Genomic DNA, 115,343 nt, shown 5'->3' with positions numbered 1-115,343 from the left:
CGGGATTGCCCTTCACGGGCTGACGGAGCTACCCGGGGCTGCCCTTCACGGGACGAGCGGGCTGAGCGGGCTGAGCGGGCTGAGCCGCACCGGAGGCGGACGGAGTTGTACGGCTGCGCCCGCCGAGCCGCACCGCCACCGGCACCAGCGAGATCGCCGCCGCGCCCAGCAGCCCCGCCAGCGCGAACGACGTGAAGCCCCAGCTCTGGTTGCCGCTCGACGCCAGCGCCCCGCCCAGCCACGGCCCGAACACCGCACCCGTCCGCCCGACCCCGGTCACCCAGCCGAGCCCGGCGGCCCGCTCGCTGTCCCGGTAGAGCGTGTTGCTCGCCGCGTACACCATCACCTGCGCACTGAACAGCCACACCCCGGTGACGGCCACGACGACGTACGTCCACCCCAGCGGCAGGTGCGACTTCAGCAGCAGCGCGCCGACCGCCGTGAGCACGAACCAGATCGCCGACACCCGCACCGCCCCGAACCGGTCGGCGGTGCGGCCCGCGATCAGCATGCCGACGATGCCGCCCGCGTTGACGACCATGAGGAAGCTGACCGACGACGTGAGCCCGTACCCCGAGGCCCGCATCATCTGCGGCAGCCACGTCGACACCCCGTACACGAGCAGCAGTCCGCAGAACGACGCCAGCCAGAGCAGCGGCGTCGCCCACCGCGACTCCGGCCGGAACAGGGCAAGCACGGCGTTCCACCGCCCCTTCGCACCGGCCGCCGGAGCCGCCGTCGCCGTCGGCCGCGCCAGCCCGTACCGGTCGGCGACCGCGTCGGCCCGCGCCCGCTCCCCGCGCGCGAGCAGCACCCCCGGCGACTCCGGCATCAGCTTCAGCAGCAGCGGTACGGCGATCACGGCGGGCAGTACCCCCGCCCAGAACACCCAGCGCCACCCCGCCGCCGGAGCGAGCGTCAGCCCGAGCCCCGTCGCCACCATGCCGCCCGCGTGGTACGAGGTCATCAGGAGCCCCGCGGTGAGCGCGGCCCGGCGCGGCGGCGCGAACTCCATCACCATCGCCAGGCACAGCGGCATCAGCCCGCCGAGCCCGAGCCCCGCGACGAAACGGCCCGCACCGAAGAGCGCGGGCGTTCCCGCCAGCGCGCACAACGCCGACCCCAGGGAGAAGAGCAGCACGCTGCCCGCCAGCATCGGGCGGCGGCCCAGCCAGTCGGTGAGGTTCCCGGCGGTGAGCGCGCCGATGAGCATGCCGAACGTGGTCCAGCTGCCGATGGTGCCCGCGCCGGACGGAGTCAGGCCGAGGCCGGGGTCGTCGAGCATGTGCGGCATGACCGCGCCGTAGATGTTGACGTCCATGCCGTCGAAGAAGACGGCCAGCCAGCACAGGGCGAGCACGGGCAGGACGGAGCGGAAGGTGTGCGGGCGGTCCGGGGGAGCGGAGGCGGTCATCCAAGTCCCTTGTGGTGTGGGGGAGGTGAGGGCCTTGGCTTCTGTTCGTTCGTCCAGTGAACTTAGCTTCGGCGTCGGGGTGGCAAGAGTGTCCGCCCGGGACGGGTGCGCGTCAAGACGCCGAGGAGGTCGCCTGCGCCCCGCACGGCAGCCCGTGTGGGATCAGCCCGACCGTCACCACCACGGTGACCGTATGGCCGAGAGGAGGGATGGTGTGCGCCAACTTCGCTTCTGTGCGGTTGCGTTGGGGCTGGTCGTGCGGTTCCCCGCGCCCTTAGGGCATGCTCCGCGGCTCCCGCGCCCTCGGGGCATGCTCTGTGCGGCTCCCGCCCTTCTCACCCCACCAGCCGCAACCCGACCTCGGCCCTCCCCACCCGCACCGTCTGCCCCCACCCCACCTCCACCGCGTCCCCCTCCATCCCGTCCCCGAACGCCACCATCCGGTCCGACTCCACCGTCACCCGCAGCCTCTCGGTCCCCGCCAGCACCCCCTCCACCCGCGAGGTCCCCGTCGTCGGCGACGGCCACGCCTCCCGGACGAACCAAGCCAGGCCCGGATCCCTCGGTCCCGGCAGGGCCAGCGCCGACCCGCGTTCCAGCCAGAGCGAGCGCAGCCACCCGGTCGCCCCGGTGCCCGTCCCGATCAGCACGCCGGAGGATGCCTGGGCCTCGTCCCCCGGGGTGTCGTCGAGGCCGATCCGGTAACGCGCCGTCTGGTGCCCCGCCGGGCCGAGGAAGATCTCGTTGAGCGCCACCAACCGCTGGGTGTCGTCCGCCACCGCCTCCACCATCGTCAGCAGCTCGCCCGCCCCGCCCGCCCCCGCCGCCGCCCGCATCAGCTTCCCCGCGTCCGCCGCCCGGTGCCGCACCAGCACACCGGGATTGCGTCCCGGATCGGTGTCGACGCCCACCACGGGCTGCCCGTCGAGATACTTGGCGGCGTTCGCCACCAGTCCGTCCTGCCCGACCACCACCACGACGTCCTCGGGACCGAACAGGAACCGGTCCAGGTCCGCCCGCTCCACCCGCGCCTGCCGCCACTGCAACGGCACCGCCCCGGCCACCTCCGCCAGGGCCCGCCGGGTCCGCGCGTGCCGCTCCTCGACCTCCTGGACGCTTCTGCCCCGCGAGCGCAGGAAGAACTCGGCCTGGCCGCGCGTCCCGTGCCGCGCGAGCAACTCCTCGTACTCACTGGTGCGATGGACCAGCACTGCCCGAGGGGCGAGGCTCACGAGCGGTTGCCCCCGCCCGCGCCGCCCAGCCGCGCCAGCATCCCCGACACCACGTCGGGCGACACGGTCAGGCTCTCGATCCGCGGCACGTTCTCCGCGAGCCGGGTCGCCGCCAGGGCGTGCAGGATCTCCGGGGCGACGTCCCCGTGCACCCGCAGCCACGCGGCCTGCGCCTCGGCCCGCGCCTCGCCGACCGCCCGCGCCGCCTCGGCCTGCGCACGCGCGAGCCGTACCGTGCGGGCGGCCTCCGCCTCGGCCTTCACTCCGTCGGCCGCCGCCGACTCCTCCGCCTCCCGGCGGGCGTTGGTGCCCCGCTGATCGACCAACCGCTCTTCCTGACGCGCGAGTTCGATCCGGCTGGCGAGCTCGTTCTCGGCGATGGCCCGTTCCCGTTCGACCGCGACCGCCCGCCGCTGGTACGTCGCCCGGTCGGCCTCCTGCTGGATCTGCTCCCGGGCCGGGGTGCGCAGGGCGCGCTCCACGTCCGCCTCGGGCCGGATCGCCACCACCCGCACCGCGACGACCTCGATCCCGGTCGCGGGCAGCCGGGGCTCGGCCTCCAGGCCGGTCGCGATCCGGTCCCGTACGACTGACACCCCGTCAACCAGTGCCTCCGCCAAGGGGATACGGGCCAACGTGTCCAGGGCGTGCTGCTGAGCGGTCTCGGTCAGCAGCGTCGCCAACTGCTCCAGCGGCGCGCCGCGCCAGGCCCCGGAGTCGGGGTCGACGGAGAAGTCGAGCCGGGCGGCGGCCACCGCCGGGTCGCTGATCCGGTAGGTGACCGTGGCCTGGAGGGTGACGTCCTGGAAGTCGGCGGTACGGGCATGGAAGGCCATCGCCAACTCCCGGTCGCTGACCGGCACTTCGGAGAGCGCTGCGGTCAGTGACCGGAACCAGAAGCTGAGCCCCGGCCCGTCGTGGACGAGCTTGCCGCGCGCGTGGTGGCGGATGTGGGCGGTGGGCGCGGAACGCAGATGACGCCAGCCCAAGCGCCGGGTGATGTCGGCCATGAGGAGGACCCCTCTTTCTCGTCGCTACGACGATAAGAGGGGTGGGTCGTTATCGTCAAGGGGACGAAATGGGGGCGGCTCCTTCCTCCCGACCCAAACCGTGCTCCTCTTCGAACGGCCCCTCGGGCACCCCGTACGCGGGCGTGATGCCGATGACGTTGATCGCGGTCACCGCGCCGTACGCCGTCGCCGAGTACAGCGACGGCACCCCGAGCAGCGCGTTGTCCCGGCTGAAAGCGAACACGACCCGGCTGGCCGTCGCCGTCCTCCCCGGCCCGGCGCAGGCGTGTGCGGGTAGCGGCGTCGGGCCGTTCCTGTTCGGTCTGCCGTCAGTCCGAGAAGATCGCGCGGCGCAGCGGGGGGATGGTGCCGCACAGTCGGAAGAACGTCCGTGCGACGGTTCGGACCGTGTGGCTGGGCAGGGTGGCCAAGCGCAGGTACATGGTGGCGGCTCGCACGGCAGCGAAGCCGTTCTTCAGCATCGCGCGCTCGTACTCGGCGACGGCGGGGAGCAGTTCGGCTTCCCCCCGGTCGACCGCGATCAGTGCGCGGCGCAGCACGTTGGCGTCGTACAGCGCTGCGTTGCCGCCGAGACCGCCGACCGGCGGCATGGAGTGGGCGGCATCGCCCAGTACGGTCACCTGGGTGGTCGGCCAGGGCTTTATCTGCCGGGCGGTGGTGAAGTCGAACTGCTCGATGGTGTCCGCAGGCGTCTGGGCGATCAACTTGCGCAGGTCGGGATGCCAGTGCGTCAGGCGGGACGCGACCAGGTCGCGCAGCCGGTGCCCGCGCCCGCCCGCCGAGGCGTCGGGCAGGTCGGCGGGCAGCGCGCGCCGGTGGGCGACGTAGGCCCACATGACGTAGTCGTCGTCCTTGGCGTCCTGGACGAGGAGACCCGGGTCCAGGTCGGCGGCCCGCAGCTGGTCGCCGACGTGTTCGGCGGTGGTCCCGTCCGTCTCCCGGCGGCGGAATACCGCCGTGAACAGGAAGTCCCGCTTCGGCAGGAACATGTTCTTGGTGCTGACCAGTTCTTCGGGCAGCCATGCTGACCCGTCGCCCAGCGGAAGTTTGCCGCCGATCCCGACGCCGGGTGCGGGGGTGCGCCGTGCGTGAGGCAGCAGTTGCCGCCGTACGCGTGAGTTGGCGCCGTCCGCGCCGACCAGCAGGTCGCCGGTGGCCGAGGTGCCGTCGGTGAAAAGGGCGGTGGCGGTGCCGTCGGCGTTCTGCCGGTAGCCGGTGGTCTCTTTGCCGAAGTGGACGATGCCGTCCAGGCCGGCGAGTAACAGCCGCCGCAGGGTGACCCGGCTGACGGCGTGTGTCTGTTCGGTCGGGTCGAGCCCTGCGGGTGGGGCGTCCTCCCGCATCAGCAGCCGCATCTTCTCGGTGAACACCCCCATGCCGGGCCCGGAATCACCGGCGGTGGCCACCAGGATCTGCCAGAGGTGCGCGGGCAGGCAGTCGTGCAGTGCCCGGCTGCCGACCGGTTCGATGTTGAGCCGGTAGCCCTGCGTCCGTGCATCGGGGTCGGCGTCGCGTTCGTAGACAGCGACGTCGATTCCGGCGGTGTTCAGGCCCTGCGCCAGGCACAGGCCGCCGATGCCTCCGCCGATGATGATGACCCGGAGTCGACGTGTGGACATGGGGTGTTCCTCCTGGGGCTGGCGGGGGTCAAGCTCGGATCAGCAGCTGTTCGAGGAGTTCGAGGACGTCGCCGGCGCGGTCGGAAGACAGGCTCGCCCCCTTGACGGTGGCGATGACCAGCTCCGCTCCCGTCGCCGGGTCGACATCGGGGGCCAGCGCACCGGCGGCCGCGGCATTGGTCAGCAGAGCGTGCAGTGAGTTCCGCCAGCCCTCTTCGTGGCTGGCGATGATCTTCCGCAGCTCGGGGTCGCGCCGGGCTCGCAGGTCCAGTTCGCGCAGGACGATGTGGAGTTCGGGCTGATCGACGATCTTCTGGGCGAGGGTGGCCAGATGGTGCCGCAGGCGCTCGACGGGGCTGCCGTCCGGCGGTGTGGTCGACCGGAACTGCTGGGTGGCGTGGTCGACGACCGCCACCACCAGGTCCTGTTTGGTGGGGAAGTGGTGGTGGATCGACGAGTGGTCGATGCCCACGTGGGCGGCCACGTCCCGCAACCGCAACCGCTCGAACCCGCTCTCGGCCAGGCATTGGTACGCCGCCTGCACGAGAGCGTTCCGACGCTCCGGACCAGCCGGTGGCCTACCGCGTCGCGCTGCCGCCATGTCCGCCTCCATTAATTCACCAAGCACTTGGTGGATTAATATCAGGCGTGCTGACGCGACGTCAATCCCACGGATGAAGCACCGGCGGCGGGCGCCTGGGTGACGGGTCTCCTGACGGCACGTTGAGGTCTTCCGGCCCGACCGAGGAACACCTCCCCGAGCCCGGCGAACCCCAGAGGACCAGCCCCCGCAACTCCTCCGGGTGCGGCTCGTCGGCCGTCGGTCGCAGCGCCACCGTGTCCGCGCCCGCACCACGCGCTAGCGGCAACGCAGCTGTTCGCCCGTCACCGGCGCCCCCTCCACCATGCTCCTGTCGTACGCCACCTCCACCACCGACCGCCCCGCGTTTCCCACCTCCACCTGGAACGCGTGCCCGTGCCCGGCGACCGGCCGCAGCACCGCCCCCGGCAGCGCCGCCGCCAGGGTGGAGGCGTACCGCTCCCAGTGCGGGTCGTACGTGATCACGGTCGGCCCCTCGGCCCGTACCGTCGGCGGCTCGCCCTTCGTCACGTCGAAGCCGCTGCGCCGCAGGGCCTCCGCCACGTCCGGGTCGTCCACCCGCACCGGCACCGTGCTCGGCTCCATCTCCACCGGTACCGCCCGCAGCGTTACCTCCTCGGTGACCGACCGGTCCTCCCGCAGCGCCGCGAAGAGCCGGTCGGCGCGCACCTGGTCCCACACCAGCGTCGAACCCCACCCCGGCACCCGGTGGTCGAACTCCTTCATCGGTACGGTCGCGAACTCCAGCTGATCCGCGCGCAGTTCACGCAGTCCCCAGCCCAGCTTGAACAGTGTCGCCACATCCGTGCCCGCGTCCGTGCGCAGGTGCGGGAGCAGCGCCGACGCCGCGTCGACCAGCCGCACCGGGTTGCTCAGCGCCCCCGCATCGGACAGCCGCGTCAGCAGCCCGAGCAGCAGCCGCTGCTGACGGCGCACCCGGCCCAGGTCGCCGGGCGGCGACACCTTCCGGGCCCGCGCGTACCGCAGCGCCTTCGCGCCCGTCAGCACATGGGTGCCGGGAGTGAGGTGCAGCCCCGAGTTCCGGTCCTCCAGGAGCTTGTCCGTGCACACCTGTGCGCCGCCCAGCGCGTCGACGGCGTCGGCGAAGCGGGCGAAGTCCGTCTCCAGGTAGTGGTCGATCCGCAGCCCGGTGGCCTGCTCGACCGTGCGCACCGCGAGGTCGGGGCCGCCGTGCTGGTAGGCGCCGTTGATCTTTCCCGCGTGGTGCGGATGGGCGTGCGGGGCGAACGGCACGTACGAGTCCCGGGGCAGCGAGACCACGCTCATCCGGCGGCCGTCGTCCGAGACGTGCACCAGCATCGTCACGTCGGTGCAGTCGCACTCCTTGCCGCCGACGTGGAGCCTGCGGATCTGCTCCCGCGTCATCCCCCTGCGCCGGTCGACGCCGACGATCAGCAGGTTCGTGCCCGGCGCGACCAGGGCCTCCTCGGACAGCGTGCCGTCGTGGACGAGTGCGTACGGGGCCGGGCCGGGAGCCGGGGCGTCGGCCGTCGCCGGGAAGGAGCCCGCCGCGAGCGAGGCCACCAGCAGCGTCGCGAGCGCGAGACGGCGACGACGGGAGCGAGTACGGCCGGAGAGGGGGCGACTCACGGGCAAGGGGACCTCCAGGAAGCAAACCGAAACGGTACGGGCCGAAACGGTACGAATCGGATCCCCAAAATGGGGCAAACCTGGCGTGAACGTCCCGCAGCCTAGCGCAGCCCGCCCCCAAATCGATTGCAGCCGTGCGGATCATCTGCTTAATCTCCGCGTCATGCTGCCCGAGGTGAACACGGAAGAAGAGTGGGACGCCGTCGTTCCCGACGACGCGGTCGTACGCCCCGGAGCCGCGGACCTCTGTACCCGGCTGGGCCTCGGCGGAGCGCCCCTCGTCCGCTTCACCGAAGGCTCGCAGCCCGTCTACGCCGTCGGCGACGACCACGTGCTCAAGCTCTTCCCCGGCGTCGACGCCTCGGACGCCGTCACGGAGAGCCGCGTGCTCGCCCATCTCCAGGGGCGGCTGCCCGTCCCCACCCCCGAACTCCACGCCACCGGCGCGTACGAGAACGGCTGGCGGTACGTCCTGATGTCCCGCCTCCCCGGTGAGGACCTCGCCCGGGCCTGGCCCCGCATCCCGGCCGACGCGCGCCAGAGCGTCGTCGGCGAGGCCGCGGCCGCCCTCGCCACCCTGCACGCCCTGGACCCCGGCCCCCTCGCGGACACCCTCGGCCCCGCCGACTGGGGCGACTTCCTCCTGCGCCAGCGCGCCGGAGCGGTCGAGCGGCAGCGCTCGTGCGGCCTTCCCGAGGCGTGGACGGAGCAGATCGCGGGCTTCCTCGACTCGGTCGAGCTGCCCGCCGACCCGCCCCGCGTCCTGCTGCACACCGAGCCGATGCGCCAGCACTTCGTGGTCGACCCGCACATCTGGCGGCTCACCGGACTCTTCGACTTCGAGCCCGCGATGTTCGGCGACCGGGCCTACGACCTGGTCGGCGTCGGCCTCTTCCTCACCAAGGGCGAGCCGGGTCTGATGGCCCGCTTCCAGAAGGAGTACGGCCGGTCCTTCGACCCGCGCCAGCTCCTCGCGTACACCCTGCTGCACGTCTACGCGAACCTGCCCTGGTACTTCCGCGAACTGCCCGCGCCACCCGAGCCGACGTGGGAATCGGTCTCCGAGACCTGGTTCGGAACAGGCTGACACGCCCGGGAGAAACCGGCCCGGTTGTTGACACCCCGCAGCGGCGCGCCGCGCGCGCCGCCCCGGTGTTCCCCTCGCGCACGTCCGAAGCGATTCGAACGCCGCCGCCCGCCCCGGGACGCGCCGGGCCCGGCGCTCGCGGCGCGAAGAGAGGCGTACGACAGCGTGGGTCCGCGCGTGTAAGGGGCCGAACATTTCGAACATCCGGCCCGCAGCAAGGCGGTATTCGGCCACATGGGAGCCGTCTGTGACCGCCTGCGCAATATGCGGACCGTTTTCGTGCCGCCCCGCGCCCCCGTCGTGCGGAATCCCGGATTCGGCACCTCGAAGCCTCGCGATGGCAAGGGGTGTGCGCGTAAAGATCCGTCCCGATGGCCACGTGTGCCCCCTGGAGATCATCCACAGCGTGCGCCGGGCCCGTGAACCGGCGGACCGACAGCCCCGGACACTCCGCGCTCAACATGCTTCAGGTGGTGGGCAGTTGCATCGTTATTGACGATCGGACATGGGCATATAGGCCCCAGCACAGAACAGAACACCGCACTGCACGTTGAAACCTGGACTCCAGGGGGATTTCCCATGAACGTCGCTTCGGATCACCGGCTTGTTCAGCCTCTGCCGCACGTGCCCTTCTACTGCCCCGTGACTCCAGCGGCGCACCCGGCGGCAGGAGTGCTGGACGAGCTGACCGTCGACTGGATGTTCCGGCAGAACCTCGATACCGACGAGGACCAGCGCGCCCGGCTCGCGCGCTGCGACTTCGGCGGACTCACCGCCTTCACCATGCCCTACGGCAAACTCGCCCCCCTCACCCTGATGGCGAAGCTCCACGCCGTCCTCTTCTCCCTCGACGACGGCGTCTGCGACGAGGCTCGGCCGACGGCCGGCGAGCTCGCCCGGGAGGTCGGCCTCATCATGCGGGCCGTCGAAGCCCCCGGCGATCCGGTCCCCGGCGAGTCCCGGCACGCCGCCGTGCTGCGCGACCTGCGGATCGAGCTGGAGCGCTACGCCACGCCGCGCCAGATCCGCCGCTGGGTCGACGCCATGCGCGTCTACACCTCGGGCCTGGTCTGGGAGGCGGAGTGCCGCCGCAGCCCCGGCCAGCCCTCCGTGAACGACTACGTCACCCTGTGGATGCGGGCCATCGGAATGGCCCCCTCCACGGCGATGATGGAGATAGTCGCGGGCTACTCCGTCCCCGACGAGGACCTGGAGGACCCCCGCGTACGGGCCCTCACCGAGATCACCTGGACCCTCGTCAGCTGGGACAACGACCTCTACTCGCGCAACAAGGAACTCCTGCGCGCCGACGACGACCTCAACCTGATCGACGTCCTGTGCCACGAACTGGGCTGCGGACCCGCCGAGGCCCTCCAGTACGCCGTCGCCATGCGCGACCGCGTCATGGTGCTCTTCCTGCGTCTGCGCGACCAGGTGCTCCAGGACGGCGGGGCCGAACTGCGGCGCTACGTACACGACTTGGGTCAGTTCGTACGCGGTCACCTGGACTGGGCGGCCCGCTGCCCCCGCTACCGCGTGCCCGCCCAGGTGGTGACCCCGCTCGCCAAGCCGGTCGGCTGGTGGAAGCACCGCCCGGCCGACGACAGCGCCGACGCGCTGCCGCTGCCGACCATCTCCTGGTGGTGGGACCACCTCGTCGAGGAACGCGCGGAAGCCGTCCGGCACGCCGCATGACGCCCCGCTCAGTACCCCCGCCACCACGTGACGAGCTTGCGCCACGCCCGCACGGGTGCCGCCCCCCGCCGCTGCGCCGGAATCGCGACGGCAGGCGGTGCCGCCTGGGGCGCCTGAGGCACCGGCTGCGGGACCGCCGCGGACGCGGGAGCGTCCGCCCGCTGTGTCTCGACCTGCCAGTCCCGGGACGGCGCGCCGCGCTGCGCAGGAGTGGTGGGGCCGGTTACCTCCTGCGGCGGACGCGAGGCGAACGACACCGGAAGCTCGATCAGGTGACGAGTCATCAGGGAACCCTTCCAGCGCAACTCGCTCTCCTCCACGGAGAGTTGCAGGTCGGGCAGACGCATCAGCAGCGCGTCGACGCCGGTGTCGGCGATGGCACGCCCAATGTCCTGGCCGGGGCACTCGTGCGGGCCGCCGCTGAACGCCAGGTGGGAGCGGTTGCCCTGCATGGAGGCGGTCGGCTCGGGACGCACCACCGGGTCGACGTTGGCGGGGGCGATGCCGATGATCAGGGCGTCGCCCGCCTTGATCTTCTGCCCGCCGAGTTCGGAGTCACCTGCCGCCCAGCGGCCCAGGATGCTGGTGAACGGGGGCTCGTCCCACAGGGTCTGCTCCACGGCCTCCGGCAGCGTCATGTGCCCGCCGCTGAGCTGGGCGCGGAAACGCGGGTCGGTGAGCATCATGCGCAGTACGTTGGCGATGAGGTTGGCGGTCGTCTCGTACGCGGCGATGAGCACCAGGCGCAGGTGCTGGGCCGCCTCGTCGTCGGTGAGCCCGGCCGGGTGGTGCACCAGCCAGGACGCGAAGTCCTCCTCGGGCTCCGCCCGGCGGCGCACCACGAGACGGGTCAGCGCCGCCATCACGTACTCGTTGCTGGCGATGGCGGTCTCGGTGCCCTTGATCATGTCGCGGGCGGCCTGCACGAGGCGCTCGTCGTACTCCTCGGGCATGCCGATGATCTGGCACATCACCATCATCGGCAGGTGCTCGGCGAACTGGCTCACCAGGTCGGCGCGCCCGTCCTGGCAGAAGTCGTTGACCAGCCGGTTACTGAACCGGTTGATGAAGCGGCGCACGCCCCGGTGGTCGATCCGGGAGATGGAGTCGGTGACCGCACCGCGCTGGCGCTCGTGGTCGGCGCCGTCCTTGAACACGCAGATCGGCTGGTACGCGAAGATCGGCGCGAGCGGGTTGTTCATGGTGACGGTGCCGTCCTGCAGCAGCCGCCAGCGGCGCGAGTCGCGGGAGTACAGCGACGGGGTGCGCGTCATGTGCAGGTTCTCGCTGTGGCCCAGCACCAGCCAGGCCGGGACGTCCCCGTTGAGGAGGACGGGGGCCACCGGTCCGTGCTCGGCGCGCAGCTTCTCGTACAGACCCATCGGGTCCTTCTCGTGCGCCGGGCCGTACAGCCTGCGCAGCCCGCCGGGGCCGATCTCGCTGATCTCGGAACCCGTGGCACCCGCGGTGTGCGCCGGGCATTCGGGCGGCGGCACGGGGGAGGGATCGAAGGGGGAAGTCATAGCAACTCCAGGAAGGGATCGGGAAGTCGGGGAGGCGGCCCCGAAGGAGGGCTCGAAGGCCGCCTGGGCCGCGGCGCGGCGGTCAGGACCGCTGGAGGGCCAGCGCGTGCAGATAGTTCATGAGCGTCATCAGCACGTCGCGGCTGGACGCCCGCAGCCGGGCGTCGCAGTTGACCATCGGCACCTCGTCGGGCAGGTCCAGTGCGTGTCGCAGCGCCTCCATCGGGTGACTCGGCGCGTCCGGGAAGGTGTTCACGGCCACCACGAACGGCACCCCGCGCTCCTCCAGCCGCCCGATCACGTCGAAGCTGACTTCCAGCCGCCGGGTGTCGACCAGGACGACCGCGCCCAGCGCGCCCTCGAACAGGCCGTTCCACAGGAACCAGAAGCGCTCCTGGCCGGGCGTGCCGAACAAGTACAGGATCAGCTGCTCGCTGATGCTGATCCGGCCGAAGTCCATGGCGACGGTCGTCGCCGTCTTGCCCTCGATCCGTGAGTTGTCGTCGACGCCGATGCTGGCCTGCGTCATCGTCTCTTCGGTGGTCAGCGGGCGGATCTCGCTGACCGCGCCGACCATCGTCGTCTTTCCGACGCCGAAACCGCCGACGATCACCACCTTCACCGCGGCGGTGGCAGTGCTGGGCAGTACGTCCTCGGTACGGGGGCCCGTGATGGTGTCAGAGCCTTTGAAGTCCATGCATCACCGCTTCGAGAAGGGACCGGTCGGGGAGTACGGCACGCACGATCGGGGCGCGCGATTCGACCAGTTCGGTAGCGAGGAGGTCGGTCAGCAGCGAGGTGACCACGCTGAAGGGCAGGCGCAGGTACGCGGAGATCTCCGCCACCGACAGTGGCGCCCGGCACAGCCGCAGGATCGCGGCCTGCTCGGGCTGCACCGTGGGCGACGGGGTGGAACAGGCGACGACCATGGTGACCAGGTCGAGCGCGGCTCGCTCCCCGCCGTCCGGGCCGCCGGTGATGACGTACAGCCGCTCCGGATCCCCCTTCGCCGACCCCGGTTCGGGGGACGGCGAAGGGGGAGCGGGCAGCTTCTCTCGGCGTTCGCGGCGGGGTGACTTCATCCGTGGTGCCCGTCGTGCCGGGGCGGACTGGTCAGGTGAGCTCCGATCCGTACGACCAGGTCGCGCATTCGGGCACCCACCATTCCGGCGTCCACCGTTTCGTCGGCGAGGACCGCGAGGTAGGCCCCCGCACCCGCCGCCATCAGATAGAAGAAGCCGCCGTCGATCTCGATGACGACCATCCGCATCCGGCCGTCGCTGTCCGGGATCTCGGCGGCGACGGCCGAGGCCAGGCTCTGGAGCCCGGCGCAGGCGGCGGCGAGGCGGTCGGCGGCGTCGGGGTCGCCGCCGTGCCGGGCGATGCGCAGTCCGTCCGAGGAGAGCACCACGATCTGGTGGATGCCCGGTACCCCGGTGGCCAGGTCCTTCAGAATCCAGTCCAAGTTGGCCCGCTGCTGGATCACTTCAGATCTCCCTTGTCCCACGTGTTGTCGTGTGTGCCGTCGGCCTGGTGCGTGGGCGGGCCGTCCGCCTCGGCCGGCGGGTCCAGCGGCACTCCGTTGGCCGCCTTCGTGAATGCTTCGAGCCAGATGCCCGGCTCGGGTTCCTCCTTGACGGGAGCCAGACCGGCCGCCGCGGCTGCCGCCGCTGCCTCGGCCGCTGCCTGGCGCTCCTGCGCGGGAAGGTTGTGGGAGCCGAGGGGCGCGCGGCCCCGGCTGCGTCGTTGCGGCAGCCCGTTCTCGGTCCATTCGGTGACCACCGGAACGTCGTCCTCCATGGCCGACATCGGTACCGGCCGAGGCGGTGCGACCGGCGCCGGGGCGGGCGTCGGCGGCGTCGGCCTGGCGGCGGGACGGGGCTTGCGCTGGGGGGCGCGGGCCTCTTCGGGCGTCATGCCGCCGCTCGTGCCGCCGCGCGGAACGGCGGAGGCGCCGATGCCGTGGGCGATGCCGGGGGCGGGTCCTGTGGTGACGATGTCGCGCGGAACGATCAGCACCGCCCGCACCCCGCCGTACGCGGACTGCCGCAGCGAGACCTGCAGGTTGTACATCTGGGAGATCCGTCCGACGACTGCCATGCCGAGGCGGGGCGTGTCGCCGAGCTGGTTCAGGTCGATGCCCGCCTGTGCCTCGGCGAGCATGTTCTCGGCCCGGCCCCGGGCCTCCTCGCTGAGGCTGACGCCGCCGTCCTCGATCTCGATGGCGATGCCGGTCTGCACCTCGACCGCGGTGACGTGCACCCGGGTCTGCGGCGGCGAGTAACGGGTGGCGTTGTCGAGGAGTTCCGCGCAGGCGTGGATGAGCGGCTCGACGGCGGTGCCGATGATGGCGACCTTGGCGATCGAGTGCAGATCGACGCGCCGGTACTCCAGGATGCGCGACATCGCGCCGCGCAGCACGCTGAACAGCGGTACGGGACGCGGCCACTGGCGTGAGGGCCGCGCGCCGCCGAGCACCGAGATGGAGTCGGCGAGACGGCCGATCAGGGCGGTGCCGTGGTCGATGCGCAGCAGGTCGTCGAAGACCTCCGGGTTGCGTCCGTGGTCCTCCTCCATCTGCCGCAGTTCGCTCGCCTGCTGGTGGACGATGGCCTGCACACGGCGCGCGATGTTGACGAACGCGCGCTGCGCGGACTCTCGACGGGCCTCTTCGAGGTCGATGATGTCGAGCACCTTGCGCAGCAACTCGCGCTGTGCGTACGGCAGATCCCGGTAGCGCTCGTCCGCGTCGACGACGTCCCGCATCACCTCGGCGGGCGACTCGCTGGAGCGCAGCCGCCGGATCGCGGCGGGCATGAGCTCCTTGGCCAGCCGTACGGTCTCGTCGTCGTGGTCGGCCAGCCGTCGTTCCAGCTGGACGACGCGCGCCGCGTGGTCGGCGTGCGCGACGCGCAACGCCCTTCCGCGCCGCACGATTTCACCCATGAGGACGGCGACGACCAGCGTCGCCAGGGCTCCGGCCCAGACGACGGGTATCCGGGCGGCTTCGCCGACGTACACCGCCGCACCCACCGTGGCCGCGACCGTCAGGACGACGGCCAGGGCGATCGGCTGGACCGGGAAGGACTGCCGCTGTTGTGTCGCGTGCGCCTGATGTGTCGCCTGTCGTGCCTGATGTGCTGTCTGACGAGGGGGGGATTCAACCCGAACCATGGAGAGCCTCTGGCGGTGATTGGGGGACGTTTTCAAACAAGTACGACCTAGGGGAACAAGTGGATGAATACACATCAACTCGGTTGTTGCGCAGCGAGCTTAGCCCGCTCGCGTGAGGGCGTCGGCCGGTTGTGCCAAGCCCCTGCACCGATCGTCGTCCCAGGCATAGACTCACCGACTTTGCACGTTCGGCGCTCGGTTGTGTGCGGGGAGTCACTGGATGGAGGGAATGTTCCGCGAGCGTGGGACGGTGACCCGTGGGGCTTGATAACGCGCGACGGGCTGCCGGGAAAGCGCGACGGGTTGCCGGGGAAGCACGACGGCCCGCCCGCCCCCGAAGGGACGAACGGGCCGTCACGGCGCGTGTTCCGCGCCGAAGGGCTACTTCTCCCGCGTCAACATCGGGAGCAGGAGAGCCGCGGACCAGCTGAAGTTGGTGGAGTTCAGCGGGGCCCCGGTGAGCGGGTCGTAGTTCTCCATGATGGGCCCCTGCCCCTTCAAACCGCCCGCATGTGCGAGGAGTTGCCCGGTCAACGCGTCCGCGTCCGCGTCGTACCCGTACCGGCGAAGACCGCCCAGCGCGAAGTACGCCTGGTCCAGCCAGACCGGACCGCGCCAGTACTTCGTCGACTGGAAGTACGGCGAACTCTTCGCCACCGTCGGGAACGGCACCTTCGTGGCGAACTCCTGGGGGTCGTTCAGCTTCCCCCGCACCGCCTGCGCCTGTGCCTTCGACGCCGTCCCCGACCACAGCGGCACCGCGCCCTCGATGCCCCGCCCGCGTGCGGTCAGCAACTGGTCACCGCCCAGCGCCTTGTCGTGGAACCACCCCGTCGCCGGGTCGTACATCCGCTCCCGCACGGCGGCGTGCGTCGCCCGGGACCTCTTCTCCCAGGCCCGCGCCTCGCCGGACGCGCCCAGCACCCGGGCGATCTTCGCCAAGTAGCCCTGATCGGCCGCGAGATAGGCGTTCAGGTCCACCGACTCCTGGTTGACGGAGTACCCGGTGACCTTCCCGTCGGCCCCCTTGTTGGCGACGACCGCCGAGCCGAGCGCCGCGTCGAAGCGCGGCGCGTTGTCCATGCCGCTCTCCCAGGCCGCCGCGACGAGCTGCTCCTCGGGCGAGTCGTTCGCCGGGTCGAGCGTCGCCCCGTACTCGGCGAGACCGTTGCCGTCGTGGTCCCGGTTGCGGTACCACCACGCCTGGTACGCCTGAAGCTTCGGGTACATCTCCCGGAGGAACCGCCGGTCGCCCGACTTCGCGTACACCTCCCACACCGCCCACGCGGCCAGCGGCGGCTTGGAGTTGCGCTCGTTCCAGTTGCCGCCCTCCCGCGTGGGGTCGTTGTAGAAGACGCAGTCCGGGAGCATCCCGGCGTCCTGCGGACGGGTCGTGCTGTCCGCCCGTATCTGGTGGTCGAACATCGACCGGATCTGGTCCTGGGCCAGCGACGGCTCGAAGCGGGCCGTGCCCACCGCCTGCTTCCAGGTGTCCCACGCCCAGAGACCACCGGTGAACCACTTGTACGAGATCGACGGTGTGATCCCGTCGTGCGTCAACCTGCCCGCCGCGCCGCGCCAGTTGGTCACCAGTGTTTCGAGCGACTTCACCGCGACACGCCGGTCCGCCTTCGGCACCCCGCGCGTCACGGAGTCGACATAACGACGCCAGCGGGCGTCCGTGGACGCGGCCGACGCGTCCGGGCGGGCGAGCGCGGACCGTACCGCCGGAGCCTCCTTGACGCGCTCCGCCTCGGTGAAGGTGTACGACTCGGTCCAGTCGAAGGAGTGACTCCGGCCGGGCTTCAGGGTGACGGGGGAGGCCGCTTCGGTGCGGTACGTGTCCCCGTCGACGGTCGTAAGGACCGGCTCCCGGTGGGTGATCTCGAAGCGCTCGGTGCCGTCGGTCAGGTAGTCCCAGGTCTTGCGCACCTTCGCGAAGTCCACACCGACACCGCGCCCGGTCGCCTTCAGCTGCGGGGCGTCCTTCATCGGCGCCTCCTGGGGCCGCAGCAGCGACCCCGTCCAGCCCGCGCCGAGCGTGCGCGTCTGCCGCCCGGTGTTGCGGACCTCCGCCCGCACGAGCGCGGTGCGCTGCGAGGAGAAGCGGAGTTCCAGGTCCAGGCGCAGACCGCCCCCGAGGTCGTACGACTGGAGGAGCCGGCCCGGCTGCGAGGTGAAGCGCGGCGCGCCGCCTGCGGTGAGGTCCAACTGCGCGCCGGACTCGGTGAGTTGGATACGGCTGAACGCCTTGCTCAGCCACCAGGGGTACTCCTGCGCGATGTACAGGGGACCGGTGAAGCCTCCGTAGGCGGCGGTGTCACCCGTCTTGGGGAGGGCGTACGCGTGCCAGGCACCCCGGTCGGCGAACACGTTCACCGCGTTGTTGCGGCCGTCCGCCTCGTCGGGGTACGCGGCGTTGGGCGAGCCCTGCCGGTCGAGGACGTTCGCGTAGTCCGCAGAGGCCGCGTCGGTGCGGTCCACCGGTCTGGGCGGTACCGAGGAGGCGGGGGCCGCCGTGATTCCGGCGAGGAGCGTGCCGGAGACGAGGGCCACCGCGAGGGCGCGTCGCGAGGATGAGTTCATGGTCGCCTTTCAGCTTTCGGTTTCCGTGGGAGTGGTACGGATGACGGCCGCGCCGAGCGGCCCGAGCCGGAGGTGCTCCCCGACCTGCTCACCTGTCAGCAGGTCGGTGCCGGGCGGCGCCGGGATCGCGGCCTCCCGGTCGGTGTGGTTGAGGAGGAAGAGGTACGGGCCGCGCCGTACGGCCTCGACCCCCGAGGGCGGCGCGCCGTCCAGGACCGGCAGCACCTCCGCCTCGGTCAGCGCCCCGTCGAGCACGGAACCGAGACCGAAGCCGCCCAGGTGACAGCTCAGATAGCGGGCGCTGCCCCGCCCCCAGGAGTTCCGGGTGACGGCGGGCAGTCCGTCGAGCACTCCGAGCACTCCGGCGGCGTACGACAGCAGCGTCTCGGCCCCTTCCGGCACGAGCCACTCGCTCCACAGGGAAGCCTGCGCCTCCTCGCCGACCCGCACCGTCTCCCCGTCGGGAATCGGCCAGAACTCGTCGACGACCACCCCGAGCACCTGCCGCAGCGGCCCCGGCGCACCCCCGGCGTGCAGGTGGTCGTGCTCGTCGACGACCCCGCTGAACGGCCCGCACACCAGATGTCCGCCCTCGTGCACGTACGCGGCCATCCGCTGTGCGTGCTCGGTGCGCAGCAGGTACAGGTTCGGGGCCAGCACCAGCCGGTACGGGGACAGATCCGCGTCCGGCGGTACGAAGTCCACGGTGACGCCGCGCGCGTACAGCGCGTCGTACCAGGGCCGCAGCAGGTCGCGCCAGCGCATCCGCTCCGAGGGGTGGTCGGTGCCCTCCAGCGCCCACCACGAGTCCCAGTCCAGGACGATCGCGGTCTGCGCGGCGGTCCTGCTGCCCGCGACCTCCGCGAGCCGCCCCAGCTCCGCGCCGAAGCGGACCGTCTCCTGCCAGCCGCGCGAAGCGGTTCCCCGGTGGGGGAGGAGCGCGCTGTGGAACTTCTCCGCACCCGCCCGCGACTGCCGCCACTGGAAGTACATGATCCCGTCGGCGCCCCTGGCGAGCGCCTGGAGTGACCAAAGGCGTTGCAGGCCAGGGGGTTTGGGGACGTTGACGGGCCGCCAGCTCACCCCCGAAGGGGCCTGCTCCAGGAGCAGCCACGGCTTGCCGCCCTTGAGGGAGCGCATCAGGTCGTAGTTCAGGGCCGCGCCGACGTGGGACGCCGGGTCGGCGGGGTCGGGGTAGGCGTCGTCGGAGACGACGTCCTCGTGCTTGGCCCACTCCCAGTAGTCGAGTTCCTTCATCATCGACATGAAGTTGGTCGTGGCGGGGATGCCGGGGGAGTGCTGGCGCAGGATCTCCCGCTCCATGCGGTGCAGCCTCAGGAGCGCGTACGAGCAGAATCTGCGCCAGTCGAGCAGCTGGGTGGGATTCACCGGGCCGGGGGCGGTTCTGGGAGGCTCGACGTAACCGAAGGACGCGTAGTGCTGGGACCAGAAGGCGGTGCCCCAGGCGTGGTTGAGCGCATCGACCGTGGAGTAGCGCTGCTTGAGCCAGCGTCGGAAGTGCTGCGCGGACGCGGGGCAGAAGCACTCCGTGACGTGGTCGCCGTACTCGTTGTTGATGTGCCACAGGGCGAGCGCCGGGTGCTTCGCGTACCGCTTGGCCAGCTTGCGGACCAGCTTCCCGGCGGCCTTGTAGTACGCGTCGGAGGAGGGGCAGTAGTGCTGGCGCGAGCCGAATTCGAGACGCACCCCGTCGGCGGTGACCGGCAGGACGTCCTTGTCCAGGCGCACCAGCCAGACGGGCGGAGAGGCCGTACCCGTCGCCAGGTCCACGCCGATGCCGTGCGCGGCGAACAGGTCCATCAACCGATCGAGCCAGTCGAACTCCCACTGAGCGTAGTCGGGTTGGATCCTCGCCCAGGAGAAGACGCCGACCGTCACCATCGTGACCCCGGCCTCCTGCATCAGCTTGGCGTCCTCGGCCCAGGTCTCCTCGGGCCACTGTTCGGGGTTGTAGTCGCCGCCGTAGTGGATGCCGCCGGGCAGGGGGCGGGGGCTCGGGCTCACTGTTTCACCGCCCCGCCGAGCAGTCCGGAGACGAACTGCCGCTGGAAGCACAGGAAGAGGAGCATCAGCGGCAGCGTCGCGAGCAGCGAGCCGAGCATCAGCCCGGAATGGTCGACGCGGGAGAGCCCGGTCAGGGTGTTGAGTGCCACGGGCACGGTGTAGGTGTCCTCCGAGTTCAGCATGAGCAGCGGCCAGATGAAGCTGTTCCACGCGCTCATGAAGGTGAAGATGACGAGTGCCCCCAACTGCGGCCGCACACAGGGCAGTACGACCGTGTAGAAGGTGCGCAGCTCGCTGGAGCCGTCGATCCGCGCCGACTCCAGGAGCTCGTCGGGGAAGTCCAGGAAGCCTTGTCGCATCAGCAGAATTCCGAAGGAACTCGCGAGGAACGGCAGGATCACCGCCTGGTACGTGTTGACCCAGCCCAGACTCGCCATCATCTGGAACAGGGGCACCAGCAGCACCTGGAAGGGGATCATCATCGTCGCCAGGATCACCCCGAGCAACAGCCCGCGTCCCCGGAACCGGAACTTCGCCAGCCCGTACCCGCACATCGCGGAGATCAGCGCACTCAGCACGGTGTGCACGAGGGCGATGCCGACGCTGTTGAGCATGACCCGGCTGAAACCGATCGTCTCCTCCAACCGGGCGAGGTTGTCCAGGAGTTGACCGCCCGGAACGAACGGTGGCGGCGACCGGAAGAGGTCGGCTGTGGAGTGCGTGGAAGCGATCGCCATCCAGATGAACGGCACCAGGCTGATCGCCGCGCCGACCACCAGGACCAGCCCGACGGCCAGCCCCGCCAGCCGCCGCGCCGGGCTCTTCCGCGCGCCGGCTTCCGTACGTACGACCGCTTGAGCTGTGCTCATCGGCGCTTCTCCCGTCCGAACAGGAAGTACTGGGCGATGGACAGCACCGCGATCAGCGCCACGACCACCCACGCGATGGCCGCCGCATAGCCGAAGTCGAGCTGCTCGAAGCCGGTCTTGTAGAGGTAGACCACGGGGGAGAGGGTCGCGTTGTCGGGTCCGCCCCGGGTCAACACGTAGTTCTCGTCGAAGAGTTGGAGGGTTCCGATGGTGGAGGTGACCGCGCAGAAAAGGATCACCGGGCGCAGCTGCGGAACGATGATCCTGCGGTACGTGGCGAAGGTCCCCGCCCCGTCCAGTGCGGCGGCCTCGTACTGCTCCTTGCCGATCGCCTGGAGTCCGGCGAGCAGGATCACCGCGTTGTACCCGGCCCACCGCCAGGTCAGCGAGGCGATGAGGGAAATCCGGGCCCAGGCCGGGTCGTTGAGCCAGTCGATGGGGCCGAGCCCGAACACGGCAAGGAACTGGTTCGCCAGCCCGCCGTCCGTCTTCAGCAGCACCTGGAAGACGACGGCGTACGCGACGAGCGTGGTGACGGCGGGCAGGAAGTAGAGCGCCCGCCAGGTGCCCTTGAACCGCAGCCACGACTGGTTGAGCAGCCCCGCCAGGAGCAGCGCGAGCACCACCATCAGCGGTACCTGGACGAGGAGGATCAGTCCGACGTTGAACAGGGACTCCAGGAACGCCGGGTCCGACGCCATCCGCCGGTACTGGTCGAACCCCACCCACACCGACGCCCCGTCGCGCTCGGCGGTGAAGCTCTGGAGGAGGCTCGCGCCCAGCGGGTACGCGAAGAACACGATGAACAGGACGGCGGCGGGCCCGGCGAACACCCAGGGGATCACCCGGTGGCGTCGCCTGCGGTGCACGGGCGGTGGCGGCGGTGCCGCGACGGGGGCGGGCGGGAGCGTACTCGTGGGTGCGGCCATGGTGTGCTCAGCCCGCGATCCGCTGCCGACCGGTGGCCGCTGCGATCTGCGCGGCGGCGGACTCCAGCGCCTGCTTCGGGTCCTTGTCGCGCAGCAGGATGCCCGAGATCGTCGAGAACATGATCTCCGTCGCCTTCGCTCCGTCCTTCGTGTACTCGACCGGCGGCGTCGACGGCGCCAGGTCGGCGAAGACCTTGAGTGCGGCCTGCCCGCCGAAGTACTCCTGGGGGCTGCTCAGGTACGGGTCGGCCAGCGCGGGGAGGTAGGCGGGGAAGAGGCCCTCCTGCTTCAGCATGGACACCTGGTTGGGCGCACTCGTCAGCAGGAACTGGACGAAGGCGTAGGCGAGTTCGGGGTGCTTGCTCTGGCCGGGTACGGCGAGGACGGAGCCGCCCCGGTTCGAGGTGCGGACGCCTCCGGCGGTGAAGGCGGGCATCGGCATCACGCCGAACTTCCCCTTCAGCTCCGGTGCGTCGGCGGTGAGCGTGCCCATCCACCACGCGGCGCTCGACTCGGTGGCCGCCTTTCCCTCCTTCGTGCCGGTGACCAGACCGTCCCACCCCTTCTGGTAGTCGACCAGGCCCTTGTCGGCGAGCGTCTTGAGCAGCGTCGCCGCCTTCACACCCTCGGGGCTGTCGACGGCGACCTTGCCGTCGACGTAGAAGTGCTGGCCCTGCTGCTGGAGCAGCATCGCGAAGGTGGAGTCCTCGACCGAGTCGAGGATGAGCATCTTGCGGCCCGTGCGCTTCTTCAGCTGCTCGCCCGCCTTCACGTAGTCGTCCCAGGTGGCGATCGACTCGGGCTTGATCCCGGCCGCCCGGAAGTAGTCGCCGCGGTAGAACGTCGCGCACGGGCCGATGTCCCACGGCAGGGCGACGACCTTGCCCTGCGGGTTGACCACCGTCTTCCAGGACGCCTTGTCGAAGTCCTTCTCGGAAGGTCCGGCGAGCTTGGTCAGGTCGTAGAAGCCCTGGGGGAAGTTCCCCATGTACGTGACCATGCGGGGGCCCTCGACGGTCAGGACGTCCGGGAGGCCCGAGCCGCTCTTCAGCCCCACGGTGATCTTGTCGTAGGCGCTGTCGTAGCCGATGTCGCGGACGGTGACGGTGGTCCCCGGGTTCTTCTGCTGGAAATCGGCGGCCAGCCGCTTGAGAGCCTTCGCCGCGACGTCCCAGGACCAGACGGTGATCGAGCCCGAGAGCTTCTTCCCGTCGTCCTTCTTCACCTCCGGAGCCGGTCCGCCCTTCGTCCCCGTGCCCCCGGTGGCGCAGCCCGCGAGCGCGGCCGTGGCCCCCGCCGCGAGCCCGGTGGCAAGAACTGCTCGTCGTCCCGGTCGAGTTGACACCCTTGTCTCCTGCCGTCGGAATGCCTAATGCTGTATACAGAACACTGAATGACGCCTCGCTGCGTCAAGAGTTGTACGTCAACTGCCCCTGAAATTCCCGGAGTCGGGCCCAGATGTCCGTTCCGGGAGCTCTTCGCCAGCGGAGGCGCGGCATGACTCCACCCGAAAAGTCCCCCGATCGCCCGTACGCCACGGACCCGGCCCCTGTGCACCCGTACGCTTCGGGCTCGACCCCCGTGCACCCGTACATCCCGAACTCGGTCCCGGCCGTGCGGCAGGCGATGCTGGAAGCCGTGGGCGCGAGCAGCGTCGAGGACTTCTACGCCGACATCCCCGAGGAGATCCGGCTCCGCCGCTCCCTCGACCTGCCCGCACCTCTGCGCTCCGAGGCCCAACTGGTGCGCCACATGGAGAAGTTGCTCGCCCGCAACACCCCCGCCTCGCGCACCCTGAGCTTCCTGGGCGGCGGCTGCTACCCGCACCACGTACCGGCGGTCGTCGACGAGGTGATGGGCCGCGCTGAATTCCTCACCGCGTACGCGGGCGAACCGTACGAGGACCACGGCCGCTTCCAGACGATGTGGGAGTACCAGTCGCTGATGGCCGAACTCCTCGACGTGGACGTCGTCAACGTACCCGTCTACGACGGCTTCCAGGCCGCGGGGACCGCCCTGCGCATGGCGGGCCGCGTCACGGGTCTGCGCAGGCTGCTGATCAGCGGCGACGTCGACCCCGACAAGCTCTCCAAGATCCGCGACTACGTCCGCCCCGACCACGAGGTGGTCCTGGTCCCCGCCGACCCGGCGACCGGGTGCGCCGACGTGGCCGCACTGCGGGCGGCCCTCGCACAGGGCGACGTGGCGGCCCTGTACGCGGAGGCCCCCAGCAGGCTCGGCCTCGTCGACCCGACCCTCCCCGACCTGGCCCAACTCGCCCACGACGCAGGCGCGTTGTACGTCGTCGGCTGCAACCCCATGACGCTCGGCGTACTGGCCCCGCCCTCCTCGTACGGAGCCGACCTCACCTGCGGCGACATCCAGCCCCTCGGCATCCGGATGAGCTACGGCGGCGGCAACGCGGGCTTCATCGGCGCGAACGACGACGAACGCCTCGTCTCCGAGTACCCCACCCGCCTCTTCGGCCTGGTCCCCACCGACGTCGAGGGCGAGTACGGCTTCGGCGACGTCGCGTACGACCGCACCTCCTTCGCCCTGCGCGAGGAGGGCAAGGAATGGGTCGGCACCGCAGCCGCCCTGCACGGCATCGGCGCCGGCGTCTACCTCTCGCTGATGGGCCCGCAGGGCATGCGCGACATCGGCGAGACGATCCTCGCCCACACCGCGTACGCCAAACAGCGCCTCGCTGCCATCCCCGGCATCGAGGTCCCGCACGCCGACGCCGTCCACTTCGCCGACTTCCCGGTCCGGTACACGGGCGGCCGAGGCACCGCCGAGATCCACGCCGACCTGCTCGAACGGGGCATCTTCGGCGGCATCGAACTCGCCCCCGACCAGGCCCTGTTCTGCGTCACCGAAGTCCACACCAAGGCCGACATCGACGAGCTGGCCGCCGCCCTGGAGGAGATCGTCAAGTGAGCGCCCACCCCACCGCAGGCCCCGTCGCCCCCGAGGACGCCCGGATCGCCGACAAGCCCGCACTCCGCCGCTTCCACCAGGCGTCCTGGGACGAGAAGCTGATCTTCGAACTCGGCTCGCCCGGCGAACGCGGCGTCCTGGTCCCCGCCGTCGACCCGGAGATCGCCGAAGCCCTCGGCGGCTGCGATTCTGGCGGGACGGTCGAGATCCCGGCCGCACTCCGCCGCCGCACCCCTCCCGCCCTCCCCGAGATCGGCCAGCAGCAGGTGCTCCGGCACTACCTGCGGCTCTCGCAGGAGACCCTGGGAGCCGACCTCAACGTCGACGTGGGCCAGGGCACGTGCACGATGAAGTACAGCCCGAAGGTCAACGACCGCTTCGTGTCCGACGAGCGGATCGCCGGGCTGCACCCGCTCCAGGACGAGTCCACCGTGCAGGGAGTCCTGGAGATCCTGTACCGGCTGGAGGGCCTCCTGAAGGAGGTCTCCGGCATGGACAGGGTCTCCCTCCAGCCCGGTGCGGGCTCCGCCGCCATCTACGCCAACGTCGCCATGATCCGCGGCTACTTCGCCGACCGGGGCGAGGCCGGCACCCGTGACGAGATCATCACCACGATCTTCTCCCACCCCTCGAACGCGGCCTGCGCGAAGACGGCGGGCTTCAAGGTCATCACCCTCCACCCGGACGCCGACGGCTACCCCGACATCGAGGCGCTGAAGGCCGCCGTCGGCCCGCGCACCGCCGCCCTCCTCATCACCAACCCCGAGGACACCGGGATCTACAACCCCCGCATCGCGGAGTTCGTCGACATCGTCCACGCGGCGGGCGGCCTCGCCGCGTACGACCAGGCCAACGCCAACGGCATCCTCGGCATCACCCGGGCCCGCGAGGCGGGCTTCGACCTGTGCCACTTCAACCTGCACAAGACCTTCTCCACCCCGCACGCCTGCGGCGGCCCGGCGGCCGGTGCCTGCGGAGTCACCGACGCCCTGGCGCCGTATCTTCCGCGTCCCACCGCCGAGTTCGACGCGGAGAGCGGACGCTACTGGCTGGACGGGGACCGCCCGCACTCGGTCGGCAAGATCCGCCCGCACCACGGGGTCGTCCCCAACCTGGTCCGCGCGTACGCCTGGATCATGTCCATGGGCGCGGAGGGACTGCGCGAGGTCGCCGAGACCGCCGTCCTCAACAACAACTACCTCCTCCACAAGGTGCGGCAGATCCGGGGCGTCTCCGTCCCGTACGCCGAGGGCCGCCCGCGCGTCGAGCAGGTCCGCTACAGCTGGGAGCAGCTGAACGAGGACACCGGCATCCACAGCGAGCAGATCGGCGTCCGCGCGGCCGACTTCGGCACGCACTACTGGACCAGCCACCACCCGTACGTCGTCCCCGAGCCCATGACCCTGGAGCCCACCGAGTCGTACTCCCGGACCGACCTGGACGAGTACGCGGCGATCCTCGCCGAGGTGGCACGGGAGGCGTACGAGGACCCGGAGACGGTACGCACCGCACCGCACCGCTCCACCATCCACCGGGTCCGCCCGGAGGCCCTCGACGACCCGGCCGTCTGGTCCCCGAGCTGGCGCACCTACCGCCGCAAGGTGCTGGGCGTGTGATCCGGCTCGGTCTCGTGGTCAACCCGGTCGCCGGTCTCGGCGGCCGGGTGGGGCTCGGAGGCAGCGACGGTACGGAGGTCCAGCGGAGGGCGCTGTCGCTGGGGGCCGTGCCGTGCGCGGGGGAACGGGCGGCGGCGGCCCTGGCCGAACTGGCCTGCCGCACAAGGGACTTCGAGCTGGTGACGGCGTCGGGTGCGATGGGGGAGGCGGCTGCGCGTACGGCGTCGGTGGCGGCGCGGGTGGTGTACCGGTCGCGCCTCGGTGCGCCCGGTACACCCGGTGCAACTGGTGCGACCGGGCCCCGGGACACCGTCGAGGCCGTCCGTGCGCTCGTGGCGGAGGGCGTCGGTCTCCTGCTCTTCGCCGGGGGCGACGGTACGGCCCGGGACGTGCTCGACGCGCTGGGGGAAGCGGCCGGGGTGCCGGTCCTCGGCATCCCGACCGGCGTCAAGATGCACTCGGCGGTCTTCGCGGTGAACCCGCGTGCGGCGGGGGAGGTGGCGGCGACGTGGGCGTCCGCGCGGACCCGCCCGCAGGTGCGGGACGCGGAGGTCATGGACCGCGACGAGGCCGAACTCCGGCTCGGCCGCCTGACCTCCCGCCTCTACGGCTGGCTGCCGGTCCCGTACGTTCCGGTGCGCGTGCAGCAGCGCAAGGCGGGCAGCACGGTGGTTCCGCCGGAGGCGGTGGGCGGCATCGCGGCGGAGCTGGCCTCCCGGCTGACTCCGGACGAGTTCCTGATCCTGGGCCCCGGCACGACCACCCAGGCGGTGGCGGCGGCGCTCGGCGCGGAGGTTCCGCTGACGGGCGTAAGCGCTCTGGTCCGTGCGGATGGGGAGGGCGGGGTCCGTACGTGCGGGTGCGTGGCGGGCACGTGCGGGTGCGTGGGGGGTGCGGCGGGCACGTGCGGGTGCGTGGAGGGTGTGGCGGGTACGTGCGGGTGCGTCGTGGCTGGCCGCGCAGTTCCCCGCGCCCCTAAATGCCCTCCCCCTAGCCCCTCTGTGTCCCTCCCGCCCAACCCCGTTGAGCTCCGCCCGCCTCGTCCCCTTGGGCGGCGGGGCCGCCCCCCGGGGGCGGAACGGGCGGGCAAGGGGGCGGCCCCCCTCGCTCCGGGCCCACCCCGGAGCGCCCCCGCCCCACCCCCGGGGCCCGCACCTGACGGATCGGCCCCCGCCCAGCCCCAGCACCGCCCGCACCCTGCAAGGAGCCCCGCCCCACCCCCGTACCGCACCGCCGCCACCCACCTCACCTCCACCCACCTCCTCACCCTCACCCACCACCACCCCGCCCTCATCGCCCTTTCCCCCATCGGCGGCCAAGGCTTCCTCCTCGGCCGGGGCAACCAGCAGATCTCCCCCGAGGTCCTCCGAGCCGTCGGCCCCGACAAGCTCCTCGTCCTCGCCACCGAGTCCAAGCTCGCCGCCCTCCACGGCCGCCCGCTCCTCATCGACACGGGCGACGCATCCCTCGACGCCGAACTCTCCGGCTACCTCACCGTCCTCACCGGCCGAGGCCGCACCGCCCTCTACCGGCTCAGCCACTGACCCAAGACACCCCCAAGCCCCCCAAGGAGCCCCGCATGATCGACCTCACCGGCAAGCGCGCCCTCGTCACCGCCGGTGCCTCCGGCATCGGCCGCGCCTCGGCCCTCCTCCTCGCCGAACTCGGCGCCCGCGTCGTCGTCGCCGACATCGACACCGAAGCAGGCGAAGCCACGGCCAAGGAAGCAGAGGGCCTCTTCGTCCACTGCGACGTCTCGCAGCGCACCGACTGCGAGCAAGCCGTCCACACCGCCCACACCGAACTCGGCGGCGTCGACGTCCTCTTCAACAACGCCGGAATCATCCGCCGCTCCACCGTCTGCGAGATCACCGAGGACGACTGGGACCTCGTCATGGCCGTCAACGTCCGCTCGATCATGCTGATGTCGCGCCTCGTGATACCGGGCATGGTCGCCGAGGGAGGCGGCTCCATCATCAACACCGGCTCCGGATGGGGCATTTCGGGCGGCTCCCGCGCCGTCTCGTACTGCGCCTCCAAAGGGGCCGTCGTCAATATGACCCGCGCCATGGCCATCGACCACGGCCCCGACCTGATCCGCGTCAACTGCGTTTGCCCCGGCGACACCGCCACCGGCATGCTCGCCGAGGAGGCCCGCCAACTCGGCGAGAGCGCCCAGGTGTTCTACGAGGACGCGGCCGACCGCCCGCTCGGCCGCATCGGCCAGCCCCGCGACATCGCGCAGACCGTCGCCTTCCTCGCCTCCGACGCCTCCTCGTTCCTCAGCGGCGCGATCATCCCCGTCGACGGCGGCGGAACCGCGTAACGCACGCACGCCCACCGGCCACCCGTGGCATTCGCACACCCCGGGTGGCCGATAATCTGAGCCGGACGAGGGGAAGGGCCGCCGACATGCCTATCGAGAACCGCCCGCTGCGCGAGCAGGTCAAGGAGGAGCTGATCAAGCGGCTCGGCCGAGGCACGATCCCGACCGACGAACCCATCAACGAGGGCCGCCTCGCCACCGAACTCGGTGTCAGCCGCACACCCCTCCGCGAAGCCCTGATCTCGCTGGAGCGCGAAGGGATCATCACCAGCGAACGCGGCAAGGGCTTCCGCTTCGCCCCCATGAGCGCTCAGGAGTTCCGCGACCTCACCACCATCGTCGCGACTCTCGAATCCCTCGCCCTGGAGTCCACGGACCCGGCCCAACTGGCCGCCCTGGCACCCAAGCTGCTCGAAGAGGCCCGCGCCTTCTCCGCGCCGCAGGCCCGGCACGACGTCATCGAGCAGTACGACGACGCCTGGCACGCGCTGCTCCTGTCCGGCTGCCCCAACGTCCGCCTGATGGACCTGATCGCGTCCCTCAAGCTCACCATGCACCGCTACGAACAGGTCGCGCTCGGCGACCAGGACGTACTGGAGCGGTCGGCTGAGGAGCACGAGCGCATCGCCGAATTCCTGGTGAGCGGCGACGTGCCGAACGCCGTCCGCGCCCTCAAGGAGAACTGGAACAGCGGCATGGACCGCATCCTGGAACGCCTGACGGCCTGAGTCCGGAGGGGCGGGACCCCCTCCGGACTCAGGCCGTCGCAACCCGCCGTACTACTGCCGCGCTACCGCTCCTCTAGGCGATCGACGCGGAAATCACCGCTGCCACCGCGATGTTGCACGATGCCGTCACCCACACCGCGGGGTGCGGTTCCTGCTCCACGAGCGTCTTGCCCAGCTTGCCGGGCGTCACCACGTCGACCACCCAGAACGCGATCGCCATCATCACCAGGCCCAGCACGCCGAAGGCGGCCGTGGACACCAGGCCCTTGCCGAAGTCGTCGTACGTCGTCCAGATCGACGTGAAGACGATCCCGCCGATGCCCAGCAGGGCGGAACTGAGCAGCAACGCACAGTTCCGGTTGCGCTCCTCCCAGATCTGGCGCCCCAGCTTGCCCGGAGTCAGCGCGTCCACCAGGAAAATGCCCAGCGTGAGCAGGACGACGCCGAGGGCGCCGTAGGCGGCGGCACGGCCGATTCCGTTGACGATGTCTTCCATTGAGAAGTCTCAGTCCCCGTGGTGAGTGGCGCACGGGCGAGTACCCGTGATCGCGTGTTAAAGGAGACGCAAAACCTACCGCACGGGCGTGGTGGAGCGGCATGGCCCCGTCACAACCCATCCCGCCGACCGCCTTGCCGGGCCCGGGGCGGCCGGGACCACTGCCGGAGTCTCCGCCCCCGCCCCTCGGCTGCGCGCAAGGACGGCCGCTCGCCGCGCGGCACTGGCAACACGTGGTTCTGAATACCGGCCGGGGGCATGGGTGTTTTGGCTAAGCGACGGCGGGAAGTGCCGTGATGAGGACCGTCAGGGTCGTTCGTCCGTGTTTCACAGTTCCCTCTCTTTGATTCCTTCGAAGGTGGGCTACTCCCGCTCATGCCGACCTCCGGAGCCCAGAACGCGTCCCCCGTCACATCACCTCCGCAGAGAGAAGCGACCGGACGGCAGGTGCCCTCGTCGGCGCACGTTCCCCGGGCGCCGGCGCGCCCCCGACCGAGATCCCCCTTCCCCCGCGCAGCCCCCTCGGGCACCATGGCCCCGTGGACTTAGCCGATCACCGTCACCTCGACGCCCTCTACCGCGACCCGTACCCTCTCTACGCCCGCGCCCGCGCAGTCGAGGGCCTCACGTTCGTGCCCGAGTTCGACGCCTGGCTCGTCGCCCGTGACGCCGACATCCGCGAGGTCCTGCGCAGGCCGGAGGACTTCTCCTCGGCCAACGCGCTGCGCCCGGACGTCCGCCCGGGCCCCGCTGCCCTCGCCGAGTTCGCCAAGGGCCTCGGCGGGTTCCGTACCGTACTGAGCACCGACGGCGAAGCCCACCGCACCTACCGCGCGCCCCTCAACACCGGCCTCTCCGTGGCCCGGCTCAACGCCGTCCTCCCGTACGCCACCGCCCGCGCCGAAGCCCTCGTCGACGCCTTCGCGGGCCGGGGGCGGGTCGAGCTGATGGGGGAGTACGCCGAGAAGCTGCCCGGCGGTGTCATCGGCCGGGTCCTCGGCCTCACCGAGGAGGACGCCCGCACCGCCGTCCACGGCAGCCGCCGCGCCGAGGAACTGCTCTTCCGGCCCCTCGACGAGGACGAGCAGGTCGCCGCAGCCCGCGACGTCGTCACCCTCCAGCACCTGCTGGACAACTACATCCGCGAACGCCGCGCGCACCCCCAGGACGACCTGATCTCCACCATGACGGCCGCCCTGATGCCCGGCAGCGGCGACCTCACCCGCGAGCAGCGCGCCGAGATCGTCTCCCAGTTCCAGAATCTGCTGATCGCGGGGCACCTCACCACGACCGCCCTGATCGGCAGCACCGTGCACCACCTGCTGCGCGACCGCGCCCAGTGGGAACTGCTGTGCGCCGAGCCCGGGCGCATCCTGGCCGCCGTCGAGGAGGCCGCCCGCTTCGACACCCCGATCCAGGGGTTCCGACGGCTCACCACCCGTACGGTCACCCTCTCCGGCACCGAACTCCCCGCCGGAACCACCGTGTTCGTGGCCTACGGATCCGCCAACCGCGACCCCGCCCGGCACTGCCCCCACCCCGACGCCTTCGACATCACCCGCACCGCCCCCGCAAAACACCTCGGCTTCGGGCACGGCGTCCACGGCTGCCCCGGCTCGCACCTGGGCCGCGCGCAACTGCGCATCACCCTGGAACTGTTCACCCGCCGCCTCCCCGCTGTGACATTGAGAGACATGCGCCTGGGGCGAGCGGCGGACCAGCAGGTCGTCGTACGACCCACTCTGATCCATCGCTCGCCCCAGGCGCTGCACCTGACCTTCCCGGCCGAAAAGCCGGGCCGGGACCCGTCCGGGGTTTAGTCCAGGTAGTCGCGCAGCACCTGCGAGCGCGACGGGTGACGCAGCTTGGACATCGTCTTGGACTCGATCTGGCGGATGCGCTCGCGCGTCACGCCGTAGACCTTGCCGATCTCGTCCAGCGTCTTCGGCTGGCCGTCCGCCAGACCGAAGCGCATCGAGACGACGCCCGCCTCACGCTCGGAGAGCGTGTCCAGGACGGAGTGCAGCTGCTCCTGGAGGAAGGTGAAGGAGACGGCGTCGGCCGGGACCACGGCCTCCGAGTCCTCGATGAGGTCGCCGAACTCGCTGTCGCCCTCCTCGCCGAGGGGCGTGTGCAGCGAGATGGGCTCGCGGCCGTACTTCTGGACCTCGATGACCTTCTCGGGGGTCATGTCGAGTTCCTTGGCCAGCTCCTCCGGGGTGGGCTCGCGGCCCAGGTCCTGGAGCATCTGGCGCTGGACGCGGGCCAGCTTGTTGATGACCTCGACCATGTGCACCGGGATGCGGATGGTGCGCGCCTGGTCGGCCATCGCGCGGGTGATCGCCTGGCGGATCCACCACGTCGCGTACGTCGAGAACTTGAAGCCCTTGGTGTAGTCGAACTTCTCGACCGCACGGATCAGACCGACGTTGCCCTCCTGGATGAGGTCCAGGAACAGCATGCCTCGGCCGGTGTAACGCTTCGCCAGAGACACCACGAGGCGGAGGTTGGCCTCCAGCAGGTGGTTCTTGGCGCGGCGGCCGTCCTCGACGAGGATCTCCAGCTCGCGGCGGAACTGCGGGGTCAGCTCCTCCGTAGCCTCGCCGTCCTCGCCGTCGAGCTTGTGCTCGGAGAAGAGACCGGCCTCGATGCGCTTGGCCAGCTCCACCTCCTGCTCGGCGTTGAGCAGCGGCACCTTGCCGATGAGCTTCAGGTAGTCCTTGACCGGGTCGGCGGTGGCGCCCGCGACCGCGACCTGCTGCGGCGGCGCGTCGTCCTCGTCCTCGTCGGACAGGACGTAACCGGCGGTGCCGGGCTTGGGGGTCTCTTCCTCCTCCTCGCCGTCACCCGCCCACTCGTCGGTCTGCTTCTTGGCGGCGGTCTTCTTCGCCGCCGTCTTCTTGGTGGCGCGCTTCTTCGGAGCGGGCTTGTCCGCGGCCGACGTCTCGTCGAGGTCGTCCTCGACGGAGGGGGCCTCGGCGGCGGCGGCCTTGGCCGCGGTCGTCGTCTTCTTGACCGGGGCGGCCTTCTTGGCGACGGCACGCTTCACGGCGGGCTTGGCCTCACCGGAGGCGGCGGCCTTGCGAGGGGCGCGCTTGGCGGCCTTCGCGGGCTTGGCGGCGGCGGCCGCCGTCACCATCAGCGTCACACCCTCCTCGTCGAGGACCTGGTTCAGGCTGCGCAGGACCCGCTTCCACTGGTCGACAGGGATGCTGTCCGCTTCGAAGGCATGGCGGACGTCGTCGCCATTGATGTGGCCCTGGTCCCGGCCGCGCTCGATGAGCGAGACCAAGGACGGCGATTCGGCGATCTCCTGAGGGAACGGGCGGGACGGACTGAGCGACACGAAGAGCCTCTCGTAGCGAGAAATACAAGTGTGATGGCGGGAGCGAGGCCGCAGCCAGCCTCGTTCCACAGGTCGGAAGGCTTGGCCGCGCGACGGCACCTGTCAGGTCATCGCGCACCCGCATTGTTTCGTTACGCCTTTTCTCAAGTGACCTGAGCCACTCTTCCCGGTCCGGGCGGACCCCGACGTGCAAGGGGTCCTCCGACAGCGTGACGAGGTGGTGTGCGGGCCGCCGGGCGGGCCGAGTGGAATCCCCAAGGGTACCCCTGGGGGACATCTCTCCCCCGAGGGCGGGGGTTTCGCCCGGATTTCCCCCACCTGGGCGACACCCGGGCGACCGCCGGACCGGAACACCGGCCGGACGCGAACCGGTCACGGGCCGGATACGGGCTGGGCGCGAGCCGGGTACGGACCGGGCGCGAGCCGGATGCGCAAACGTGATCACGCGATCGTGATCACGCCCTATCCGGGCAGCCGTGACCCGCATATCCTCCGACCTATGCGCGTCGCACTCTTCGTCACTTGCGTCAACGACGCGGTGTTCCCGGCCACCGGAATCGCCGTCGTGAAGCTGCTGGAGCGGCTCGGGGTCCAGGTGGACTTCCCCGCCGCGCAGACCTGCTGCGGGCAGCCGCAGTACAACACCGGCTACCGCCGCGACACCGAACCACTGGTCCGCAGGACCGCCGCCGCCTTCGAGGGGTACGACCACGTGGTCACCCCTTCCGGCTCCTGCGCCGCGATGATCCGCGACAACTATCCGCGCATCGGACGTCTCCAGACCAAGGAGGGACGGGGCGACGACCTCGCCGCAGCCGCCGCCTCACTCGTTGCGCGCACGTACGAACTGACCGAGTTCCTGGTCGACGTCCTCGGCGTCACGGACGTCGGCGCGTACTTCCCGCACACCGTCACCTACCACCCGTCCTGCCACGGACTGCGCACGCTGGGCCTCGGCGACCGCCCCCGCAAGCTGCTCGAAGCGGTCGGGGGCCTGGAACTGAGAGAGCTCCCCTGCGCCGAGGAGTGCTGTGGCTTCGGCGGCACCTTCGCCGTGAAGAACTCCGATGTTTCCGCCGCGATGGGCGAGGACAAGATCCGTCACGCGCAGTCGACCGGAGCCGACTTCCTGTGCGGCGCGGACAACTCCTGCCTGATGCACCTGGGCGGCATGCTCCGCCGCGAGCGCTCCCCGCAGCGCGCCCTGCACCTCGCCGAAATCCTGGCCAGTACCGAAGAGGAGCCCCTGCTGTGAGCGCCCCCACGTCCGGCACCAGCTACAGGAACGGCGCAAACAGCACCTATCTGGGCATGCCGTCCTTCCCCCGTGCGGCCCAATCCGCCGTCCGGGACACCACCCTCCGAGCCAACCTCCGGCACGCGACCCACACCATCCGCGACAAACGCGCCAAAGCGGTCGCCGAGCTGGACGACTGGTCCCACCTCCGCGAGGCCGGAAAGCAGATCAAGGACCACACCCTCCGCCACCTGGACCGCTACCTCCTGCAACTGGAGGAGGCCGTCACCGCGGCGGGCGGCACGGTCCACTGGGCCGCCGACGCCGACGAGGCAAACCGCATCGTCACCGACCTCGTGAAGGCGACGGGGGAGCGCGAAGTGGTCAAGGTCAAATCGATGGCCACCCAGGAGATCGGCCTCAACGAAGCCCTGGAGGCCGAGGGGATCACCGCCTACGAAACGGACCTCGCCGAGCTCATCGTCCAACTGGGCGACGACCGTCCGTCCCACATCCTCGTCCCGGCCATCCACCGCAACCGGGGCGAGATCCGGGACATCTTCACCCGCACGATGAGCGAATGGGGCCGCCCGGCCCCCGCCGACCTCACCGACCGCCCCGCCGACCTCGCCGAAGCCGCCCGTCTGCACCTGCGCGAGAAGTTCCTCCGGGCCAAGGTCGGCATCTCGGGCGCGAACTTCATGGTCGCCGAGACCGGCACCCTCGTCGTCGTGGAATCCGAGGGCAACGGCCGCATGTGCCTCACCCTCCCCGAGACCCTGATCTCCGTCGTCGGCATCGAGAAGACCGTCCCCACCTGGCGCGACCTCGAAGTCTTCCTCCAGACCCTGCCCCGCTCCTCCACCGCCGAACGCATGAACCCGTACACCAGCACCTGGACCGGTACGACCGACGGCGACGGCCCCCGCACCTTCCACCTGGTCCTCCTCGACAACGGCCGCACCGACGTCCTCGCCGACGAGGTCGGCCGCCAGACCCTGCGCTGCATCCGCTGCTCCGCCTGCCTCAACGTCTGCCCGGTGTACGAACGCGCCGGCGGCCACGCGTACGGCTCGGTCTACCCGGGCCCCATCGGCGCGATCCTCACCCCCCAACTCCGCGGCACCGCATCGGAACTGGACGCCTCCCTCCCCTTCGCCTCCTCCCTCTGCGGTGCCTGCTACGAGGTGTGCCCGGTCGCCATCGACATCCCGGAGGTCCTGGTCCACCTCCGTGAGAAGGTCGCCGACCAGGGCGGCAAGGGCCACCGCCTGGAGAAGGCGGCGATGAAGTCCGCCACCTGGCTCCTCGACCACCCCACCGCCCTGACCGCCGCCGAACGCGCCGCCTCCCTGACCCGCAAGGCCCACCCCCGGCGCATCCCCGGCGGCGCGGCCTGGACCAACACCCGCGACCTTCCGGAGCTGCCCGCCGTGCCGTTCCGGACCTGGTGGAAGAGGAACCGCACCTCATGACTCCGACGACGTCCGGCCGGGCCCGCGTCCTCGCCCGTATCCGTACGGCTCTCGCCGACGCCCCCGAAGCGCCCGAGCCCCTCCGTTCGTACGCCACCACGCACACGCCCGACGACCCGGCAGCGGTCCTCGACCTCCTCCACGAGAACCTCGCCGACTACCGGGCCATCGTCCACCGCACCACCGAGGACGACATCGCGCACCTGCTGACGCGCCTGCTCGCGGAACGCGGCTCGGCCTCCGTCCTCGTCCCTGGGGGCCTGCCCGCGCACTGGCTCTCCGCGGCCGACCCGGCCCGCGTCCACGACCGGGCGGCCCTGACCGCCACGGAACTCGACCAGGTCGAGAGCGTCGTCACCGGCTGCGCCCTCGCCATCGCGGAGACCGGCACGATCGTCCTCGACGGCAGCCCCGACCAGGGCCGTCGCCGCATCACCCTGGTCCCCGACCACCACATCTGTGTGGTCCGCGCCCCCTCCCAGGTCGTCGCGTCACTCCCGCAGGCCATGCCCCGCCTGGACCCGACCCGCCCCCTGACCTGGATCTCGGGCCCCTCGGCGACGAGCGACATCGAACTGGACAGGGTCGAGGGCGTCCACGGCCCGCGCACCCTGGAGGTGGTCCTCCTCACCGAAGCGTGACCGGCACGCCCAACCGGCAAGCCCGCGCCTCACCGCCCCCTCAGCCGAGGCGCCTCCGCCCCGGCGTCCACCGCCGGAGCCCCCGGCCCGCCCACCCGCTCGGCGAGTCCCCGTGCCCACGACACCACCGCCCCCAGGTCCATGCCGTGGTCCGCACCCTCGTACGCGCCCAGCCCCGCCGCCCCGCGCAGCAGCAGCCTCGCCCCACCCGTGGCGTTGCCCCGCGCCGCATGGGTGAGCCCCACCGCCACCTGCGCCAGCGCCCGCCACAGCGGAGCCTCGTCCTCCGGTCCCGCCTTCCACGCGTCCTCGAAGACTTCGTGCGCGTGGAACGGCATTCCCGCATCGAGCAGCCGCTGCGCCTCGCGCACCGAATCGTCGGGGGAGCGGACGATCCCTTCCGGCTGCCGCTCCACCCCCGGAGCCCCGTAGGGGAGGGGCCGCCCGAGCCCGTCCCGGGGCCGGGCGTTGCGCGCCCGCCCCTCTCCGTCCCGGTCACGCTGTCCCTGACTGCGGTCCTTCTCGGCCATGGTTTCCTCCCGGGAATGCGGAAAAGCCCGTATCAGAATGCTCTGATACGGGCTCCGACCTGCGAGAAATCGCTGGTCGGGACGACAGGATTTGAACCTGCGACCCCTTGACCCCCAGTCAAGTGCGCTACCAAGCTGCGCCACGTCCCGGTGCGCGTCTGACCTGGGCTTTCCCCCTGGCTGGGCGCGCATGAGAACAATACCGCACCTTCACGGGAGGTCCGAACCGCCTCCGCCCGGCGCCCCTGGACGCCGGGCGGAGGCACCCCTCGGTCCCCTACGGAGCCGACGGCTCCTGCGCCGAGCCGCTCCGCTGCTGCGGAATCCCCGTCGAGAGCAACGGAGCGAGATCCTCCCGGGGCTCCCCCTGCACCACGGTCACGTTCCGCGCCGGAGCCGGCACCCGGATGCCCTCCGCCAGGTACCGCTGGTGCAGCCGCTTGATGAACTCGTGCTTGACCCGGTACTGGTCGCTGAACTCGCCCACGCCCAGGATCACCGTGAACCCGATCCGCGAGTCCCCGAAGGTGTGGAAGCGCACCGCGGGCTCGTGCTCGGGCACCGCGCCGGTGATCTCCTTCATGACCTCCGCGACGACCTCCGTCGTCACCCGCTCGACGTGCTCCAGGTCGCTGTTGTACGCGACCCCTACCTGCACGTTGATCTGGAGCTCCTGCTCGGGGCGGCTGTAGTTCGTCATGTTGGTGCCCGCGAGCTGGATGTTCGGGATGATCACCAGGTTGTTGGAGAGCTGCCGCACGACGGTGTTGCGCCAGTTGATGTCCACGACATAGCCCTCCTCCCCACTGCTGAGCCGGATGTAGTCGCCGGGCCGCACCGTCTTCGACGCCAGGATGTGCACGCCCGCGAAGAGGTTCGCCAGGGTGTCCTGGAGCGCCAGTGCGACCGCCAGGCCGCCGACACCGAGCGCGGTCAGCAGCGGGGCGATCGAGACCCCCAGCGTCTGGAGCAGCACCAGGAAGCCCATCGCGACGACCACGACGCGTGTGATGTTCGCGAAGATCGTCGCCGACCCGGCCACGCCGGACCGGGACTGCGCCACCGAGCGCACCAGCCCGGTGGCGATCCGGGCCGCGGTGAGGGTGGCCGCCATGATCAGCAGGGCGGTCAGCACCCGGGACACGTTCTGTCCGGTACGGGCGGTCAGCGGCAGCGCCGCCGCGGCGACCGCGATACCGGCGGCGACGGCGGCGACCGGGACCAGGGTCCGTACGGCATCCACCATCACGTCGTCACCGCTCCACCGCGTACGGCTGGCCCGCTCGCCCAGCCAGCGCAGCAGCATCCGCAGCAGGAGGGCGGCGAGGAGCCCCGCGGCCACCGCGATTCCGGCGACGACCAGGTCGCCCAGGGCGAGCGCGCGCTCCATCAGTACGCTCCCCGGTTCGCCCCGACGAGGACCGCCACCGCATAGCGCTCCCTCGGAAGCACGGCACGGCGTCGGTCGAATTGCCCCTGGGGGCGGCATATATGAGGTGTCGTCACCTTGAGTACCTGCTCATTCCGGTCGCACGGGTACACCGGAACGGGCGCCGTCCCTGACGGGCCGTCCGGTGCGGACGTCATCCTGCCGCATCCGCACCGCGCCCCTGCCGTCGGCTACGGCTTGCGGCCGACTCCCGCGTACAGCGGCACCGCAGTCCCGTCCCGCTCCTCACCCACCCCGAGGTGCGGCCGCCAGTCCGGCAGCCAGACGACGCCCGGGTCCACCAGGTCGAGCCCGTTCGAGGTGAAGAACCGTTCGGTCTCCTCCCGCGTCCTCGGTACGAGCGTCACCCCGCCGGCCCGGTACATCGCGACCGCCTGCCGGGTCCGCTCAACGTCGACGTCGCCCGCGAGCTGCGTCAGTACGAGATGGCTCCCGGACGGCAGCGCGTCCACGAGCCGCCCCACCACGTCGTACGCCCCGTCCGCGTCCGGGACGAAGTGGAGCAGCGCGATCAGCGACACCGCGACGGGCTCCGTGAAGTCCAGTACGTCACGGGCCAGTCGGGCGATCCGGTCCGGCTCGCGGGCGTCCGCCTGGAGGTAGGCGGTCGCCCCCTCGGGGGTGCTGTTCAGCAGCGCCTCAGCGTGGGCGAGGACGATCGGGTCGTTGTCGACGTACACGACGCGCGCCTCGGGGTTCACCCGCTGGGCGACGGTGTGCAGGTTGGGGACGGTGGGTATCCCGGCGCCGATGTCCAGGAACTGGCGGGTGCCGGTCCTGGCCAGGTGGCGGGTGGCGCGCTGCATGAACCAACGGTTGTGCCGGGCGCAGTACTTGGTCTGCGGTTCCAGCGAGACGATCTGACGCCCCAGCGCCTCGTCCACGGGGTAGTTGTCCTTGCCGCCGAGGAACCAGTCGTAGACGCGGGCGGGGTGCGGCCTGCTGGTGTCGATCTCGATCCGGTCGGGGGTGGGGGCCGTGTCGGCGGCGGGCGGCGTAGAGGTCATCTGCCAACTCCTTTGTCGGACAGGCACGTTGGGGTGCGTGCTCCTGGCCATCGTGCCCTGTTGTGGCCCATGGGTCAGCCGGTACGGGGGAGTACGACGCCATCCGACACCGGAAATCCAGCAGCCCCCGACGCCGCCCCCGCCGGGGCCCGCCGCGCCCACAGCAGCGCTCCCACCACCATCACGCCGCCGCCCAGCAGCCACGGCCAGGGTCCCACCGGCAGGGTTCCCAGCGCCAACCCGCCCGTAGCCGCCATGAGCTGGAGGCACAGCGACTGCACCGACAGTGCCGTGGCGCGCTGCTTGCTCGACACCCGGCGGTGCAGCAGCTCGTTCTCGCTCGGTCCCGCCGATCCGACCCCCAGGTAGAACACCACGAACCCGAGCGCCGCCAGACCCAGGGCCAGAGGCCCCCCGAACGCCGCCGTCCCCGCCAGCAGCAACAGCCCGCACGCCGCTACCGCCAGGCTGACCAGCACCGCCCGCTCCCCGCTGCGGGCCACCCGCGCCGTCAGCGGAGCGAGCGAGGCGCCGATCCCGGCCACCGCGAATCCCACGCAGGCCAGTGCCGAGTACAGCACCGCACCCGACTCCGCGGCCCCCGTGACACCCGCGGCCCGCCCCGGCGCGAGCAGCTCGACCGCGGAGAAGCCGACCCCGGTCGCCCCGGCGGTGAGCAGCACCCGGCGGACCGTCGCCTCGCTCATCCCCAGACGTACGCCGCCCGTCATCGTCGCGGGCACGTCGCGGAAGATCGCGCGCAGTGTCGTCGGGGTCCTCGGCGGCTCACGCAGGGCGGAGAGCACGTACAGGACGAAGCAGACCTCGACCGCCGCACCGATCAACTTCGGTACGGACAAGGGGAGTACGGCCCCGCCTGTCGCCTCGGACAGCCGGGCCCCGAGGTTGGGGCCCAGCCCGAGCAGCCACGGCAGCGCGCCGCCGGACAGGGTGCCGATCGCCAGCCCGGCGGACTGCGCGGAGCTGCCGCGCGCCAGCCCGGTGCGCAGGTCCGCGTCCGGCCCGGCGTGGGCGTGCACCGTGTCCACGTACCAGGACTCCGCGGGCCCGCTCGACAGTGCCCGCGCCGCCCCCATCAGTGCCATGCCGACGACCAGCAGTGTGTGCGAGGTGCCCACGGCCTGGAGCGCCAGGGCGGCGACGTTGAGCAGCCCGGCCGCTGCCAGCACCGGGCGGCGGCCCAGCACGTCGGAGAGCCCGCCCGTGGGCAGCTCCAGCAGGGCGGCGGTGATCGAGTGCGCTGCGTAGCACGAGGCGACCGCGGCCGGGCCGAGGCCGCGTTCGGAGAAGAGGAGGACGGCAGTGCCGACCCCCAGGCCGATCGGCAGCCAGAAGAGCAACGTCACGGCCGTGTACCGGCGGCGCGCGGTGCGCAGCGCGGGGGGCTCGGCCACCAGGAGGGAGGGCCCGGTCATGACGCTCTGTCAGAATTGTCCGGCATCCCGGGAGTTGCCTCAGGGGAAGGATGGTTGGGGTCAGCGAGAGGGAACCCGGCGATCACGGCGATGACCTGTTCCGCGCGCGGGTCCTTCTCGTCGCGCGCGGTGAGCTCGTCCAGCTTCGCCTCGTACGCCACCCGCAGCTCGTTCAGCGACTCGGGGGTCAGCCGGGGCATCGCGTCGCTGATCCCGGACGGTTCGGTCCACTCGGGTCCGAGCCGACCGCCCGCCATGTCCGCTTCGTGTTGGACCAGCGCCAACCGCAGGTGGTCGATCTGGCGCCTGCGCATGAAGTCGACGAAGGCACGGCTCTCCGGGGTGGCTTCCATGGCCTCGTTGTTCCACGTGGTCATGGTGTGTACGGACTGCCAGCGCCGCTCCCGCCCGTCCCGGTGCTCCGCCTCCTCGACGAACGCGTACTTGGCCAGCACTCTCAGGTGGTAGCTGGTCGAGGCGGACGACTCTCCGGTCCTGGCCGCCAGTTCGCTCGCCGTGCCCGGCCCGTGCTGTCGCAGCAGCCCGAGCAGCCGGATGCGCAGGGGGTGGGTGAGGGCCTTGAGGGCCGCCGCGTCCTGCGTCGGATCAAGGACGCGTTCCCGTCCGGCCGGTTCTTCCGCGTGCTCTTCGTTGACCATGTGCGGCAGCGTAAGCGGGAACCCGCACTCTGCAAAAGTAATTTTGCAGAAATAGTTTGGGGAAATCTTGCCTCCTGGCCACGCTCTGCGGAGGGGCCGCCCCGGACGGCCGCAGCTGGCTGCTCACTTCTTGCTCGGCCCGGGACGCGATGACCTTCTACCGGCGCTGGCTGGTACGAGGTCCTCCCGGAGGCGCGCAAATCCGCCGCGATCCGCCCAAGCCCCGCCCCCGTCCGGCTCCGTACACAAAGTCGCCTCCATACCTCCGCCCCGCGTTCGCCTTTCTGACTCCCGTCCTTCCGCCGTGATGTGGGAAAACGCATACATGTGCGACGACGACCTCATCCCTCCCCGCCCCGACCTCAGCGAAGAACAGTGGCTGCGTGCCGAACCCGAGCTGGCCGACGGGTCCGTCGGCGACCGCGTCCGTGCCATGAGCACGGTGCGCAGACGCGCCCTGCTGGGCGGCGCGGCCGCCGGAGCGGCACTCGCCGTGCTGCCGGGAACGGCCGCGGCGGGGGCCCGTACCCCGCAAGCCGTCCGGCCCCGCGCCGCTGCCGTCGACACTTTCCCCTTCCCCGAACGCCCCAACTCCGACGGTGAGTTCGCGATCCTCGTCACCGGAGACGCGGGCACGGGCGAGGAGGAGCAGCACGCCGTCGCCGCGGCCGCCCGCGAGGTCTGCCGCCGCGAGGGCATCGGCCTGGCCGTCGGCCTCGGCGACAACATCTACGAGAACGGCCCCGAGTCCGACACCGACTCCGAGTTCCAGACCAAGTTCGAAGAGCCCAACACCGGCATCGACATCCCCTGGCTGATGGTCCTCGGCAACCACGACTGCTCGGGCCTGATCCCCGGCAGCGGCGGCGACCCCTCCCGAGGCGACCGCGAGGTCTCCTACGCCCGCTCCTCGCGCCGCTGGTACATGCCCAGCCGCTACTACACCGCCGCCCTCCCCGCAGGCGGCACCGACCCCGTGATCGAGTTCTTCGCCCTCGACACCAACCCGGTCGCCTCCACCGTCGCCCAGCTCGACCCGCACTACTACTGGAACGGCCCCTACATGCGGGCCCAACGCGCCTGGCTCGACGGTGCGCTGGGCGCCTCGCGCGCCCGCTGGAAGGTGGTCATCGGCCACCACCCGTACCTCAACAACGGCAAGCACGGCAGCGCCGGTACGTACGACGGCTTCCTGATCGGCCACTACACCCGTGGCATCCACCTCAAGGAGCTCTACGAAGAGGTCGTCGTCGGCCGCGCCGACCTGATCCTCTCCGGCCACGACCACACCCTCCAGCTCCTGGAGCCCACCACGCGCACCGCCGGAACCCGGCAGATCGTCTGCGGGGCCTCCTCCAAGTCCGGTGACGGCAAGGCCCATGCGAACCACCCGGCCACCTGGCAGAACTTCTCCGACCACGGCTTCATGGTGCTCAAGGTCTCCGACCGGGCGATGACCGTGGACGCCTACACGGTCGACGTCCCCACCCGTACTGCCCGCCTCGCCCACACCACCCGTACCACCACGCCCGTACACGCCAGGGAGGCGGAGCCCGCCGGAGCGGCGCGCGGCTGATCGGCACCCGACCGGCCGGTACCCGGCCGGCGGCCGGTCCCCGGGGCGTGACCCGCCCGCCCCGGGGCCGTACCCGCGCGGCACAATGGGCGACCATGCGCACCTCCAGCACCACGGCTCTCCCGGGCACCGTCGTCCACCCGGTCCCGTACTTCTCCCAGTGGGCCTCGCCCGAACTGGCCGAGGCGATCGTCACCCGCCGGCTCCCGGCCACCGAGGACCCGTTGTGGCGCGCCTACGGGGCGCGGTCGCCCCAGGAGTACGACTGGTGGTCCTGGCGGCTGTGCGGCATGGCCTGTCTGCGCATGACCCTCGCCCACTGGAACCTGCCCGTCCCCACGGCTATGGAACTGGCCGCCGCCTGCGTCGAGGCGGGCGCGTACGTACGACGTGCGGACGGCGGCCTCGACGGGCTGATCTACGCCCCGTTCGCCCGACACGCCGAGGCGAGCTGGCCGCTCACCGCAGAGTCGCGGCCCGGTCTCCCCGTCGAAGAGATCCGCCAACTCCTCGCTCAGGGGCGGCTGTTGATGCTTTCCGTCCACCCTTCCGTACGGGAACTGCCGCCGACCGATCCGCCCCGCAGGGGCGGCCACCTGGTCCTCGCCGTCGGCTACGACGCCGAGGCGCTCCTCGTCCACAACCCGTCCGGATTCCACGGCCGCTCCCAGGAGTTCGCCCGCATCCCGTGGTCCGAACTGCACCGCTTCTACGCGGGCCGGGGCGTGGTCCTGGGCGGTCGCACGACCTGACACACTGTCAATCGACCCTGGCGGGGCCTCAGTCGTCGTCCAGCACCAGCCGCGCGCCGACCGCGTCGACGTCCTGGTCCGTATTGCTGAGCAGCACGACCCCCCGTCCGCGCTCCCGGTCGAAGCCGACGAAGGAACGCGAGCCGTCCGTCGCCCCGTTGTGCCAGGTGAACGCGCGCCCGTCACGCGCCGATGTGATCCAGCCGAACCCGACCCGGTCGCCGTCCGCGGCGTAGCGGGGACGGGCGGCGTCCGCGCCGGGCGCGTTCCCCTCCAGCATCGCCCGGATCAGCAGTGACAGATCCCGCGCCGTCGACCGCATGCCGACACCGGCGGGCGCGTACCCCGCGGAGATCCACGGGGTGAGGGCCTTGCCGGTGTGAGCGTGCGGTCCCGCGAAGGAGGCAATGGGCTTGACGGGCTCGTACGTCGTCCGCACCTCGGTGGCGCTCATCCCGAGCGGGGCGAGCAACTCCCGCTCCAGCAAAGCCGGATAGCCGCCCTCGACGTGCGCGCCGAGAGTGTGGCCGAGCAGGGACATCCCCAGGTTCGAGTACGCGAAGGTGCCGCGCGCCTGCGTCGGTGCCACCGCGACGGCGTGCCTGAGGAATTCCGCGACGCCCATGGCCCGGTACGGATCACGGCCGCGCGCGACGGCGAGCGCCAGCCGCAGGTTGGTGAGCAGGCCCGCCCGATGGTGCAGCCTCGGCAACCCCGAGCGGTGCGAGGCGAGTTCGGCCAGCGTCGCCGACGCGGCCCCGGCGTGCGCGAACCGCGCGTCCGGCAGCGCCGAGGCCACCGACTGGTCCGCCGAAACGGTGCCCGCCCCGTCGAGCGCGGCCAGCAGCATGCCGGTGAAGACCTTCGCCACCGAACCGGTCTCGAAGGAGGTGTCCGGCGTCGCGGGCCCCCCGGCGTCCGTGCGCCCCGTGCCGAGCGAGGCGAAACGGGTCTCCCCGGATGCGAGGAGGGCCACCGACACGGTGTGGAAGTTCCCCGGCGCGCCCAGGGCGCGCCGGACCTTCAGGGCCAGTTCGAAGTCACCGGACTCCCGGTCGGCCGCCCACGGGACACCGCTGTCCGTCTTCGTCATCTACGTGTGCTCCCTGCGATGAGGTTCGGCCACCCCGGAGTTGCAGGAAGATCGTATCCGGGGTCGTGCCCGGACCGATCCGCGAGGACGCGCGGTCGGCCCGAGCACGAGGGGCAGCCGGTGTTCAGCAGGTGCGTCCCGTGTACCACGCACCGTTGATCTTGTTCGCTGCTCCCAGCCACGTCTCACCCGGGTACACGCAACGCTCGTAGTCCGGGGCCCAGTTCGCGTCCACCTTGATGATGACGTGCGAGCCGTCGTTCGTGCAGTGGTGGTAGAAGGCGTCGCTGCCCGTCTTGTAGAACCCGCACGGATTTTTGACGGCCCCGACAGCAGCCCCCGGGACGGAACTGGTCGTGGCCGTGGCGGCGTGCGCCGCGCCGATCGGGGCGAGCGCGAGAGCGACGGCGCCGAAGGCGGTCAGCAGGGAACGGTGAACACGCATGGGGAATCTCCTGGTCCAGGGCAAGAAGGCACGAAAGGCAGGCAGGCCGCACACCCGGCGGCCACGGGTGCGCGGTCGGGCACCCGGAGGCGACCCGACCGCGCACCCGCCGACCCTCGCGCCCTCAGCCCCGCGCAGTCACGCCCCTTCGCCCTCAGGGGTGGAGTCGCCGCCCGAACGGCGTACGTCGGCGATCACGCAGCTGACGTTGTCCGGGCCGCCGAGCGCGTTCGCCCGGCCCACCAGCTCCCGTACCGCCGCGTCGGGGTCCTCGACGCCCGTCAGCACCTCCCGGATCTCACCCGTGGGCACCACGGCCGACAGCCCGTCCGAGCAGAGCAGGTACCGGTCGCCGGGCAGCGCGTCCTGCACCCGTACGTCGGCCACCGCATCGGGAGCGTCGGCCTCCGTGGTCAGAGCCCTTGCCAGCAAAGCCCGTTGAGGGTGCGAGGCGGCCTCCGCCTCCGTCAGCCGCCCCTCCTCCACCAGGGACCGCACCATCGTGTGATCCGTCGTGATCTGGAACAGTCCGCCGTCCCGCAGCAGATAGGCCCGCGAATCCCCGATGTGCACGAGCGCCAGCTGCGACCCTGTCCACACCATCGCGGTCAACGTCGTCCCGGCCTGCCCCTCCCGCAGGTCCCCGGCCGCCGCCCCGCGCACCGCACGCCGCGCCTCCTCCACGGCGTCCTCCAGCGCGTTCAGTACGCCACCCGCCGTGACGGTGGAGGCATCCGACTCCAGCCGCCGCAGTACGTCCACGGCGGCGGCCCCGGCAGCCGTGCCCGCCTCCCCGAATCCGTCGGCGACGGCGAGCAGCCGCGCCCCCGCGTACGCGGTGTCCTGGTTGCTCTCCCGCACCCGCCCCACGTCCGACAGGGCGGCGTAGCGCATCTCCAGCGGTGCTGCCGTGCTACTCATGATCGTTTCCTTCCGCGACAGGTGACCGACGAGGAAAGAGGCCAGGTCCCGGCGGTGCGCGGTGTCGGCCTCGACATCGGCCCAGTACGCCCGCACCTCTTCGGCGGCCCCCGCCGCGTCCCGCGCACAGACCTCGCGGATACGCGCCAACGGCATCCCGAGCCTTCGCAGCCACGCCACCAGACGCGCCCGCTCCAACTGCCCGGCCGCGTAGAAGCGGTACCCGGTCAGCGGATCGACCCGCACCGGAGGCAGCAGCCCCAACTCGTCGTACAGCCGAAGTGCCTTCGGCGACAGCCGGGACGCCCTCGCGAACGCCCCGATCGTCAACAACCCCGCATCCGCCGTTCCCACGAGCTCTCTTCCCTCCCCGCGCCGGACCCGTCCGGCCCGGCACCGCCGATGCTGGGCCTTGCCCCAGGGACAAGGTCAACCAACTGCTTCAAGAAGGCGGCTCCCCACCCCCTGACCAGCATGTTCGCACCCGCCGATAGGCTGAACGCCCACGCCCCGCGAACACTCCAGGAACCTGCCGTGCCCGCCAGCCCCGCCCCCGCCTCCCGTCTCCTGTACGTGACCGACCTCGCCTACCCGGCACGCGGACGGCGCTACTGCGACGAGGACATCCAGCTCTCGGCCGCCCTCCGCGAGGACTTCGACGTCGCCCTCTGCCACCCACTGGACGCCGCCGCGCTCATGGACGGCTTCGACGCCCTCCTCGTCCGCAACAGCGGCCCCGTCCTGCACTACCAGCAGGGCTACGACGCCTTCCGCACCCGCGCCCTGGCCGACGGCGTCCGCGTCTACAACCCGCTCACCGGCCGCGCCGACATGGCGGGCAAGCAGTACCTCCTGGACCTCACCGCCGAGGGCCTTCCCGTCATCCCCACCGTCGACCGCCTCGAAGACCTCCCCGCGCTCCCCGCCACCGACCTCTACGCGGTGAAGCCGAAGGCGGGAGCGGACTCCATAGGACTGGAATTCGTACGCCGCGAAGACCTGCCCGCCTTCACCACCGGGGCCCTGCTCATCCAGCCCCGCATCGACTTCCGGTACGAGGTGTCGTTCACCTACGTCGACGACGCCTTCCAGTACGCGCTGTACGCCCCGGACCCGGAACGCCGCTGGGAACTCGTCCCGTACGAACCCACCGAGGCCGACCTCGCCTTCGCCCACCGCTTCATCGCCTGGAACACGCTCTCCCACGGCATCCAGCGCGTCGACGCCTGCCGCACGCGGGACGGCGACCTCCTCCTGGTCGAACTGGAGGACCTCAACCCCTACCTCTCCCTCGACCGCGTCGACGCCCCCACCCGCGACGCCTTCGTCACCGCCCTGAAGTACTCGCTTCACGGCTTCCTGGAATCCGCCCGCCCCGCGTGAGTGCGGGGACGTGCCGCCCTGCCGGGCGGGGAACCCCCGGGGGATTCAGCGGAAGGCGTCGACGTTCTCCGAAGCCCACTGGTGGAACGGGCGGGCAGGCGCTCCGGTGACCTGCGCGACCGTGTCGCGCACCATCAGCAGCTCGGGGTTCACGTCTCCGCCGGTGACGTCGAGCACCGCGTCGGCGGCCTCGGGGCCGAAGACCGCGGCCATCTGTGCGTGGGCCTGTTCGCGGCTGATCTCGGCGAAGGGAACCTCCCGGCCCAGTGCCGTTGCGATGGCCTCGACCTGCTGACGGGCGGTCACCGGTTCCGGCCCGGTCAGGGCGTAGGTACGGCCGTGGTGGCCGGGCTCGGTCAGCGCCACGCGCGCCACCGCTGCGATGTCCCCTGGGTGAAGGGTGGGCAGCGCGGTCTCGGCGTACGGCGCGCGGACGGTCTCGTGGCCCCGGATGGCATCGGCCCACATCACGGAGTTCGAGGCGAACTGCGTCGGCCGCAGGATCGTCCAGGCCATGCCGCTCGCCTTGAGCAACCGCTCGACCTCCAGGTTCTCGGCGGCGGGGCCGAGGTGCGGGTGGGTCTGGACGGTGATGGACGACACCAGCACGATGTGTTCCACGCCCGCCTGGCGGGCGGTTTCGAGGATCTCGGCGTCCGATCCCAGACGCGACAGGAGGAACAGCGAGCGCACCCCCTCCAGCGCGGGCTTCAACGACGTCGGGTCCGCGAAGTCGCCCTCCACCGCCTCGACCCCGTCGGGAAGGACGGCCCGCGCGGCATCGCGGGTGAGCGCTCTCAACGGCCCGACACCGGCCGCGTGCAGCTCCCTCAGCAGGGCAGGGCCTATGTTTCCCGTGGCTCCGGTCACGAGGATCATGGTGGGTTTCCCGTCGTCAGGTGATCAAGTAGACGACACGGTAGAACCTCAACCACGCTCCAGGTCAAGCGACTTGAGAACCTCTCGGTGAGCACACGGGGAGGCCGCCTGCCGGTGGGTGGCGTGTGACCCCGCCGCGCCCCACCGTTCGGTTCCGGCCGGAACGCGTCACGGTCCTGGTGGGGCGGGCGGGGCGTGGTGTGACCCGTCGGGGGACTAGCGGACCGGGCACTTCTTCCACTGGAAGTGGTACTTCGTGCTGAAGCTGCCGTCCGTGGAGTCCATCGCGATGAAGCTGTTGGTCCGGGCGGTGTCGGAGCTGCCGCCGTTCACCAGGAGCTCGGTGTTGATGTTGAAGTTCCGGGTGGCGCCGCAGGGGGCGAAGACAAGTGCCTCGATGCCCGTCTTGTCGGTGGCCTGCCAGTTGCCCGTGTAAGGGCCCTGGAGTCTGTGAGTGCGGCGGTCCGTACCCGACATTCCCTGGAAGTAGTAGCTGGAGTTCTGCGTCGCGTACGCGCCGGACTTCAGGTCCGCGAAGCCCCGGTAGTCCGCCGTGGCGACGGCGTAGGTGTAGCCCTGCGGGACGTTCACCCGCAGCCCGAGCTGGCAGTTCTTGCGGAAGTCGACGGCTTTGGCACCGGTGCCGACCTGGGCCAGGTACTCGCTGTACGTCACGGTGAAGGCGGTGTTGTCGGGCGAGACAGCCACCGACGCGGTGCCCGGTCGGCACCCGGAGCCGTTGACCTGGACGAGGTTGACGGTGACCTGGTCCGCGGGTGCGGCTGCGCCGGGGGACGACGCGCTCGCCGGTCCGGCGGCGGGGACGAGTGCGGCCGTGGCGAGGGCGGTGGCCGCGCCGATGAACACCGTTCTGAGCATGGGGACTTCCTTCGGGTCGTGCGGCGCCCCACTCGAACTGGCTCGACGGAGTCACCGATGACCGAATTTGACCACAGAGTCACTAATTGCGCACGATGGGTGATTTTGTGTGTTTATACCGTGAAGTTCGGGTTCCGGGGCGTCAGCGTTGGACGGTCCGTCTCGTGCTCGTCACAGCTCCACCACCGTCACCTCCGTCGCCTTCACGCTCGTCCACACCGGCACCCCGTCCGCCAGCCCCAGCTCCGCCACCGCCTGCGGCGTGACCTCCGCGACCAGGTCGGGGGCTTCCGGCGACGTGATCAGCAGGCGCAGCCGACTGCCGCTGGAGGTGACTTCGCGGACCGTTCCCGGCCAGACGTTACGAGGGCTGCCGCCCGGCCGCTCCCGGTGCACGGCCACGGCCTCCGGCGCGATGATCGCGAGCGTCCGGGCGCCCACCGGCAACGGATCCGCCACAACCAGCGTCCCGCCCCCCGGCAGTCGTACCCCGCCCTCGGCCGCGGTGCCCGGCCACGCGTTGCGCCCCAGCATCCGCGCCACCCACGGCGAACGCGGATGGCGGGTGACGTCGGAGGGGGGTGCGTCCTGGAGTACGCGCCCCCCGTCGAGCACCAGCACCCGGTCGGCCAGCGACACCGCCTCGACCGGGTCGTGGGTGACGATCAGGCAGACCCCGCCGAACCCGGCCAGGTGCACGCGCAGCACGTGCCGTACCCGGGCCCGGGTCGTCTGGTCCAGCGCGGACAGCGGCTCGTCGAGCAGCAGCAGTCGGGGGCGTGAGGCCAGGGCCCGGGCCAGTGCGATGCGCTGGGCCTGGCCGCCCGACACCTCGGCGGGCTTGCGGTGCGCCAGCGCACCGACCCCGAGCCGGTCCAGCCACTCCTGTGCGCTCCGGCGTGCCTCCGCACGCGGCACCCCGCGCGCCCGGAGGCCGTAGGCCGTGTTCCCGAGCGCGCTCAAGTGGGGGAAGAGCGCCCCGTCCTGCGGAACCCAGGCCACGCCGCGCCTGTGCGGCGGCAGCCCGGTGACGTCGTCGTCGCCGAGCCGCAGCCGGGCGTGGGCCCGCGGAGTGAGCCCCAGCAGCGCACGCAGCAGCGTCGTCTTGCCCGCCCCGTTCGGGCCCACGACGGCGAGCGTGGTGCCGGGGGAGGCGTCGAGGCTCAGCTCGTTGAAGCCGGTGACCTCGGCGTGCAGGGGCCACGTGGCGGTGGGCTGCGGGGGAGTGGGTACGGCGGCCGATGCGTTTCCGGCCGACGGGTCGGGGGCAGGGCCGGGGGCGGGGCTGGGCGAAGGGCCGGGGTCGGGGCCGGGCGCAGGATCAGGGTCGGGAGTCGCGGTGCGACGCCGGGCGGCCGGACGCGGCGTTCCCGTCCACCGTCCCCGCAGGCCCACCAGTACCGCCATCGCGATCACGAGCAGCAGCAGGGACACCGACGTCGCCGCCTCCGGATCCTCCTGGAGCAGCAGATACACCTGGAGCGGCAGCGTCTGGGTCGTCCCTGGCAGATTCCCCGCGAAGGTGATCGTCGCCCCGAACTCGCCCAGCGCGCGGGCCCAGGTCAGCGCCGCCCCCGCGACCAGCCCGGGGGCCACCATCGGCAGCGTGACCGTGAGGAAGACCCGTACCGGCGAAGCGCCCAGCGACGCCGCCGTCTCCTCGTAGCGAGGACGCAGGCCCCCCAGCGCCCCCTCCAGGCTGATCACCAGGAACGGCATCGCGACGAACGTCGCCGCCACGATCGCCCCCGCCGTCTCGAACGGCAGCGTGATCCCGAAGGTCTCCTCCAGCCACGGCCCGAGCACCCCCCGCCGCCCGAACGCCAGCAGCAGCGCCACCCCGCCCACCGTCGGCGGCAGCACCATCGGCAGCAGTACCAGCGACCGTACGAGCGCCTTCCCCGGGAACTCCACCCGCGCCAGCAGCCAGGCCAGCGGCACCCCCAGCAGCAGCGACAGAGCAAGCGACCAGAAGGAGACGTACAGCGACAGCTGGAGCGCCTCGACGACGTCGGGGCTGGTCAGGTGCGTGCCGACTGCGCCCCAGGACGTACGGGTGAGGATGCCGACCAGCGGCATCAGCAGGAACGCGACGGCCAGCACCGCGGGCAGGGCCAGCGCCAGGGGAGCGCGGGAACCCGCCGTGCGGGTGCGGGGGCGGAGGCGTTTCATCGGCGGTTCCTGAGCTCGGCGGTCGCCCGTGGTGGGGGAGTGGGGCGTGGACGTCCTGTTGTACGTGATCCACCTGCGGTGCGGGATGCGTCCGCGGTGCGTGACCGACCTGCGGCTACGGCTTCTGGAAGCCCGCGTCCTGAAGGATCATCTGCGCCTCCGGCGAGGACAGCCACGTCACGAACTCGACCGCGCCAGCCGCGTTCTTCGAGGTCTTCAGTGTGGCGGCCGGGTACGCGGCGACCGCGTTCTGCGCGTCCGGGATGTCGACCGCGTCGACCTTGTCCGTCGCACCGGAGGCGTCCGTCCGGTAGACGATGCCCGCATCGGCCTCGCCCAGCGCGACCTTGCTCAGGACCGAGCGCACGTCGGGTTCCTGGGAGACCGGCTGCACCGTGATCCTCTGGGCGTCGAGGACCTTCTGGCTGTACCGCCCGACCGGCACGGCGGGGGCCGCGAGCACCACCTTGAGCTTGCTGTCCGCGAGGTCCTTCAGGCCGCCGACCTTCTTCGGGTTGCCCTTGCCGGTGGCGATGACCAGGCGGTTCCTGGCGATGACGGACGGCTGGCCGGTGTCCGGGACCAGCCCGTCCATCGTCCTGGTGTCGGCGGTCACCAGCGCGTCGGCGGGCGCCCCCTGCTTGACCTGCGCGGCCAGCGCCTGCGAACCGGCGAAGGAGAAGGTGACCTTCGTCCCCGGGTGCGTCTTCTCGTACGCGGCGCCCGCCGTCCTGAAGACGTCGGTGAGCGAGGCGGCGGCGAGGACGGTCAGCTTCCCCCCGGAGGCCGCGGACTCACCGGCCGCCCCACTCTGCTTCTTCCCGGTGTCCGGCTTGTCGTCGCCGCCTCCGCAGGCGCTGAGCGGGACGAGCAGGGCTGCGGTGCACAGGGCCGCCGCGGTGCGGCGGCCGACTGCTGAGGTCTTCATGCGGTGCTCCTGGGCTGCGTACGAGCAGGGAGAAGGGAAGCGGGGGAAGGGCGGGTCGGGTCAGGTGCGGTCGATGTGCACGCTGGTGGACTTCACGCGGGCGGTGGCCTGCATGCCGACCTCCAGCCCCAGTTCCTCGACGGCTTCCCGGGTCAGGAGCGAGACGAGTCGGTGCGGCCCGGCCTGGATCTCCACCTGCGCCGCCACGTCGCCGAGCTTGACCGCGGTGACGATGCCGGGGAACGCGTTGCGGGCGGAGGTGTAGGAAGCCTCGTCCTCGCCGGGGGCGCTCTGGCCCACCTCGACGGAGAAGGCCGCCAGCGCGCGGCCGTCGATGACGCGTCGGCCGCTCTCGTCGCGGTGGGTCTCGACCCGGCCCGCGTCGGCCCAGCGGCGGGCGGTGTCGGGGCTGACGCCGAGCAGGCGAGCCGCTTGTCCGATTGTGTAGGACTGCATGTGCGGCAAGATAAACGACTTTATTGCGCAGCTGCAAGGTTTTGAGTGGAAGCCACATAGCAGGTGCCAGCCTGCTTGGACGAATGACCGAAGGGGCGCCCAAAGGGGCGCGCGGGCGCATCCAGGGGAGTGAAGTGCAAGAGCGCCCGCCGGTGTGCGCCGGATCATCGGGAAAGCTCCTGAGCTGCGCAAACCCTCAACTCCCCGCCGAAGTGGACACATGTCCGACGGATTTCGTGGTGCGGGGGGCGCCCGATTCGCACCTAAAGTCTTGCCGGTCTTGTCAGTTCGGAACTTCTCAGTTCAGAACCTCTGTCGACCCGAGCGAGGTGTCATGTCCGGCGAACTGTCCTATCTCCAGGACCGGTTGAAGGCGTGGGGAGTCCGCCAGGCGAGCTGGGGCGGTCCCCTCTACCGGGGGCGCGCGACCCCCGGACCCGCCGACCTCGCCCTGATGTCCAACGACTACCTCGCACTCGGCGGCCACCCCGCCGTGGTCGAGGCCCAGACCGCCAGCCTCCGCGCGCACGGGAACGGGGCCCTGATGTCCGGCGCGTTCACCGGCGACACCGACCCGCTGCGCCACCTCGAAGCGGACCTCGCGGACTGGCTCGACGCCCCCGCCGTCATGCTCTGCCAGTCCGGCTGGGCCGCCAACGTCGGCCTGATCCAAGCCGTTTGCCCACCCGGCCACCCCGTCTACGTCGACGAACTCGCCCACGCCTCCCTCTGGGAGGGCATCGCCGCCGCCAAGGCCGTCGCCCGCCCCTTCCTCCACAACGACACCGAGAACCTCGAACGGCTGATCCGCCAGTACGGGCCGGGACTGATCGCCTTCGACGCCCTCTACAGCGTCACCGGCGACCTCTGCCCCCTGCTGGACCTGACCGCCCTCGCCGCCCGTACCGGCTGCGAACTCATCGCCGACGAATCCCACACCCTGGGCGTCCTCGGCCACCGGGGCGCGGGCCTCGTCCCCTCGCTCGGCCTCACGGACAGGATTTCCTACCGTACGGCGAGCCTGGCCAAGGCGTTCGCGGGCCGGGCCGGGCTGATCGCCTGCTCGCGGGAGGTCGCGGGCTACCTCCCGTACCACTCCCTCGGCGCGGTGTTCTCCTCCACGCTCCTCCCGCACGACGTCGCCGGTCTCGCCGCCGCGCTGCGCGTCATGTCCACCGCCGACGACCGCCGCAAGCGGCTGGAGCACAACGCCCGCGTCCTGCGCGACGGCCTCACCGCCCTCGGCTACAACGTCTCCCCCAGCGAGAGCCAGATCATCCCGCTCCAGCCCGGCACCGAACACGGCGTACGCGTCCTCCAGCAGGCCCTGGACGCCAGGGGAGTGTTCGGCGCGGCCTTCGTGCCGCCGTCCGTGCCTAACCGGCGGTGCGTCCAACGGCTCTCCGTGCACTCCGAGTTGACCGCCGCCGACCTGGACCGGGTCCTGGAAGGCTGCGCGGCCGTACGCGACGACGTCGGACTGTCCACCTGGAAGTCCACCCGCCGCCTCGCCCTTCGCTGATCACCCCTGACTGTCCCTGACCGCCCCTGATCACCTCTGTCATCCGAATCTGCCATCCGAATCTGCCATCCGCATCTGCCATCCGAATGGTCACCTCTGCGACCCACATGTTCACCCCTGTCACCCGAACCCCGCATCCCCTACGGAGAGCCATCATGCTGACCACCGACGCCCGCCAGACCCGCATCACCGAGATCGTCTGCGACCGCCTGGAGCTGGAGCCCGGGGAGCTCGCCGAGACCGACCGCTTCGTCGAGGAGCACGGCGCGGACTCCCTCGCGCTGATCGGCGTACTGGCCGCCCTGGAGAAGGAGTTCAAGGTCACCATCGACCAGAGCGAAATGCCGCGCATGGCCCATCTGGCGGGCGTCCGCGAGGTTCTCGCCGAGACGAAGGGCTGGTAGGCAGCTCATGCCCCCCAACCCGGAAGGGGCCCCGCCGAAGGGGCCCCACCCCCGCATTCCGACCCCCCTCGAACTCCACCTGCGGCTCCGCCGCCGCGCTGCGGGCCCCGCCCCCGCCTGCCCCCCGTTCCCCGCACCCCAGGCCCGGCCCCTCGACGGCCCGGCGCCAGGGCCCCGGCGCGTCGTCATCACCGGCCTCGGCCCCCTCTCCAGCATCGGCACCGGCACCGAACAGTTCACCGACGGCCTCCGCCGAGGCCGCTCCGGCGTCACCCCCATCACCGCCTTCGACACCACCGGCTTCGCCCACGCCAACGCCTGCCAGGTCCAGGACTTCGACCCCGCCCGCATGCTGCACCGCCTCGACGCCGCCGCCCACGGCCGCGCCGCCCAGTTCGCCGCGGCAGCGGCCCGGATGGCCGTCGAGGACGCGGGCCTCACCGACGCCGAGCTGGCCTCCGTACGCTGCCAGATCTCCGTCGGCACCACCGACGGCGAGTCCTACGACCTGGACCTCATCACCGAGGCGCACCTGCACGGCGGCCTTCCGGCCGTCGCCCCGCAAGCCGCCCGCCGCATCCCCGCCCCGCTCCTGGGTATCGCCGTCGCCCGTGAACTGGGCCTCGCCGACGCCGAGATCCTCACCATCGGCACCGCCTGCTCCGCGGGCAACTACTCGCTGGGCAACGGGCTCGACGCCATCCGCCACGGCGACGCCGAGTTCGCCCTGTGCGGGGGAGCGGACGCCTTCTGCCGCAAGACGTTCGCCGCGTTCTACCGGCTCGGCACCATCGCCCCCGACTGCTGCCGCCCCTTCGACACCGACCGGCAGGGCATCCTCACCGGCGAGGGTGCGGGAATGCTCCTCCTCGAAAGCCTCGACTCGGCACTCGCCCGAGGGGCCCGCATCTACGCCGAAATCCTCGGCTACGGGCTCAACTGCGACGCGTACCACCCGGTCGCCCCCCAGGAGGACAGCGTGGCCCGCTGCCTCCAACTCGCCCTGGAAGACGCCGGGGTGAAACCCGCCGAGGTCGACCTGATCTCCGCCCACGGCACCGGCACCAAGGCCAACGACGTCACCGAGAGCCGCGCCATCCGCCAGGTCTACGGGGACGCCACGCCCCGCACGATCTCCCTCAAGTCCATGCTCGGCCACACCATGGGCGCCGCCAGCGCGCTCGGCGCGATCGCCTGCTCCCTGGCGATCACCCACGGCTTCATCCCGCCGACCATCAACCACCGCACCACCGACCCCGAATGCGCCGTCGACTGCGTCCCCAACCACGCCGTCGCCGCCGACCTGCGCATCGTCCAGAACAACGGCCTCGCCTTCGGCGGGAACAACGCGGCCGTGGTCCTCGGACGCTACGCACACGAAGGGCGCTACGCACACGAAGGGCGCTACGCACACGAAGGAGAGGCACCGTGAACATCACCGCCTGGTCGGCACTCTCCCCCTTCGGCCACACCTCGGCCGACTTCGCGGCAGGGGTACGCGACCGCCGCCCCACCGCCGCACCCGTCCTCGGCGAGGACGGCCAACAGGGCTGCCTCGTACCGGGCTTCGAGCCCCGTACCGTACTGGGCAAGAAGGGCACCCGCGACATGAACCGGGTCACCGCCCTCGCCGTGACCTCGGTCGGCGCCGTCCTCGACGGGAGCGCGGACGGTGGTGCGGGCGGCGGGAGCACGGACGGCTGGGGTACGGACGACCGGGGCACGGACACCGGACTCGACACGGCCCTCGTCCTCGGCACCACCACGGGCAGCGTCCAGTCCATGACCGACTTCACCCGCTCCTCCCTCACCGGCGAACGCCCCTACGACGTGGAACCCGGCGTCATCCCCAACAGCGTCATGAACTGCGCCGCCGCCCAGTGCGCCATCCGCCACCGCATCCAGGGCCCCAACACCACCCTCGCGGGCGGCCGTGCCGCCGCCCTCCTCGGCCTCCTCTACGCCCGCCGCCTGCTGCGCGCCCATCGCGCCCGTACGGTCCTGTGCGGGGCGGCCGAGGAGTACTCGCACGCCCGCACCTGGCTGGAAGCCCGCAGCCGGGGCGGCAGCGCCCCCGTCCTCCTCGGTGAGGGCGCGGCCGTACTCCGCCTCGTACCCGCCGAACTCCCCACCTCCACACCGTCGTTGGCCACGGTCCTCGCCGTGCACACCCGCCACGCCCCACCCGGCTGCGACCCCACCGAAGCCCTCCACACCACCCTCATTGAGACCCTGAGCCGCGCCCGCGTCGCCGCCGCCGACGTCTGGTCGGCGACCTCCTCGGGCCTGGAAGCCACGGAGGACGACGCCCTCGACGCCCTCTTCCCCCGCCAGGCCCGCGACCGGCTGCCCGCCCTCGGCCCCCTCATCGGCGACACCGGAGCCGCCGCATCCGCACTCCAGATCGCCACGGTCCTCGCCGCCGCCGGACAGGCGCCCGGCGGACCCGCGGTCATCACCTCCGTCGACGGCCAGGGGCTGGTCGCCGCCGCCGTCCTGCGCCTGGGAAAGGCCCACTGACATGCACACCCCCTCCACCCCTGCCCCCAAGATCGCCCTGGTCAGCGGCGGTTCCCGAGGAATCGGGGCCGCGATCGTCCGCCGCCTGGCACGGGACGGCTGGGACGTCGGCTTCTGCTACCGCTCCGACGAGGAGTCCGCCCGGCTCGTGGAGAAGGAGGCCACGGAACTCGGCGTCCGGTGCCTGGCGCTCCAGGCAGACGTCTCCGACCCCGTCCAGGCCAAGTCCTGGGTGACCCGGACCGAAGACGAACTCGGCCCCGTCGCCGCGGTCGTCGCGAACGCGGGCGTCATCCGCGACCGGCCCCTCGTCCTGATGTCGGACGACGACTGGCACCAGGTCATGGACACCAACCTCGACGGCGTGTTCCACACCTGCCGCGCGGCCGTCTTCCCGATGCTCAAGCGCCGCACCGGCTGCGTGGTCACCCTCTCCTCCGTCGCGGGAGTCCACGGCAACCCCGGCCAGACCAACTACAGCGCCGCCAAGGCCGGAATCATCGGCTTCACCAAATCCCTCGCCAAGGAAGTGGGCCCGCACGGCATCCGCGCCAACGTGGTCGCCCCCGGCCTCATCGACACGGACATGACCGACGCCCTGCCCTCCCGCGACCGGGAACGCCTCCTGTCCTCCATCGCGCTCCGCCGCTTCGGCACCACCGCCGAAGTGGCCGACCTGACGGCGTTCCTGGTCTCCGACCAGGCCGGCTACCTCACCGGCAGCGTCCTGGAAGTCCACGGCGGAATCGCCCTCTGACCTCGGGCGCTCCCGCCGTCCCGGAACGCGCCACGGCTCACCCGCACCGCCGCGTACGACCGCACCCCTCCCCAGGGCCACCCCCTCCCTTCCGCAGGGCCACCCTTCCCTCGCACGGACCCGCGCCAACCCGGCGGGCCGCCGCCCTTCCGTGGTCCTCCGCGGACCTCCGTGGTCCCGCGCGCCCCACTCCTTCCCGTACCGGGCCATCCGCCCCCGTACGGGACCACTCGCCCCCGTACGGGACTACCACTTCCCGCCCGGGCCGCGCGATCCGCACCGGCCGACACCCGACGCGTCCCTCGTGCACGAGCCGTGCAGCCGCCGCCCGCCCCGGCCGAGCCCCGCGACGGCACCGCCCGGCCGGATTCCCCAACTCCCGACTCCATCCGCACCTTCGGAGGTCCACAGTGGCACCGCACTCTGACAAGCGCAGGCCGGACGCCCCGCGCGGCCCGCTCCCGTACGACCCGGTCAGCGCGGCTCCGCGCGGGCTGCGCGCGTACGCCCCGGTCGCGGCCGCGCTGCGCAGCCTGCGTTCGTACGATCCGCGCACCGTGCTCCCCCGAGAGCTCCGGCCGTCCGCCCTGGCCACCGCCGCGCTGCGCGCCCTCCGCCCCACCACGCCGAACGCCGACACACCGAACGGGGACGCACCGGACCCCGACGCACCGGATGCCCCGCCCGCTTCCGGCCGAGGTCCGCGTCCGGACGCCCCCGTCGGCCCGCGCGGCGCACGCCGCAAGTCCCGTGGCCTCGCGCGACGCTCGCGCCCCGACGCCGAGGACGCCGCGCGGGCCCGGCGTCCGGACGCCCCGGGCGCCCCGCACGGCACACCCCTCTCGCCCCCGGCGGGGTCACGCACCCCGTCCCCCGGCGTCCCGGCCGCCTTCCGCACCGAGCCCCCGGCCGTCGCCCCGTGCGCCGAGCCCCCGGCCGCCCCCCGGCGCGCCGTACGCCCGGACCGCACCCCCGGCCCGACCCACGGCGGCACCGACCGCCCGCTCGGCCACGGCTCCCGGGGCTCCCGCCCCTACGACGCCGTCATCGTCGGCGGCGGCGTCGGCGGGCTCGTCTGCGCCGCCTACCTCGCCGTGTCCGGCCTGCGCGTCCTGCTCGCCGAACAGCACGACGTCACCGGCGGCAACGCCCAGGTCTTCCGGCGCCGCCGCGCCTACGAGTTCGACGTCGGCATGCACTACGTCGGCGACTGCGGCCCCGGCGGCCTCCTCCCCGCGATCCTCTCCGGACTCGGCGTCGGCCCCGACCGGGTCGCCTTCCGTCCCCTCGACCCGGACGGCTTCGACCGCATCGTGCTCCCGGGCACCACCGTCGACGTGGGGGTCGGCTGGAACAAGTACCTCAAGAGGCTCAGCGCCGCCCTCCCCGCCGAACGCCGCAGCCTCGCCCGCTGCGTCCACACCCTCCGCGACGTCGCCGCCGACCTCCGCGCGGGCATGACGACCCGGCCGGGCGCCGCCCGCGCTCCCATGACCCGGTCCCTGATCAGCTGGGGCGGCCGTACGCTCGGCGAGCTGTACGACGTCTGCGGGCTCAGCCCCACCGCCCGCACCCTGATCGCCGCCCAGTCCGGCAACTACGGAACTCCGCCCTCCACCACCCTCACCTCCACGCACGCCACCATGCTCGACCACTACCTGCGCGGCGCGTACGCCCCGGTCGGCTCCGGCCAGACCATGATCGCCACGCTCGTCGAGGTCATCGAGGCGCACGGCGGCCAGGTCCGCACCCGCTGCCCCGTGGAACGCATCCTCGTCACCGACGACCGCCGCGTCGAAGGCGTGCTCCTGGCCGACGGCGAGACCGTTCACGCCCCCCTCGTCGTGTCCAACGTGGACTACCGGCGCACCGTCCTCGACCTCTGCGGAGGCCGAGGCTTCTCCACCGCCGTCCTCGACCGCACCCGCCGCGCCACCATGCGGGCCGCCGTCGCCACCGCGTACATCGCCCTCGACCGCCCCCTCGACCTGCCCAACACCAACATCTGGTGGTGGGGCGGCACCGACATCGAGGCCGCCTACGCCCGCGCCCTCACCGGCGACGGCTCCGACCCGACCTTCGCGTTCCTCTCCTTCGGCTCCCTCAAGGACCCCGACAGCCGCACCGTCTGCCCGCCGGGCCACAGCAACTTCCAGATCATGACGCTGATGCCGCCCCTCGAAGGCCCGCCGGGGCGCTACCGCCGAGACCCCGCCTACGAGGCCGTCAAGAGCCGTCTGCGCGACAACCTCGTCGACATCGCGGAATCCGTCCTCGGCCCGGTCCGCCCCCACCTCACCCACCTCGAAACCGCCACCGCCCACACCAACCACCGCTACATCCAGGGCGGTTCGGGCACTCCGTACGGCTTCGACGACTGGGGCGGGCACGGTCGACGCCCCAGCATCCGCACCGGAGTGGGCGGCCTGTACGCGGTCGGCGCGAACTCCAGCTTCGGCGCCGGAATCCTCGGTACCGCCCTCAGCGGCATCTCCGCCGCGGGGCGCATCCTGAACCGCCCCCTGCTCTCCGAGGTCTGCGCCGGTACGACCCTCGCCGACCCCGGCCAACTCCCGCCCCGGACGCCGGACTTCGACCCGCTGCGCATCTCCCGCGGCCTGGCCCGCAGGGACGCCCGGGGGCTCGCCCGGATCGACTGACCGAGCCCGGCACCTGTCGCCCCGTCGGCCCCCGTCCCCGTACCCTCCCTCTGTATTCGCCGTACTTCCGGCGAACCGAGGGAGGGGTCCCGTCATGCAGCCGCACCAGAACAACCGGCCCCGGGCGAAAGCCCGTTCACGCACCGGCAGACTTCCGGAGCTGGCCTACGCGGCACTCCTGGCGGCAGGCGTCGCCCTGCCCTTCGCCCAGGCCGTCCCCTGGTTCGTCGCACACGGCCCGGACGCACCCCGATTCCTCGACGACCTCTTCGCGAACCGCATCAGCAGCTTCTTCGGCTGGGACGTCATCGTCGCCGTCCTGGCCCTGCTGTTCACCGTGACCGTGGCCGACACGAGCCTCACCGCGCGCCAGCGCGTCCTCACCGTCCTCGGCTCCCTCCTCGGAGCCTCGGTGGGCCTGCCCCTCTACCTGCTGCTCCGCCAACGCAACCGCCGCCTCCGCTCCGGCGACGCCGCCCCCGACGCCTCCCGCCCCAGCCCCTAGGCTTCTCCCCGCACGTGCACACCCGCCCGTACGCCCGTCACCGCACCCACCCCCGGAGCCCCACCCATGCCCGACTCCACCACCCCGCCCGCCTTCGCGGCCGCTTTCCCCTTCCCCGACGCGAGCCACCCCGACCGAGGCCCCGCCCCGCACCCCCTCCTCGCCCCCGTCCTGGACCTCCTCGGCACCTGGCAGGGGCACGGCACCGGCACGTACCCCACCCTCGAAAGCGACTTCAGCTACGCCCAGGAGGTCACCTTCACCCACGACGGCCGCCCGTTCCTCCACTACGAGGCCCGCGCCTGGCTGATCGACGCCGACGGCACGCCCCTGCGCCCGTCCGCCCGCGAGAGCGGCTGGTGGCGGCTCCAGCCCGAGGGCCGCGTGGAAGCCCTCATCACCCAGCCCACCGGCATCGCCGAGATCTCCGTCGGCGTGGCGACGGCCAGCACCGTCGAACTCACCACCGGGGAAGTCGCCGTCACTCCCACGGCGAAGGACGTCAAGGCCACCCGCCGCCTCTACACCCGCACCGACGCGGCGACCCTGACCTTCACCCACGACCTCGCCGCCGTCGGCCACCCCCTCCAGCACCACCTCGCGGCCCGCCTCCACCGCCGCCCCTGACGCACGGGGGCGGAGGCCCGCCTCCCCCGTGCGGCGGAGACGCACCGTACTCCCGGCCGACGCACCACCAATCCCTCCGCCACCACCATGAATCCCATGCCGCTGAAGACGAAGCCCCTCCCCGACGTCCCCCGCTGGGCCGTCCGCGCCGCCTACGCCGTCCCTCTCGTCACCCTGCCCTCAGGGCTGTGGCGCCTGGCCCTGGTCGCGGGACTGCCGGTGCTCGGCAACGCCGAATCCGAAGGCTTCCGCAGCGACTGGGAGCCCCTGTATGTCATCTCCCTGAGCGTGGTCTCCGAACTCCTCGCCCTCCTCACGCTCGGCCTGATCAGCGCCTGGGGCGAGGTCGTACCGCACTGGGTCCCCCTCATCGGCGGCCGTGCGATACGCCCCATGGGTGCGGTCGTCCCCGCCGTGCTCGGCGCCACGGGCCTGTTCGGCATCTACGGGTGGTACGTCTACGCCAACATCTTCACCGACCTGGCCCCCGGCATCACGGGCACGCCACTCCAGGAGGCCATCCTCCTCGTCTGCTACCTCCCGCTCCTGGCCTGGGCCCCCTTGCTCCTGGCCGTCACCTTCGCCTACTACCGCCGCCGCGTGCCCGCGGCTCGCTCCGCCGCACCGGTCGGGTGAGCCCGCTCCCATTCCGGGTGACCACGGTGATCCGGGTGACCACGGCGGTGCGGAACGTCAGTCGTCAGCCATACCGCCGTCCTCGCTCTCCGGCAGGGGGCAGCCGAAGGCGAGCACGCGCTCGCACAGGGTCCCGGTGACGATTCCACCCTCCACCGACACCTCCGCGAGCCACTCCACAGCCTCCAACTGCTCCACCAGCGAACCGATTTGATCGCCGTCCACGGCGCACAACGCGGCCAGCGCCTCCACCTCAAGGCCCCGGCCGGAGGCCCCCAGGCGTCCGTCGGCGCTGCTGTGCGCGGCGCAGGCCAGAGCGAGCAGCCGTACGGCCGCAGGCATCTTCTTCTTGCGCAGTTTGCGGTCCCCCACACCCTTCTGCGCCCACCCGGACAACTTGGTCCGCACCAGCTTCCCGAAGCCGAACGGTCCGACCATGCCCTCCTCGGGAACGAGAGAAGGCACGACGATCTGCGTGGGATTCTCGGGCGCGGAACCCATCACCTCGGCGGCCGTCCCCGGCAACCGCAACCACCCCGCGTCGACGAGCTCCTGGAGCGCCTCCTCGGCGTCCCCCACCGGCCAGCCGTTCACATCCTGACCGGTGACGTTGCCGCTGCCGGTACGCGCACAACGCAAGGTCAACAGCAGCACCAGCAGCCGTGCCTCCGGCCCCGGAACCGGTGCGTGGTCCCGTACGTGGGCGAGCACGCCCCGCGCGTGCTGCCACTGGTTGGCCCCGGTCAGCACCCGCTCGACACCCCCCGCGGTGTTCTCGCCGGTCCGGTTCGCATGCTGGAAGCGGACGGTGGCCGCGGACTGCTCGGCCCGCTGGGCCTCGTCACGCAGGCTCGCGTCCCCCGTCAGGTCCGCCCAGGTGACGAAGGCGCGCGCCTTCCGCTCATGGAGATCGGCGAGCGCCGCCAAGTCGGGCTCACCGGCCCTCTGGTACCTGCGGAACGCATCGCCCAGCTCGATGAGTTCGTCGCGAAGCCCCACGGGCCGCAGATCGTGCGGCACCACCCGCTGCGCGATCCGCCCCTGCCGCCTGGGCCGACGCGCGCGGGGTGCGGGCGCCCGCGGCGCGGGCACGCGCCCACCGCCCGCCGCGTCCCTCTCCGCCGGGTCCATCCCCGGCGCGGACGGCGACGCGGCGGAGAAGTGCGGAGCCCCCACCCCACCCACCACTTCCCGAGCCTGTCCCGCTCCACCGGCGGGCGGCGGCGACGCGGCGTCGGCCGACGCCACCACCCGGGTACCGGGGTGCGCGGCCGCGCAGCGGGCACAGCATTCCCACGCCCGCCACCAGCGCCGCATCGGATCGATGGCCACCGCCAGCACCGTCGTCCCTCCGCACTGCCGCTCCACACCCCCTCTGCCACTCTCGTCGGTGTGCGCCCGGCACCCCTCGGCACGACAGGCGCACGTCGCCTCTCGCCGAGGCCCGCCCGTCGCCCGTAGATGCGCCATCAGATGCGCCGCCGCGAACGACCGCCCCTCAGCGGCCGAAGGCAACTGGCGCGGCGCACACGCGGGCCGACTGCAATCCACCTTCACCGCCGCGACGTCCCGTCCCACCGCATCCAGACGTACGGTCCACAACCGCCCGGCCACCCGCTCGCTCTCCACCTGGGCCTGCGTCACGAACTGCCCCTCCCTGCTCACTGCTTGACCGGAGACCCGGAACACTGCGCATCATCATCCAGCATGACGACCCCGCTGTGCGACGATCCGACCACACTGCGTCAATTTCCGTCCAGCGTGCGCCGCATCGCCATGTTGCTGACCAGCAGGCCGCCGTCCACCGGCAGCGTCACCCCCGTGATCCAGGTGGCGTCCGCCGACGCCAGGAACGTGACGGCCGCAGCGATGTCCTCGGGCTCTCCGAGCCGTCCCAGCGGATAGTGCGGCGGGAGGTCGTCGAGGCGGGTCTGTCGGCCGTCCCAGGCGCCGGTGCGTACGGTTCCGGGCTCGACGACGTTGACGCGCACTCCGCGCGGCGCGCACTGCACGGCCAGCGTGCGGGTGAGGGAGGCCAGGCCCGCCTTCGCGGCGCTGTAGGCGTGGTTGCCGAAGTGCTGCTCCGCGTTGACCGAGCCGATGTTGACGACCGCCCCGCGCCCGTCGGCCGCCGCCAGGTGCGGCAGGGCGGCGCGGGTGCAGCGGAACGCGCCGTGCAGGCTCACCTCGAAGTCCTCGTACCAGGGCTCGTCGGGCGTGTCCTCGAAGAGCGGGGGCTCGGCATGACAGGCGTACGCGTTGTTGACCAGCACGTCGAGTCGGCCGAAGGCGGCGAAGGCCCGGTCCACCGCCGTCTCCACCGCGCCCCGGTCGACGACGTCGCAGACCTGCGCCAGTGCGGTCCCGCCCGCCTCGCGTATCCCCTCGGCCACCTCTTCGGCGCGCAACGGGTCCCGGTCGGTGACGAGCACCCCCGCCCCCTCCACCGCGAACCGCCGGGCGGTCGCCGCCCCGATGCCCTGGCCCGCGCCGGTGACGAGTACGCCGTATCCACCAAAACGTGTCATGCCCGCACCGTAGGCACGGCCCCTGCGGGAGGACGGCCGGGAGGGGTGAGTACCAGCCACGGGAAGTCCGGCCGACGACGCTCTGACCGGGACGCGGGCCCCGGCAGGGGCGACCCCGGCCGGCCCGCGTCAGTGCCCCGCCCCTCAGCGCCCACCGTCGTCGAACCCCGCCGCCGACCGTGCCAGCCCGTCCGCCGCCGTCGAGCACCGCCCCGCGAGCAGGTTCAGCCGTGCCCGGAAGGCGTCTGCCTGCGGTCCGTCCCAGTCCAGTTCCCGCGCTGCCGCCCGCAGCCGGTCCGCGTGCTCCCGCAGACTGCTCGCGTGCACGCGCAGGCCCTGGGTCGGGCCGGGGCGGTCGGGCGACGCGGTCGGGTAGTGGCTCGTACGGGTGCTCATGAACGTCCCTCCCACGGGGCGAACGCGTTCGTCGTTCCGGCGAGCGCCGGGCCCAACTCCGGGTGATGGCGCAGCAGTACGGTGACCATCGAGTTGCGGTCGACCCACTCCAGGCCCTCCGCCGTGTAGACCTCCGGACGGTAGTCGGTGGTGAAGAAGCGGTCGCTCTTCAGCCGCCTGCTCGCCATCAGGATGAAGATCCGGAAGAGGGTGTCGCTGAAGCCGAACCCCTCCGGGCGCGGCTCCGCCAGATTCCCCACCAGAGTGTCGACCCGGTCGAGCCGGTCCTCGTACAACTCCCGCAGCAGCGCGGTGTCGTCCGCGTGCCCGCCGGTCAGCTCCTCGAACGACGTGACCGGGCGCTTCCGCAGCATCTGCCGGTACGCGTTGTAGCGCGGGATGCCGCGCTCGCGGTCGCGCAGGATGTCGACCGTGCCGAGATCGATGTGCTCGCCGGAGAGGCGGCTGAGGTCGCGCAGCGCGTCGGGGTGGTTGTGCAGGACGAGCGCGCCCGGGTGGGCGGTGCCGAAGGAGTACAGCAGGTCCGTCGCCCCGTACACGTCGACCGCCAGCCGCGTCGTCGCGCCCTGCATGTCGTCGAAGCCGATCGACTCCCGCGTCGTGCCCCGCCGGTGGTCGCGGATCGTCAGCTCGTCGGGGATCAGCGGATGCAGCCGGTACGCGGAGACGAACTCCTCCGTCATCGAGTACGGCGCGGCGTGGTGCGCCGTACTCGAACCGAGGACGCCGCTCAGGGCTTCCCCGCCGAAGGAACCGAAGCGCCGCTTCGCCCAACGCGGCAGCAGGCCGTACCAGTTGGCGTTCATCGCCCTGCGCACCACGGGTTGGTCCAGGATGCCGGGCGTCCACTCCACCGTGTGGATCTTCGCCATCAGAGCGGTGTTCACCAGCCGCGCGGTGTGGAAGAGCCGCTCGTCGTCCCAGGTGGGGTGCTGGGCGGCGATCGCGTCGCAGATGGAGTTGTGCTCCTTCGCGAAGAGCGTGTGGAGCAGCGAAAGCCCGGTCCAGTAGTCGTTGTTGAAACCGGTCGCGTCCAGGCAGTCGAGACCGGGGCGGGAGTCGGCGGGCAGCCGCCCGTCCTCGACGATCAGCCTGCCGCGCTCCCCGGTCCGCAGCGACCGGCACCGCTCCTCGCTCGAACCGTAGATCTGCGAGCCGTCCCACCAGTGCGACACCGTGTTCTCGTACGTCGGCGGGGCGTCCGGCGACGTGTGCGCGACCGGGTCCGGACGGGTCCGGCTCACCCGCATCGGGCACTGCGCCCAGTCGTCGTCGGCGGCCAGCGGCACCGTGAACGGCTCGGCCCGGTCGTTGTCGCCGTGATTGGCCCAGCCGTGGTTCTGGAACTGGATCCACGCCGCCGCGAGGAGGTTCAGCGACGTCGCCGGGACGAATCTCCGCCGCGCCAGCACCTGTCGGCTCACCTCGCGGGGGCTCGGCCGCATCAGCTCGTCGTCCGGGTCGGGGAAGGCCAGACCGAGGGGCGAGTTGCGGTCCAGGCGGGTCCCGGCCCGGCCCATGTCCTCGTCGTACGGGTCGTACCCTGACCCGTCGTAACTGCGGAACGGGGCGAGCGAGGCGGCGGGCCGCCGGGGGCGCTCGCCGCCCGCCCCGTACGTGTCGTGGAGGTTGTGGCGGCGCAGGTCGTAGCGGAGCGCCATCAGGTTGGCGATGCCGAGCGGGGTGGGCAGCTCCCACCAGTCGCGCGTGCGGTTGAGCCGGGCGAAGAGCGCCGACCCGGCGCGCTCGACGAGGCCGGGCGGCCCGAACGGCTCGGGCGGCTCGGTGCGGGCGGGCCCGGGCGCGCCGTCGGCCGTACGGGTGGGCGGGGCGTCAGTGGCGGACGGGGCGTCAGGGTGGGGGACGGTCTCGGACATCGGGAATCCTCAGCGGTCGTGGAACGAAGCAGGCGGCGAAGCAGGTGGCGATCAGCGGTCGTGGAGGGCGAAGAAGCGGTTTCCGGTCACCCGGCCGCGGTACGCGGCGAGCTCCGCGTCGACGTGCGCACTCGCCTCGGGGACGTCGTGCGCCAGGTTGTGCGCGTACCGCTCGGCGGCATGGCACAGCGGGAAGGCGTGGGTGTCGTCCGTCCAGGTGTACTCGGTGAACTCCGGGCCCAGCGGGTACGGCGACACCGCCGATCTGCCCTCCAGGCTCGGCACGATGTCGTGCTCGTTGACCAGCGAGAACACCCGGGTACGAGGGTCGGCGGGGCGCTTCTGGTCGATGGGCGAGCCGATCGCGACGACGTGCGTGACCGTGTACAGGACGTTGAAGTCGCGGTGTGCCGCCAGGTTCATCGCGGTGACCCCGCCCTGGCTGTGCCCGACGAGTGCGACCTCCGCGCCCGAGGGGATCATCTGCCGCAGCGCCTTGCGGACCGCCCTGCTGTACGCGGTGTCCGCACCCGCCACCGAGTCGATGGCGCCGAGGAGGTCCTGCGGGGTCTCCGCGCCCAGCGTGCGCGCCATCCCGGCGAACTGGACGACGTACCGCAGCACCCCGTCCGGGCCGATCACCTGCTGGACCAGGAGCAGGCCCTCGGTGCCGATCAGTCCGATGTTGGTGATCCAGCCGACGAGCGTGCCCGACGTGTCGAGGGCACCGAGGAGGTCCGGGTCGGGGGTGTGCGGCTCGGCCCGCCCCTGACCCCGGTCCAGGAAGTCCCACACGCGGCCGCTGAAACCCATCAGGTAGTCGGAGGTGAGCGCCCTGCCGGTGGCGACCTGCCAGCCCGCCTGGTCGTTGAAGGGGTTCTCGTCGGTCAGCGCGTTCCAGGCGATGATGTCCGCGAACGACGGGGCGAGCAGCGCGAGAGCGTACTCGGCGCCCTCCTCGTGCAGCAGTGCCTTGAACGTGCGCACCGCCTCGACCTGGCGGTCCTCCTGGATGGCCTGGAGGACCTTCGACGTCGCCGGGTGGCCGAGCAGCTCGGGGTGGCGGACGGCCGCCGCCCGGATGCGGGCCTTGAGCCCGGCGACGGCGAGGCTCACCGCCAGGTTCTCCCGGCTGGTCAGCACCCCGGCCAGCCAGGCGACCGCCGCGAGCGGGGTCCGCCCCTGCGGCCCCCAGCCGAGCCCCTGGGGATTCAACAGCGTTCGGATCAGGGCGCGTTGGGAGGCGCGAGTGCGCCGGGAGCCCAGGGCGGTGAGCGGCAGCCGCGTACCGAGCGCCACCCGCGAGGCGTAACGGGACGCCTCCCGTACCGCGTCGGCGGCCTCGGCGAGCTCCCGGCACACGTGGTGCAGGGATGCGACGTCGGGTTCGGGGCCCGGCGCGGCGGTGGACGCGGAGCCGTACGGCGGATCGGACGACGGACCCGGCAGGGGCCCTGAGTTCACGTCGGACATGGCGTGTGCACTTCCCGGTGGGGTCGGGTCGTTCTCGCAGACGGGGGCGGGTGTACGCGGCTGAGGGCGGGCCGGTCAGCGGGGGGCGAGCCGCAGCCGGACGGCGGCCGTGCCCAGCACACCGGGCAGCGGCCGCGCGGTGTCCAGGACGGGACGCGCCCCGGTGATGCGGTGGTCGCGCAGCACCTCGGCGCAGACCGCGGAGCTCAGCAGCAGCCCCAACTGGTCGCCGGGGCACCTGCCTTGGCCGTGACTGAACGGAGCCATCGCGGTGTCCCGGTCCGCATCCGGCTTCAACCACCGGCCAGGGGCGAAGAGATGGGCACCCGCGACCGCATCCGGGTCCCGCTGATGGAACCCGATCGGCACCATCACCGCCGTCCCGGCGGGTTGCCGCACCCCCCGCCACTCGGTCTCCTCCCTGGTCACCCGCACCAGGTCAGGGACGACAGGGAACAGCCGGATCGACTCCTGGACGCAGGCCCGCAGCCGGGGGAAACCGGGCCCTCCGGTGCGGGCGTCCTCGTGCGCCGCCTCCTGCTCGGCCGGATGCGCGCCGAGCAGCAGCAGCGTGCGCGCCACGACGGCCGCCGTGCAGGCGTCGGTGGCGAGCAGCCAGTGGTGGGTCTGGCCCACCGGGTCGGTGCCCTCGGGGGAGGGGGCGGCCAGCGCGCGGGCCGCCAGGGCGTGGGCGGGCGCGTCAGCCGCGTACTGGGCGATGCGCGCCGTCGCCTTCTCGTACAGGGCCCTGCTGTCGCGGGCCCGGACCTTGCCCATCCAGTTGGCCCGGCCGCGCAGGATCGCCAGCCACTGGGCGAGTTCCTCGTCGTCGGCCGCCCGGTCGCCCAGCACGATCCGCCGTGAGACGCGGCTCACGGCCCTCAGTACGGCGGGGAAGGCGAGCGTGCCGGACGTGGTCAGCGCCCGGCACTCCTCCTCGACGATCCGGAGGTAGTCCGCACAGTCCGGGTGGACAGGATCCCGCCAGGCCAGGACCTCGTCGTTGAGGTCCCGGCGCTCCTCGCGGCGCGCGCCGCGCGAGCAGATCACCCCGGTCGGCTCGAACACGCTGAGGCTGTCGTACTTGTCCGGTGGATCCATGGCCAACGCCATCACCGGCTCGTCGAAGAACCGCCGGACGTCCTGCGCGTCGAACAGCACCAGCATGTCGCCCGACAGGCCGCGCACCAGGACGGGTGCCCCGCCGTGCCGCTGCTTCATGGCCCGCAGCGTGGCGTTCGACCAGGCGGGCTGGCGCACCTTCGCGTACAGCGACACCACCGGATGGCGGAGGCTGACCAGACCCCGGGCGAACGCGGGCAGCGTGTGGGTGGCGACGAACCGCACCGTCTCGGCACGGCCCGCCCGCACGGGTGGCGGGGGAGTGGAGGCGTCCTGGCCGGTGATGGTGTGCGGGGCGGCGGCGGGCAGCGTCATGCCGTGACGACCTTTCCGGGGTTGAGCAGGTTCTTCGGGTCGAAGAGGCGTTTGAGGCCGCGCTGCAACTCCAGGGAGACCGGGCCGAGTTCACGCTCCAGCCAGTCCCGCTTGAGGGTGCCGATGCCGTGCTCGCCGGTGCTGGTGCCGCCGAGGGCGAGACCGGCGGCCATGATGTCGTCGTACGCGGTCTGCGCCCGCCGGAACTCGTCCGGGTCCGACTCGTCGAAGACGACGGTCGGGTGCAGATTGCCGTCACCCGCGTGCCCGAGCGTGAAGACCGTCAGCCGGTGGTGGGCGGCGATGTCCTCGATCAGGCCGACGAACCGGGCCAGTTGGGAGCGCGGCACGGCCACGTCCTCGATGAAGGAGGTCATCGCGTCGCCCTTCGTCGCGGCGTACGCAGCCAGCGCCGGACCGACCAGCCTGCGGGCCTCTATGATGCTCCGGGCCGCGTCGCCGTCCGCCGCCGTCTCCACGTTTTCCGCGCCCGCCGCCCGGCACAGCGCCTCGATCGCCGTCAGGTCGGCCGCCGGGTCGGCGGAGTCGCACTCCACGATCAGCGTGGCCGCGCTGCCCGCCTTCAGCAGCGGATGCCCGTACGCCACCACCGCGTCCGACGTCGCCCGGTCGAGCAGCTCCAGCGCGGACGGGGCGTGACCGGCGGCGGTGATCTCCGCGACGGCGTCCCCGGCGGCGGTCAGGGTGGGGAACTGGGCGAGGAGCGACAGTGCCGGGGGTCTCGCGGGCCGCAGCGCCAGCGTCGCCCCGACCACGACCGCGAGGGTCCCCTCGGAACCCACGATCAGGTGCGTGAGGTCGTACCCGGCGACGCCCTTGACCGTGTCGTGCCCGGTGCGCATCCGCCGCCCGTCCGGCAGGACGAGGTCAAGGCCCAGCACGTAGTCCGCGGTCACCCCGTACTTCACGCAGCAGATGCCGCCCGCGCCGGTGGCTATGTTGCCGCCGACGGTGCAGCGTTCCCAGGAGGCGGGGTCGGGCGGATAGCTCAGCCCGTGCTCGGCGACCGCCTCGGCGAGGTGCTTGGTGACGACTCCGGGCTCGCACCGTACGAGACGGTTCGCCGGGTCGATCTCCAGGATGCGGTCCATCGCCGCCAGCGACAGCACGAGGCAACCGTCGACGGCGTTCGCCGCCCCGGCGAGACCGGTGCGCGCCCCCTGCGGGACGACCGGCACCCCCGCCTCGTACGCGAGCGCCATCACCTGCTCGACCTGCTTGACGGAACGGGGCACGACCACGGCGGCAGGGGTGCCGTACTCCGAGAACGGGGCGGAATCTCTTGCGTGTGCGGCCAGTTGGCCGGGGTCGGTGAGCAACGCCCGCGCGGGGAGCACGGCGGCGAGCCGGGACAGCAGGGTGGCGGATGCGGTGCTGAGCGACATGACGGCCTTCCGGGACGGGACGGCAAGGAGGGGCAACAGGGCCTAGAGAGAGGGCAGTTCCGTGCTGACAGGCACGTCGAGAAGCACTGGCCCCTCCTGCTGGAGAGTCGACTCCCGTACGAACTTGGTGAGTTCGGCCGCGCCCGACATCCGGTGCGCGCGCACCCCGTACCCGAGGGCCACCGACACGATGTCCAGGCCCGGAATGTCCAGACCCGGCGCCCCCTGGGCCTGCTCCAGCTGCGCGAACCACTGGAGGATCGCGTACCGCTGATTGCTCAGGACGACGAAGGTGACCGGGACCTTGTACGTGGCCGCCGTCCACAGCGCCTGCACGGCGTAGTGCGTCGACCCGTCGCCGATCACACACACCACGGGCCGCTCGGGAGCGCCGAGCTGGGCCCCCACCGCGGCGGCGAGACCGAAGCCGAGACCGCCGCCCGCCGTGAACAGGAAGGAGCCGGGCCTGCTGATCCGGGTCGCCTCGTGGAACTGGCCCAGGTTGGACGGGGACTCGTTCACCCACAGGGTGTTCTCGGGTGCGCCCTTGGCGATCGCGGTCATCGCCGTGAGCGGGGACATCAGCCCGTCGGTGTCCGTGACCGGGGCGGCGCCGGTGGTGGCGGACGGCGTCTCAGCGTGCTCCGCCCCGCGCGGGTCAAGACCGGGGAGGTGCGCGAGCAGCGCCCGTACGGTGAGGGAGAGATCCGCGACCAGCGCGTCCCCGACCGGGGCGCGGGCCGCCTCGTCGGCGTCCCGCGTGAGCTGCACCAGCTCGGCCCCGTCCGGCAGGTAACTCCCGGGAAGGTAGGGGTAGTAGCAGAAGACCGGGGCGCCGATGACGAACACCAGGTCGTGGCCCGCCAGACACCCCGACAGCGGGGCGATGCCGGGGGGCAGGACTCCCCGGTACTGCGGGTGCGACTTCGGGAACGACACCCGGCCCTCGGTCGGCGCGGACCACACCGGGAGGCCGGTGCGCTCCGCCAGGGCGACGACGTCGTCCCACGCCCCGGAGGCGTCCACGTCGTTGCCGACGACCAGGACCGCACCGCGCGCCGACGCGAGGCGGTCGGCGAGATTCCGTACCGCCTCCTCGCCGGGGGAGGCGGCGTGGCCGACCGTGCGGGCGGCGGTGCGGGCCGCCGCCCGGTCCGTGTCCTCGTCCACCTCGGCGTCGAAGTCGTCCATCGGCAGCGACAGGAAGACCGGCCCCCGGGCGGGGGTTTCCGCGATCTGCACGCCCCGGGCCAGCGCGGGAGCGACGTCCACGGGGCGCGGCGGCTCGTACGCCCACTTCACGGCGGGCAGCGGCAGGTGCGTGGCCTGCGGGTTCGTGAGCAGTGCCTCCATGGTCAGCATGGCGCGCACCTGCTGGCCGGCCGTGACGACCATGGGGGTGCGGTTCGCGCGGGCGTTGAGGATCGCGCCCATCGCGTTGCCCGTGCCCGGGCCGGTGTGCAGGTTGACCAGTGCGGTGCTGCCGGAGGCGAGGGCGAACCCGTCGGCCATGCCGACCACCACCGCCTCCTGGAGCCCGAGCACGTACCGGAAGTCCTCCGGGAACTCCTTGAGCATCGGCAGCTCCGTGGACCCCGGGTTGCCGAACAGCGTCGTCATTCCGCGCGCCCGGAGGACGTCGAGCACCGATTCGCGAACCGTGCGCATGAAGGGGCCTCCGTGGAAAGCGGCGGGTTGCAGGCGGTACTCCATTCATCACACGGCGTGGTGGGCGGCGACACTGCGTATACGCCAAGTGAGTGACGGGCGGTGGCAGCCCCCGCTGCGGGGCCGCCTATCCTCCGGAGAGACCGCCCGTCGACGAGTGAGGACCCTTCCGTGCCCGCAACCCCCGCCCCGCACACCCCTCTTGCCGACTTCACGCTCCCCGGCGGAGTGCTCACCGACGACGGCTTCGAGCATGGCGCGTACACGCTGAGCTCCCGGCGCGGCCGACCCCTGGTGCTCGCCTTCTACCCCGGCGACGACACCTCCGTCTGCACCAAGCAGCTCTGCTCGTACTCCAGCGGCCTCGACGTCTTCGCCGACAGCGGGGCCGAGGTGTGGGGCATCAGCCCGCAGGGACTCGACAGCCACGAGTCCTTCGCCCGCAAGCACGGCCTGCGGATGCCGCTGCTCGCCGACACCGACCGGAGCGTGGCGAAGTCCTTCGGCATCACCGCCCCCGGCATCGGCCTGCGCCGCGCCGTCTTCATCGTCGCCCCCGACGGCACCCTGCACTGGAAGCACGTCTCCCTGCTGGGGGCGACCTTCCAGACCACCGACGTCCTCGCCAGGGAACTGAGGTCCCTCACGGCTTCCTCATGACCCTCTGCTGCGCACCGTTCCTCCTCCGGGGTCCGCTGCTCGCGGTGGTCACCGTCGCCCACGGGAAGCGCCGTACGAAGCAATCGAACTGACGGACCGCACGCGAAGGGCCCGGGCCGTCCGACCCGGGCCCCACCTGCACGTCCGCCTCCTCCGTGCCCGCACTTGTGTGCGAGTCGGCTGCGTCACACCTGAATGCACCCGAACGGCTTTGCATGGGCATGCGCTTCCATGCATACTCTTCCTATGTCTAAGGTCCTCACCTCCCTCCCCGCCGGCGAGCGCGTCGGCATCGCCTTCTCCGGTGGTCTCGACACCTCCGTCGCGGTCGCCTGGATGCGCGACAAGGGCGCCGTCCCGTGCACCTACACCGCCGACATCGGCCAGTACGACGAGCCGGACATCGCCTCGGTCCCCGGCCGCGCCAAGGCGTACGGCGCCGAGCTCGCCCGCCTGGTCGACTGCCGCGCCGCACTGGTCGAAGAGGGCCTGGCCGCGCTCACCTGCGGTGCGTTCCACATCCGCTCCGGCGGGCGCGCGTACTTCAACACCACCCCGCTCGGCCGGGCCGTCACCGGCACCCTCCTGGTGCGGGCGATGCTGGAGGACGACGTCCAGATCTGGGGCGACGGCTCCACGTACAAGGGCAACGACATCGAGCGGTTCTACCGCTACGGCCTGCTCGCCAACCCGCACCTGCGGATCTACAAGCCCTGGCTGGACGCGGACTTCGTCACCGAGCTCGGCGGCCGCAAGGAAATGTCCGAGTGGCTGCTGGCCCACGAACTGCCCTACCGGGACTCCACCGAGAAGGCGTACTCCACCGACGCCAACATCTGGGGCGCCACCCACGAGGCCAAGATCCTGGAACACCTGGACACCGGCGTCGAGACCGTCGACCCGATCATGGGTGTCCGGTTCTGGGACCCCTCGGTCGAGATCCTCACCGAGGACGTCACGATCGGCTTCGACCAGGGCCGCCCCGTGACGATCAACGGCAAGGAGTTCGCCTCCCCGGTCGACCTCGTCATGGAGGCCAACGCCATCGGCGGCCGCCACGGCATGGGCATGTCCGACCAGATCGAGAACCGGATCATCGAGGCCAAGAGCCGAGGCATCTACGAGGCCCCCGGCATGGCCCTGCTGCACGCCGCCTACGAGCGCCTCGTGAACGCCATCCACAACGAGGACACCCTCGCCCAGTACCACAACGAGGGCCGCAGGCTCGGCCGCCTCATGTACGAGGGCCGGTGGCTGGACCCGCAGGCGCTCATGATCCGCGAGTCCCTCCAGCGGTGGGTCGGCGCGGCCGTCACCGGTGAGGTGACGCTGCGGCTGCGGCGCGGCGAGGACTACTCGATCCTCGACACCACGGGCCCGGCCTTCTCGTACCACCCGGACAAGCTGTCCATGGAGCGCACCGAGGACTCGGCCTTCGGCCCCGTCGACCGGATCGGCCAGCTCACCATGCGCAACCTCGACATCGCCGACTCGCGCGCCAAGCTGGAGCAGTACGCGGGCCTCGGTCTGATCGGCAGCGCCAACCCGGCGATCGGCGCTGCCCAGGCCGCCGCGACCGGCCTCATCGGCTCCATGCCCCGGATGCCGGAGGGCGGCGCGCAGGCCATCGCGTCGCGCGGCGAGGTCTCCGCCGAGGACGAGGCGCTGGACCGGGCCGCGATGGAGTTCGGCACGGACTGAACCCGGCTGTCCCACCCGCCCGGGAGGCCCCGTCCGACGCTCACGGCGTCGGACGGGGCCTCCCGCCGTTCCCCGATTGGACGCATGGCCGCCACCACCCCGAAAAGCGAGGAACTCCAAGGCCACAGCCATGTCCACGCCATGCAGCCGATCACGGAAAGTCACTCGGAGGTGCGGAGATATTGCGATAAGTGACCAATTTTCGGACGGTGGTGACGAGCAGTTCGCTCACTCACTTCCGAAAGGACCCTCTTCATGCGCATGTCCCGGAAAGCCGGCCTCCTCGTCTCGACCGCAGTGTGCGGCGCCCTCGCCCTGGGCACCGCGGGCCCGGCATTCTCGGCCGTCCACGACGCGCCCGTGACCTCCGAGGCGCCCGTTCCCGCGATCCCGGGGGCCGACGCCCTCGCCAAGCAGACGAAGACGCTGGGCGACCTCGGTGGCGCCCTCACGCCCGTCACGGAACTGGTGAACGCAGTACTCAAGGCACCGAAGGGCAAGCTCGCCCCCGCCGACGCGGCCAAGCACGCCAAGGCGGTCAAGGAGGCGCTCGCGAAGGTCGGGAAGGCCGCGCCCAAGACGGCCCCGAAGGCCGCCCCGGCCCCGGCGGCCGACCTTCAGGCCAAGGCCGTGGCCACCCTTCAGGCCAGTGTCGACGCCCTCCTGAAGGCGTCCGCCAAGGGCGACCCCAAGGCGGTCGCCGCCGCCGTCACGGTCACCCTCACGGCCGCCGTCAACGTCGTGGTGAGCGTGGCGCTCGCCGGTGGCCTGCCGGTGCCCAACCTGCCGGGCCTCCCGAAGCTGCCCAAGGTTCCGGGTGCCCCCGAGGTCCCGAAGATCCCGGGCGTCCCGGCCGTCCCGGCGCTTCCGGCGGTCCCCGGACTCGGCGGCTAGAACCGACGTGCGTACCACCGTGGGGCCCGTCCGGATGCGTCCGGACGGGCCCCACGGCTTTCGGGGCTCCGCGATCCGACCCGCTACGCGGAGGTGCGTAGGGTGCGCATCCGCACGTACGCGTACACGCACCCGGCCAGCGCCAGGTCGGACAGCAGCATGAAGCCGATCGAGTAGGAGTCCTTGGCGCTGTAGATGGCCCCCATCAGCAACGGCGGTACGAAGCCGCCGAGTCCGCCCACCGCCCCGACGATGCCGGTGACGCTGCCCACCCGGTCCTGCGGCGTCGCCTGCGAGACGAGCGCGAACACGCTGCCGCCCGCCGCCCCGAGCCCGGCAGCCAGCGCCAGCAGCGCGATCGTCCCCACCGGACCGAGTGCCGGGTCGAAAGCCTGCACGACGGCGAACAGCGCCACGACCGCCAGCGCCCCGGCCGTGACCACAGCGGGGTGGAAGCGGTCCGACAGCCGCCCGCCGATGGGCCGGAACACCACCGTGACCAGGGCGAACCCGGCCGCTTTGGTGCCCGCGTCGGTCGGCGACAGCTCGTACCAGGTCTTCAGGTACGTCGGCAGGTACACGCCGAACGCGACGACGCCGCCGAACCCGATCGCGTACAGCGCCGACAGCTCCCACGTGACGCGCAGCCGGCCCGCCTGCCCCAGCCGGGTCGCGAGCGAGGCCGTGGGCACGGCCCGGTCCTGGCGGTCGGTGATCAGGACGGCCGCGAGCACCGCGAAGACGGCGAGCGCGAGCGCGACCACGACGAAGGGGAGGTTCTCGCCGTGCGCGGCGATGCGCGGAGTGAAGTACCCGGACAGGGCGACGCCGCCCGTGCCCATGCCGAAAACCCCGAGGGCGAAGCCCCTGCGGGACGGTGGGAACCAGGAGTTGACCAGCGGGACGCCGATCGCGAACGTCGTGCCGCCGAGACCGAGCAGGAACCCGACGAGCAGCATCAGCGGATAGCTGTCCCTGGCCGGAATCAACAGCAGTACCGGGACGATGGTCAGCGCCGAGACCAGCGGAAACATCAGCTTCGCGCCGTACCGGTCGGTGAGCGCACCCGCCGGAATCCGCCCCAGCGACCCCACCAGCACCGGCACCGCGACGAGCAGCGACTGCTGGAAGGAGCTGAGGCCGAGCCGGTCCTGGTAGCCGACCGCCAGCGGGGCGATCAGGTCCCAGGCCCAGAACGTGAGCGTGAACCCGAGCGTCGCCACGAGCAGATTGCGGTACGCGGCGGCGGGCGGCCCCGCCCCGGCACTGTCGACGGTGTCGGTCCTGCGGGGGTGCGCGGTGTCCATACGGCCAGTGAAGTCACCGCACGGCCCGTCGGCGCGGGGGAGTGGGCCGTACGCGGTACCCCTGTACGGCCCCGCGCACGCACCGTCACCCCTGTACGGCGCCCTCGGCGACCGCGTCCAGTGCCAGGTCCAGGCGGACCGGGCGGGCCTCCCCGTGATGCGTGGCCGCCGCCGCGCGCGGGGCGTGTCCCGACGCCTTCGCCGCGAGGACGTACGGGCCCCCGGTCGGCACCGCGAGCGCGTAGCGGCCCTCGGTGTCGGTCAGTGCCGCACCCGCCTGGCGGCCGCGCCGGTCGATCAGCGTGACGCTGGCACCGGCGACGGGCGTACCCGTCGGGCTCAGTACCCGGCCCCGGAACGCCGCGAGGGCCTCCTCGGCGCGTGCCAGGAGGGCGTCCTCCTCGCTGCTGGCACGCAGCTGTCCGTGACTCTGCTGTCCGTGGGTCTGCTGTCCGTGGGACTGCGCGGCGGCCCTGCGGCGGCCCGGCAGGAACAGGGCGAGCAGGACGCCGACCAGGACCGCGCCCGTGGCGATGAGGAACGAGACGCGGAAGCCGTGCATCGTCGGGATCGCGACCCCGCCCACGTGCTGCGCCGTGTTGGCCAGCACCATGCCGATGACCGCCGACGACACCGAGGTGCCGATCGAACGCATCAGGGTGTTCAGCCCGTTGGCCGCACCCGTCTCGGACGGGTCGACCGCGCCGATGATGAGCGCGGGCAGGGAGGAGTAGGCGAGGCCGATGCCCGCGCCGATGACCACCGAGATGACGACGGTCTGCCAGGCGGCGCTCATCAGGCCGAGCCCCGCGCCGTAACCGATCGCGATGGTCAGCATGCCGAGGATCAGCGTGACCTTCGGCCCGTACCGTGCGGACAGCCGGGCGTAGAGGGGCGCGGTGAACATCATGGTCAGGCCGAGCGGTGCCACGCACAGCCCCGCGACGACCATCGACTGGCCGAGGCCGTAGCCGGTGGCGGACGGCAGCTGGAGGAGCTGCGGCAGGACCAGCGAGATCGCGTAGAAGGCGACGCCGACCATGATCGAGGCGAGGTTGGTGAGCAGCACCTCGCGGCGGGCGGTGGTGCGCAGGTCGACCAGCGGCGCCTTCAGCCGCAGCTCCATCACGCCCCAGGCGAGGAGCACCGCGACCGCCGCACCGAAGAGCCCCAGCGTGCTGCCGCTGCCCCAGCCCCAGTCGCTGCCCTTGGTGAGGGGCAGCAGGAACAGGACAAGACCCAGGGCGAGGCCGATCGCGCCCGCGACGTCGAAGGTCCCCTTGGCGCGCAACGGGCTCTCCGGCACGACGAGGAGCGTCAGCGCGATCGCCACGACGCCGAGTCCGGCCGCACCGAAGAACAGCGCGTGCCAGTCGGCGTGCTGGGCGACGAGGGCGGCGACCGGCAGGGCGAGTCCGCCGCCCACGCCTATGGACGAGGACATCAGCGCCATGGCCGAGCCGAGCTTCTCGGGCGGCAGCATGTCGCGCATCAGGCCGATGCCGAGCGGGATGGCGCCCATGGCGAACCCCTGAAGCACCCGGCCCGCGATCATCACCAGGAGCTGGTCGGTGAAGGCGCAGACCAGCGACCCCACCACCATGATCGCGAGGCTGGTGATCAGCATCCGGCGCTTGCCCGCGAGGTCGCCGAGGCGGCCCATGATCGGAGTGGAGACGGCACCGGCGAGCAGGGTCGCGGTCATGACCCAGGTGGCGTTGGAGGGGGAGGTGCTCAGGAGTGCGGGCAGGTCTTTGATCACCGGCACGAGCAGGGTCTGCATGACCGCGACGACGATGCCGGAGAAGGCGAGAACAGGGACGACGCCGCCTGTTCGGCGCGTGGTGGTCGTCGGCTGTGGCATGAGGTGGGGCCTCCGGGGGCTGTCTCGGGCAGGGTGCGGGTGGGGTACGTGTAACTCGAACCTGTCTCCCGAGGCGACTATTCCGATGATCGCCGTACGAAGAGATCCTTGACCTTTCATTGACCACGGGCCGGACCACGGGCCGGACCACGGGCCGCACCGCGAGCCTGGCCGGGGGCCGATCTCGGCCCCGCTCGCGGCCCGCTTCCGCCGCCCCCGGCGCTTGCCCGAAATGCCGTCATTGCCAGGATGGTGCTTTGATCGTTCGAGGCCCCGGGCGCGGAACCCCCCGCCGGGCCGCACCGGCGAAAGGACGGCAGACATGCAGGGACAGGACGCCATAGCCACGGAGGGCCTGGCCGCCCGCCCCCTGACCAAGGACGCGGTCCCCGCCTGGCACGAGCTCCACCAAGCCGTCGAAAGCACCGACCGCACCGGTGACCACGTCGGCGCCGTCGAACTCGCCGAATCGCTGGACGATCCCAAGCTCGACCTCCAGCGCGACAGCGTCGCCCTGTGGGAGGGGCCGCGCATGATCGCGTACGCCGTGCTGCACACCCCGCACGGCGCGGTCGACGGGGCGCGCTTCGGCGGGGACGCCGCCGTGCACCCCGACTGGCGGCGGCGCGGCATCGGCACCCGGCTCGTCGCCTGGCTCCAGGACCGCGCCAAGGACCGGTACGCGGCCGACGCGGAGCTGTCCGCCCTGCCGGGCGAACTGCTGCTCGGCGGCAAGGCCGGGGACGAGGGGCTGCGCAGGCTGACCGAGAAGTGCGGTTTCACCCCCGTCCGCTGGTGGTTCCTGATGAAGCACCCGCTGAAGGGCGTGCGGGACGCCGCGCCCCGCCCCGCCCCCGAGGGCACCCGCCTCGTCCCGTACGGCTCGCAGTACGAGGAGGCCACCCGCCTCGCCCACAACGACGCCTTCCGCGACCACTGGGACTTCACCCGCCTCGACGCCGCCGACTGGCGGACCTGGGTCACGGGCGTGAGCGCTTTCCGGCCCGCGATGTCCCGCCTCCTCGTGGCGGGCGACGAGGTGGTCGCGTACCTCCTCGCGGAGGAGAACGAGGCGGACACGGCGGCCACCGGCAGCAGGGACTGCCACGTCGGCTACCTCGGTACGCGCAGGGACTGGCGCGGCCGGGGCGCGGCGCCCGCACTCCTCGCGGACCTGCTGCGCACGGCCGACGGGTCCGGCTACGACACGGCCTCGCTGACCGTCGACACGGCCAACCCGAGCGGCGCGCTGGGCTTCTACGAGCAGACCGGCTTCGTCGCCGACCGCGAGTCCGTGACGTACGCGATCCCCCTGGGCGGACCGCACACGAACTGACGGCCGTACGCACGGCAGGAGCACGGGGCGGGCGGCACCTCAGTTCACGGGGCGCACAGCTCCGCGAAGCGGTCCGCGTCGACGTTGCCGCCGGAGACGATCACCCCGGTCCTGGGCGGCAGTTGACCGATCCGTCCCGTCAGCAGCGCGGCGAGCCCGGTGGCGCCGCTGGGCTCGACGACGATCTTCAGCCGCTCGAAGGCGAACCGCATCGCGTCGCGGATCTCGTCGTCGCTCACCAGCACCACCGCGTCCACCAGCCGCTGGTTGACGGCGAAGGTCAGCTCGCCGGGACTCTGGATCGCCTGGCCGTCGGCGATGGTGCGCGGCACGGGCACGGTGATCCGCCTGCCCGCCTCCAGCGACTGCTTGGTGTCGTCCCCGGCCTCCGGCTCGACCCCGACGACCCGGGTGCCGCCGTACAGTCCCTTGGCCACGGTGGAGCTCCCGGCGATGAGCCCACCGCCGCCCACCGGGGCCACCAGCAGGCCGAGTTCACCGCTCTCCTCGATCAGCTCCAGCGCGGCGGTGCCCTGCCCCGCGATGACGTCCGGGTGGTCGTACGGCGGGATGAGCGTCAGCCCGCGCTCCGCCGCCAGGGCTCCGGCGAGCTCGATCCGGTCGCCCCCGTACCTGTCGTACGTGACGATCTCCGCGCCGTAGCCCAGCGTCGCCTCCACCTTGGAACGGGGGGCGTCCTCGGGCATGAGGATCACCGCCGTCGTGCCGAGCTCACGGGCGGCCAGCGCGACGGCCTGGGCGTGGTTGCCGGAGGAGAAGGCGGCGACGCCCTTGGCGAGTTGGCCGGGGGAGAGGCGGGAGATCGCGTTGTACGCGCCTCGGATCTTGAACGCGCCTATCCGCTGGAAGTTCTCGCACTTCAGGTGCACTTCGCTGCCGACGCGCTCGTCCAGCGTGCGCGAGCGCAGCACGGGGGTGCGGTGCACGACGCCCTTCAGCCGTGTGGCGGCGTCGCGGATGTCGTCCAGGGTCACCGGGAGTGTCATGTGTGTCCTTACGCAAACGGGTGGGCCGGGCGGGGTGCTGTTCCCATCCTGCCCCGGTTCGCCCCCGGTCCGACTCGAATTACTGGGGCGCGAGTGACGCGAGGTGCCCGCCGACGAACACGTCATCCGAGTGGCTAGGGCCTTCTCCGCAGGCCGTGGCGTGGCCCGGGTCTTCTCCGCAGCCCGTGCTCCTTCCCCGTCCGTGCGCTTCACCCGTGCCGGGCGGGGAATGCATGTCCTCGTTCTCGGGGTGCGCCGACAGGGGCTCCGTACCGCGCGAGGCCAGGGGCGCTCATGGAAGAGTCCGTCGTCGGACGACCGTACGCATGGGACCCGGCCACCCTGCGGGAGGAGGACTGGCTGATCCAACTACCGTACTTCCGGCCCGACATGCGGCCCTCCGGGCAGGCCGTGCTGCCGCCGGATCTGACGGCCCGTCTGCTCGCCGCCCTGCGGGAAGGCCCCGGACTGGCCGTCCTGCGCGGCCTGCGGCTGGACGGGCTCAGCGACCAGGACTGCGCCGGACTGGGCCAGGAGATCGTCTCCCTGGCGGGCACGCCGCGCCCCCACGAATCCGCGGCCCCCCAGGACCACCTGCTCGGCGCGGCCCGCCCGCCGGGGGCGCCCGTGCCCGTCGACCGTACGAACGTGCCGGGCAGCGGCCCCGAGGAACCGGTCCTCGCACCGCGGGAACCCGCGCTCGCCCCGCACACCGACCGCGCCGGACCGCCGGGGCCGCCCCGCCTGCTCGCCCTGCTGTGCGTCAGGCCCGCACCCACCGGCGGCGAGTCCTTCCTGATCAGCGGCAGCACGGTGCACGACCGGCTCGCCGCGACGCGGCCCGGTGAACTTCCCCTGCTGTACGGGGACTTCCACTTCGGCACCGAACCCGGACTCGCGCGAACCGGCCCCGTGTTCGCCCGGTGCGACGACCGGCTCACGGTGCACTACAACCGGCACCAGATCGAACGCGGCCACCGGGCGGCGGGCGACCCCCTCGGCACGGACAGGACCCGCGCCCTCGACGCCTTCGACGCGTTGCTCGCCGACGCGAGCCTCTTGCTGCGCGTGAGCCTGCGCCGAGGGGACCTCCTCCTGCTGGACAACACCAGCGTGCTGCACGGCCGCACCGCCTTCACCGACCACCCCGACCCCCTCCGGCAGCGCTGCCTCACCCGGGCCTGGGCGGACTGAACCGGGTCCTCTCCGGCCCCTATAGATGATGTGTTCGGAAACCGCCACGGGCCGTGCGCCCGCACCTGGCCAATTCCTGCCCTGCCCGGAGGCTCCGGGGCGTGCGGGGGCCGCGCCGAGCGCCCCTTCGCGCCCGCGCACGCGGCTGAATCCCATCGGTAGCGGGGCAAACCTCACGCGAGCACGATCATCGTATCGAGTTAATGTCACCCGATTCTGCGGGCCGAAGGGCCGAACCGGTGGCTACTGTCCCCGGTGTCTGGACGGATTCCCCGTCATTGCAATGCACTTACTCCGCTTTGCCCCGGTAACGGGTACATGCCGATTGCCGCGCCGATCAAGGAGAGCCCACCCGATGAGCGTTGACACAAGCCCCGGCACGCAGGTGACATCGCCCCAGCAGTCGCTGGGCACGGCGGCCGCCCGCAACCTCGCCTCCACGACCAAGTCCGCCCCGCAGATGCAGGAGATCACCTCCCGCTGGCTGCTGCGGATGCTCCCCTGGGTGGAGACCAAGGGCGGGGCCTACCGGGTGAACCGCCGCCTCACCTACACCGTCGGCGACGGGCGCCTCGACTTCGTCCAGGACGGCGCCGACGTCCGTGTGATCCCCCGCGAACTCGGTGAACTCGCCCCGCTGCGCGGCTTCGACGACCTCGACGTCCTGACGGCGCTCGCCGACCGGTGCGAACAGCGCGACTTCCGCGCGGGCGAGACGCTCGTCGAACGGGGCGCGCCCGCCGACCGGCTGTACCTGATCGCCCACGGCCGCGTCAGCCAGACCTCCGTCGGCAAGTACGGCGACGAGCAGTCGGTGGCCGTACTCGCCGACGGCGAACGCTTCGGCGACCAGTCCCTGTTGGACCCCGACGCCCACTGGGGGTACACCGCCACCGCCGACACGGCGGGCACCCTGCTGACGCTGTCCCGCGCCGACTTCGACTCCGTACGGGAAACCGCGCCCGCCCTGCGCGCGCACATCGAGGAGTTCAGGTCGTTGCCGCGCCAGCGGCAGAACCACAAGGGCGAGGCCGAGATCGCCATGTCCGCCGGGCACACCGGCGAACACGGGCTGCCCGGCGCGTTCGTCGACTACGAACTGAAGCCCCGCGAATACGAACTCTCCGTCGCCCAGACCATCCTGCGCGTCCACACCCGCGTCGCGGACCTCTACAACGGCCCGTTCAACCAGACCGCCGAGCAACTGCGGCTCACCGTAGAGGCGTTGCGCGAGCGCCAGGAGTACGAGCTCATCAACAACCGGGAGTTCGGGCTCCTGCACAACGCCGACTTCAAGCAGCGCGTCCAGCCCCGCACCGGACCGCCCACCCCGGACGACCTCGACGAGATCCTCTGCCGCCGCCGGGGCTCCAAGTTCTACCTCGCCCACCCCCGGACGATCGCGGCGATCGGCCGTGAGTGGAACGCGCGCGGCCTCTGCCCGGAGCAGGTCGACATCGGCGGAGAGCTGGTGCGGGCCTGGCGCGGCGTACCGATCCTGCCCTGCGACAAGATCCCCATCACCGAGGACAACACCAGCTCCATCCTCATCATGCGTACCGGTGAGGACAACCAGGGCGTCATCGGCCTCCACCAGACCGGACTGCCCGACGAGTACGAACCCGGTCTCTCCGTCCGCTTCATGGGCATCAGCGAACAGGCCCTGATCTCCTACCTGGTCACCACCTACTACTCCGCCGCCGTCCTGGTTCCGGACGCGCTCGGCGTGCTGGAGAACGTACAGATCGGGCACTGGCGCTCCTGAACCAGCTCCCGGACCAGGTCCTGAACCAGCTCCCGGGCCAGCTCCTGAACGAGCTTCCGGACCACCCGACCACCCAGCCCATCCGGCCAAGGAGCCCCATGCCCCCGCCCGATCCGGCCCCCGTGCAGTCGACCCTGCCCGAGTCCGCCGCACGCTTCGGGGCGCACGTCCTCGCCGAAGCGTCGGCCCGCGCCTTCGACCTCGCGGCAGCCACCGGAGGCCCGCCCCGCGTCCCGTCCCTGCCGGGACCGTCCGCAGAGGTCGCGCCCCCGGCCGCCGCCCCTGCGCCGCCCGTCGCGGAGACGCCCCCCGACCTGGCCCGGCTCCTGGGTGGCCCGCGCGGTCTCGGCACGGCGGGCCTGCGCCTGACCGCACTCACGGAACCGCTGCCGAAAACCGCTGCGGAACCGCTCTCAGAGCCCCCTGCTGAGCCTGCGGGCCGCCCGATCCCCGGTCTCTACTTCCACCCCGTACCGGAACCCGACCCCGTACGCGTGGCGGAGATCAGCCGCCGGATCAAGTCCTGGGCACTGGAGGAGGTCGACCTCTACCCCGACGACTGGGAGGACGAGTTCGACGGCTTCTCCGTCGCCGGATACATGGTCGGCTGCCACCCGGACGCCCCCACCGTCGACCACCTGATGCTCGCCACCCGCCTGATGGTCGCCGAGAACGCCGTCGACGACTGCTACTGCGAGGACCACGGCGGCTCGCCCGAGGGCCTCGGCGAACGGCTCCTCCTCGCGCACACCGCCCTCGACCCCCTGCACACGACCAAGGAGTACGAACCCGAGTGGGCGCAGTCCCTCCACGCGGACGCCCCCCGCCGGGCGTACCGCTCCGCGATGGAGTACTTCGCCGGGGCGGCGAGCCCCTCCCAGGCCGACCGGCTCCGCCACGACATGGCCCGGCTCCACCTGGGGTACCTCGCCGAAGCGGCGTGGGCCCAGGAGGACCGCGTACCCGAGGTGTGGGAGTACCTGGCGATGCGCCAGTTCAACAACTTCCGCCCCTGCCCCACCATCACCGACACCGTCGGCGGCTACGAACTCCCCGCCGACCTGCACGCCCAGCCCGCCATGCAGCGCGTCATCGCCCTCGCGGGCAACGCCACCACGATCGTCAACGACCTCTACTCGTACACGAAGGAACTCGCCTCCCCGGGCACGCACCTGAACCTGCCCGTGGTGCTCGCCGCACGCGAGAACCTCTCCGAACGCGACGCCTACCTCAAGGCGATCGAGGTCCACAACGACCTCATGCACACCTTCGAGTCCGAGGCCGCCGCCCTGGCCGTCGCCTGCCCCGCGCCGAGCGTGCAGCGCTTCCTGCGCGGCGTGGCCGCCTGGGTCGACGGGAACCACCGGTGGCACATGACCAACACCTACCGCTACACCCTGCCCGACTTCTGGTGACACGGGCCGCAGCACCGTCGCTCTCGCTCCGATACGCCGTCCTTCCGCCAGGCCGTTATGCCGTCATGCCGTTTACGAACAGAATGGAACCATCTGTGACCAGCACCACCTCCGCTTTCGTGCCCGCCCCCTCCACCCCTTACCAGGGCGACATCGCCCGCTACTGGGACGGTGAGGCCAGGCCCGTCAACCTGCGCCTCGGCGACGTCGACGGGCTCTACCACCACCACTACGGCATCGGCGACGTCGACCACGCCGCCCTCGGCGGTCCCGAGGACAGCGAGGCCGAGAAGAAGCTCGTCACGGAACTCCACCGCCTCGAATCCGCCCAGTCCGTCCTCCTCCTCGACCACCTCGGCGACATCGGGCAGGGCGACACCCTGGTGGACGCGGGCTGCGGCCGGGGCGGCACGAGCGTCATGGCGCACCAGCGCTTCGGCTGCAAGGTCGAGGGCGTCACCCTCTCCGCCAAGCAGGCCGAGTTCGGCAACCAGCGCGCCCGGGAACTCGGCATCGACGACCACGTCCGCGCCCGCGTCTGCAACATGCTCGACATGCCCTTCGAGAAGGGGCAGGCCGCCGCCTCGTGGAACAACGAGTCCACCATGTACGTCGACCTGGACGACCTCTTCGCCGAGCACTCCCGCGTCCTCAAGGTCGGCGGCCGGTACGTCACCATCACCGGCTGCTGGAACCCCCGGTACGGCCAGCCCTCCAAGTGGGTCTCGCAGATCAACGCCCACTTCGAGTGCAACATCCACTCCCGCCGCGAGTACCTGCGCGCCATGGCCGACAACCGTCTCGTCCCCCAGGCCGTCATCGACCTCACGCCCGAGACACTGCCCTACTGGAAGCTCCGGGCGACGTCCTCCCTGGTCACGGGCATCGAGGAGGCGTTCATCAACGCGTACGAGGACGGCTCCTTCCAGTACGTCCTGATCGCCGCCGACCGGGTCTGACCCCGGTCGCGCACGAGGGCCGGAACCGCACGCCGCGCGGTTCCGGCCCCGCTGCTGCGGGCGGGTCAGCCGGTGCTCCGCGCGCCGCCCCGCTGGAACATCGCACGGTACTCCCGGGGCCGACGGCCCGTGTGCCGGGCGAAAATGCCGGTGAACGTCCCGGGGTCGCGGTACCCGACCTCGGCGGCGATGCGCGCCACGGTCCGTTCGGTGGTCTCCAGCAGGTGCCGGGCCCGCTGCACCCGGGCCGCCTGCACGTACGCGAGCGGCGACTCGCCCGCCTCCTCACCGAAGCGCCGCAGCAGGGTGCGCGTGCTGACGTGGAACTCCCGGGCGAGGGCGGCCAGATCGTAGCGGGCGTCGAGATGCTGGTCGAGCCACCGCTTGACGCTCAGCGAGAACTCCCGGCCCGGGGTCGGCAGGAGCGCCGAGTCGACGTACGGGGCCTGGGTGGAGCGCGCGTCGTCGACGAGCGCGATGCGCGCGGTGCTCCGGGCGACTCCGGGGCCGTGGTGCTGGCGGATCAGCTGGAGCGCGAAGTCGTACATGGCACTGAAGCCCGCCGTGGTCGTCACCCCCCGGTCCGTCACCACCAGGCTCTCCGGGCACAGGCGCACGCCGGGATACCGGCGGGCGAGCCGGTCCGCGTACAGCCAGGACGTGGTGGCCCCCCGCCCGTCGAGCAACCCGGCCTCGGCGAGCAGGAACGCGCCCACGCAGATCGACACGACGGCCGTCCCCGCTGCCTCCTGCGCGCGGATCGTCGCGACCTCGGGACCCAGCTGCGCGAGCGTCGCAGCGAGGTCGGGCGCGGGCGGGGGCTCGAAGCCCGGCACGATCAGGACGTCGGCGGGGCGCACCGCCGACACGTCGAGCCCCGCGCCGCCGGACGCGGCCACCCGCCGCCGGGGAGAGACGACGGTGACCTCGTAGGCAGGTCGTCCGTCCCCCCGCGCGGCGGCGACGTGGGCCGCCATGGTCAGGAGGTCCGGGACTCCGTACACCTCCGAGGCGAAACAGCCCGGATAGGCCAGCACGCTCACCCGCAACGGACTCATGGATCCCCTCCGGCCGCCGGAACACGGATGGCGAGATTACCCGGACACCTGGCGATACCGCCGCTTCCCGGGACCACGGACCACTCCGGATCATCACCGGCATGACCCTCACCCCCGGAACACGCGGACAGCGCGACCCCCTGGACGACTTCACCCGGCGCACCGTCGGCATCGACGACGTCCACAAGACCGTGTACGTCGCCGGGACCGGACCGGCCGTGGTCCTGATGCCCGAGATGCCGGGCATCAGCCCCGACGTGGCCCGCTTCGCCCGCTGGATCCGGGACGCGGGCTTCACCGTGTACCTGCCCTCGCTCTTCGGCGTCGACGGCGCCCATCCGCTGGCCGAAGCACGCGAGACGGTGGTCAAGCGCGCCTGCGTCAGCGCCGAGTTCCGCGCCTTCGCCGGGGGCGGCACGAGCCCCGTCACCGGCTGGCTGCGCGGCCTCGCCCGCCTCGCGCACGACGAGTGCGGCGGGCCGGGAGTCGGCGCCATCGGCCTCTGCTTCACCGGCAACTTCGCCCTGACCATGGCGCTCGAACCCGCCGTCGTCGCCCCGGTCGTCAACCACCCGTCGCTCCCGCTCGACGACCCCGGCGCCCTGGAACTCAGCGACGAGGACGCCGCCGCCGTGGCCGAGCGCGTCGAACGGGACGGGCTCAAGGTCCTCGCGTACCGCTTCGAGAACGACACCTGGTGCACCGGCCAGCGCTTCGCGGCGTACCGGAAGCTGCTCGGCGACGCCTTCGACGGCCGTGTCCTTCCGGCCGAGGCGGCGAACACCGACCCGCCGCCCTTCTTCCGCGATGTCGTCGGCTGCGCCCACAGCGTCGTCACCGCCCACCTCGTCGACGAGGAGGGCCACCCCACCGTGCGGGCCAGGGATGAGATCCTCGCGTACCTGGCGGCACGCCTGGGGCCCCGCGCGGAAGGAACGCGGGGCCCCAGGCCATGACGTACGGCTCAGTGGCATGCCGTAGGGGGCACGTCATGCGGCACGTCGTGCTCAGGCGAACATCTCGGCCAGCAGCTCCGGGCCGATGGCGATGGGGGAGGGGCGGTAGGCGGGCGGCTGCGCGCCCAGCAGCTCGCGCACCAGGAAGTCCCAGGAGCGCGTACGGACATAGGCGATGCAGTCGATGAACGTGTGTTCGGCGCCCGGCACGAGGAGCAGCTCGAAGTCCTTGTTCGCGGCGACGAGCCGGTCGGCGAGCCGCAGCGTGTGGCTCGGGTGGACCTGGTCGTCCAACTCGCCGTGGATCAGGAGCAGTTTCCCGGCCAGCCGGTCCGCGCGCTCCACGTTGGACGTACGGGCCCACGCCTCGGGGGCGTCCGCGCCGTCGTAGGTCTCGACGAAGCCCGGGTTGAAGCAGCGCGCCTCGTGCGAGCCGGACATGGCGACGCCCGCCTTGTACGTCTCGGGGAAGTCGAGCAGCGCCCGCGCCGCCGCGAACCCGCCGCCGGAGTGGCCGAGCACACCCACCCGGTCCAGGTCCATCCACGGCCGGGTCGCCGCCAACTGCCGCAGCGCCGCGACGTGGTCGGCCAGAGCGCCCGCATCGCCCAGGTGTCCCCACGAGGCGTCGTGGAACGCCTTGCTCCGCCCCGGGGTGCCGCGCCCGTCCAGCGCCACCACCACGAAGCCGAGCGCGGCGAGGGGTTCGGCGTCCATGCCCATGCCGCCGGGGTCGAAGCTCGGGGCGACCCGGGCGACCTGCGGGCCGGGGTAGACGTTGTCCACCACCGGGTAGCTCGCGGCGGGGTCGAAGCCGCGCGGCCGGTACAGCACCCCGTAGACGTCCGTCTCCCCGTCGGCCGCCTTCACGCAGAACCGTTCCGGCGCGGTCCAGCCGGTCGCGGCGAGCTTGCTGACGTCGGCCCGCTCCAGCTCGACCAGCACCCGCCCGGTGACGTCGACGACGCGGGACACCGGGGGAGTGTCGACGGTGGACGCGGAGTCGAGGAAGAACTCCTGGCCCGGGGCCATGGTGACGACGTGGTCCTGGTCGTCGTCGGTCACCTTGGCGAAGCCGGACCCGTCCAGCGAGACGCGGCACACGGTACGACGGTAGGGATCCGCCTCGACCAGCCCGGCGGCGGTGAAGTACACCGTCCGCGAGGTCTCGTCGACGCGCAGGATCTCCCGCACCGCCCACTGGCCCGAGGTGACCTGACCGAGCAGCGCGCCGGTGCGCAGGTCGTACCGGTAGAGGTGGCCCCAGCCGTCGCGCTGCGAGTACCACAGCACCTCGTCGGCCAACACCCGTACGAGCGGCGGCTCGTAGTAGGACTGGTTGGGCTCCACCCGGGTCTCGCCGGACTCGCTGAGCACCACGGTGACCTCGCCGGTCGCCGGGTCCATCCGGTGCAGGGAGAGCGTCCGCAGGTGGCGCGGCCGGGCCAGGAAGTACACCGCCGAGCCGTCCTCGGCCCACCACGCCCACTGGGCCGTGACCGGGGACATCGCGGGCATGAGCAGCGGCTCGCCCTGGGCGCGGACCACGGTGCCCGACGCGACGTCCAGGACGACGAGTTCGGCCAGCGGTATGTGCGCGTCCCCGGCGTGGGCGTACCGCTGGGAGTGCAGGACGGGTGCGCCGCCGCCGGCGGGCGCGGCCTCCACGAGGTGGGTCTCGCGGACCTCGCGCTCGTCGGTCCGGTGCGTCAGCACCTTCGTCGAGTCGGGCGACCAGGCCACCGAGGGAGGCAGGTACGGCAGGCCGATCTTGCGCAGGAGGGTGGAGTTGCCCGTGGACTCGGGGCCCGTGCCGTACTGGTGGTGGGCTATGCCGTCCGTGGTCAGGGCCCAGTCGCTGCCGTCGGCCAGTGAGCGCGCCCACAGGTCGTGCCCGCGCCGCGATACGGCGAACTTGCCGTCGGGGGAGGGTACTTCGAGGGGGTTGCCCGGCGGGGTGAACTCGGCGGGCTCGCAGACGTAACTGTCCAGTCGGCAGCTCCAGTACGCACCGAAGGCGTCGAACTCGACGGCGTCGTCGGTCAGTTGGATGCCCATGAACGGCAGTCCTTCGGGGTCGGCCTGCTGGCCGGACGCGGAGGCCAGTGCGGCGGCGAGCCGCGCGTGGTCGAAGGCGGGCTCGCGGGTGCCCGCCGCCGGGTCGACCCGCACGAATCTCTTGCCGGAGCCCGTGTTCACCGCGTACCAGAACCGGGCCCCTCCGTCGGTCCACTGCGGCCTGACCCTGTCTCCGGTGACGAGCTCGCCGGGACGGGCGGGGCGGCGCAGAAGCTGTTCGGCGGCCTGGTAGTTCTCGGTGGTGCTCATGTTCGTTGCCCTTCCGCGGCGCGGGTGTCGTGGGTGGTGGTGGGGTGTCAGTGGTGTCTGGGGTGGGGTCAGTTGCTGCGGGCGGTGATGTCGCCGTACGAGGTGGTGGCGTGGAGGGTGAGCGCGGCGTCGGCGCCGTCGGCGTTCTGGAGGGTGTTGACGATGCGGCCGTACGTGGTTCCGGCGTCGAGGGTGGCGGAGGTGCCTCGGGCGGCGCCGACGGTGATGTTCCCGGCCTCGGTGCGCAGGGTGACCTCGCCCCGCACGGCCTCGGTGATCGTGATGTCGCCCTTGGCGGTGGACACGCGGGCCGCGTCGCCGAGCCGCCCGACCTGGATGTCACCGGCCTGGAGGCCGATCCGTGCCCCGGCGGTCTCGTCGAGCTTCACGCTGCCGTGGGCGCTGTCGTAGGTGACCTCGCCGAGGCGGCCGACGGTGTGGAACTCGGCGGTGGCGGTCTTGCCCTCGACGTGCGAACCGGCGGGGAGTTCGACGGTGATCTCGACGGCGCCGGTGGAGCCGAGCACCTGGTTCTTGGGGGTGGGGGCGGTGATCCGCAGGACGCCGTCCGCGTAGTCGACGGTGGTCTCCTCGGCGGCCTTGACGTCGCGGCTCTTGGAGGGGTTCGCGGGGCGGACCTCGACGGTGGTGTCGGTGCGGTCGGAGGCGGTCAGACGGATGCCTCCGGCGGGGATGTCGAGGTGGGCGGTGATGGCGGCGGGGGTGGCGAACTGCTGCATGGCGGCGTCCTTCGTGTTGGCCGGTTTCCCGTCCGGCTCGTTCTTTCCGACGACCTGAACGCTACGTTGCCTTCACCATTCAGGCAACAGATTCGTTGCATCCAATTCCCCTTTGGGCAGGTGAGGATGGTGATATCGTTGCAACGGCTTCTCGCCTAATGCAATAGCGTCCACGCGTTACATTGCAATGGAATGAAGGTGAACGCTATGACGGGATGTCCTGGGGCCCTGCCGACCAGGGCCGGGCGGAGCGCTCGACGTGTGCGAGTTGGGCGGCCAGGATCTCTTCGAACGCGGCGCGGCGGTCCGCGCCCTGGGGTTTGACGTCGCGGGCGAAGTGGGCCACGGCGGGAAAGCGTTCGGGGTCGGCGCCGAGGACCGCGACGCGGAAGAGCTCCATGCCCTGTTCGTACTCCACCGGGCCGATGGTGCTGACCCCGGCCTCGGAGGCGATCAACGCGACGAGGAGCACCGTGATCCGGTGGTAGTGCGCCGGGATCTCCTCGTCGGGCAGTCCCGACTCCCGCAGTGCCTGTAGCAGTTGCTCCATGACCATCCGGGAACCGGTGCCGCTCGACGCGTAGCGTCCCCAGGCGGCGGCGAGTTGCGGCTGCTCCCCGAAAGCCTCCCGCACGCGCAGCGCCAGAGCGGTGATGCGCTGCTGCCAGTCGCCCTCGGGCCGGTAGCCCTCCATGACGCCGAGCAGCACCCGGTCGGCGACCGCGCGCACTAACTCGGTCTTGCTGCGGAAGTGCCGGTACAGGCTGGAGGAATCGGTCCCGAGCACCGCGGCCAGCTTGCGCACGCTGAACGAGTCCGCGTCGTTCGTGCGCAGCAGCTCCGCCGCCGCGTCCAGGATCTCTTCGGTCGACCAGCGCCTGCGGCCCGTCATGTCGCTCCTCTCACCGGATCATCACCCTAACTCACGCCAACACCAATGCACTTGGCGTTGCACGCACCGCGTGCATAATGAGGACAACGGCCTGCCCGACGGCCCGGCGACAGCCGGTCCCGCATGCCGGTCGTGCCCTGCTGTCCGGGGTGGCGCCTCCGAGACGGAGCCCACCGCGTGAACGACGAAAGGACGCACCCCTTGCACGTCCCACTGAATTCCGCAGCGCTGAACGCAGCCTTGGAGAACGTCCACCGCGCCGGTGTACCGGGCCTGTTCGCCGAGGTGCGCGACGGTGAGCACACCTGGCGCGGCGCCGCCGGTGTCGCCGACCTCGCCACCGGCCGCCCCGTCACCGCCGACCTGAAGCACCGCATCGGCAGCGTCACCAAGACCTTCACCGCCGCCGCCGTGCTGCAACTGGTCGACAGCGGCAGGATCGACCTCGACGCCCCGGTCGGCCACCACCTCCCGGACCTGGTCCCCGGCTTACCCGGCGACACCATCACGGTCCGGATGCTGATCAACCACTCCAGCGGCCTCGCCGAGTACCTTCCGTACGTCTACCCCTCGCTCAAGGGCATGCCGGTCGTCACAGCCACCGGCCCCGAAAGCCTGGAGGAACACCGGTTCACCCGCTTCGACCCCACCGAACTCATCGAACTGGGCGTCGCCGCACCGGCCTTCAGCCCCCCGGGCGCGGCCCCGGGCCTCTACTCCAACACCAACTACCTCCTCATGGCCGCCCTCATCGAACGCGTCACGGGCACCCCGGCCGAGCAGCACATCACGCAGCACGTGATCGAGCGCGCCGGACTCCGTCACACCGAGTTCCCCACCGGGCCGCACATCGACGGCCCCCATTCCCGCCTCTACGAGTCCTGGTTCGGCATGATCGACCCGCCGCGCGACTTCAGCGTCTTCGACATGTCCTACGCGGGCCCCTCGGCCTCGCTCATCTCCACCGTCGCCGACCTCAACCGGTTCTACGCCCAGCTCATGGCCGGGGACATCGTCAGCCCGGCCGCCCTGGCACAGATGCAGCAGACCGTCCGGATCATCTCCCAGGAGGGCAAGCCCATCGACTACGGCCTCGGCATGTACCCGATGCGAGCCCCCGGCCGGGAGACCTTCTGGGGGCACGGCGGCACGGTCTGGGGCGCGGGCACGCTCGCCATGATCCGCGCGGACGGCGGGCGGCAGCTGGCCGTCGCGTTCAACCTGCAGAGGTGGCAGCGCCCCGGCCCCTCGGGCGGCCTCGAACCCCACCCCGTCGACGACGCACTCGCGGCCCTCTACGACCAGGCGATGTACGGCTGACCCCTGCCCTGCGACTCCTGCGACCGACTCCTGCGGGCCCTTCGCCTCAGCGCACCGGGAAGCCGAAGGAGTAACCCTGCGCCGTGAGCCGGGGGAGGAGCAGGCGCAGCGCCTCGACGGTCTGGGTGCGGTCGCCGCCCGCGTCGTGGAACAGGAGTGTCGGTCCGTTCGGCAGCTCCCGTTCGACGGTCGCGACGATGGCGTCCGTACCCGGCCGCTCGAAGTCCTTGGAGTCCACGTTCCACCCCAGCGGACGCATGCCCAGGCCGGCGGCGAGCCCCCGGCTGTACGGGGTGAAGGCTCCGCCGGGCGCCCGGTAGTACATCGGCCGTACGCCCCCGGACGCTTCGGTGATCATGCGTTCGGCGTCGCGGATCTGCTGCGACTGGTAGAGCTGGGACTTCTTGTCCATGGCGGTGTTGTGCGACACGGAGTGGTCGCACAGCCGGTGCCCGGCCGCGACGACCCTCTTCACGAGGTCCGGGTGGGCCTGCGCCTGCGTCCCCACCATGCAGAACGTGGCCTTCACCCCGTACTCCCGCAGCAGGTCGAGGACCCGGGGGGTCCACACGGGGTCGGGCCCGTCGTCGATGGTGAGATTGACGCCGAGCGGCCCGGCGTCCGATGCGTGCGCGATGGTCGCCGCGACCGGCTCAACGGAACCGGCCACGGAACCCGCCGCGTTGGGCTTCGACGGCGAGCCGCTCTCGGTTCCCGCCTGTGCGGTCCACACCGAGGCTCCGGCGGCGAGCACCACCACCCCGAGCGCCGCCCCGACGACCTTGCCGTACCAGCCCCGCCCGCTGTCGTGCCGTGCCATGTCGGTCCCTCTTTCCCGCAGTTCCTCACCGGTCCCCGATCGCTTCGCGACCACCTGGCAGGACGAGGGACGGAGCCCGGTGGATGCGCCCGTTACCGATCAAGGACAATTCCGGAGGACTTCGCGGACAACTCCCCGTCACCCCGTCGAGTGCGGCGTCCGGGAGCCGACGTTGCCCGTCCTCGTCCTCTCCCAGTACGTGGCCACCGCCTACGCCACCCACCTGCTCGGCGGCGGCGACCGGGGAACGGCGGGGCTCGGCTACCTGCTCAAGGACCGGGTCGGCGAGGTCTCGGAGTTCCTGGACACCCTGGACCGGGTGGCGGGGGGCCAGACGGTGATCGACCCCGAGGTGGTGCGCGTCCTGCTCGCCCAGCAGACCGAGAGCAGACCACTGCGCAGGCTCACTCCCCGCGAGCGGGAAGTCCTGGGCCTGATGGCCCAGGGATTCAACAACCAGTCCATCGCGCGACGCCTCACGGTCACCGAGGCATCCGTGGTCAAGCACTCCAGCAACATCTTCATGAAGCTCGACCTCGACCCCGCTGAGGGCAACCGACGCGTCCTCGCCGTCCTCGCCCATCTCCGGGGAGATCCCGCCTGAACGATTTTCGTCCGTGCACGGGGGGATCCAAAAAGATGAACATTGCTCTACTCTCACGCGCATGCCGTGGATCCGCAGGTTCTCCGCCGTGCCGCCGGTGCTCCTCGCCGCCCTCCTCGCTCTGCTCCTCCTCGTGCTCGCCGCGCCCGCCGCGAGCGCGCACGAGGAACGGCCCGTGACCTTCCCGGACGGCTCCGGATCCGTACCCGAGTACCGGACGGGGGAGCCCGATCTCCTCGTCTGCAAGACCGGCCGGGCGGCCTTCGAGCGCCGAATCGCCGCATTTCCGGAGCAGTTGAGGAAGCGCAACCTCGCTCTGTACGCACGCTGCGAGAAGAGCGGCTACCGCCATCTCCAGGCCGCCGTGGACGCGGTGAAACGGCCCGGCATGAACATCGCGATCCTGCCCGGCCTGTACGAGGAGGAGCCCTCGCTGCCGAAACCGGCCGGGGCGTGCGCCTCGCTGAAGGCCCCCGACTCCTCCCTCGGGTACCAGATCCTGTCGTACGCCCAGCAGGTCCAATGCCCCCGCAACCAGAACCTGGTGGCGATCCTCGGCAAGAAGAACCTCCAGATCGAGGGCACCGGTGCCTCCCGCCTCGACGTGGTCATCGACGCCAAGTACCAGAAGCTCAACGGGATCCGCGCCGACCAGTCCGACGGCGTCTACTTCCGCAACTTCACCGCCCAGCGCACCACCTTCAACTCGCTGTACGTCCTCGCGGGCGACGGCTTCGTCATCGACGACGTACTGACCCGCTGGAACGACGAGTACGGATTCCTCACCTTCGCCAGCGACCACGGCCTGTACAAGAACTGCGAGTCCTACGGCAACGGCGACTCCGGCATCTACCCGGGCAGCGCCTCCAACATCAACGAGGGCCGGGGCTACGACGTCCCCCGCTACTCGATCGAGATCACCGGCTGCCGCAGCCACCACAACATGGTCGGCTACTCGGGCACCGCGGGCGACTCGGTCTGGGTGCACGACAACGAGTTCGACCAGAACATGGGCGGCGCCTCCATGGACAGCGCCTTCCCAGGACACCCCGGACTCCCGCAGAACCACGCCAAGTTCGAACGCAACCTGATCCACGACAACAACGCCGACTACTACCCCTTCGTCGCCGACGGCACCTGCGCCAAGCCCCCCGTGCAACGCGGCTACGAACAGGGCGTGGTCTGCCCGCAGATCTCCATGCCACCGGGCACCGGCATCATCACCGCGGGCGGCAACTGGAACCTGTACGAGAACAACTGGGTGTACGGCCACCGGCGCGCGGCCTTCTACCTCAACGCGGTCCCCGCCTTCATCCGGGGCGAGAAGGCATGGTCGAAACAGACCGACACCTCGCACCACAACCGCTACGCGAACAACATCCTCGGCAAGGACAGGAAGGGGGCCTCCCGGCCCAACGGCATGGACGTCTCCTGGGACGGACAGGGCCGGGGCAACTGCTGGCAGGACGGCCCGGACGGCTCCAGCCCCGGCACCCTGCCCCAGTGCGGCGGCGCACGCGGAGACCTTTTCGGAGGCTCCGACCGGCTCGTGGGCGAACCGGTCAAGCTCGCGCAGCTGCTGATCTGCGCCGACTACAGCGTGCAGGCGCGCAGACTGCCTGCGGGCTGCGACTGGTACGGCGCGCGCGGCATCGAACGCGTCGAGACCCAGCTGGCGCTGGCCGTCGCCGCCGTCCTGCTGCTGGTCGGCGGGGTGCTGTGGTGGCGCCGTCTGCGGGCCTCCCGGCTGGGCTCGTCGGCCGCCCTGCTGGGGGTCGTGGGCCTCGCCCTGGACGTGGCGGGTTCGACCATGCCGCTGGCCGCCACGCCGGTGCCCGCCGCGGCTCTGCTCTGCCTCGGCCTGTGGTGGGCGGGGACGGGCCTGGCGCTGCGTCCGACCCGGCCCTGGCTGGCGCGGCTCAGCCTCCTGCTGGGCGCCCTCACTCTGCTGGACGCCTTCGACAAGGCGGTACTGATGGTGCCCTGGATCCCGCTCAGCCCCGCCTGGATCCGCACCCTGATCGCGGTGATCTGGGTCCTGTGGGCCGTGATCGCCTCGGCGACCCGACCGGGCACCCCGACCCGGCCCGCCGGGCCCCCGGCCGAGGCCCCCGCCGACGACAACGACCGCACCCCCGTACCGAAGTCCGCGCCCGGCGCGGCGTCCGGTCCGTTTGGCAGCGCCGGCGCCCGTCCCAGTGCTCAGGAGCCGACCCCGTGATGCGGACCTCCCCCACTGCCGCAGGAGGCACGCTGTGACCCCCCGGCCCGAGGACACTACGCCCCGCAGCCCCCTGCACGGCCCACGCCGCACCGCCATCGGGACGCGCCCGGCCGCACGCCCCGGGACCCGCCGTGCCCTCGTCGCGCTCGCCCTGCTGCTCTTCCTCGGCGGTGCGGCGACGGGCTGTGGCGAACCTGCCACCACCCACCACAAGCCCGGCACCACCCACCAAGAGGCATCCGGCGACGTGGGCACCCTGCTCACCGGCGACGACGGCACCGGACACCGGCTCCGCGAGGTCCCGTCGGACGGCGCCCCGCAGGTCCAACTCGCCCTGCGGCCCGACGCGGAGGACGGCTTGAACCTCCACCTGACCGTGCGGAACTTCCGCTTCACCCCGGACAGCGTCGGCGGCGCCGCCCTCCTCGGCTCGGGCCACGCCCACCTGGAGGTCGACGATCGTCAGATCGCCCGCCTCTACGGCCCCTGGTTCCACCTGCCCGCAGCCCAAGTGCCCCAGGGCGCACGCACCCTGACCGTCCGCCTCTACGCCGACGACCACACCGCCTGGGCCGTCGCGGGCAAACCGATCGAGGCCACCACCCCGCTCACCGGAGCCATCGCCACCCCAGGAGGCCACACCCACACCGGCCCCGGCAGCCCCGCCCCCTCCGCCCCGGCCCCCGCACCGACCGCACCGGCGGCCGACCGCACCGTCACCATCACCGTCCGCGACGGAAAGGTCACCCCCGCTCCCGGCCGCACCGAGCTCAAGCGCGGCGAACGGGTCGCCCTGCGCGTCACCAGCGACCGGGCCGACACCCTCCACGTCCACGGCTACGACAAGGAACTCGCCCTGCCCGCAGGCCGGGAGGCCACCCTGCTCCTGACCGCCGACCGCAGTGGCCTCTTCGAGGTGGAAACCCACGAGTCCGGTCTCGTCCTGACCCAACTCCTCGTACGGTGACCCCTCGCGCGGTGAACCTGGCCCACGGCATCGGCTCCCAGCACGACCTGCCGATCTCTCCCTTCTACGCGTTCGCCGGAGCCTTCGCGGCGCTCTTCGTCTCCTTCCTCGCCCTCGGACTGCTCTGGTCCACCTCCCGTTTCCGCGGCGACCGCTCCGGCCTCGCCCTGCCCGCCGGGATCCAGCGAGCCGCCGACGCCCCGGCCACCCGCGCCACCCTGCGCGCACTGGGACTGGCCGCCACGCTCGCCGTCGTCCTGTACCTCCTCCTGGGCCCCGACGACCCCGACCGCAACCCCGCCCCCGGAGCCGTCTACGTCCTGCTCTGGGTCGGTCTCATCCCCGCCTCCCTCCTCTTCGGCCCCGTCTGGCGCCTGCTCAACCCACTCCGGCTCCTCACCCGAGCCCGTCCCCGCCGCCCCTTCCGCCCGCTGCCGCCCCGACTCGGCCAATGGCCCGCCGCAGTCGCCCTGTTCGCCTTCACCTGGCTGGAGCTCGTCTCCCCGGACCCGGCGGCCAGCACCTCCCTCCTTGTCGCCCTCCTCGTCCACACCGTCGTCCAGCTCGCCCTCGCCGCCCGCTTCGGCGAACGCTGGTTCGCCGACGGCGACCCCTTCGAGGTCTACTCCACCCTGCTGGCCCGCCTCTCTCCCCTCGGCCGCCGCGCGGACGGCCGTCTGGTGTTCCGCAACCCCTTCCACGGACTCGACGCGACCCCCGAACGCCCCGGGCTCGTCGCCGTCGTCTGCGTCCTGCTCGGCTCCACCGCGTACGACGGCTTCTCCGACAGTCCTGTCTGGATCAACGCGATCCAGACCTCCCCTCTCGGCCGCACCACCACGGCCACTCTCGGCCTCCTCTGCTCCGTCGCCCTCGTCGCCTCCCTCTACTGCCTGTGCGCGGCGGCCACCCGCCTCCTCAGCGGACCCCACCCGGGCCGACTCACCGCCTTCGCCCACTCACTCGTGCCGATCGCGCTCGGCTATCTCGTCGCCCACTACTTCTCCCTCCTCGTCACCGAAGGACCACGCACAGTAAGCATGGCACTCGCCACTGACAACGCCCCCGAACCCTTGCCTCCCTTGGGTCCCGGCGCGCTGGCGGCACTCCAGGCGATCGCGGTCGTCACCGGTCACGTCCTCGGTGTGATCGCGGCACACGACCGCTCCGTCCGCCTGTTCCCGCCCGCCCGCGCCGTGAGCGGGCAGCTCCCCCTGCTCACGCTGATGATCATCTACACGATCGGCGGCCTCAGCCTCCTGCTGACCTGAACACAGGCAGGGGCGAGGCGGTCCCACGACGGGGGTTCAGACCGAACGGAGTGCCTCCGCCGGAGACACACGGGCGGCGCGCAGCGCCGGGCAGATCCCCGTCCCGCCCAGGTCACCGCCGCCGCCCGGCGAATCAGCACCGGCAGCGCCCTGGACGAACGGCTCTGCCTCACCGGGCCTGACGGCGCGGTCCGCCCACCTGGGCCCGGCACCTGTCGCGGGCGGCCCCGCCCTGCTCCGGCAGGTTCGCCGCGACCTGCCGGAGCAGGGCGGAGCCGCCCGCGCGATCACCCGCACTCACGACGGCCGGATCACCGCGCCCCCGCACCCCGACGGCGACCCCGCCCTCCGGTTCGAGCGGCCGCGCGCCTGACCCGCCCTGCTCCTCCCGGCCGGGCGCGGTGCGCGGCGCGTCCCCCGTCCCGGCCGGTTCCCCGCTGCCCTCACCCGTCTCCGCGATCCGTACGGGACCAGGACGCCGCCGTGTTCACCGCATCGGCCACCGGCCGTACGTGCGGCGGGCGGACGATGCCGTAGTGCGTCGTGTCCAGCGTTGCCGTGGCCTTGAGGAACGGCAACTCGGCTTTCCACGCGATGAGTTGACGGTGTACGGAGTCCGGCTCCGGCAGCCCGGGAACCGGCAGGCCCGCCAGCCAGAGATGCGCGGGCGTGGCGGCCAGCCGGGGCAGCACGTGCCGCGCCATCGCCGCCAGGTTCGCCCGGCAGCACACCGCGAGACGCGCGGCGTACGCCTGCGCCCGGGGGCTCTGCGACGCCGTCCCGCCCGCCGATTCCGCACGGCCCTGGCCGAGTTCGTACGCGAAGACCGCCTCGATGCCCTTCTCGTCGTCGTCGTACGTGAGGAACCGGGCGGCGCCGTCCGGCGGCGGCGGGTCCAGCAGGTGGAGCCCTTCGGCGGGTCGGCCCGCCGCCTCCGCCTCCGCGGCCATGGCGTGCGCCACCCACGCCCCGAACGACCAGCCCGCCAGCTGCCACCGCCACTCGCCGTGCGGGAAGCGCTCCTGGAGCGCGGCGTGGTACCGGCGCGCACGCTCCGCGAGGGACCAGGCCGCGACGCCGGGCCCGTGCTCGGCGGAGCCGCGCAGGAAGGGGTCCGCGACGAGGCAGACGGTGAGGTGCGGGTCGAGCGCCGACACCAGGTCGCGGTACGCCTGGATGTCGCCGCCCACCGGATGCACCAGGCACACCAGGTCGGTGCCGGTACCCTCCTGCCAGACCTCAAGGGTCACTTCGGGGGCGGGCACGGAACGGAATTCCGCCGAGACCTCGGTGGTCCGGGTGGCCGCTGCGGTTGCCTCCGGCGCGGCCCCGGCCTCCCGGGGCAGGTGCCCCAGCAGCTCCTCCACGCTCACCCGGTGACTGAGCCGGGAGAGTTCCAGGTCGACGCCGAAGTGCTGCTCCACCTTGGCGATGAGGTCGATCATGGTGAGGGAGTCGGCGCCGTAGTCGTACAAGGACACCTCCGGATCGAGTTCCGCCGCGTCGAGCCCCAGCCACTGACCGAGCCAGCCGGTGAGGGTGCCGCGTGCGTCGTCGGGCGCGGCACCGCGTCCCCGGTCCTGGCCCTCTGGCAGGGCTCGACTCTGCGGTGGGTTCCCGCCCTTCGGTACGCCCCGGTCCTGCGGCGGCGCGTAGAAGGCGGCGGCCCGCCCGATGTCCGTCGTCGACACCAGCAGGTGCGGCAACTGGAGTCGCAGCGCCCGTGCGAACACCAGCCTGCCCTCCGCATCGGTCAGGCCGACCGCGAGATGGGCGTGATGGCGTGCGTCCCCGTGCAGGGCCCGCCCGGCCATGCCGCCCTCGCGCCAGACGTCCCAGCCGAGCGCGATCCGCAGGGTGCTCTCGCCCTCTCCCGACCGGTGCCCGGCGAAGCCGTCCAGCAGACCGTTCGCCGCCGCGTAGTCGAACTGGCCGACGCCGCCGAACAGTGCCGACATCGACGAGCAGTACACGGCGAAAGCGGGCCGGTGGCGTTCGATCAGCCGCTCGACCAGCAGCGCGCCGCGCAGTTTGCCCTCCGTCGCAGGCCGCATCGCGGCACTGTCCCGCCGCGTCAGCAGCCCGCCGCCCGGCAGGCCCACCGCGTGCACCACCCCGTCGATCCGCGTGGCGACACCTTCGAGGAGTCCGAGTACGTCCTCGACGCGGGCCACTCCCAGATCCGCCTCGACCAGGTCGACGCGGTCCGCCCACGGCGCGAGCGCCTCGGGGAGAGCGGCCCGGCGTGACACCAGTACCAGACGGCACGCGTCGGACTCCACGAGCAACTGGGCGGCCAGCGCACTGCCGATCCCGCCGGTACCGCCCAGGACCACGTACGTCGGGGGACCCTCCGCCCCTGTGGGCTGGAAGGCCGCCACCGATGGTGCGGTCGGCTCCGGAACGGGCACCGGCAGCACGGCCTGACGCCACCAGTAGCCCTGCCGCAGCGCGAGCCGCCGCTCCGTGCCGGAATCCTCCCGCGCCTGCACGCGTTCGGCGAGCAGTCCCGCCAACGCGGCTGCCCAGCAGTCCAGTTCATCACTCGGCAGGTCCAGCCACCGTGCGTCGACGGCGCACTCCTGTGCCGCCACCTCCGCCGCACCCGCCAGCAGCCCCAACTCCGGCCGCCGTACGGGTCCTTCGACGGGCTGCGCCGCGTACGAGAGCCACCAGGGCCGCAGCGTTACGGGGTGCGACAGTTCGGCCGCAGCGCGCAGCAGGGCGGCCGGGGTGTCCAGACAGGCCCGGCGGGCGCGGTCGAGCGAGGTGTCGTCGACCGCCCCTCCGACCCCGAGCGGCAGCGCGTGCAACCAGTCGACGACCGGGCCCGCACCCGGAACTGCCGAGACCGGAGACGAAGCCACGAGTGCGTCGAAAAGCTGCCGCAGGGAGTCGCAGTCAGCCGCGTCCACCGCGTACGCGTCCTCACCGAGACGGGCGAACCCTTCTGCGGCGACGACACCGACGACCCGGTCGAACACAGCACGGAAGGGCCGCAGGGCAGCCTCCGGCAACGGCTCATCCGTCATCACCACCAACAGGCCCTGAGCGGAGCCCACTTCACCGGGACCACCGGCTCGGCCCCGTCGCACCCAGTGCGGCTGGTGCAGCCAACCCGCCTCGCCCACGCGCTCGGGCCACTCCCCGGCGGCGGTCCCCGGCGAGCCGTCACCCGTCGTCACGGTGCGCCGCAGCTCCGACGCGTCGTACGTGGTGAGGGCGAAGGCGGGCGGCGGGAAGTCCCACGGAGCCTGCGCCGAAGCCTCCGAAGCCTCCGAAGCCTCCGACCACCGGACGAACCGGCCCGCCAGCCAGGCCGCGACCAGATCACCGGGCGCGTGCTCGCCCACGGACAGACCGTCGTCGGCTACGTCCGGTACGCCCGCCTCGACGGGCCGCACCGTCCCTTCGGCGACCGCGTCCAGCCAGACCGCCGCCTCCGCCGCGTCCGCGCACACCGCCGCCACCCGCAGGCGGCGCGCCGGACGCCCGGCCCGGAGGTGCCGCACCACGCTGTCGTACGTCTCCGGGCGTGCACGCAGGTGGGCGGCGATGCGCGCGGCGTCGGTGCGCAGCGCTTGTGCACTGCTGCTGGAGAGCACCACGCACGGCACTGCCGCACCCGCCGCATCCGCTGTGCTCGTGCGGCTCGTGCCGCTCGTGCCGTCCACGCTTCGCGCGGTGTCGGCCTCCGGGGCCGGGCCGCCCGTCGACGAGTCGCCCGCCTCCAGTACGACGTGCGCATTGGTGCCGCCGATGCCGAAGCTGCTCACCGCGGCCACCCTCGGCCGGTCGACGGGCCAGGCCCGCGCCTCGGTCGGGATGAAGAACGGCCCCGCGTCGGGCCCGATCTGCGGGTTGAGCCGGTGGAAGTCGACCTGCGGGGGAATCACCGCATGGTGGATCGCCAGGACGGCCCTGACCAGGCCGACCACTCCGGCCGCCGCGCCCAGATGCCCGATCTGGCTCTTCACCGAGGCCAGCGCGACCGAGGCGGGTGCACACGCCGGGGAAGTGTTCCCGGCTGCCGCGGCGTCTTCCTCGCCGAAGGCTTGACGCAGCGCGCCGACCTCCACCGGGTCCCCCAGCGGAGTGCCGGTGCCGTGCGCCTCCACGTACCCCAGATCGGCACCGGAGCGACCGCTGCGGCGCAATGCCGCACGGATCACGTCGCGCTGGCCTGCCAGCGACGGTGCGCTGTAACTGAGCTTGCCCGCACCGTCGTTGTTGAGTGCCGAGCCGGTGAGTACCGCGTACACGGTGTCGCCGTCGCGGCGCGCCAGGCGCAGCGGCTTGAGCACCACCACGCCCACACCGCTCGCACCGACGGTGCCGCTCGCGTCGTCGCTGAAGCCCCGGCAGTGGCCGTCCGCGGAGAAGATGTGCTGCGGGCGGTAGGCGTATCCGTCCGTCAGCAGCGTGTCGACGAGCACTCCGCCCGCGAGCATCACGTCGGCGTCGCCCTGCCGCAGCAGGCCCGCCGCGACGTGGACGGCGACCAGCGAACTGGCGCACGCCGCCTGCACGGTGAACGCAGGACCCGCGAGGTCGAGGTGGTAGGCCACCTTGGTGGTGAGGAAGTCCTTCTCGTGATGCAGCGCGAGCTGGAACCCGTCGGGCAGCCGCTCGGGGTCCGCCTCGCGCAGCAGGGACTGGAAGTAGGTGTTCTCGCCGCAGCCCGCGACGAGCCCGATCCGAGGCCCGGCCTTCTCGCCGGACCGCTGCCCGGCCCCGGGCCGCTGTCCGCTCCCTTCTCCGGCCCGCCGCGCGTCCGCCGCCCCTGACCCGCCGATTCCGGCATGCGCGAGCGCTTGTACGCAGCTCATCAGGAGATGCCGCTGCTGAGGGTCCATCAGGCGGGCTTCCTGGCGGCTGATGCCGAAGTGCTCGGCGTCGAACGAGAGCAGCTCCGACATCTGGCTGCGCACCCCGACCACGCCTTCGGGCGCCTCGAAGTGCTCCATGCCCCGGCCCCCGGTGCGTATCAGCTTCCAGAACGCGGCGAGATCGTCCGCACCGGGGACGCGTACGGCCATGCCGACGACGGCGATGGGTTCACGCGCGTCCGACGACTCGTCGTGCTCCGCTGTGCGCTGCTCAACAACCTTTCCACGCGGGCGCGTTGGCGATTCCCGGTCGTCGAGATGGGCCGCGAGGCGGCGTACGGTGACGTGCTCGAAGAGGTCCGGGATCGAGAAGCGCAGCTCCGGTTCGGCCGTGCAGCGCAGATGGAACCGCATCAGGCCCAGGCTGGACGCGCCCGCGTCGAAGAAGCGTTCGTCAGGTCCGGGGGACAGGCCGAGCACCTCCTCGAAGAGTTTCGTCAGCCGTGCCTCCCGCGCCGACAGCGCGGCCGCCCTGGGGGCCGCCTCCGCCAAGGCCGTGGCCCGCGGTACCCCCAGTTCCACGCCCGGCGCCGTGAGCGCCGCCCTGCGGTCCAGCTTTCCGCTCGGCGCGAGGGGCAGTCGCTCCAGGACGCGGAAGCGGTCCACCCGTACGTACGAGGGCAGCAGCGGTGCCAAATGCCGTGCCAACTCCGCCTGATCCGGCGGGGAATCAGGATCGCGCAGCTGCAAGCAGGCCACCAGCCGGGTGCCTTCCGCTGGCTGGGACCCCGGTTCGACCTGCACCGCGACGACCGCGTTGACCACGTCCGGGTGACGCAGGAGCGCCGCCTCCACCTGGCCCAGTTCGAGCCGGTGGCCGCTCAGCTTGATCTGCTGGTCGTCGCGCCCCCGGTAGTGCAGCAGCCCTTCGTGGTCGAAGTGCGCCAGGTCGCCGCTGCGGTAGAAGGTGCCGAGACCGGGCAGGTCGACGAAACGCTCCGCGTTCAGGCGGGCGCTCTGGACGGCGTCGCCCGCGTAGCAGGGAGCGGCCATCGGCCCGCCGATGAGCAGCCGACCCGGCATCCCCGGCGGCACGGGAGCGTCCGCCTCGTCGACCACCCGCAGCCACGCGCCCGCCACCGGACGGCCGATCGCCGGACGCTGCGGCCAGTCGGCCGGGTCGCCCTCCAGGCACAGCGCACTCACCACATGGGTCTCGGAAGGACCGTAATGATTGAACAACCGGGCCCCCGGCATACCGGCGAACCACCGCCGGATCGCGTCCGTGCACAGCAACTGCTCGCCCGCCGTGACCACTTCACGCAGCCGCGACGGATAGCGGCCCAGCCGGACGCCGTGCTCGGCGAGCAGATGCAGCGCCACGTACGGCAGGAACAGCCGCTCCGCGCCCGACGCTTCGAGCTGGTCGAGCAGGGCCGGTGCGTCCTGCCGCCACCGGGGGTCGACCAGGTGCAGCCGCCCGCCGCCGCACAGGGTGCTGAAGACCTCCTGGAAGGAGACGTCGAAGGACAGCATCGAGAACTGCTGGGTGACCGCCGCCTCTGCCAGGCCGCCCGAATCCCGCTGCCATTGCAGCAGGTTGCACAGCGTGCGGTCCGGTACTCGCACGCCCTTCGGGACGCCCGTGGAACCCGAGGTGAAGAGCAGGTAGAGGGGGTGCCGCCCGTCAGGATCCTCCGGCACCTCGCCCGGTTCTTCGGGTGCCGACGGAGGGTGCGCCGCCAGTTTCACCGGGCGGCGCGGCAGGGAGTCCGGGGCGATGCCGTCCAGCGCGTCCGCACCACCCTCCGGCACCAGCACGCACAGCGGATTCAGCTGGCCGAGTATCTGCCGCAGCAGCTCCGGCGGGTACGAGGGGTCGAGCGGCACCACGGTCAGGCGGAGCCGGGCCAGCGCCAGCAGCGCCACCACGTGCGTCTCCGAGGGAGCGAAGTGCAGGGCCACGCAGGGATCCCCGTCCTCCGCGCCCGAGAGCGGGAACTCACGGCTCAGTTCCGCTGCCAACTGCTGTGTGTACGCATCCAACTGACGGTACGTCAGCGTGCGCTCGGGGCCGACCAGAGCGGGCGCGTCGGGGGTGCGGCCCACCTGCCGCGCGAACCCCTCGGCGACGGTGACGAAGTCGGCGGGCATCGGCCGCGCCCGACCGGGCTCGGGCAGCCGCTCCCGGTACGGTGCGACCAACTCGGCCAGGGTTCCTCCCCGGGGACGGGGCCGCGCCCCGTCGTCCTCCCCGAGCAGCCGGTCCAGGCCGTCCCGGAACAGCTCCGACATCGCCGTCACCGCGTCGGTGGCGAAGAACCGGGCGTCGTACTCCCACAGACAGTCTAGCGCCCCCTCGGACCCGGGGCCCGGCCCGCCGCCCGGCCGAACGCCCCGTTCCACGACGGAGAGCGTCAACGGGCATTTGGCATCCGCTGGTTGGGGCCACTGGGGAAGGACCCGGCAGTCAGGGAAGGCGAGTGCGCCGAAGTCCGTGTTCTCCAGCACGAAGAGGAAGTCGAAGGGCGTGCCCCGGGAGCCTCCTCGGCCGGCCGCCCCGTCGTGCAGGGCGTCCGCCAGCGCCACATCCTGGAGGGCGAGCACGTCCTGCGCCACGGAGCCCAGCCGTGCCAGCAGGGGGCGCAGCTCCTCCCGTATCCCCAACTCCACCGGAATCACCACGGTGTTCGCGAACATGCCGACCCCGGTGGAGAACTCCCGCACCGGCCGGTTCGCCACCGGAGCGGCCATCCGCAGCCGCGTACGCCCCGTCACGCCGTACAGGCTCCACGCGTACACGCCCAGCAGGACCTGGAACCGGGTGAGCCCCAACTGCCCGCAGAGGCGGTCGAGTGCTTCGCGGCGGCCCGCGTCGAGGGTGGTCCGCAGCAGACGCCCCGTGCGGATCTCCGTGTGCAGGACCGGCTCCAGGGCATCCGGTGAATCTTCCGTGTCCGACATCAACTCGACATGTTTGGCGCGGAGTTGGGAGCGATCCGACCGGTAGGCGTCGGAGGTGAACCACTCGGCCTGCCAGTCGGCGTAGTCGAGCGGCGTGGGTACGGCACCCGGGTCCGGGAGCGGAGCCCGCCCGCCGCGCGCCGCGACATACCCGGCCGACAGCTCTCCGAACAGGATGCTGAGCGACCAGCCGTCGACCGCGATGTGGTGCAGGGACAGCAGCAGTTCACCCCCGTCGGGCCGTGGCAGCCAGCACGCCCGGAAGAGCTCGGGACGTGCCAGGTCGAAGGGAATGTCGAAGAACCCGGAAGCAGCCCCGGGGGACGGCTCGCACCACGGGTCGTACGGTTCGCCCACGACCTGCCGCAGACCTCCCGGCGTCGCCTCGAAGGCGGTGCGCAGCGCGGGATGCCGGACGACCAGGTCCCGCAGTGCCCGCCGCAGCGCATCCGCGTCGACCTCGCCCGCCACGTCGAACGCGAGCGGAACGTGATAGGCGCGGGAGGCCGGGTCCTGCTGCTGGAGCAGCCACAGCCGCTGCTGTTCGGCGGTGGCCGGAGCGGACTCGGCCCCGGACGGCGCGGCGGGCACCGGGTAGCGGGCGGAGCGTACGGCACGGCCCGGCGCGAGGCCCGCCTCGATCGTCGAGGCGAGCCCGGCGAGGTCGCCCGCAAGGACGCGGGCCTGCGGCACCTCGACGCCCCAGCGCCTGCGCACCTCGTACCGCAGCCGCAGCGCTTTGAGCGAGTCCCCGCCGACGGCGATCCAGCGATCGGAACCGCGCAGGTCGTCAACTCCCGTTACGTCCGAGGCGAGTTGCAGCACCTCACCCAGGAGACCGTCGTGCGTGGGGTCCCCCTCTTCGAGGTCCCCGTCCGTACGGCCGTCGTCGCCACGCCAGGGATTCCCGGCACAGGCCGCCAGTGCGTCCCTGTCGACCTTCCCGTTGGCGTTGAGCGGCAGTTCCGTCAGGAGGTATGTCCGGTGCGGGCGCATGTACGCGGGGAGACCGGCGGACACGTGCTGTTCAAAGGCGTCGTACGACAGCTCGGAGCCCAGCACCAGATGGGCCAGCAGCTCGTTGACGCCGTGCGCGTCCCGCCGGGTGCACACATATGCCTGGCGCACCGCCGGATGGGTCAGCAGGCACCGCTCCAGCTCACCGGGCTCGATGCGGAAGCCGCGCACCTTGACCTGCCGGTCGGCCCGTTCGACGTACGTGTAGCGGCCCTCGTCGTCGCGGTGCACCAGGTCGCCGGTGCGGTAGTGCCGCCGCACCCCGCCGTCGTACCACGGCAGGGTGGTGAAACGGAGCGCGGTCTCCTCGGGGAGATTGCGGTATCCCGCCGCCAACGCGTCGCCGGACAGGAGGAGTTCGGCGACCTCGCCGCATTCCGCCTCGCGGCTGCCGTCGACGACGGCGACCGCTCCGGTGCCCGGCAGGGGGCGGCCGATCGGCACGAGGTCGCCGGTGAAGTCGCGCGGGACGGGATGGCAGAGCGCGAACGTGGTGGCCTCGGTCGGGCCGTAGACGTTGTGCAGACGGGTGGCGGAGGCGTGGTTGTGCCGGTACCAGCGCCGGATGAGCGGGGCGTTGAGCTGCTCGCCGCCCACCAGTACCTGACCGATGGTGGCGAAGCAGTGCGGGACCTTCTCGACCACCGCGTTGAACAGGGCCACCGTGATGAACAGGACGTCGATGCCCAGTCGTTCGGTCGCGGCGGCCAGCGCATCGGGCGACTGAGCGGTGTCGTCGTCGACGATCACGCAGCAGCCGCCGGTCAGCAGCGGGGTCCAGACCTCGAAGCTGAGCGCGTCGAAGGCCGGGTTGGACAGGCAGGCGAAGCGCATCCCCTCGTCCAGCCGGAGATACCCGGGCCGGGCCAGCCGCAGGATGCCCGCGTCGTGGACCTCGACGCCCTTGGGACGGCCGGTGCTGCCCGAGGTGTAGAAGAGGAAGGACGGGGCGAAGCCGCCGGACGGCGGGTCGCACGGCGTCGGGCTCGCGTCCTGGAGGAGCGACTCGATCGTCAAAGCCGCCACCCCCGGCGGGAGTTCACCGAGCCCCCCGGTGCTGCCGGCCTCCTCGGAGCGGTCGGCCTCCTCGGAGCTGTCTGCTTCCCGGAGGACCACCGCCACGCTGGCCGAGTCGCTCACGATGTGGCGTCGGCGTTCCGGAGGGCTCTGCGCGTCCAGGGGAACGACGGTCGCGCCCAGGCGCAAGGCACCCAGCATGGCGCAGACCAGCTGCCAGGAGCGCGGCAGGCGGAGCGCGACCGCCTGCCCGGGCCGCACACCCCGGGCGCGCAGCGCCTCGGCGACGGCGGCGCTGCGCCTGTCGAGTTCCGCGTAGTCCAGTCGGCGGGCGCCGTCAACGAGCGCGAGCGCGGTGGGGTGCCGACGCGCCCGGTCGAGCACGGCGGCGGCGAGCCCCGGCGCGGGGATGCCGGAGAGGGGTACGAGGTCGCTCATGCCTGAGCCGCCGTTCCGGACTGCGGGCCCTGCGCGGACCGCACCGACACCGGCGCCGACTGCTCAGACACCACCGACGACACCGGCGACGACTGTTCCGACACCACCGACGACTGTTCCGGGACCGGCGACGACCGCGCCCACCGGGCCAGCTCCGCCCCGATCGTCGCCGCCACCTCGACCACCTCCGCCGACTCCAGCATGTCCCAGTGCCCGCATCGCGCGGGTACGACCTCACAGGTCCCGTCCGTACGCCGCTGCCAGAACGCGCGGTGCTCCCGCAACTGCTCCTCCGGCACGCCTTCGACCGCCTGCATCAGTACGGTCCTGGCCGTCGTCACCGCCGGTACGTGGTCGACGGTGGTGAGCCGGTTGTGGTTGTAGAGACGGAAGTACTGTTCGATCTGCGCGTCGTCGATGCCCGGGTACATGCCGTTGAACTTGACGAGCTTGTCGCGGAACTCCGCCATCTCGGCAGGCACGACAGCCGCCCGCTCCTGCGGATCGTCCGTGCCCGGTGTGTCGAGCAGCACCACGCTCAGCGCCCGCTGCCCCTGCTCCGCGAGCCGTCGGCCCATCTCGTGCGCGACGAGACCGCCGTACGAGAGCCCGGTGAGCACCAGCGGGCGGTCCGCGTCGAGCAGCGGCCCGACCAGTTCCAGATACGCGTCGGCCATGGCCTCGACCGTGGGCAGGAAGGTTTCGCCCGGGTTGACGCCCGGCGACTGGATGCCGTGCACACCGACGGAGTCGGGCAGTGCCTTGGCCAGCGAGAGGTAGCAGAAGGCGGTGCCGCCCGCCGGGTGTACGCAGACCACCTGGGTGCTGCCGTCACCCTGCCGGAAGGTGAGGGGCCCGCTCGGCGGGGCATCGGTCGCCTCCCGGCGCAGCAGACCGCCCAGGTCCTCGATCGTCGGGTGCAGGAGGATGTCCCGGACCGGCAGCGAGCGGCCGAACTCCGCACGTACGGCATGGGCCAGTTTGATGGCGGAGACCGAGGTGCCGCCGATGTCGAAGAAGCTGTCCCGAATGCCTATGTCGGGGTGCAGCAGCAGCCGCTGCCATATCTGATAGAGCGTCAACTCTATGTGGTCGCGGGGGCTTTCCTGGTTGACCTGGGCGGGCCTGGCGGCGCGGGACAGCTCCAGGACGGCAGTGCGGTCGAGTTTGCCGTTGGGGGTCTGCGGCAGGTGCGGCAGCTCGACGTAGAACGCCGGAATCATGTGGCTTGGCAGCCGCCGGGCGAGCGCGGCCTTCCACGCGGCGGCGTCACGGGGCACGGCCGCCCCCGCATCGGCGGGGGACCCGCTGTCCGCACCGGACCCGGAATCCGTGCCGACGGCGGCCACCAGATACGGCTCGCCGCCCGCGTCCAGATCGGTCAGTACGGCCGCCTCGGTCACCCCGGGCTGCGCGAGCAGCGTGGCCTCGATCTCGCCCAGCTCCACCCGGAAGCCGCGCAGCTTGATCTGGTGGTCACGCCGCCCCACGTACATCAGATCCCCGCCGGGCAGCCAGCGGACCAGATCGCCGCTGCGGTACATGCGGGTGCCCGGCACGAAGGGGTTGGCCACGAAGCGTTCGTCGGTGAGCCCGGGGCTGTTCAGATAGCCGCGCGCCAGTCCGGCCCCGCCGATGTACAGCTCCCCGGTGACACCGATCGGCACCGGCTCACGCCGCTCGTCCAGTACGTACGCACGCGTGTTGGCGACCGGCCTGCCGATCGGCGCCTGCCGGGCGAGCGGGCGCGGCTCGAGATAGGAGGTGCAGTACAGCGCGGTCTCGGTGGGCCCGTACGCGTTGAAGACGCGCAGCCCGGGCAGCGCCTGCTCCATCCGGTACAGACTCTCCTCGGGCAGCGGCTGCAACCCGGTGCGGACACACCGCAGCGCGAGCCCGTCGAGACGTTCCTCCGGTGCCTCGCAGATCCACTTGACGTACGCGGGCGGCAGCAGTACGTCCACGACGGCGTGCTCGCGCATCCACCCCACCAGCGCCTCGGGATCGTCCCGCACGTCCTGCGGGACCAGGTGGAGGACGCCGCCGGTGGAAAGCGGCAGCAGGAACTCCTGCACCGAGGCGTCGAAGGAGAAGGACGGCCACATCGCGGACGGCAGCCCGGGAGCCGCGCCGAACTCGTGGAGCCAGTAGTCGAGAAGGTTGAGGATGCCCCGGTGGGTGGCGGCCACCCCCTTGGGGCGGCCGGTCGACCCGGAGGTGTAGATGACGTACGCCAGGTCCTCGGGCCGCGCGGCGAGGCCGGGGGACTCGCGGTGCGCGGCGTCGAGGGGCACCCCGGGACCACCCTCGGCCCCGCCCTCTGCCAAGGCCCCGGCCTCCGCGTCCGCCAGGGACACCCACGGAGCCCCGCCCGAAGCCTCCTCGGCCCCTGCCGCGTTGCTGAGCACCAGCACCGCACCGGAGTCCGCGACCATCCCCGCGAGCCGCTCCGCAGGCAGGGCCGGATCCAGCGGCAGATACGCGCCACCGGCCTTGAGGACACCCAGGATGCCCACCACCATGTCCACGGACAGCTCCGTGTGCAGCCCGACCACCCGGTCGACGCCCACGCCCCGGTCGGTCAGCGTCCGCGCCAGCAGGTCGGCCCGCCGCCCGAGTGCGGCGTAGTCGAGCCTCTCGCCCCGGTGCACCACGGCGGTCTGCCCGGGCCGCTCGCGCACCTGGGCCTCGAACCGCTCGACGAGTCCGGCGCTCCCGGTGGGGAGGCCGGAGTCGTTGAAGGCGACCAGCACCTGAGCGCGCTCCTCGGCATCGAGAAGGGTGACCTCCGAGAGGGCCCGCCCGCTCCCGTCGGCCAACTGCTCCAGCACCCTGCGCAGATGACGGACGTACCGCTCGGCCGTCCCGGCGTCGAACAGCGCGGAAGCGAAGGTGAGCGTCCCCTCGATGCGGCCGTCGGCCTCGCCGAGTTCCAACGCCATGTCGTACACCGAGGTTCCGTCGCCCCCTCGACGGCTCGCCACGTCCACTCCCGGCAACGCCCAGCCGTCCGGCCCGTCGCCCCGCTCGGCAGCGCGCCAGTCGAAGAACACCTGGAACACCGGCGGACGCCCCAGACTCCGCGGCGGCTTCACCAGATCGACGACCCGCTCGAAGGGCAGCTCGGCGTGGTCCGACGCCGACCGCACCGCCTCCCGTACGCGTCCGGCCAACGCCTGCCCGTCCGGGTCCCCGGAGAGGTCGACGCGCAACGCCAGTGGGTGAGCGAAGTGCCCCACCAATCCGGCCAGCTCGGGGCGCGGCCGGTTGGCGTGCGGCATCCCGATCACCACGTCGTCCTGGCCCGAATGGCGCGCCAGCACCAGCGCCCACCCCGCGAGGACCACCTCGGCGACACCGCACCCGGCCCGGCGTCCGAACGCGGCCACGGCGGAGCTCAGCTCGGCATCGAGCCGTACGGGAACCCGCGAGCCCCGGAAGTCCTGCTCGGCCGGCCGGGGCCGGTCGGTCGGCAGCTCCAGGAGGGCGGGAGCACCCGCGAGCGCCTTCGCCCAGTACGCGCCCTGCCGCTCCGCCACACCGCTTTCCAGCCACTGCCGCTGCTCCACGGCGTAGTCGGCGTACCGCATGGGCAACGATGTCAGAGGCTCGCCGCCGTCACCGCTCACCGCTGTGCCGAAGGCGGCGTAGAGCTGTCCGAGCTCCCGCCCGACGACCCCGGCCGACCACGTGTCGAGTGCGGCCTGGTGGAACGTCAGCAGCAGCACATGCGCGTCCTCGCCCCGCACGACGAGGCAGCCGCGCACCGGATGGTCCACGGCCAGGTCGAACGGGGCGGACGCCGCCTCCCGCTCCAGTTCGGCGAGTCGCGCCTCGGCGTCGGGCTGCCCGGTGAGGTCCCGTACGGAGAGCGGGAAGGCGGCACCCGCCGGATCGACCTGCTGGTACGGTGCGCCCGCCACCGTGACCAGCCGGGTACGCAGCACCTCGTGCCGCTCCACCAGCGCACCCAGCGCCCGCAGCAACGCGTCCCGGTCCAGTGCGCCGTCCAACTCCAGGACCACCGGCACGTGACACGCCTCGTCGGCCCCGCGCATCTGCGCCAGGAACCAGAGCCTCCGCTGCGCGGCGGTGGCCGGTGTTCCGGCCTCTGTCGAGGTGTGCTCCACAGGGGAATGGAGGGACTTCGGGTGCGCGTTCAAGGCCAACTCTTCCACTGTCGGGAGCTGCCGTCGGCCGTACGAACGCGAATCCTGGAACCGCACCGTCGGCCGGTCCGGCCTTGTCACGGATGATTGATCAAAGCGACGAATTCTGTCAATGGAGGATCTTCCAGACTCGTCCGAAATCCGGATCGTGCTGTCCGGCCGTGGTCACTCCGCAGATCCTCGGAAAGGGGGCGGGCCCGGCAACGGCACCCGGGTGGGCCAACGCGCGGTGTGCCGACCGGGGGAGGCAGAGGGTGCTGTCCGCCCGGTCCGGGGTCTTCCGTCGCGACCGCTGACCCGTGACCGGCGCGCGCTGACCAGCGAGCCGCCACGGCCGTCGAGCCCTCGTTCACCTCGTATGCACCCGGACACCGGGCTGCCCGTCGTCCCCCGTCTGCCGCGCCGACACCCGCAGGCAGGACG

At 72.0% G+C, this 115,343-nt stretch carries 88 protein-coding genes, 1 tRNA gene and 1 pseudogene (1 of these 90 cut by a window edge); 38 read left to right on the top strand and 52 right to left on the bottom strand.

Going from position 1 to position 115,343, the window contains the following annotated elements:
* Positions 1 to 23, top strand: the end of a protein-coding gene (locus OG897_RS15375) for a 4-hydroxybenzoate 3-monooxygenase (RefSeq protein ID WP_266657159.1). The gene continues 1,162 nt to the left of window position 1, outside the view; the window shows 23 of its 1,185 coding nt (coding positions 1,163-1,185); the start codon falls outside the window, past its left edge; it ends in the stop codon at positions 21 to 23.
* Positions 24 to 28: 5 nt separating this feature from the next.
* On the opposite strand, the gene OG897_RS15370 is transcribed toward OG897_RS15375, so the two are convergent.
* The 7 genes from OG897_RS15370 to OG897_RS15340 all read right to left on the bottom strand — a co-directional run bounded on the left by OG897_RS15370 (position 29) and on the right by OG897_RS15340 (position 7,508).
* The gene (locus OG897_RS15370) at positions 29 to 1,414 is read right to left on the bottom strand and encodes an MFS transporter (protein WP_266657157.1); all 1,386 of its coding nucleotides are present in this window, start codon (positions 1,412 to 1,414) and stop codon (positions 29 to 31) included.
* A gap of 335 nt (positions 1,415 to 1,749) precedes the next feature.
* The gene (locus tag OG897_RS15365) at positions 1,750 to 2,646 is read right to left on the bottom strand and encodes a hypothetical protein (RefSeq protein ID WP_266657155.1); all 897 of its coding nucleotides are present in this window, start codon (positions 2,644 to 2,646) and stop codon (positions 1,750 to 1,752) included.
* Complete coding sequence (locus tag OG897_RS15360; protein WP_266657153.1) at positions 2,643 to 3,656, bottom strand: SPFH domain-containing protein; 1,014 nt, start codon at positions 3,654 to 3,656, stop codon at positions 2,643 to 2,645. The genes OG897_RS15365 and OG897_RS15360 overlap by 4 nt, the downstream gene beginning before the upstream one ends.
* Before the next feature lie 55 nt (positions 3,657 to 3,711).
* Positions 3,712 to 3,900: a hypothetical protein gene (locus OG897_RS15355; protein WP_266657151.1), complete on the bottom strand. Its 189-nt coding sequence runs from the start codon at positions 3,898 to 3,900 to the stop codon at positions 3,712 to 3,714.
* A gap of 85 nt (positions 3,901 to 3,985) precedes the next feature.
* Positions 3,986 to 5,296: an NAD(P)/FAD-dependent oxidoreductase gene (locus OG897_RS15350; protein WP_266657149.1), complete on the bottom strand. Its 1,311-nt coding sequence runs from the start codon at positions 5,294 to 5,296 to the stop codon at positions 3,986 to 3,988.
* Positions 5,297 to 5,324: 28 nt separating this feature from the next.
* Positions 5,325 to 5,840, bottom strand: coding sequence for a TetR/AcrR family transcriptional regulator (locus OG897_RS15345; RefSeq protein WP_266657147.1), 516 nt, complete (start codon positions 5,838 to 5,840; stop codon positions 5,325 to 5,327).
* A gap of 315 nt (positions 5,841 to 6,155) precedes the next feature.
* A complete protein-coding gene (locus OG897_RS15340; RefSeq protein ID WP_266657145.1) occupies positions 6,156 to 7,508 on the bottom strand; it encodes an LCP family protein in 1,353 nt (450 codons plus the stop codon).
* 163 nt (positions 7,509 to 7,671) lie between these two features.
* Between OG897_RS15340 and OG897_RS15335 the strand changes: the two genes are divergently transcribed.
* Both OG897_RS15335 and OG897_RS15330 read left to right on the top strand, forming a co-directional pair.
* A complete protein-coding gene (locus OG897_RS15335; RefSeq protein ID WP_266657143.1) occupies positions 7,672 to 8,595 on the top strand; it encodes an aminoglycoside phosphotransferase family protein in 924 nt (307 codons plus the stop codon).
* Between the two features lie 579 nt (positions 8,596 to 9,174).
* Positions 9,175 to 10,290, top strand: coding sequence for a terpene synthase family protein (locus OG897_RS15330; RefSeq protein WP_266657141.1), 1,116 nt, complete (start codon positions 9,175 to 9,177; stop codon positions 10,288 to 10,290).
* An 8-nt stretch (positions 10,291 to 10,298) separates the two neighbouring features.
* Here the strand turns inward: OG897_RS15330 and OG897_RS15325 are convergent, their stop codons facing one another.
* The 10 genes from OG897_RS15325 to OG897_RS15280 form a co-directional block, all read right to left on the bottom strand.
* The gene (locus OG897_RS15325) at positions 10,299 to 11,813 is read right to left on the bottom strand and encodes a cytochrome P450 (RefSeq protein WP_266657139.1); all 1,515 of its coding nucleotides are present in this window, start codon (positions 11,811 to 11,813) and stop codon (positions 10,299 to 10,301) included.
* Between the two features lie 82 nt (positions 11,814 to 11,895).
* Positions 11,896 to 12,510 (bottom strand): ATP/GTP-binding protein, encoded by a 615-nt coding sequence (locus OG897_RS15320; RefSeq protein WP_266657137.1) that lies wholly within the window; start codon positions 12,508 to 12,510, stop codon positions 11,896 to 11,898.
* Entirely contained in the window at positions 12,491 to 12,895 is a 405-nt protein-coding gene (locus tag OG897_RS15315; protein WP_266657135.1) for a DUF742 domain-containing protein, read from the bottom strand. Before OG897_RS15315 ends, OG897_RS15320 begins: the two co-directional genes overlap by 20 nt.
* Positions 12,892 to 13,299, bottom strand: a complete 408-nt coding sequence (locus OG897_RS15310; RefSeq protein ID WP_266657133.1) for a roadblock/LC7 domain-containing protein — start codon at positions 13,297 to 13,299, stop codon at positions 12,892 to 12,894. The genes OG897_RS15315 and OG897_RS15310 overlap by 4 nt, the downstream gene beginning before the upstream one ends.
* Positions 13,296 to 14,987 carry an ATP-binding protein gene (locus OG897_RS15305; protein WP_266657131.1) on the bottom strand — a complete coding sequence of 564 codons (1,692 nt, stop codon included), beginning with the start codon at positions 14,985 to 14,987 and terminating at the stop codon, positions 13,296 to 13,298. Before OG897_RS15305 ends, OG897_RS15310 begins: the two co-directional genes overlap by 4 nt.
* A 381-nt stretch (positions 14,988 to 15,368) precedes the next feature.
* Positions 15,369 to 17,573, bottom strand: a complete 2,205-nt coding sequence (locus OG897_RS15300) for a trehalase family glycosidase (protein ID WP_266657129.1) — start codon at positions 17,571 to 17,573, stop codon at positions 15,369 to 15,371.
* Positions 17,574 to 17,582: 9 nt separating this feature from the next.
* Positions 17,583 to 19,598 (bottom strand): beta-galactosidase, encoded by a 2,016-nt coding sequence (locus OG897_RS15295; protein WP_266657127.1) that lies wholly within the window; start codon positions 19,596 to 19,598, stop codon positions 17,583 to 17,585.
* Positions 19,595 to 20,467 (bottom strand): carbohydrate ABC transporter permease, encoded by an 873-nt coding sequence (locus OG897_RS15290; protein ID WP_266657125.1) that lies wholly within the window; start codon positions 20,465 to 20,467, stop codon positions 19,595 to 19,597. Before OG897_RS15290 ends, OG897_RS15295 begins: the two co-directional genes overlap by 4 nt.
* Complete coding sequence (locus OG897_RS15285) at positions 20,464 to 21,396, bottom strand: carbohydrate ABC transporter permease (protein ID WP_266657123.1); 933 nt, start codon at positions 21,394 to 21,396, stop codon at positions 20,464 to 20,466. The genes OG897_RS15290 and OG897_RS15285 overlap by 4 nt, the downstream gene beginning before the upstream one ends.
* 7 nt (positions 21,397 to 21,403) lie before the next feature.
* Positions 21,404 to 22,741, bottom strand: a complete 1,338-nt coding sequence (locus OG897_RS15280) for an ABC transporter substrate-binding protein (protein WP_266657121.1) — start codon at positions 22,739 to 22,741, stop codon at positions 21,404 to 21,406.
* A 152-nt stretch (positions 22,742 to 22,893) separates the two neighbouring features.
* On the opposite strand from OG897_RS15280, the gene gcvPA reads away from it, so the two are divergent.
* The 5 genes from gcvPA (at position 22,894) to OG897_RS15255 (ending at position 29,006) form a co-directional block, all read left to right on the top strand.
* Complete coding sequence (gene gcvPA, locus OG897_RS15275; protein ID WP_266657119.1) at positions 22,894 to 24,336, top strand: aminomethyl-transferring glycine dehydrogenase subunit GcvPA; 1,443 nt, start codon at positions 22,894 to 22,896, stop codon at positions 24,334 to 24,336.
* On the top strand, positions 24,333 to 25,952 hold the full coding sequence (gene gcvPB / locus OG897_RS15270; RefSeq protein ID WP_266657117.1) for an aminomethyl-transferring glycine dehydrogenase subunit GcvPB: 1,620 nt from the start codon (positions 24,333 to 24,335) through the stop codon (positions 25,950 to 25,952). Before gcvPA ends, gcvPB begins: the two co-directional genes overlap by 4 nt.
* Complete coding sequence (locus OG897_RS15265; protein WP_266657115.1) at positions 25,949 to 27,496, top strand: ATP-NAD kinase family protein; 1,548 nt, start codon at positions 25,949 to 25,951, stop codon at positions 27,494 to 27,496. Before gcvPB ends, OG897_RS15265 begins: the two co-directional genes overlap by 4 nt.
* 35 nt (positions 27,497 to 27,531) lie before the next feature.
* Entirely contained in the window at positions 27,532 to 28,278 is a 747-nt protein-coding gene (locus OG897_RS15260) for an SDR family NAD(P)-dependent oxidoreductase (RefSeq protein WP_266657113.1), read from the top strand.
* Positions 28,279 to 28,364: 86 nt separating this feature from the next.
* The gene (locus OG897_RS15255) at positions 28,365 to 29,006 is read left to right on the top strand and encodes a GntR family transcriptional regulator (RefSeq protein WP_266657111.1); all 642 of its coding nucleotides are present in this window, start codon (positions 28,365 to 28,367) and stop codon (positions 29,004 to 29,006) included.
* 73 nt (positions 29,007 to 29,079) lie between these two features.
* On the opposite strand, the gene OG897_RS15250 is transcribed toward OG897_RS15255, so the two are convergent.
* On the bottom strand, positions 29,080 to 29,502 hold the full coding sequence (locus tag OG897_RS15250) for a DUF350 domain-containing protein (RefSeq protein WP_266657109.1): 423 nt from the start codon (positions 29,500 to 29,502) through the stop codon (positions 29,080 to 29,082).
* Positions 29,503 to 30,041: 539 nt separating this feature from the next.
* Between OG897_RS15250 and OG897_RS15245 the strand changes: the two genes are divergently transcribed.
* Complete coding sequence (locus OG897_RS15245; RefSeq protein WP_266657107.1) at positions 30,042 to 31,322, top strand: cytochrome P450; 1,281 nt, start codon at positions 30,042 to 30,044, stop codon at positions 31,320 to 31,322.
* Here OG897_RS15245 and OG897_RS15240 read toward each other — a convergent pair.
* A complete protein-coding gene (locus OG897_RS15240) occupies positions 31,319 to 32,848 on the bottom strand; it encodes an RNA polymerase sigma factor (RefSeq protein ID WP_266657105.1) in 1,530 nt (509 codons plus the stop codon). The genes OG897_RS15245 and OG897_RS15240 overlap by 4 nt on opposite strands.
* A gap of 499 nt (positions 32,849 to 33,347) precedes the next feature.
* On the opposite strand from OG897_RS15240, the gene OG897_RS15235 reads away from it, so the two are divergent.
* The 3 genes from OG897_RS15235 to OG897_RS15225 are packed head-to-tail and all read left to right on the top strand — an operon-like array spanning position 33,348 to position 36,201.
* Positions 33,348 to 34,103 (top strand): (Fe-S)-binding protein, encoded by a 756-nt coding sequence (locus OG897_RS15235; RefSeq protein WP_266657103.1) that lies wholly within the window; start codon positions 33,348 to 33,350, stop codon positions 34,101 to 34,103.
* A 56-nt stretch (positions 34,104 to 34,159) separates the two neighbouring features.
* The gene (locus OG897_RS15230) at positions 34,160 to 35,560 is read left to right on the top strand and encodes a LutB/LldF family L-lactate oxidation iron-sulfur protein (RefSeq protein ID WP_266660191.1); all 1,401 of its coding nucleotides are present in this window, start codon (positions 34,160 to 34,162) and stop codon (positions 35,558 to 35,560) included.
* Entirely contained in the window at positions 35,557 to 36,201 is a 645-nt protein-coding gene (locus OG897_RS15225) for an LUD domain-containing protein (RefSeq protein WP_266657101.1), read from the top strand. Before OG897_RS15230 ends, OG897_RS15225 begins: the two co-directional genes overlap by 4 nt.
* 29 nt (positions 36,202 to 36,230) lie before the next feature.
* On the opposite strand, the gene OG897_RS15220 is transcribed toward OG897_RS15225, so the two are convergent.
* From OG897_RS15220 to OG897_RS15195, 6 genes are all read right to left on the bottom strand, one after another.
* Positions 36,231 to 36,731 (bottom strand): DUF309 domain-containing protein, encoded by a 501-nt coding sequence (locus OG897_RS15220; RefSeq protein ID WP_266657099.1) that lies wholly within the window; start codon positions 36,729 to 36,731, stop codon positions 36,231 to 36,233.
* A 73-nt stretch (positions 36,732 to 36,804) separates the two neighbouring features.
* A tRNA-Pro gene (locus OG897_RS15215) sits at positions 36,805 to 36,881 on the bottom strand.
* A 127-nt stretch (positions 36,882 to 37,008) separates the two neighbouring features.
* On the bottom strand, positions 37,009 to 38,121 hold the full coding sequence (locus OG897_RS15210; protein WP_266657097.1) for a mechanosensitive ion channel family protein: 1,113 nt from the start codon (positions 38,119 to 38,121) through the stop codon (positions 37,009 to 37,011).
* Positions 38,122 to 38,351: 230 nt separating this feature from the next.
* Entirely contained in the window at positions 38,352 to 39,188 is an 837-nt protein-coding gene (locus tag OG897_RS15205) for an SAM-dependent methyltransferase (protein ID WP_266657095.1), read from the bottom strand.
* Positions 39,189 to 39,262: 74 nt separating this feature from the next.
* Entirely contained in the window at positions 39,263 to 40,624 is a 1,362-nt protein-coding gene (locus tag OG897_RS15200; RefSeq protein WP_266657093.1) for an MFS transporter, read from the bottom strand.
* Positions 40,621 to 41,283, bottom strand: coding sequence for a winged helix-turn-helix domain-containing protein (locus tag OG897_RS15195; protein WP_266657091.1), 663 nt, complete (start codon positions 41,281 to 41,283; stop codon positions 40,621 to 40,623). Before OG897_RS15195 ends, OG897_RS15200 begins: the two co-directional genes overlap by 4 nt.
* Positions 41,284 to 41,608: 325 nt before the next feature.
* Between OG897_RS15195 and OG897_RS15190 the strand changes: the two genes are divergently transcribed.
* Positions 41,609 to 42,859 (top strand): metallophosphoesterase, encoded by a 1,251-nt coding sequence (locus OG897_RS15190; RefSeq protein WP_266657089.1) that lies wholly within the window; start codon positions 41,609 to 41,611, stop codon positions 42,857 to 42,859.
* Positions 42,860 to 42,954: 95 nt separating this feature from the next.
* Positions 42,955 to 43,611, top strand: coding sequence for a C39 family peptidase (locus OG897_RS15185; protein ID WP_266657087.1), 657 nt, complete (start codon positions 42,955 to 42,957; stop codon positions 43,609 to 43,611).
* A gap of 28 nt (positions 43,612 to 43,639) precedes the next feature.
* Here OG897_RS15185 and OG897_RS15180 read toward each other — a convergent pair whose 3' ends face one another.
* The 3 genes from OG897_RS15180 to OG897_RS15170 all read right to left on the bottom strand — a co-directional run bounded on the left by OG897_RS15180 (position 43,640) and on the right by OG897_RS15170 (position 46,424).
* Positions 43,640 to 44,704, bottom strand: a complete 1,065-nt coding sequence (locus OG897_RS15180; RefSeq protein ID WP_266657085.1) for a serine hydrolase — start codon at positions 44,702 to 44,704, stop codon at positions 43,640 to 43,642.
* A 124-nt stretch (positions 44,705 to 44,828) separates the two neighbouring features.
* Positions 44,829 to 45,149: a DUF6355 family natural product biosynthesis protein gene (locus tag OG897_RS15175; protein ID WP_266657083.1), complete on the bottom strand. Its 321-nt coding sequence runs from the start codon at positions 45,147 to 45,149 to the stop codon at positions 44,829 to 44,831.
* 138 nt (positions 45,150 to 45,287) lie between these two features.
* Positions 45,288 to 46,424 (bottom strand): MerR family transcriptional regulator, encoded by a 1,137-nt coding sequence (locus OG897_RS15170; protein WP_266657081.1) that lies wholly within the window; start codon positions 46,422 to 46,424, stop codon positions 45,288 to 45,290.
* A 180-nt stretch (positions 46,425 to 46,604) separates the two neighbouring features.
* Here OG897_RS15170 and OG897_RS15165 point away from each other — a divergent pair, with 180 nt between their 5' ends.
* Positions 46,605 to 47,453 carry a hypothetical protein gene (locus OG897_RS15165; RefSeq protein WP_266657079.1) on the top strand — a complete coding sequence of 283 codons (849 nt, stop codon included), beginning with the start codon at positions 46,605 to 46,607 and terminating at the stop codon, positions 47,451 to 47,453.
* Between the two features lie 45 nt (positions 47,454 to 47,498).
* On the opposite strand, the gene OG897_RS15160 is transcribed toward OG897_RS15165, so the two are convergent.
* The 5 genes from OG897_RS15160 to OG897_RS15140 form a co-directional block, all read right to left on the bottom strand.
* Positions 47,499 to 48,332 carry an NAD(P)H-binding protein gene (locus OG897_RS15160; protein WP_266657077.1) on the bottom strand — a complete coding sequence of 278 codons (834 nt, stop codon included), beginning with the start codon at positions 48,330 to 48,332 and terminating at the stop codon, positions 47,499 to 47,501.
* A 216-nt stretch (positions 48,333 to 48,548) separates the two neighbouring features.
* Positions 48,549 to 49,211, bottom strand: a complete 663-nt coding sequence (locus OG897_RS15155; protein ID WP_266657075.1) for a DUF4360 domain-containing protein — start codon at positions 49,209 to 49,211, stop codon at positions 48,549 to 48,551.
* Between the two features lie 171 nt (positions 49,212 to 49,382).
* Positions 49,383 to 51,383 carry an ABC transporter permease gene (locus OG897_RS15150; protein WP_266657074.1) on the bottom strand — a complete coding sequence of 667 codons (2,001 nt, stop codon included), beginning with the start codon at positions 51,381 to 51,383 and terminating at the stop codon, positions 49,383 to 49,385.
* A 115-nt stretch (positions 51,384 to 51,498) separates the two neighbouring features.
* Positions 51,499 to 52,311 (bottom strand): molybdate ABC transporter substrate-binding protein, encoded by an 813-nt coding sequence (modA, locus tag OG897_RS15145; protein ID WP_266657073.1) that lies wholly within the window; start codon positions 52,309 to 52,311, stop codon positions 51,499 to 51,501.
* A 60-nt stretch (positions 52,312 to 52,371) separates the two neighbouring features.
* Entirely contained in the window at positions 52,372 to 52,767 is a 396-nt protein-coding gene (locus OG897_RS15140; protein WP_266657072.1) for a molybdopterin-binding protein, read from the bottom strand.
* Positions 52,768 to 53,101: 334 nt separating this feature from the next.
* Here OG897_RS15140 and cqsA point away from each other — a divergent pair, with 334 nt between their 5' ends.
* The 9 genes from cqsA to OG897_RS15095 all read left to right on the top strand — a co-directional run bounded on the left by cqsA (position 53,102) and on the right by OG897_RS15095 (position 62,398).
* The gene (gene cqsA / locus OG897_RS15135) at positions 53,102 to 54,289 is read left to right on the top strand and encodes an alpha-hydroxyketone-type quorum-sensing autoinducer synthase (protein ID WP_266657070.1); all 1,188 of its coding nucleotides are present in this window, start codon (positions 53,102 to 53,104) and stop codon (positions 54,287 to 54,289) included.
* A 155-nt stretch (positions 54,290 to 54,444) separates the two neighbouring features.
* Positions 54,445 to 54,693, top strand: a complete 249-nt coding sequence (locus tag OG897_RS15130) for an acyl carrier protein (RefSeq protein WP_266657068.1) — start codon at positions 54,445 to 54,447, stop codon at positions 54,691 to 54,693.
* A gap of 7 nt (positions 54,694 to 54,700) precedes the next feature.
* Positions 54,701 to 56,125 (top strand): beta-ketoacyl synthase, encoded by a 1,425-nt coding sequence (locus tag OG897_RS15125; RefSeq protein WP_266657066.1) that lies wholly within the window; start codon positions 54,701 to 54,703, stop codon positions 56,123 to 56,125.
* Positions 56,122 to 57,213, top strand: a complete 1,092-nt coding sequence (locus OG897_RS15120; RefSeq protein WP_266657064.1) for a beta-ketoacyl synthase N-terminal-like domain-containing protein — start codon at positions 56,122 to 56,124, stop codon at positions 57,211 to 57,213. Before OG897_RS15125 ends, OG897_RS15120 begins: the two co-directional genes overlap by 4 nt.
* Position 57,214: 1 nt before the next feature.
* Positions 57,215 to 57,970: a 3-oxoacyl-ACP reductase FabG gene (fabG, locus tag OG897_RS15115; RefSeq protein WP_266657061.1), complete on the top strand. Its 756-nt coding sequence runs from the start codon at positions 57,215 to 57,217 to the stop codon at positions 57,968 to 57,970.
* 410 nt (positions 57,971 to 58,380) lie between these two features.
* Entirely contained in the window at positions 58,381 to 60,630 is a 2,250-nt protein-coding gene (locus tag OG897_RS15110) for an NAD(P)/FAD-dependent oxidoreductase (protein WP_266657059.1), read from the top strand.
* 94 nt (positions 60,631 to 60,724) lie between these two features.
* Entirely contained in the window at positions 60,725 to 61,135 is a 411-nt protein-coding gene (locus tag OG897_RS15105; RefSeq protein WP_266657057.1) for a DUF2834 domain-containing protein, read from the top strand.
* A 66-nt stretch (positions 61,136 to 61,201) separates the two neighbouring features.
* A complete protein-coding gene (locus OG897_RS15100) occupies positions 61,202 to 61,762 on the top strand; it encodes an FABP family protein (RefSeq protein ID WP_266657055.1) in 561 nt (186 codons plus the stop codon).
* Between the two features lie 96 nt (positions 61,763 to 61,858).
* Positions 61,859 to 62,398, top strand: a complete 540-nt coding sequence (locus OG897_RS15095) for a hypothetical protein (RefSeq protein WP_266657053.1) — start codon at positions 61,859 to 61,861, stop codon at positions 62,396 to 62,398.
* Positions 62,399 to 62,455: 57 nt separating this feature from the next.
* Here the strand turns inward: OG897_RS15095 and OG897_RS15090 are convergent, their stop codons facing one another.
* The 8 genes from OG897_RS15090 to mdlC all read right to left on the bottom strand — a co-directional run bounded on the left by OG897_RS15090 (position 62,456) and on the right by mdlC (position 73,204).
* Complete coding sequence (locus tag OG897_RS15090) at positions 62,456 to 64,042, bottom strand: hypothetical protein (RefSeq protein ID WP_266657051.1); 1,587 nt, start codon at positions 64,040 to 64,042, stop codon at positions 62,456 to 62,458.
* A 101-nt stretch (positions 64,043 to 64,143) separates the two neighbouring features.
* On the bottom strand, positions 64,144 to 64,926 hold the full coding sequence (locus tag OG897_RS15085) for an SDR family NAD(P)-dependent oxidoreductase (protein WP_266657049.1): 783 nt from the start codon (positions 64,924 to 64,926) through the stop codon (positions 64,144 to 64,146).
* A 144-nt stretch (positions 64,927 to 65,070) separates the two neighbouring features.
* A complete protein-coding gene (locus OG897_RS15080) occupies positions 65,071 to 65,322 on the bottom strand; it encodes a hypothetical protein (RefSeq protein ID WP_266657047.1) in 252 nt (83 codons plus the stop codon).
* Entirely contained in the window at positions 65,319 to 67,220 is a 1,902-nt protein-coding gene (locus OG897_RS15075) for a peroxidase family protein (RefSeq protein WP_266657045.1), read from the bottom strand. Before OG897_RS15075 ends, OG897_RS15080 begins: the two co-directional genes overlap by 4 nt.
* Before the next feature lie 51 nt (positions 67,221 to 67,271).
* Positions 67,272 to 68,693 carry a lipase family protein gene (locus OG897_RS15070; protein ID WP_266657043.1) on the bottom strand — a complete coding sequence of 474 codons (1,422 nt, stop codon included), beginning with the start codon at positions 68,691 to 68,693 and terminating at the stop codon, positions 67,272 to 67,274.
* A 75-nt stretch (positions 68,694 to 68,768) separates the two neighbouring features.
* The gene (locus tag OG897_RS15065; protein ID WP_266657041.1) at positions 68,769 to 70,130 is read right to left on the bottom strand and encodes a cytochrome P450; all 1,362 of its coding nucleotides are present in this window, start codon (positions 70,128 to 70,130) and stop codon (positions 68,769 to 68,771) included.
* Positions 70,127 to 71,536: an FAD-binding oxidoreductase gene (locus tag OG897_RS15060; protein ID WP_266657039.1), complete on the bottom strand. Its 1,410-nt coding sequence runs from the start codon at positions 71,534 to 71,536 to the stop codon at positions 70,127 to 70,129. Before OG897_RS15060 ends, OG897_RS15065 begins: the two co-directional genes overlap by 4 nt.
* Positions 71,537 to 71,578: 42 nt before the next feature.
* Entirely contained in the window at positions 71,579 to 73,204 is a 1,626-nt protein-coding gene (gene mdlC, locus OG897_RS15055) for a benzoylformate decarboxylase (protein ID WP_266657037.1), read from the bottom strand.
* 171 nt (positions 73,205 to 73,375) lie between these two features.
* Between mdlC and OG897_RS15050 the strand changes: the two genes are divergently transcribed.
* From OG897_RS15050 to OG897_RS15040, 3 genes are all read left to right on the top strand, one after another.
* Positions 73,376 to 73,864, top strand: a complete 489-nt coding sequence (locus OG897_RS15050) for a peroxiredoxin (protein ID WP_266657034.1) — start codon at positions 73,376 to 73,378, stop codon at positions 73,862 to 73,864.
* Between the two features lie 246 nt (positions 73,865 to 74,110).
* Positions 74,111 to 75,565, top strand: coding sequence for an argininosuccinate synthase (gene argG, locus OG897_RS15045; protein WP_266657032.1), 1,455 nt, complete (start codon positions 74,111 to 74,113; stop codon positions 75,563 to 75,565).
* A gap of 261 nt (positions 75,566 to 75,826) precedes the next feature.
* On the top strand, positions 75,827 to 76,459 hold the full coding sequence (locus tag OG897_RS15040; RefSeq protein ID WP_266657030.1) for a hypothetical protein: 633 nt from the start codon (positions 75,827 to 75,829) through the stop codon (positions 76,457 to 76,459).
* Positions 76,460 to 76,542: 83 nt separating this feature from the next.
* Here the strand turns inward: OG897_RS15040 and OG897_RS15035 are convergent, their stop codons facing one another.
* Complete coding sequence (locus tag OG897_RS15035) at positions 76,543 to 77,766, bottom strand: nitrate/nitrite transporter (protein WP_266657029.1); 1,224 nt, start codon at positions 77,764 to 77,766, stop codon at positions 76,543 to 76,545.
* An 85-nt stretch (positions 77,767 to 77,851) separates the two neighbouring features.
* The gene (locus tag OG897_RS15030; protein ID WP_266657028.1) at positions 77,852 to 79,630 is read right to left on the bottom strand and encodes an MFS transporter; all 1,779 of its coding nucleotides are present in this window, start codon (positions 79,628 to 79,630) and stop codon (positions 77,852 to 77,854) included.
* A 322-nt stretch (positions 79,631 to 79,952) separates the two neighbouring features.
* On the opposite strand from OG897_RS15030, the gene OG897_RS15025 reads away from it, so the two are divergent.
* A complete protein-coding gene (locus OG897_RS15025; protein ID WP_266657027.1) occupies positions 79,953 to 80,966 on the top strand; it encodes a GNAT family N-acetyltransferase in 1,014 nt (337 codons plus the stop codon).
* Positions 80,967 to 81,010: 44 nt separating this feature from the next.
* Here OG897_RS15025 and OG897_RS15020 read toward each other — a convergent pair whose 3' ends face one another.
* Complete coding sequence (locus OG897_RS15020) at positions 81,011 to 81,973, bottom strand: pyridoxal-phosphate dependent enzyme (RefSeq protein ID WP_266657025.1); 963 nt, start codon at positions 81,971 to 81,973, stop codon at positions 81,011 to 81,013.
* A gap of 294 nt (positions 81,974 to 82,267) precedes the next feature.
* Between OG897_RS15020 and OG897_RS15015 the strand changes: the two genes are divergently transcribed.
* From OG897_RS15015 to OG897_RS15000, 4 genes are all read left to right on the top strand, one after another.
* Positions 82,268 to 83,167 carry a TauD/TfdA family dioxygenase gene (locus OG897_RS15015; protein ID WP_266657023.1) on the top strand — a complete coding sequence of 300 codons (900 nt, stop codon included), beginning with the start codon at positions 82,268 to 82,270 and terminating at the stop codon, positions 83,165 to 83,167.
* A 355-nt stretch (positions 83,168 to 83,522) separates the two neighbouring features.
* Entirely contained in the window at positions 83,523 to 84,932 is a 1,410-nt protein-coding gene (locus tag OG897_RS15010) for a family 2B encapsulin nanocompartment shell protein (RefSeq protein ID WP_266657021.1), read from the top strand.
* A 98-nt stretch (positions 84,933 to 85,030) separates the two neighbouring features.
* Entirely contained in the window at positions 85,031 to 86,347 is a 1,317-nt protein-coding gene (locus OG897_RS15005) for a family 2 encapsulin nanocompartment cargo protein terpene cyclase (RefSeq protein WP_266657019.1), read from the top strand.
* Between the two features lie 83 nt (positions 86,348 to 86,430).
* Complete coding sequence (locus OG897_RS15000; protein ID WP_266657017.1) at positions 86,431 to 87,306, top strand: geranyl diphosphate 2-C-methyltransferase; 876 nt, start codon at positions 86,431 to 86,433, stop codon at positions 87,304 to 87,306.
* A 65-nt stretch (positions 87,307 to 87,371) separates the two neighbouring features.
* Here the strand turns inward: OG897_RS15000 and OG897_RS14995 are convergent, their stop codons facing one another.
* Positions 87,372 to 88,364 carry a GlxA family transcriptional regulator gene (locus OG897_RS14995; RefSeq protein ID WP_266657015.1) on the bottom strand — a complete coding sequence of 331 codons (993 nt, stop codon included), beginning with the start codon at positions 88,362 to 88,364 and terminating at the stop codon, positions 87,372 to 87,374.
* Positions 88,365 to 88,465: 101 nt separating this feature from the next.
* On the opposite strand from OG897_RS14995, the gene OG897_RS14990 reads away from it, so the two are divergent.
* Complete coding sequence (locus OG897_RS14990) at positions 88,466 to 89,320, top strand: dienelactone hydrolase family protein (RefSeq protein WP_266657013.1); 855 nt, start codon at positions 88,466 to 88,468, stop codon at positions 89,318 to 89,320.
* Positions 89,321 to 89,371: 51 nt separating this feature from the next.
* Here OG897_RS14990 and OG897_RS14985 read toward each other — a convergent pair whose 3' ends face one another.
* The 3 genes from OG897_RS14985 to OG897_RS14975 form a co-directional block, all read right to left on the bottom strand.
* Positions 89,372 to 91,648, bottom strand: a complete 2,277-nt coding sequence (locus OG897_RS14985) for a DPP IV N-terminal domain-containing protein (RefSeq protein WP_266657011.1) — start codon at positions 91,646 to 91,648, stop codon at positions 89,372 to 89,374.
* A 68-nt stretch (positions 91,649 to 91,716) separates the two neighbouring features.
* Positions 91,717 to 92,388, bottom strand: coding sequence for a DUF4097 family beta strand repeat-containing protein (locus OG897_RS14980; protein WP_266657009.1), 672 nt, complete (start codon positions 92,386 to 92,388; stop codon positions 91,717 to 91,719).
* A gap of 205 nt (positions 92,389 to 92,593) precedes the next feature.
* Positions 92,594 to 93,280, bottom strand: coding sequence for a TetR/AcrR family transcriptional regulator (locus OG897_RS14975; protein ID WP_266657007.1), 687 nt, complete (start codon positions 93,278 to 93,280; stop codon positions 92,594 to 92,596).
* Between the two features lie 177 nt (positions 93,281 to 93,457).
* On the opposite strand from OG897_RS14975, the gene OG897_RS14970 reads away from it, so the two are divergent.
* Positions 93,458 to 94,600, top strand: a complete 1,143-nt coding sequence (locus OG897_RS14970) for a serine hydrolase (RefSeq protein ID WP_266657005.1) — start codon at positions 93,458 to 93,460, stop codon at positions 94,598 to 94,600.
* Positions 94,601 to 94,646: 46 nt separating this feature from the next.
* Here OG897_RS14970 and OG897_RS14965 read toward each other — a convergent pair whose 3' ends face one another.
* Entirely contained in the window at positions 94,647 to 95,420 is a 774-nt protein-coding gene (locus tag OG897_RS14965) for a polysaccharide deacetylase family protein (RefSeq protein WP_266657003.1), read from the bottom strand.
* Between the two features lie 163 nt (positions 95,421 to 95,583).
* On the opposite strand from OG897_RS14965, the pseudogene OG897_RS14960 reads away from it, so the two are divergent.
* From OG897_RS14960 to OG897_RS14945, 4 genes and pseudogenes are all read left to right on the top strand, one after another.
* Positions 95,584 to 96,024, top strand: a pseudogene (locus OG897_RS14960) (LuxR C-terminal-related transcriptional regulator); the annotation flags it as partial.
* Between the two features lie 61 nt (positions 96,025 to 96,085).
* Entirely contained in the window at positions 96,086 to 98,245 is a 2,160-nt protein-coding gene (locus OG897_RS14955) for a right-handed parallel beta-helix repeat-containing protein (RefSeq protein WP_266657001.1), read from the top strand.
* Positions 98,246 to 98,399: 154 nt separating this feature from the next.
* The gene (locus OG897_RS14950) at positions 98,400 to 99,215 is read left to right on the top strand and encodes a hypothetical protein (RefSeq protein ID WP_266660189.1); all 816 of its coding nucleotides are present in this window, start codon (positions 98,400 to 98,402) and stop codon (positions 99,213 to 99,215) included.
* Positions 99,216 to 99,226: 11 nt separating this feature from the next.
* Entirely contained in the window at positions 99,227 to 100,486 is a 1,260-nt protein-coding gene (locus OG897_RS14945) for a hypothetical protein (RefSeq protein ID WP_266656999.1), read from the top strand.
* Between the two features lie 169 nt (positions 100,487 to 100,655).
* Here OG897_RS14945 and OG897_RS14940 read toward each other — a convergent pair whose 3' ends face one another.
* The 3 genes from OG897_RS14940 to OG897_RS14930 all read right to left on the bottom strand — a co-directional run bounded on the left by OG897_RS14940 (position 100,656) and on the right by OG897_RS14930 (position 114,914).
* On the bottom strand, positions 100,656 to 100,787 hold the full coding sequence (locus OG897_RS14940; RefSeq protein WP_266656997.1) for a hypothetical protein: 132 nt from the start codon (positions 100,785 to 100,787) through the stop codon (positions 100,656 to 100,658).
* A 142-nt stretch (positions 100,788 to 100,929) separates the two neighbouring features.
* Positions 100,930 to 110,751, bottom strand: a complete 9,822-nt coding sequence (locus OG897_RS14935; protein ID WP_266656995.1) for a non-ribosomal peptide synthetase — start codon at positions 110,749 to 110,751, stop codon at positions 100,930 to 100,932.
* A complete protein-coding gene (locus OG897_RS14930) occupies positions 110,748 to 114,914 on the bottom strand; it encodes an amino acid adenylation domain-containing protein (protein ID WP_266656993.1) in 4,167 nt (1,388 codons plus the stop codon). The genes OG897_RS14935 and OG897_RS14930 overlap by 4 nt, the downstream gene beginning before the upstream one ends.
* Positions 114,915 to 115,343 lie beyond the last annotated feature (429 nt).

The organism is Streptomyces sp. NBC_00237, from assembly GCF_026342435.1.
Lineage (GTDB): Bacteria > Actinomycetota > Actinomycetes > Streptomycetales > Streptomycetaceae > Streptomyces.
Note: the sequence above shows the minus strand (reverse complement) of the source record. Positions and strands in the feature narration are given on the sequence as shown.

Bases quoted from the DNA above. Each gene is read 5' to 3' on its own strand.
- OG897_RS15370 (WP_266657157.1), bottom strand. From the start codon at position 1,414: ATGACCGCCTCCGCTCCCCCGGACCGCCCGCACACCTTCCGCTCCGTC.
- OG897_RS15360 (WP_266657153.1), bottom strand. From the start codon at position 3,656: ATGGCCGACATCACCCGGCGCTTGGGCTGGCGTCATCTGCGTTCCGCG.
- OG897_RS15350 (WP_266657149.1), bottom strand. From the start codon at position 5,296: ATGTCCACACGTCGACTCCGGGTCATCATCATCGGCGGAGGCATCGGC.
- OG897_RS15335 (WP_266657143.1), top strand. From the start codon at position 7,672: ATGCTGCCCGAGGTGAACACGGAAGAAGAGTGGGACGCCGTCGTTCCC.
- OG897_RS15330 (WP_266657141.1), top strand. From the start codon at position 9,175: ATGAACGTCGCTTCGGATCACCGGCTTGTTCAGCCTCTGCCGCACGTG.
- OG897_RS15325 (WP_266657139.1), bottom strand. From the start codon at position 11,813: ATGACTTCCCCCTTCGATCCCTCCCCCGTGCCGCCGCCCGAATGCCCG.
- OG897_RS15320 (WP_266657137.1), bottom strand. From the start codon at position 12,510: ATGGACTTCAAAGGCTCTGACACCATCACGGGCCCCCGTACCGAGGAC.
- OG897_RS15315 (WP_266657135.1), bottom strand. From the start codon at position 12,895: ATGAAGTCACCCCGCCGCGAACGCCGAGAGAAGCTGCCCGCTCCCCCT.
- OG897_RS15305 (WP_266657131.1), bottom strand. From the start codon at position 14,987: ATGGTTCGGGTTGAATCCCCCCCTCGTCAGACAGCACATCAGGCACGA.
- OG897_RS15300 (WP_266657129.1), bottom strand. From the start codon at position 17,573: ATGAACTCATCCTCGCGACGCGCCCTCGCGGTGGCCCTCGTCTCCGGC.
- OG897_RS15290 (WP_266657125.1), bottom strand. From the start codon at position 20,467: ATGAGCACAGCTCAAGCGGTCGTACGTACGGAAGCCGGCGCGCGGAAG.
- OG897_RS15285 (WP_266657123.1), bottom strand. From the start codon at position 21,396: ATGGCCGCACCCACGAGTACGCTCCCGCCCGCCCCCGTCGCGGCACCG.
- gcvPA (WP_266657119.1), top strand. From the start codon at position 22,894: ATGACTCCACCCGAAAAGTCCCCCGATCGCCCGTACGCCACGGACCCG.
- OG897_RS15260 (WP_266657113.1), top strand. From the start codon at position 27,532: ATGATCGACCTCACCGGCAAGCGCGCCCTCGTCACCGCCGGTGCCTCC.
- OG897_RS15255 (WP_266657111.1), top strand. From the start codon at position 28,365: ATGCCTATCGAGAACCGCCCGCTGCGCGAGCAGGTCAAGGAGGAGCTG.
- OG897_RS15250 (WP_266657109.1), bottom strand. From the start codon at position 29,502: ATGGAAGACATCGTCAACGGAATCGGCCGTGCCGCCGCCTACGGCGCC.
- OG897_RS15235 (WP_266657103.1), top strand. From the start codon at position 33,348: ATGCGCGTCGCACTCTTCGTCACTTGCGTCAACGACGCGGTGTTCCCG.
- OG897_RS15230 (WP_266660191.1), top strand. From the start codon at position 34,160: ATGCCGTCCTTCCCCCGTGCGGCCCAATCCGCCGTCCGGGACACCACC.
- OG897_RS15225 (WP_266657101.1), top strand. From the start codon at position 35,557: ATGACTCCGACGACGTCCGGCCGGGCCCGCGTCCTCGCCCGTATCCGT.
- OG897_RS15220 (WP_266657099.1), bottom strand. From the start codon at position 36,731: ATGGCCGAGAAGGACCGCAGTCAGGGACAGCGTGACCGGGACGGAGAG.
- OG897_RS15210 (WP_266657097.1), bottom strand. From the start codon at position 38,121: ATGGAGCGCGCGCTCGCCCTGGGCGACCTGGTCGTCGCCGGAATCGCG.
- OG897_RS15205 (WP_266657095.1), bottom strand. From the start codon at position 39,188: ATGACCTCTACGCCGCCCGCCGCCGACACGGCCCCCACCCCCGACCGG.
- OG897_RS15200 (WP_266657093.1), bottom strand. From the start codon at position 40,624: ATGACCGGGCCCTCCCTCCTGGTGGCCGAGCCCCCCGCGCTGCGCACC.
- OG897_RS15195 (WP_266657091.1), bottom strand. From the start codon at position 41,283: ATGGTCAACGAAGAGCACGCGGAAGAACCGGCCGGACGGGAACGCGTC.
- OG897_RS15190 (WP_266657089.1), top strand. From the start codon at position 41,609: ATGTGCGACGACGACCTCATCCCTCCCCGCCCCGACCTCAGCGAAGAA.
- OG897_RS15185 (WP_266657087.1), top strand. From the start codon at position 42,955: ATGCGCACCTCCAGCACCACGGCTCTCCCGGGCACCGTCGTCCACCCG.
- OG897_RS15180 (WP_266657085.1), bottom strand. From the start codon at position 44,704: ATGACGAAGACGGACAGCGGTGTCCCGTGGGCGGCCGACCGGGAGTCC.
- OG897_RS15175 (WP_266657083.1), bottom strand. From the start codon at position 45,149: ATGCGTGTTCACCGTTCCCTGCTGACCGCCTTCGGCGCCGTCGCTCTC.
- OG897_RS15160 (WP_266657077.1), bottom strand. From the start codon at position 48,332: ATGATCCTCGTGACCGGAGCCACGGGAAACATAGGCCCTGCCCTGCTG.
- OG897_RS15155 (WP_266657075.1), bottom strand. From the start codon at position 49,211: ATGCTCAGAACGGTGTTCATCGGCGCGGCCACCGCCCTCGCCACGGCC.
- OG897_RS15150 (WP_266657074.1), bottom strand. From the start codon at position 51,383: ATGAAACGCCTCCGCCCCCGCACCCGCACGGCGGGTTCCCGCGCTCCC.
- modA (WP_266657073.1), bottom strand. From the start codon at position 52,311: ATGAAGACCTCAGCAGTCGGCCGCCGCACCGCGGCGGCCCTGTGCACC.
- OG897_RS15140 (WP_266657072.1), bottom strand. From the start codon at position 52,767: ATGCAGTCCTACACAATCGGACAAGCGGCTCGCCTGCTCGGCGTCAGC.
- cqsA (WP_266657070.1), top strand. From the start codon at position 53,102: ATGTCCGGCGAACTGTCCTATCTCCAGGACCGGTTGAAGGCGTGGGGA.
- OG897_RS15130 (WP_266657068.1), top strand. From the start codon at position 54,445: ATGCTGACCACCGACGCCCGCCAGACCCGCATCACCGAGATCGTCTGC.
- OG897_RS15125 (WP_266657066.1), top strand. From the start codon at position 54,701: ATGCCCCCCAACCCGGAAGGGGCCCCGCCGAAGGGGCCCCACCCCCGC.
- fabG (WP_266657061.1), top strand. From the start codon at position 57,215: ATGCACACCCCCTCCACCCCTGCCCCCAAGATCGCCCTGGTCAGCGGC.
- OG897_RS15105 (WP_266657057.1), top strand. From the start codon at position 60,725: ATGCAGCCGCACCAGAACAACCGGCCCCGGGCGAAAGCCCGTTCACGC.
- OG897_RS15100 (WP_266657055.1), top strand. From the start codon at position 61,202: ATGCCCGACTCCACCACCCCGCCCGCCTTCGCGGCCGCTTTCCCCTTC.
- OG897_RS15095 (WP_266657053.1), top strand. From the start codon at position 61,859: ATGCCGCTGAAGACGAAGCCCCTCCCCGACGTCCCCCGCTGGGCCGTC.
- OG897_RS15085 (WP_266657049.1), bottom strand. From the start codon at position 64,926: ATGACACGTTTTGGTGGATACGGCGTACTCGTCACCGGCGCGGGCCAG.
- OG897_RS15080 (WP_266657047.1), bottom strand. From the start codon at position 65,322: ATGAGCACCCGTACGAGCCACTACCCGACCGCGTCGCCCGACCGCCCC.
- OG897_RS15075 (WP_266657045.1), bottom strand. From the start codon at position 67,220: ATGTCCGAGACCGTCCCCCACCCTGACGCCCCGTCCGCCACTGACGCC.
- OG897_RS15070 (WP_266657043.1), bottom strand. From the start codon at position 68,693: ATGTCCGACGTGAACTCAGGGCCCCTGCCGGGTCCGTCGTCCGATCCG.
- OG897_RS15065 (WP_266657041.1), bottom strand. From the start codon at position 70,130: ATGACGCTGCCCGCCGCCGCCCCGCACACCATCACCGGCCAGGACGCC.
- OG897_RS15060 (WP_266657039.1), bottom strand. From the start codon at position 71,536: ATGTCGCTCAGCACCGCATCCGCCACCCTGCTGTCCCGGCTCGCCGCC.
- mdlC (WP_266657037.1), bottom strand. From the start codon at position 73,204: ATGCGCACGGTTCGCGAATCGGTGCTCGACGTCCTCCGGGCGCGCGGA.
- argG (WP_266657032.1), top strand. From the start codon at position 74,111: ATGTCTAAGGTCCTCACCTCCCTCCCCGCCGGCGAGCGCGTCGGCATC.
- OG897_RS15040 (WP_266657030.1), top strand. From the start codon at position 75,827: ATGTCCCGGAAAGCCGGCCTCCTCGTCTCGACCGCAGTGTGCGGCGCC.
- OG897_RS15035 (WP_266657029.1), bottom strand. From the start codon at position 77,766: ATGGACACCGCGCACCCCCGCAGGACCGACACCGTCGACAGTGCCGGG.
- OG897_RS15030 (WP_266657028.1), bottom strand. From the start codon at position 79,630: ATGCCACAGCCGACGACCACCACGCGCCGAACAGGCGGCGTCGTCCCT.
- OG897_RS15025 (WP_266657027.1), top strand. From the start codon at position 79,953: ATGCAGGGACAGGACGCCATAGCCACGGAGGGCCTGGCCGCCCGCCCC.
- OG897_RS15020 (WP_266657025.1), bottom strand. From the start codon at position 81,973: ATGACACTCCCGGTGACCCTGGACGACATCCGCGACGCCGCCACACGG.
- OG897_RS15015 (WP_266657023.1), top strand. From the start codon at position 82,268: ATGGAAGAGTCCGTCGTCGGACGACCGTACGCATGGGACCCGGCCACC.
- OG897_RS15010 (WP_266657021.1), top strand. From the start codon at position 83,523: ATGAGCGTTGACACAAGCCCCGGCACGCAGGTGACATCGCCCCAGCAG.
- OG897_RS15005 (WP_266657019.1), top strand. From the start codon at position 85,031: ATGCCCCCGCCCGATCCGGCCCCCGTGCAGTCGACCCTGCCCGAGTCC.
- OG897_RS15000 (WP_266657017.1), top strand. From the start codon at position 86,431: ATGGAACCATCTGTGACCAGCACCACCTCCGCTTTCGTGCCCGCCCCC.
- OG897_RS14995 (WP_266657015.1), bottom strand. From the start codon at position 88,364: ATGAGTCCGTTGCGGGTGAGCGTGCTGGCCTATCCGGGCTGTTTCGCC.
- OG897_RS14990 (WP_266657013.1), top strand. From the start codon at position 88,466: ATGACCCTCACCCCCGGAACACGCGGACAGCGCGACCCCCTGGACGAC.
- OG897_RS14985 (WP_266657011.1), bottom strand. From the start codon at position 91,648: ATGAGCACCACCGAGAACTACCAGGCCGCCGAACAGCTTCTGCGCCGC.
- OG897_RS14980 (WP_266657009.1), bottom strand. From the start codon at position 92,388: ATGCAGCAGTTCGCCACCCCCGCCGCCATCACCGCCCACCTCGACATC.
- OG897_RS14975 (WP_266657007.1), bottom strand. From the start codon at position 93,280: ATGACGGGCCGCAGGCGCTGGTCGACCGAAGAGATCCTGGACGCGGCG.
- OG897_RS14965 (WP_266657003.1), bottom strand. From the start codon at position 95,420: ATGGCACGGCACGACAGCGGGCGGGGCTGGTACGGCAAGGTCGTCGGG.
- OG897_RS14955 (WP_266657001.1), top strand. From the start codon at position 96,086: ATGCCGTGGATCCGCAGGTTCTCCGCCGTGCCGCCGGTGCTCCTCGCC.
- OG897_RS14935 (WP_266656995.1), bottom strand. From the start codon at position 110,751: ATGAGCGACCTCGTACCCCTCTCCGGCATCCCCGCGCCGGGGCTCGCC.